Genomic DNA, 110,150 nt, shown 5'->3' with positions numbered 1-110,150 from the left:
GGCGGCCCTCCCGCTCGCCGCGGCCGCCCCGGCCGCCGCCGCGACCGCCCCGCAGTTCCTGCACGGCATAGCCTCCGGTGACCCGCTGCCCGACGGCATCCTGCTCTGGACCCGGGTGACGCCCACCCCCGAGGCCGTCCCCGGCTCGGCCACCGGCCCCGACACCGAGGTGCGCTGGGAGCTCGCCGCCGACAAGAACTTCGCCACCGTCGTGGCGAGCGGCACGGTGACCGCCTCCGCGGCCTCCGACCACACCGTCAAGGCCGACGTCCGCGGTCTCACCCCGGACACCGCCTACTGGTACCGCTTCACCGCGGGCGCCACCGTCTCCCCGGTCGGCCGCACCCACACCACCCCGGCCGCCGACGCCACGCTCTCCCGGCTGCGCTTCGGCGTGGCCTCCTGCGCCAACTGGGAGGCCGGCTACTTCTCGGCGTACCGTCACCTCGCCGCCCGCGGCGACCTGGACGCCTTCCTCTTCCTCGGCGACTACATCTACGAGTACAAGAGCGGCGAGTTCTGCGCCCGCGGCTCCGTGGTGCGCCCGCACGCCCCCGCCCACGAGATCACCACCCTCGCCGACTACCGCACCCGGCACGGCCGGTACAAGACGGACGAGGACCTGCAGTCGCTGCACGCGAAGGTCCCGACCATCGCGATCTGGGACGACCACGAGTTCGCCAACGACGCCTGGTCCGGCGGCGCCGAGAACCACACCCCGGGCGCCGAGGGCGACTGGTCGGCCCGGATGGCCGTCGCCAAGCAGGCCTACTTCGAGTGGATGCCGGTCCGCCCGTCGATCGCCGGCACCACCTACCGCCGCCTGCGCTACGGCAAGCTGGCCGACCTGCACCTGATGGACCAGCGCTCGTTCCGCTCCCAGCAGGTCAAGTTCGGCGACGGCGACGTCGACTCGGCCGACCGCACCCTCACCGGCCGCGCCCAGATGGACTGGCTGAAGGCGGGCCTGACGGCCTCCGACACCACCTGGAAGCTGATCGGCAACGAGGTCATGATCTCGCCGGTCGCCCTGCTGTCGCTGCCGGCCTACCTGCTGCGTCCGCTGGCCAAGCTGCTCGGCCTGCCCGAGGAGGGCCTGGCCGTCAACACCGACCAGTGGGACGGCTACACCCACGACCGCCGTGAGCTGCTCGGCCACCTGAGGTCGCAGGGCATCCGCAACACCGTCTTCCTGACCGGTGACATCCACTCGGCGTGGGCCGCGGACGTCCCGAACGAGGCCGCCACCTACCCGCTGTCGGGCAGCGTCGCGACCGAGTTCGTGGTCACCTCGGTGACCTCGGACAACATCGACGACATCCTCAAGGTCGCCCCGCAGACCCTCTCGCTGGCGGCGGCCACCGCGCTCAAGGCGGCCAACCCGCACATCAAGTGGATCGACCTGGACTCGCACGGCTACGGCGTCCTGGACATCACCCCGGACCACACGCAGATGGACTACTACGTCCTCTCCGACCGGACCCGCAAGGACGCCACCAGCAAGTGGGCCCGCTCCTACCGGACGGCGTCCGGCAGCCAGCGGATCGAGCGGGTGTACACGCCGGCGAAGTGACGCGGCGCCGGGGCCGCGCCCGCCTCAGGACACCACGTCCTTGCGGGCGAAGCCCCGGAACGCCAGCGCCAGCAGCACCAGCGCGTACGAGCAGGAGAGCGAGACGCCCTGCAGCATGCCGCCCCACTCGGGGCGCGGCTGCAGGGCGTCCGCCCAGGAGTACTGCCAGTGCGCGGGCAGCCAGGCGCGCAGGTCGCCGAGCGCGGTGACGGCGTCCAGCACCCCGGTGACGATCGAGACGAACACCGCGCCGCCCACCGCGCCCAGCGGCGCGTCGGTCGCCGTGGAGAGCCAGAACGCCAGCGCGGCGATGACCAGTTCGCTCAGGAAGACGAAGGCCACCGCGATCGCCAGCCGGGGCAGCGCCACCGAGGCCGGCAGGCTCACCCCGGCCGGCAGCTTCAGGTCGCCCCAGCCGTACGCGGCGGTGCCGACCAGCAGCCCGATGGCCGGCAGCAGCACGATCGCCGCCGCCGAGAACGCCAGCCCCACCGCGAACTTGCGGGCCAGCAGACGGGCCCGGGGCACCGGCGCGGCCAGCAGGTAGCGCAGCGAGGACCAGCTCGCCTCCGAGGCGACCGTGTCGCCGCAGAACAGCGCGACCGGGATCACCAGCAGGAAGCCGGTGCCCATGAAGAGCATGGTGGTCGCGAAGTTGAGGCCGGAGGCGGTGGCCAGCTCGATGAAGGTGGTCCGGTTCGGCCGGTCCGGCGTGCCGCCGATCTGGAACGCGGCCAGGATCAGGAGCGGCATCGCCGCCAGCGCCCCGCCGATCACCAGGGTGCGCCGGCGCCGCAGTTGGCGCAGCGCCTCGATCCGCAGCGGCAGGGTCCGCCCGGCCCGGTAGCCCGGGGCGTGGTCGGGCGATCCGCCCCCGGGGGTCTCCCCGGCGGGCGCGACGTCGACAGCGGCACTCACGCCGAACCTCCGATCAGCGACAGGAACGCGTCCTCCAGCCGGCGGTGCGGGCCGGCCTGTTCCACCGGCACGCCCCACCGGACCAGCTCGGCCAGCAGGGCGCTGGCCGTCATGCCGTCCAGGCGGACCAGCAGCCCGCCCTCCACCGCCTCCGCCGAGCCGACGCCCGCCAGCGCGGCCGTCTTCTCCGCGGCCGCCGCCAGCTCCGCCTCCCCGTACGGGGCGCCGACGCCGATCAGCAGCAGCTCGCCGGCGCCGGTGATCTCCGCGACGGCGCCGGTGGTCACCAGCCGGCCGCGGTCCATCACCACCAGGTCGGTGCAGCTCTGCTCGACCTCCGCCAGCAGGTGGCTGGAGACGATGACGGTCCTCCCGGCGGCGGCGTAGCGGATCATCACCTCGCGCATCTCGCGGATCTGCGGCGGGTCGAGGCCGTTGGTCGGCTCGTCGAGGATCAGCAGGTCCGGCAGGCCGAGCATGGCCTGGGCGATGGCCAGGCGCTGCCGCATGCCCTGCGAGTAGGTGCGCACCGCGCGGTCCAGCGCCTCGCCGAGGTTCGCGATGGCGAGCGCCTCGTCCAGGTGGGCGTCCTCCTCCGGACGGCCGGTGGCCTGCCAGTACAGCCGCAGGTTGGCCCGGCCGGTGAGGTGCGGCAGGAAGCCCGCGCCCTCGACGAAGGAGCCGACCCGGGAGAGCACCGGCGCGCCGGGGCGCACCGCGTGCCCGAACACCCGGATCTCGCCCTCGTCGGGCCGGATCAGGCCCATCAGCATCCGCAGCGTGGTGGTCTTGCCGGCGCCGTTGGGGCCGAGCAGCCCGAGCACCTGGCCCTTCTCCACCCGGAACCCCAGGTCGCGCACCGCGTACCGGTCGACCGAGCCGCGGTAGCGCTTGCTGAGCCCGTCGATCACCAGCGGGACCTCGGCCAGCGCCGGGTCGAAGGCCGGTCCGGTACCCCGCCGGCGGCGGCGCCGCAGCGGCGCGGCCACCAGCACCGCCGCGACCGCGAGCGCCACCAGCGGCAGCACCCAGGTCCGGGCGGGCAGCGGCGCGTCCTCGGTCTCCAGCGCGTCCACGGTCGGCGCGGTGAGCGCCCCGGCCGGGGCGGCCCGGTAGGTGGCGGGCTCGGCCGGCGAGGCGTACGCGAGGTCGGTGCTCGCCAGGACCAGGCGCAGCCGGTGCCCGGCGGGGAAGGTGTGGTCGACGGCGGGCAGCACCACGGTGACCGTCCGCCCGTCGGGCGCGTCGGCGCCGGTGACCCGCAGCGGGGCGACCAGCTGCTGCGGCAGGATCTGCTTGCCGTCCGGCCCGAGGTCGTACAGCTTGGCGAAGAGCACCGCGTCCGGCCGGTCGGCCTTGACCTTGACGGCCACGGTGGGCTGCCCGGTCAGGTGCAGGGCGCTCTCCAGCGGGGCGGAGTCGAAGCCGGCGTGCTGCCCGGGGAAGTCCAGGGACAGGCCGACGCCGAGCGAGGAGGCCTGGCTGAGCCCGCCGATGCCGGGCAGCGTGGAGATGTTGGGCGGGGCGCCGCCGGGCGGGTTGGCGAAGGCCTGCTCGCGGCCGGTCAGCTCGACCGCGCGGGTGCCGGTCCCGGCCAGGCCCGGGTAGCTCGTGGCGGTGGCGCCGCGCAGCACGGCCTGGAAGCCGGTGGAGTCGACGCCGCCGGTCCGGGTGACCCGGAAGGCCGGGCCGGTGTCGGCGTCCTCGCCCTTGAGATACGTGTCGAACCAGGCGGTCACCCGGCCCTCGACCCGCTCGCTGGTGTCCGTCCCGCCGTCGTGCCCGCCGGCGAACCAGTCGACCGCCACCGGCGCGCCGTTGGCGGCCACCGCGCGGGCAATGGCGTCGCCCTGGTCGAGCGGGAAGAGCGAGTCCTGCTGCCCCTGGACGACCAGGGTGGGCACCTTCAGCCGGCCGGCCACCGAGGACGGGCTGGAGCGTTCGAGCAGCGCCACGGCCTCCGGGTCGGCGTGCCCGGCGGTGGCGACCCGGTCGTACATCGCGCACAGCTCGGGCAGGAAGCGTCCGCAGCCGACCGGCTCGTCGGCCTCGCGCTCACCGCGCCGTCCCTCGCCGGGCCGCGCCGGCTCCTCCCCGGAGGCGACCAGGTCGCCCGCCGAGCCGGTGGTGAAGAAGATCCCGGCCCAGAGCTTCTTGAACACCCCGTCGGCCGCGCCCGAGCCCTTCACCCCCTGCGGGAACAGCGCGTCGGCCAGGTTCCACCAGGTGATCTGGCTGGCCACCGCGTCGATCCGCGGGTCGTACGCGGATCCGAGCAGCGCCGCGCCGCCGCCGTACGAGGCGCCGGTGATCCCCACCCGGGGGTCACCGGGGGCGTCGAGGCGGACCTCGGGCCGCTGGGCCAGCCAGTCGACCAGCCGCTTGACGTCGGCGATCTCCCGGTCCGGGGCGTTGAGGCCGATCCGGCCGCCGGAGTCCCCGAAGCCGCGCGCCGACCAGGTCAGCACCGCGTAGCCGGAGCGCGCCAGCTGCTCGGCCCGCTCGCGCTCGCCCTGCTTGCTGCCGCCGAAGCCGTGCCCGAGCAGGATCGCCGGGCGCGGGCTGCTGCCGGTGGTGAAGAAGGAGGTGTCGAGGTCGACCGTGCGGTCACTGCCGGGCGTCTCCGGCATCGCGAGGAAGCGGTCCTCCTGACGGACCGCCGGCCCCTCGTCGTCCGCGACCGCCACCACCGCGCCCGCGCCGAGCAGCGCGGCCAGCGCCACCGCTCCCGCGAGCAGCCGACGGCCACGGGGTTTTCCGCGCAGGCGGCGCCACACCCCACCGAAGTCCATGGATAGTGATCCTATCCGCGAGCCCGGTAGGGCTTCGATAAAGACCGCCTGTCCACCTGCGCGACCACCACCCGGGCGCCCTCCCCCGCGTCCGTGCCGGGGAGGGCGTCGACGAACAGGCGCCCCTGGGCGGCCCTACAGCACCCGGGTCATCGTCCGGTGCGGGATCCCGGCGTCGTCGTAGACCGGCCCCTCGGCGGTGTAGCCGAGCCGCTCGTAGAAGCCCAGTGCCTGGACCTGGGCGTGCAGCTCCAGCTCGGTGGCGCCGTGCTCGCGCCCGGCCCGCTCGATCGCCCGGACCAGCGCCGCTCCCAGCCCGGTGCCCCGGGCCCCGGCCCGTACGGCGAGCCGGCCGAGCAGCACCCGGCCCTCGACGCCGGTGAGCTCCAGCGCCCGATCCCCGTGGATCAGCCGGCCGGTGCCCAGCGCGGCGCCGTCCGCGTCGATCGCCAGCAGGTGCAGCGAGGTGGCGTCGAGCTCGTCGAACTCCAGCTCCTCGGGCACCCGCTGCTCGACCACGAAGACCTCGTGCCGGACGGCGCGCACCAGCGCGAGGTCCTCCTCGGTCTCGACGACCCGGATGACCTGCGGCATCAGCTCTCCGCCGCGATGATGTCCAACGCCTTGCGCAGGTCCGCCGGGTACTCGCTGCCGAACTGCACCCAGCCGCCGTCCGCCGGGTGCTCGAAGCCCAGCGACACCGCGTGCAGCCACTGCCGGGTCAGCCCGAGCCGCTTGGCGAGCGTCGGGTCGGCGCCGTAGGTGAGGTCACCGACGCAGGGGTGGCGCAGCGCCGACATGTGCACCCGGATCTGGTGGGTGCGGCCGGTCTCCAGCTTGATGTCCAGCAGCGAGGCCGCGCGGTAGGCCTCGATCAGGTCGTAGTGGGTGACCGAGGGCTTGCCCTCGCGGGTGACCGCCCACTTCCAGTCCGAGCTGGGGTGGCGGCCGATCGGCGCGTCCACGGTGCCGCTCATCGGGTCGGGGTGGCCCTGGACCAGCGTGTGGTACTTCTTCTCGGTCACCCGGTCGTGGAACTGGCGCTTCAGGTCGGTGTAGGCGCGCTCGGACTTGGCGACCACCATCAGGCCGGAGGTGCCGACGTCCAGGCGGTGCACGATGCCCTGGCGCTCGGCGGCGCCCGAGGTGGAGATGCGGTAGCCGGCGGCGGCCAGGCCCCCGATGACGGTCGGGCCGGTCCAGCCGGGGCTCGGGTGGGCAGCGACACCGACCGGCTTGTCGACGAGCACGATGTCCTCGTCGTCGTGGATGATGCGCATGCCGTCCACCGGCTCGGCGACGATCCGTACGGGCGCGGCGGGGGCCGGGATCTCGACCTCCAGCCAGGAGCCTGCGGTCACCCGGTCCGACTTGCCGGCCACGGCGCCGTCGAGCGTCACCTTGCCGTCGGCGGCCAGCTCGGCGGCCTTGGTCCGGGAGAAGCCGAACATCCGGGCCAGGGCGGCGTCGAGGCGCTCGCCCTCCAGGCCGTCGGGTACGGGGAGGCTGCGGATCTGCGCTGCGGTACTCACCCGTACGAGTATGCCGGACGGCGGGGCCCGTCCCGGACCGCCCGCCGCCCGCCCGTCCCCGCGGGGCTACTCGCCCTTGTCCTGCTGGTGCACGGTGCCGTCCGGGTTGCTGCCCTTGAAGGAGAGCAGGACGACCAGGACGCCGCCGCAGACGATGGCGGAGTCGGCGAGGTTGAAGACCGCGAAGTGCTGGACGGAGATGAAGTCCACCACGTGGCCGCGGAAGACGCCCGGCGAGCGGAAGACCCGGTCGGTGAGGTTGCCGAGCGCCCCGCCGAGCAGCAGGCCGAGCGCGATCGCCCAGGGCAGGCTGTACAGCTTGCGGGCGATCCGCCAGATCACCACGATGACGGCGGCCGCGATCATGGTGAAGACCACGGTGAGCGCCTGGCCCATGCCGAAGGCGGCGCCGGAGTTGCGGATCACCTGGAAGGTCATCACCTCGCCGATGACCTTGATCGCCGGCCGGTTCTCCAGCTCCGCGACGACCAGCAGCTTGGAGCCGAGGTCGACCAGGAAGGCGACCAGCGCCACGACCAGCAGCACCCCGATGCGGCGGTGGCCCCTGGCCGGCTCCGCGGCCGGGGACTCCGCGGCCTCGACGGGCTCCGCGGACTCGGTCACGGCCTCCTCCACGGCGCCGGCGGTCATCGGGACGGACTCGTCCCTGGTCTGGGGGGAACCTGGCGTACTGATGATCCGCTCCGCTGCCGATGGAGGTCCCCCGGGCGAACGGTGGGGGAAGGTCTGCCGATGCTACGGGGTCGAGCGTACGGCAAGCCCGACCCCCCGCGTCGTCGCGGTCAGCGGCGTTCCTGCTTGGCCTTGCACTGGACGCAGAGCGTCGCCCGGGGGAAGGCCTGCATCCGGGCCTTGCCGATGGCCTGCCCGCAGGACTCGCAGATGCCGAAGCCGACGCCCTCCAGCCGGGCCAGCGCGCGCTCGGCCTGGGCGAGGCTGTCGCGGGCGTTGTTGGCGAGCGCCAGCTCGCTCTCCCGCGAGATGTTCTTCGTACCGGCGTCCACCTGGTCGTCGCCGGCCCCGTCGTTGGAGTCGCGCATCAGCCCGGTGATCGCCGCCTCGGCCGCCCCGATCTCGGCCTGGAGCCGGTCCAGCTCGCCGATCAGCTCGGCGTGCAGCTCGTGCACCTCCTCGGAGGTCCACGGGTCCTCGCCCGGGCGGACCGGCAGCTCGGCCGGATCGACGGATTCGGCGCCGCCGCCGGTCCGCGGTTCGCCGACGACGGCCACGCGGGTGCTGTCGGTGCTGGTCGTGTGCCGTGCGGTAGTGGTCACGGTCCCCTCCCCTGGATCGCCTGCCACGGCCTTGCGTGCCCGCTTGGTGGCGGTACCCGCGCCGGTTGCCTTCTGCGCCATGGCTTCGACCCCATCTACGAACGAATCGAGCCGCCGGTTCCCGGCGGCTTCCAGTGCCGGAACGATAATCCGCATCAAATCCGGTCACAACATGACATACCGACGCCCGATAATGATCCCACTCGGGCAGCCGTCCCACCCACCCGGGCCGCACGCCGAACAGGGTTGTGCCCCGTGGAACCCCCGCTAACCACCCCCTGACCACGCCGTCCGCGCAGGGGAAATCCGACTTGCGGCGGCCGATACACTGGGCCTGCAAGGCGTAGATGGGACGAGTACCGCAGTACGCAGCCAGCAGCGACCCGGGGACGGTGGGAGCCCGGGGGTGTGCACGGCGGGAAGATCACCCCGGAGCCGCCGGAAGAACGGCCGCAGGCCCACTAGACCCGGCAGCAAACCCAAACAAGAGGTCCGCCGGCGCGCCGGCGGTCAAGGAGGGTGGTACCGCGGGGCGGCTTGCCGTCTCGTCCCTCCGGAGGATCCAGTCCACATCCGCCGGAGGTCTGACACCCGCGATGCGTACCTACAATTCCGTCCCCGCCCAGGTCGACCTGCCGGCCCTGGAGCACTCGATCCTGTCCTTCTGGCAGGACAACAAGGTGTTCCGGCGCAGCCTGGAGCAGTCCGAGGGCCGTCCCGAGTGGGTCTTCTACGAGGGCCCGCCCACCGCCAACGGCATGCCCGGCGCCCACCACATCGAGGCCCGCGTCTTCAAGGACGTCTTCCCCCGCTACCGGACCATGAAGGGCTACCACGTCGCCCGCAAGGCCGGCTGGGACTGCCACGGCCTGCCGGTCGAGCTGGCCGTCGAGAAGGAGCTCGGCTTCTCCGGCAAGCAGGACATCGAGGCGTACGGCATCGCCGAGTTCAACGCCCGGTGCCGCGAGTCGGTGACCCGCCACACCGACGAGTTCGCCAAGCTCACCGAGCGGATGGGCTACTGGGTCGACCTCGACGAGGCGTACCGGACCATGGACCCCTCCTACATCGAGTCGGTCTGGTGGTCGCTGAAGCAGATCTTCGACAAGGGCCTGCTGGTCCAGGACCACCGGGTCGCCCCCTGGTGCCCGCGCTGCGGCACCGGCCTGTCCGACCACGAGCTGGCCCAGGGCTACGAGACCGTGGTCGACCCCTCGGTCTTCGTCCGCTTCCCGCTGACCTCCGGCCCGCTGGCCGGCGAGGCCGCGCTGCTGGTCTGGACGACCACCCCGTGGACCCTGGTCTCCAACACCGCCGCCGCCGTGCACCCGGAGGTCACCTACGTGGTGGCCACCGACGGCACCGAGAAGCTGGTGGTCGCCGAGCCGCTGCTCGCCAAGGCCCTCGGCGAGGGGTGGGAGCCCACCGGGCAGTCCTTCACCGGCGCCGAGATGGAGCGCTGGGCCTACCGCCGCCCCTTCGACCTGGTCGAGATCGAGGACGCCCACTACGTCCTCAACGCCGACTACGTCACCACCGAGGACGGCACCGGCATCGTCCACCAGTCACCGGCCTTCGGCGCCGACGACCTCGCGACCTGCCGCCGCTACGGCCTGCCGGTGGTCAACCCGGTGCTGGCCGACGGCACCTTCTCCCCCGAGGTCCCGCTGGTCGGCGGGCAGTTCTTCAAGAAGGCCGACGAGGCCCTGGTCGCCGACCTCAAGGCCCGCGACCTGCTCTTCCGCCACCTGCCGTACGAGCACAGCTACCCGCACTGCTGGCGCTGCCACACCGCGCTGCTCTACTACGCGCAGCCGTCCTGGTACATCCGGACCACCGCCGTCAAGGACGCGCTGATCCGCGAGAACGAGGCCACCAACTGGTACCCGGAGACGGTCAAGCACGGCCGCTTCGGCGACTGGCTGAACAACAACATCGACTGGGCGCTCAGCCGCAACCGCTACTGGGGCACCCCGCTGCCGATCTGGCGCTGCGAGGAGGGCCACCTCACCTGCGTCGGCTCGCTGGCCGAGCTGGGCGAGCTCACCGGCGCCGACCAGAGCGAGCTGGACCCGCACCGCCCGTTCATCGACGACGTCACCTTCGACTGCCGCGAGTGCTCCGGCACCGCCGTGCGCGTGCCCGAGGTCATCGACGCCTGGTACGACTCCGGCTCGATGCCCTTCGCCCAGTACGGCTACCCGTACCGGAACAAGGAGCTGTTCGAGAAGCGCTACCCGGCGCAGTTCATCTCCGAGGCGATCGACCAGACCCGCGGCTGGTTCTACACGCTGATGGCGGTCGGCACCCTGGTGTTCGACAAGAACTCGTACGAGAACGTGGTCTGCCTGGGGCACATCCTGGCCGAGGACGGCCGCAAGATGTCCAAGCACCTGGGCAACATCCTGCAGCCGATCCCGCTGATGGACCAGCACGGCGCCGACGCGGTCCGCTGGTTCATGGCCGCCGGCGGCTCGCCCTGGTCGGCCCGCCGGGTCGGCCACGGCACCATCCAGGAGGTGGTCCGCAAGACCCTCCTCACCTACTGGAACACCGTCGCCTTCCAGGCCCTGTACGCCCGCACCACCGGCTGGGCGCCCTCCGCGTCCGACCCGGCCCCGGCGATGCGTCCGCAGCTGGACCGCTGGGTGCTCTCCGAGCTGAACACCCTGGTCCGCGAGGTGGACACGGCCCTGGAGGCGTACGACACCCAGCGGGCCGGCAAGCTGCTGTCCGCCTTCGTCGACGACCTCTCCAACTGGTACGTCCGCCGCGGCCGCCGCCGTTTCTGGCAGGGCGACGCCGCCGCGCTGGCCACCCTGCACGAGGCGCTGGAGACGGTCACCCGGCTGATGGCCCCGCTGACCCCGTTCATCACCGAGCGGGTCTGGCAGGACCTGGTCGTCCCGGTCACCCCGGACGCCCCGCTCTCGGTCCACCTGGCCACCTGGCCCCAGGCGGACGAGACGCTGGTCGACGCCGACCTGTCCCGGCACATGGCGCTGGTGCGCCGCCTGGTCGAGCTCGGCCGGGCCACCCGCGCCGAGTCGGGCGTGAAGACCCGTCAGCCGCTCTCCCGGGCGCTGGTCGCGGCCCAGGGCTGGGAGGAGCTGCCGGCCGACCTGCGGGCGCAGATCGCCGAGGAGCTCAACGTCTCCACCCTGGAGTCGCTCGCCGAGGTGGGCGGTTCGCTGGTCGACACCAGCGCCAAGGCGAACTTCCGCGCCCTGGGCAAGCGCTTCGGCAAGGGCGTGCAGGAGGTCGCCAAGGCGGTCGCCGCCGCCGACGCGGCCCGGCTCGCCGCCGAGCTGCGCGCCGACGGCGCCACCTCGGTGGAGCTGGACGGCGAGCGCGTGGAGCTGGGCCCGGACGAGGTGATCATCACCGAGACCCCGCGCGAGGGCTGGGCGGTCGCCAACGAGTCCGGCGCCACCGTGGCGCTGGACCTGGCCATCACCCCGGAGCTCAAGCGGCTGGGCGTCGCCCGTGACGCGATCCGCCAGATCCAGGAGGCCCGGAAGAACTCCGGCCTGGACGTGGCCGACCGGATCGTGCTGCGCTGGCGCGCCACCAGCGAGGAGACCGCCGAGGCGATCGCCGAGCACGGCCCGCTGGTCGCCGAGGAGGTGCTGGCCACCGACTTCGCGGCCGGCGCCGCCGACTGGACCTCCGAGACCTTCTCGGACGAGTCCCTGGGCCTGGCCTTCCAGCTGCGCAAGGCCTGACCGCACGCGCACCGCAGCCGCCGCCACCCCCGGGTGGCGGCGGCTGCGCCGTTCCCGCGTCCGCCGCGGACCGGGACACGGAACGAGGGCGCCCCCGCCATGACCGTCAGGTCACGGAGGGGGCGCCCTCGATGTACCGCGTACCGCCTAGTTGTCGCCGTCCTCGTCGATGAGGAAGCCACGCATCGGCGCCGGGGCCTGCTGCATCGGCTGCGGGGGCTGCGGACGGACCGCCGCCATCGGCTGGGTCATCCCGGCCGGCTGCATCTGCGGGGCGGAGGGACCGCCGGCCGACGGGCCGCCGAAGCTCGGGGCACCGCTGCCGCCGAACGCGCTCTGCCCGCCGAACGAGGGCTGGTTGCCACCGAAGGACGGCTGGTTGCCGCCGAAGCTCGGAGCACCCCCGCTCATCGCGGACGCGCCCGCCGGGGCCATCGACGACGCGGCCGGCGGCAGCGAGGCGGTGGCCGGGATGCGCGGCGGGGCGAGCGAGTCGTCCGCCTGCGACTCCAGCTGGCGCAGCTGGGTCTCCAGGTACGACTTCAGACGCGTCCGGTACTCACGCTCGAACGCCCGCAGGTCCTCGACCTTGCGCTCCAGCGTGGCCCGGGCGGACTCCAGCGAGCCCATCGCGACGCGGTGCTTCTCCTGCGCGTCCCGCTCCAGGGCGTCGGCCTTGGCGCGGGCGTCCCGCTCCAGGCCCTCGGCGCGGCTGCGGGCCTCGCCGACGATCTTGTTGGCCTCGGAACGCGCCTCGGAGATCGCCTGGTCGGCGGTCTGCTGGGCGAGCGCCAGAACGCGGGCGGCGCTGTCGCCACCGGGACCCTGCTGCTGCTGCGGCGGCGGCTGCATGGGGCCGCCCAGCGGGCCGCCCATCTGCTGCGGGCCGCCCATGGGGCCGCCCATCTGCTGCATCTGCTGCTGGCCCATGCCCTGGCCCATGGGGTTGCCCATGCCCTGCGGGCCGCCGGGGCCGCCCATCGGCTGGAGCATCTGACCGCCCATCGGCTGGACCAGCTGCTGCTGGCCGCCCATGGTCTGGTTCATCTGCTGCGGGCCGCCCATGGGGCCGCCCTGACCGGCCGGCAGCTGCGGGGCGCCGGAGGGCAGGCCGAGGGGCTGGTTGCCCATCTGCTGCTGGGGCGGGCCCATCTGCTGCGGGCCGCCGGGGCCACCCATCTGCTGCGGGCCACCGGGGCCCTGCTGGCCGGGGACCGGCGGGCCGGATATGGCGGCCGGCACGGGCGCGCCGGGACGCGAGTCCTGCGGCGGCTCCTTGCGCATGTTGGCCTGGTTCTGCGCGGCGGCACGGGTCGCGGCGGCCAGCTTGGCGCGCAGGTCCTCGTTCTCGCGGAGCAGTCGGGTCAGCTCGGCTTCGACCTCGTCGAGGAAGGCATCGACCTCGTCCTCGTCATAGCCTTCGCGCAGGCGGACGGTCGTGAACTGCTTGTTCCGAACGTCCTCGGGGGTCAATGGCATCTCTTCACCTCAACGTGATCGTCGGCACACCGGCATCCTGTCGCATCGCTGACTACGACTAGGGCCGCACAAGCGAGATCAGGACATACACAATGATCATCAGTACGAAGAAGGACAGGTCGAGCGCCACGCCCCCGAGACGCAACGGCGGGATGAACCGCCGAAGAAGCTTGAGCGGCGGATCCGTGACAGTGTACGTGGCTTCGAGGACCACAACCATGGCCTTGCCGGGCTGCCAGGAACGCGCGAACTGGAAGACCCAGTCCATGACCAGTCGCACGAGCAGGAACACCAGGAAGACGGTCAGCGCCCAGTAGAGCACCGTCCACACGATCCCCATCGCGCTTCCCTCTCCCCGGCCCTCGGGCCATCAAGCCTTCGCCTGTCGTTACACACTGTCGATCAGATCCACACGTAAAGTCGTGGCCGGGTCAGCTCTGGTTGAAGAACCCACCCTCGGCGATCCGAGCCTTGTCCTCCGCCGTGACATCGACGTTAGCAGGCGACAGCAGGAACACCTTCTGCGTCACGCGCTCAATGCTGCCGTGCAGACCGAAGACGAGTCCAGCGGCGAAGTCTACGAGCCGCTTGGCGTCCGTGTCGTCCATCTCGGTCAGATTCATGATCACAGGGGTCCCGCCGCGGAACTGTTCCCCGATGGTACGGGCCTCGTTGTAGGTCCGGGGGTGCAGTGTGGTGATGCGGTAGGGCTCGCGCTCGTTCACTACCTTGGGCATGATCACCGGGGCGCTCTTCTCCAGATTGTGGCGGCGGTCGGGTGTGATGGACGACACTGGGGCCATCCGCGGGGTCTCCTGGCGGATCGGCACCGCGGCCGGCACCGGCTGCGGCGTGATCGGGGCGACCGGGGCGGGCGCCGGGGCGGCCGGCCGGGGGATGTCCTCCGTCCGCCCGGTACGGATCGGCTCGGGGTCCGCGTCGTAGTCGTCGTCGGGGTCGTACCCCTGGCCGTCGTACGTCTCGTCCTCCACGAGGCCGAGGTAGACCGCCATCTTGCGCATTGCGCCGGCCATGCTCCTGTCTCCTCCGCTCATGCCCACCGCGCCGTGGCCCGGTGGTCGCTTCGCGAACGCGCGCCTTCGATGGTCGCTCGCTCCGCCCGCTCCGTGGTGGACCGGCTCCGCCGTCGGCGGCCTGGCCGTACGGGCCCTGCCTGCGGACTCCGCGGCACCGCACCCCGGCGACCTTCCGGCCATGGCGACCCGTCAGGCCGACGGCCGGTCAGAGGTCGGGGTGGGGACCCGCGGAGTTGCGATCCACGGTCTCGCTAGCGCTCTGAAAAGCTGCTAGGTTATGTCCTATTTTGTCCTGCAGTCTGATCTACTACCCGGTGACGTTACCTGAGGGGTGACCGCACTCCGAGTACCGCCGTTCCGACGCGCACGTGTGTCGCCCCGGCGGCCACGGCCTGCTCCAGGTCCCCGCTCATCCCTGCGGAGACCATGGTGGCACCGGGATGGGCCGCCCGTACGGCGGTTGCGATTTCCGCCAGCCGCCCGAAGGCGCGGGCCGGATCGCCGGCCAGCGGACCCGCCAGCGGGGCCACCGTCATCAGGCCGTCCAGCCGCAGTCCCGGCGCCGCCGCGATCGCGTCCGCCAGCGCCCCGACGTCCTCCGGCGCCACCCCCGCGCGGTGCTCGCCCTCGCCGTGCTCCTTGTCCAGGGCGACCTGCACCAGGCAGCCCAGCTCCGGGCGCTGCGCCTTGAGCACGGCCGCCGACAGTGACTCCACCAGCCGGGCCCGGTCCACCGAGTGCACGTGGTTCGCGTACCGGACGACCGAACGGACCTTGTTGGTCTGCAACTGGCCGACGAAGTGCCAGTCCAGCGGAAGGTTTCTGCACAGCTCGGCCTTGGGCGCGGCGTCCTGGTCCCGGTTCTCCGCGACGTCGGTCACCCCCAGCGCGGCGAGCAGCGCGGTGTCCTCGGCCGGGTAGGTCTTGGTGACCACCACCAGCCGGACCTCCTCGCGGGGGCGGCCGGCCGCCGCGCAGGCGTCGGCGATCCGGCGCTCGACCACCTCCAGGTTGGTGCCCAGTTCCTCGAACCGGGCCCGCTGGCCCTCCGACAGCCCCGCGGAGAATTCGGCGCTGCCCGGGAACGGTCCGTAGATGTCGTTCGTCATCAGAGTTCAGAGCCCAACCAGACGTAGCTCGCGAGCCGGCCCGTGCGCTGCTCACGGCGGTAGGAGAAGTGATCGGCGGATTCGAGGGTGCAGACGGATGACCGCACCAGCTCGGTGACACCCGCGGCGGCCAGCTGCGCCGCCACGCCCGCCGGCACGTCCAGGGCCGGGGTCCCCCAGGAGGTCTCGGCGTACGCGGCCGGCACCGTCTCGGCGACCTCGGCGCGCAGCCGCGCCGGCACCTCGTAGCAGCGGCCGCAGACGGCGGGACCGGTGGCGGCGGTGATCCGTCCCGGCTCGGCGCCGAGCTCCGTCATCGCCCGGACCACCGCGGGCACCACTCCGGCGGCCAGCCCCGGCCGGCCCGCGTGGGCCGCGCCGACGACGCCCGCGACCGGGTCGGCCAGCAGCACCGGGGTGCAGTCCGCGGTCAGCACCGCCAGCGCCAGCGGGCGGTCGGTGACGACCGCGTCCACCGTCGGGGCCTGCCCGTCCGGCTGGCGGGCCGTCACGACGGACACGTCCGCGCCGTGCACCTGGTTCATCCAGACCACGTCCGCCGGGGCCAGCCCCAGCGACCGCGCGGCGATCGCCCGGTTCTCCCGGACGGCCCGCGGGTCGTCCCCCACCGCGCCGCCGAGGTTCAGCTCCCCGTACGGCGAAGTGCTCACCCCGCCCCACCGGTCGGTGAAGGCGAAGTGAGCACCGTTGCGGACCGTGCGATCGGTCACTTAAGGAAATCCGGGACGTCGAGCTCCTCGGCGGGGCTCTCCACGAACGGCTGGCGGACCGGCTGCACCTGCGGCGGCACCGGGGCGGTGGTCGCGGTGGCCGGGGTCTCGGCCGGGCGCGACGCGGCCGGGCCGCCCTCGCCGTCCGAGCGGGAGGTCACCGAGCCGATGCTCCCGTACGAGGGCCGGGTGGCCGGACGCTCGGGGGCGGCCGCCGGGGTGGCCGGGGCCGGGCTCGCCTTGACCACCGGCTCGCGGACGATGGCCGGCGGCTGGCCGCCGTCGAAGCCGGCGGCGATCACGGTGACCCGGACCTCGTCGCCGAGCGCGTCGTCGATGACCGCACCGAAGATGATGTTCGCCTCGGGATGCGCGGCCTCGCTGACCAGCTGGGCGGACTCGTTGATCTCGAACAGGCCGAGGTCCGAACCGCCGGAGATGGACAGCAGCACGCCGCGGGCGCCGTCGATGGAGGCCTCCAGCAGCGGCGAGGAGATCGCCATCACCGCGGCCGCCTTGGCCCGGTCCTCGCCGCGGGCCGAGCCGATGCCCATGAGCGCCGAGCCGGCGTCCGACATGACCGACTTCACGTCGGCGAAGTCGAGGTTGATCAGACCGGGGGTGGTGATCAGGTCGGTGATGCCCTGGACACCGGAGAGCAGCACCTGGTCGGCGGAGCGGAACGCGTCCAGCACGCTGACCTGGCGGTCCGAGATGGACAGCAGCCGGTCGTTGGGGATCACGATGAGGGTGTCGACCTCTTCGCGCAGGCTGGCGATGCCGTCCTCGGCCTGGTTGGCCCGCCGGCGCCCCTCGAAGGTGAAGGGCCGGGTGACCACGCCGATGGTGAGCGCGCCCAGCGAGCGGGCGATGTTGGCGACCACCGGCGCGCCGCCCGTGCCGGTGCCACCACCCTCGCCGGCGGTGACGAAGACCATGTCGGCCCCCTTGAGGACCTCCTCGATCTCCTCGCGGTGGTCCTCGGCGGCCTTGCGGCCGACCTCCGGATTGGCGCCGGCGCCGAGGCCCCGGGTGAGTTCACGGCCCACATCGAGCTTGACGTCGGCGTCGCTCATCAGGAGGGCCTGCGCATCGGTGTTGATCGCGATGAACTCGACGCCCTTGAGACCGACCTCGATCATCCGGTTGATGGCGTTGACACCACCGCCGCCGATTCCGACGACCTTGATGACTGCGAGGTAGTTCTGCGGTGCTGCCACGTCGAAGGCCTCTCGCCTCGAATTTCCGGGTCGGCCCTGCGCCCGGTGGGGCTACGGACCGACGGATGTCGATGGGTGGGGAGCCTGGTTCCTGACTGAATGTCCGAAATGCCTACCGCCGACCCCAACCCTAAACTTGACGTTTAGGGTTAATGCTGTGCCTCTGTCACATCACCGTGAAACACAGTCTGGTGACACAGGACACTAGGTGGCGCCGGGCTCGTGTTTCAACGAACACGCCGAGCTTCCCTTTTTCTTTTGAGCCTATGTGATCATCGGCCGGCCGATGAAACCGGGGTGACCACCAAGGGTCGGGCCGACGTGGAATCGCGTCAAGCCCACCCGTCACCCGCCGTCGCCAATTCGACGACGCGCTCCGCGCGCACCCCTGTGGGACAGAACCTACCGGATCATCAGGACACCGCAGGCGCGTCCGGTGCACTCACGTCGAAGTTCGTACCCTTCTGACGCAGCAGCGCCACCAGGACCCGCGCTTTTCGATCGGTGTTCTCCGCGCTCCCCCAGCGGACGGTGACACCCCCGTCGAGCTGCAGCCGGATGTCGTCGTACGAATGCACGAGCACCGCGCCCGCGCGCCGGCCCACCTCGGCCGGCAGGCCGGCGGCCACCCGGACCGCCGCCTGCACCAGCTGGGGGCGGGTGATCACCTCGGCGACTTCGTTCGCCTGCTGACTGAGTCGCAGCTCGACCACCGGCACCCCCGCCGGCGGCGACGGTTCGGTGGCGAAGCTCACCCCGCCCGCGTCGACCTGCGCGAACAGCCCGTCCTCGCCCTTGACCGCGGCCACCGCGGTCCGCTGGGTGATCTTGACCCGGAGGGTGTGCGGCCAGCCCCGCCAGACCTCGGCCCGGGCCACCCGCGGGATCGCCTCCACCCGCCGCTCGGCCTCCTCGAGGTCCACCCGGGCCAGCGGGCCCTCGCCGAGCCCGCCGATCGCCGTCCGGACCTGGTCGGCCGTCAGCCGGTCGTCCGGGGCGCCCTGCACCGCGACGCTGCGCACGTCCAGCGCCGAGGAGAGGAAGACCAGCCAGGCCAGCACGCCGAGCACGGTGGCGCCGAACCCGCCGAGCACCACGACGCCCCGCCGGGAGAGACGCAGCCGGGGGGCGTGTTCCTCGTCCCCGAACCCGTCCTCCTCCCGGCGACGCCCCCGGCCGACGGCCGGGGGCGGGTCGGCGGCGAGCCGGCGGTCAGCCACGACGGCGGCCGCCCCTGGATGCCTCGATCGCCTCGTACACCATGCCGACCAGCAGGTCGTCGGCGTCCCGGCGGCCGAACTCGGCCGCCGCCCGGCTCATGTCCCAGAGCCGCTGCGGGTCGGTGAGCACCGGCAGCACGTTCTGCAGCACCCAGTCCGGGGTCAGGTCGGCGTCGTCCACCAGCAGACCGCCGCCGGCCTTCACCATCGGCTGGGCGTTCAGCCGCTGCTCGCCGTTGCCGATCGGCAGCGGCACGAACGCGGCGGGCAGCCCGACCGCCGCGAGCTCGGCCACCGTCATGGCACCGGCCCGGCACAGCATCAGGTCCGCGGCGGCGTACGCGAGGTCCATCCGGTCCACGTACGGGACCGGGCGGTACGGCGGCATCCCGGGGATGTCGTCGACCTGCGGCAGCTCGTTCTTGGGGCCGACCGCGTGCAGGATCTGCACGCCGTACTGCTGGAGCCGGGGCGCGATGGTCTGGACGGTCTCGTTGAGGCGCCGGGCGCCCTGCGAGCCGCCGGAGACCAGCAGGGTGGGCAGCCGCTGGTCGAGGCCGAAGTACTGGCGGGCCTCCGGGCGGGCCGCGTTGCGGTCCAGGGTGGCGATGGTGCGGCGCAGCGGGATGCCGATGTACCGGGAGTCCCGCAGCTTGCTGTCCGGGGTGGAGACCGCGACGAAGTCGCTGTACCGGGCGCCGATCTTGTTGGCCAGGCCGGGGCGGGCGTTGGCCTCGTGCACCACGATCGGCACACCGGCCCGCTTGGCGGCCAGGTAGGCCGGCATGGCCACGTAGCCGCCGAAGCCGACCACGACGTCCGCGTTGACCCGCTCGATGATCTCCTGGGCGGCGCGGACGGTGCCGCGCAGCCGGCCCGGGACGGTGATCAGCTCGGGGGTGGGCTTGCGGGGCAGCGGGACGGCCGGGATCAGCTCCAGCTGGTAGCCGCGCTCGGGCACCAGCCGGGTCTCCAGGCCGCGCTCGGTGCCCAGGGCGGTGATCCCGACGGACGGGTCGTGCCTGCGGAGGGCGTCCGCGAGCGCCATGGCCGGCTCGATGTGACCGGCGGTCCCCCCGCCGGCGAGTACGACATGCACCGAAATTCACCGCTCCCTGCGGGCCGGCCCGGGGGCCTGGCGCGCTGTGGTTCGTCGTCGTGGCAGCACCCGGGCCAGTCGTGTCCTGAACCGGGAGTTCTTGCTCCGGGCGGCCAGGGCCGCCTTCGCGCCCGGGTTGCTGCGTGCGAAGCAGAGCAGTACCCCGACCGCGCTCATGGCCGACAGCATGGCGGAACCGCCGTAGGAGAACAGCGGGAGCGGGACGCCCGCGATGGGCAGCAGTCCCAGTGCCGACCCCAGGTTGACCATGGCCTGCGCCATGATCCAGGTGGTGGCGGCTCCCGCGGCGTACCTGACGAAGGGGTCCCTCGTACCGATGGCCACACGGATACCCGCGTAGCCTAGTGCCGCGAAGAGACCGATCACCGACAGCGTCCCCACCAGTCCGAGTTCCTCACCGGTCGCGGCGAAGATGAAGTCGGTGTGCGCCTCGGGGAGCTGGCCCCATTTCTCCACCCCGGCGCCGAGTCCGGATCCGAGCGGTCCGCCGAGGGCGAACGAGTAGACGCCGTGCAGGGCCTGGAAACAGGTGCCGGCGGAGTCGAGCTTGGTGACCCCGATGCAGGAGAGCCGCTCGGCGCGGTGCGGGACGGTGACCACCAGCGCGGTGCAGACCACGACGGCCACGCCCAGGGTGGCGACGAACAGCCGCAGCGGGGCGCCGACCATCCAGAGCAGCCCGAACAGCACCGCGACCAGGATCATCGCGGTGCCCATGTCCCCGCCGAGCATGATCAGGGCCAGCAGCAGCAGCGCGCCCGGCACCAGCGGCACCAGCAGGTGCTTCCACTGGTCGAGCATCCCGGTGCGCTGCTTGCGGGCGAGCAGGTCCGCGCCCCAGAGCAGCAGCGCGAGCTTGGCGAACTCGGCCGGCTGGAACTGGAAGAAGCCGAAATCCAGCCAGTTCCGGTTGCCGTTGACCTCCACGCCGATCCCGGGCACGGCGACCAGCACCAGGGCCCCGATCACCCCGAGCAGCAGCGGGTAGACGATCACCCGCAGCACGGCCACCGGGACGGCGGCGAAGGAGATCAGCAGGACGCCGCCGAGCATCGCGGCGACCAGCTGCTTGAAGAAGTAGTACTGGGTGGAGTGGTGCTGGCTGAGCGCCAGGATCTGGGAGGACGAGGAGACCATCACCAGGCCGAGCACCACCAGCAGCAGCGCCGAGCCCATGATCAGGTAGTACGGCGTCAGCGGCCGGTCCAGGGTGTACCGCACCCGGGCGCGGAACGCCCGGGCCCGGACCACCGGACCGGCCGACTGGTACGCCGTCGTGGTGGCCGAGATCAGTCTCAGCGGCTGGGACCCCTCCTTTTCCGGCGCGCCGGAAACACCCCTGCCAGACCCCGCCACCGCAGTTCCCTTCATCCGGGGCCGCTCGCCCCCGGGCCGATCCGGAAGAAACGCCCTAGCCCGCCAGCTCCCGGACGCAGGCGGCGAAGACGTCGCCCCGCTCGCCGTAGTTGGTGAACATGTCCATCGAGGCGCAGGCCGGGGCCAGCAGGACGGTGTCGCCCGGCTGGGCGGCCCGGGCCGCAGCGGCGACCGCGTCGGCCATCGTTTCGGCGCCAGTCTCGCGCCCGTCCGGCTCGAACACCGGGACATCCGGGGCGTGTCGCGTCAGCGCCTCGCGGATCAGTGCGCGATCCTGGCCGATCAGCACCACGGCCCGCAGCCGCTCCGCCGCGCCCTGGACGAGGTCGTCGAAGGTCGCGCCCTTGGCCAGTCCGCCGGCGATCCAGACGACCGGCCGGTAGGCGGCCAGCGAGGCGGCGGCGGCGTGGGTGTTGGTGGCCTTGGAGTCGTCCACGTAGGCGACCCCGTCGACCTCGGCGACGTGGGCGATCCGGTGGGCGTCCGGGCGGAAGGCCCGCAGGCCGTCCCGGACGGCCTTGGCGTCCACGCCGTAGGCGCGGGCCAGGGCGGCCGCCGCGAGGGCGTTGGCGATGTTGTGCGGGGCCGGCGGGTTGACGTCCTCGACGGAGCCCAGCTCGGCGGCGTTCTTGTGGCGGTCCGGCACGAAGGCGCGGTCCACCAGCAGGCCGTCGACCAGGCCGAGCTGGGAGAGCCCGGGCGCGCCGAGGCCGAAGCCGACCGCGCGGCAGCCCTCCTCGACGTCGGCCTCGCGGACCAGCGCCTCGGTGGCCGGGTCGGCCAGGTTGTAGACGCAGGCCACCACGTTGCCCTCGTAGATCCGGCCCTTGTCGGCGGCGTACGCCTCCATCGAGCCGTGCCAGTCGAGGTGGTCGGGGGCCAGGTTGAGCACGGCCGCCGAGTACGGGCGCAGCGAGGGCGCCCAGTGCAGCTGGTAGCTGGAGAGCTCGACGGCGAGCACGTCGTACGGCTCCTCGGCGAGCACCGCGTCCAGTACGGAGACCCCGACGTTGCCGACGGCGGCGGTGCGCCTGCCGGCGGCGGTGAGGATCGAGGCGAGCATCTGGACGGTGGTGGTCTTGCCGTTGGTGCCGGTGACGGCCAGCCAGGGGGCGGGCTCGCCGGTGGCGGGCAGCGGGCGGCGCAGCCGCCAGGCGAGCTCGACGTCGCCCCAGACCTCGACGCCGGCCGCCGCCGCGGCGGCGAACAGCGGGCTGCTGGGCGGCCAGCCGGGCGAGGTGACGACCAGCCGGGTGCCCTCGGGCAGGGTGTCGCCGTCGCCGAGGCGTACGGCGGCGCCCAGCGCCTCCAGCTCGGCGGCGCGGGCCCGCAGGCCCTCGCCGCTGCCGCCGTCCACCACGGTGACCTCGGCGCCGAGGCCGCGCAGGACGCGCGCGGCGCTGATGCCGGAGACCCCGAGGCCGGCCACGGTGACCGGCAGGCCGGTCCACTGGAGTTCGGTCATCCGGTCACCCATCCCGCGTAGAAGAGTCCGAGGCCGACGGCCACGCAGAGGCCCTGGATGATCCAGAACCGGACCACGATGAGGACTTCGCTCCAGCCGGTGAGTTCGAAGTGGTGCTGGAGCGGTGCCATCTTGAAGACGCGCTTGCCGGTCATCCGGAAGGAGCCGACCTGGATGATCACCGACAGGGTGATGATCACGAAGAGGCCGCCGAGCAGGGCGAGCAGCAGCTCGGTGCGCGAGCAGATCGCCAGGCCGGCCAGGGCGCCGCCGAGGGCGAGCGAGCCGGTGTCGCCCATGAAGATCTTGGCGGGCGAGGTGTTCCACCACAGGAAGCCGAAGCAGGAGCCCATCAGGGCCGCGGCGACCACCGCGAGGTCCAGCGGGTCGCGGACGTCGTAGCAGTTGGCGGTGGCCGAGTGGAAGTAGGCGCAGCTCTGGCCGTACTCCCAGACGCCGATGAAGGTGTACGCGCCGAAGACCATCACCGAGGCGCCGGTGGCCAGGCCGTCGAGGCCGTCGGTGAGGTTCACGCCGTTGGACATCGCGGCGATCATGAAGTACGCGAAGATGACGAACAGCACCGGGCCGATCGACCAGCCGAAGTCCCGTACGAAGGACAGGTGCTGGGAGGCCGGGGTGAGCCCTCGTTCGTCACCGAACTGCAGGGCGAGCACGGCGAAGGCCAGGCCCACGAAGGACTGGCCGAGCAGCTTCGCCTTGGCGCGCAGGCCGAGCGAGCGGCGCTTGACGACCTTGATGTAGTCGTCCAGGAAGCCGACGAGGCCCAGACCGGCCGTCAGGAACAGCACCAGCAGCCCCGAGGCGGTCGGGCTCTCGCCCGTTATCGCCTTGGTGGCGAAGTAGGCGATCAGCGTCGCCAGGATGAAGGCGATGCCGCCCATGGTGGGCGTGCCCTTCTTGCTGTGGTGCGCCTTCGGGCCGTCGTCGCGGATGTACTGGCCGTAACCGTGCTTGGCGAGCAGCTTGATCAGGGCCGGCGTGCCGAGCAGCGACAGGATCAGGCCGATCATGCCGGAGAACAGGATCTGCTTCATCAGTTGGCCGCACCGTCCGCGAGCAGCGTCTCGGCCACCTTCTCCAGACCCACCGAACGGGAGGCCTTCACCAGGACCACATCCCCCGGCCGCAGCTGACTGCGCAGCAGCTCGACCGCCGCGTCCGCGTCGGACACCAGCACCGACTCCTCACCCCACGAACCTTCGTTCCTAGCGCCCAGTTCCATGCAGGCCGCCTCGCGTCCGCCGACCGCCACCAGCTTGGTGACGTCCAGCCGTACCGCGAGCCGCCCGATGGCGTCGTGCTCGGCCAGGCTCTCCTCGCCGAGCTCCCGCATCTCGCCGAGCACCGCCCAGGTGCGGCGGCGCTCCGGGCCGCGTCCCCCCATCGAGACCAGCGCCCGCAGCGCGGCCCGCATCGAGTCGGGGTTCGCGTTGTAGGCGTCGTTGACGACGGTGACACCATCGGCCCGGTCGACGACCTCCATGCGCCAGCGGGACAGCGCACCCGCCTCGCTGAGTGCTTCGGCGGTGTCGTCGACGGTCATCCCGAGCTCCATCGCCACCGCTGCGGCGGCGAGGGCGTTCGAGACGTGGTGCTCACCGTACAGGCGCAGCTTCACGGGTGCGGAACCGGCCGGGGTGGTCAGCGTGAACGATGGACGTCCGGTGGAGTCCAGGCGAACATCCTGTGCCCGCACGTGGGCCTCGCGGGACTCGCCGAACAGGACCACCTGGGCCCTGGTCCGGGAGGCCATCGCGCGCACCAGCGGGTCGTCGGCGTTGAGGATCGCCGCGCCCTCGGCGGGCAGCGACTCGACCAGCTCGCCCTTGGCCTCGGCGATCGCCTCCTTGGAGCCGAACTCGCCGACGTGGGCGGTGCCGACGTTGAGCACCAGGCCCACCCGGGGCGGGGTGATCGTGGTCAGGTACTCGATGTCGCCCTTGTGCCGGGCGCCCATCTCCAGCACCAGGTGCCGGGTGGAGTCCTCGACCCGCAGCGCGGTCATCGGGTGCCCGATCTCGTTGTTGAGCGAGCCGGGCGGGAAGACCGTCGGGCCGAGCCGGCCGAGCAGCTGGGCGATCAGGTCCTTGGTGCTGGTCTTGCCGGCCGAGCCGGTCAGCGCGACCACGGCGGTGCCCTCGGCGCGGGCCACCACGGTACGGGCCAGCTTGCCGAGCGCGTCCACCACGTTGCCGACCAGCACGGCGGGCACGCCGACCGGGCGGGAGGCGAGCACGGCGACGGCGCCGGCCGCGACGGCGCGGTCGGCGAAGTCGTGGCCGTCCACGTGCTCGCCGACGAAGGCCGCGAACAGTCCGCCGGGGAGGACCTTGCGCGAGTCGACCTCGACCGGGGCGGTCACCAGGGTCCCGGGGTCGGCGCCGTCCAGGGTGCCCCCGACGGCTTCGGCGACCTCGGCGAGGGTCAGTGCGATCACGGCTGCTCTACTCCTCGGGTGCCCCCGGCCGCGGCGGCGTGCGCGATGGACTCGCGCAGCACCTCCCGGTCGTCGAAGGGGCGGATCTCGTCTCGGACGTACTGGCCAAGTTCGTGGCCCTTGCCGGCGACCAGCACGGTGTCCCCCGCGTGGGCGCGCTCCACCGCCTGCCGGATCGCCTCGGCCCGGTCGGGCACCACCAGGACGGCGCCGCGCTCGGCCTCCGGCACCGAGGCGGCGCCGGTGAGCATGGTGGCGAGGATCGCGAGCGGGTCCTCGCTGCGCGGGTTGTCGCTGGTCAGCAGGGCGGTGTCGGCGAGCCGGGCGGCGATGGCGCCCATCGGCGCGCGCTTGTGCGGGTCGCGGTCGCCGCCGCAGCCGACCACCACGTGCAGCCGGCCCTTGGTGACCTCGCGCAGCGAGGACAGCACGGCCTTCAGCGCGTCCGGCTTGTGCGCGTAGTCGACCACCGCGACGTACGGCTGTCCGGCGTCGACCCGCTCCAGGCGGCCGGGCACGCCCGGCACCGCGGCGACCCCGGCGACCGCCCGCTCCAGCGGGAGGCCGGCGGTGACCAGCGCGGTGATCGCGGCCAGCGCGTTGGCGACGTTGAACGGGCCGGGCAGCGGGACGGCCGCGTCGGCCTCGGCGCCGTCCGGGCCGAGCACCCGGAAGGTCGAGCCGACCGGGCCCAGCTGCACGTCCACGGCCCGCCAGTCGGCGGCCGGGTCGCCGGTGGCGGAGAAGGTGGTCATCGGGATCTGCGCCTCGCCGGCCAGCCGGCGCCCGTACGCGTCGTCCAGGTTGGTCACCCCGCGGTGGGAGCGGCCGGGCTGGAAGAGCCGGGCCTTGGCCTGGAAGTAGTCCTCCATGTCCGGGTGGAAGTCGAGGTGCTCGGGGGTGAGGTTGTTGAACAGCGCGACGTCGTAGGTCACCCCGTCGACCCGGCCGAAGACCAGGGCGTGGCTGGAGACCTCCATGGTCACCGCGTCGGCGCCGCGCTCGCCCATCACCGCGAGGATCGCGTGCAGCTCGGTGGCCTCGGGGGTGGTGCGCTCGCTCTTGATCCGCTCCTCGCCGACCCGCATCTCGACGGTGCCGATCACCCCGGGACGGCGCCCGGCCCCGCGCAGGCCGCCCTCGACCAGGTAGGAGGTGGTGGTCTTGCCGTTGGTGCCGGTCAGCCCGATCATCAGCAGCCGCTCGGAGGGCCGGCCGTACACCACGGCGGCCAGCTCGCCCATCCAGGCCCGCGGCCGGTCGACGACCAGCAGCGGCACGCCGGCGTCGGCGGCCAGTTCGGCACCGGCCGGGTCGGTGAGCACCGCGACCGCGCCGGCGGCGACCGCCTGGCCGGCGAAGGCGGCGCCGTGGTGGTTGGCACCGGAGAAGGCGACGTACAGGTCGCCGGGGCGCACCGCGCGGGAGACGTGGGTGACGCCGCTGACCTCGCCGCCCTCGACGGGCGCCAGGCCCAGGATCCGGGCGATCTCGGCGAGCGGCACGGCCGCCACGTCCTGGGGACGCGGCGGACTCACGGTGGTTTGATCGGGTTTCGGCACGGCGGAGAGGCTATCCGCCGAAGGGCGTCCAGGGCCAAACCGGCCCTCCTGGCCACCGGCGGCCGCACCCGCCCGGTCGTTGCTCATGGTCGATCACGGCTTCCACTCGACGGGCAGGTTGGGCGCCTCGCTTCCGCTCGGCGGCACCTGCAGGGTCTTCAGGGTGAACTCCATCACCTGCTTGAACACCGGTCCGCACAGCTGGCCGCCGAAGTGGCCGTTGACCGGGCCCTGGATGGTGCAGGAGACGGTGACCCGGGGCGCGTCGGCGGGCGCGAACCCGATGAAGGACGCGGTGTAGCCGTCGTACCCCTTGCCGTTGGAGGCACCCCGGTTGGCGGTGCCGGTCTTGCCGGCGACCCGGTACCCGGGGATGGCCGCCCGGCCGCCGGTGCCCTGCTCGTCACTGACGACGGACTCCAGCATGTCGGTGAGGGTACGGGCGGTCTGCTCGCCGACCACCCGGGTCCGCTCCGGCTCCGCGGCCGGGGTGTAGTGCCCGTCCGGTGCGGTGGTGCCCTGGACGATGCTGGGCGCCACCCGGACGCCGCCGTTGGCGATGGTGGAGTACACCGAGGTGGCCTGCAGCGCGTTCAGCGACAGCGGGCCCTGGCCGAACGGGATGGTGTACGCCTCCGAACCCTGGAGGTCCTGCGGCTTCTTGAGGGTGCCGGGGGTCTCGCCGGGGAAGCCGAGGCCGGTGGGCCGGGCGATGCCGAACCGGCGCAGGTAGCCGTCCAGCACCTGGCGGGCCTCGGCCTGGTTCGCCCCCAGGGTCTCGGCGGCCATGATGGTGCCGATGTTGGAGGACTTGGCGAGCACGCCGGCCAGCGTCAGGTACCAGTCGCTGTGGTCGACGTCGTCCTTGAAGTCCACGTCGGCGCGGCGCAGCCGGTTGGGGACGGTGACCTTGGTGTCCCAGGTCGCCTTGCCCTGGTCCAGTACGGCGGCCAAGGTCATCAGCTTGGCGGTGGAGCCGGGCTCGTAGGCGTCCTGGAGGGCGGCGTTGCCGAGCTGGTTGGGCCGGGCCGAGCGCAGGTCGTTGGGGTTGAAGCCGGGCGAGGTGGCCATCGCGAGCACCTGGCCGGTCCGGACGTCCTGGACGATGACGTAGCCCTTCTCCGCCCCGGCGTTGGCCACCTGGTCGGTGATGGCGCGCTGGGCCGCCCACTGGATGTCCCGGTTGATCGTGAGGCGCAGGTCGGTGCCGGGCACGGCCGGGTCCAGCGAGCCGCCGGCGGTGGGCACCAGCCGGCCGCCCGCCTGGGCGTAGCTGCTGTGGCCCTCCTTGCCGGCCAGCTGGCCCTGGTACTGCTGCTCCAGTCCGCCCGCGCCCTCGCCCTCGGCGTTGACGAAGCCGACCAGGTTGGCGGCCAGGCCGTCCGAGGGGTAGACCCGCTTCTGGGTGTCCCGGTTGAAGACGCCGGCCAGCGGGTTGGCGCACTCGTTGTCGACCCGGGTGCGGCCGCCCTCGTCGGCGGGCTTGGCCAGCAGCCGCTTCTGCGCCTGGCAGGCCTTGGAGCCGGCCTGCTTCTCCAGGGTCTGCTTGAGGTCGCTGATCTGCTTCCTGGTGTCCGGGGTCTGCTGGGCGGCGAGCCGCTTGTAGCGGGTCTTCGGGGTGTGCAGGTCGGTGGCGATCTTCTCCTTGGGCAGGCCGAGGATCGGCGCCAGCAGCGCGGCGGCCTGTTCGGGCGCGTCCGGGATGCCGGAGGCCTCCGGGGTGAACATCGCCGGGTCGGCGGTGATGTCGTACGCGTCGACGGTGGTGGCCAGGGCCACGCCGTCGGAGGACGTTATCGAGCCGCGCTCGGCGGTGATCGGGATCTTCTGGTAGCGGTTGGTGTTGGCGTCGGCGGCCAGCGCGTCGGCGTCCAGCAGCTGGAGCTGGACCAGGCGGGCGGCGAACAGCGAGAACACCAGGCAGAGCACCACGGTGATGAACCGCAGCCGGCGGCGCGGGTCGGCCAGCTTGATGCTCCGCGGCTGGGGGCGGCCGGCCGGACGGGCCTTCGGGCGGGGCTTGGCCGGGGAGCGGCCGGGCGCGGGCGGACGGCCCTCGGGGCGGCGCTGCTGCGGCGGACGGGGCTGGGCCTTGGCGGCCGCGGGCTTGGCGGCGGCCGCCTTGGCCGGCGCGGGCTTGGCGTTGGGACTCTTGGCGGGCGGGTTCTTCGCGGCGGGGTTCTTCACCACGGGGTTCCTGGCGGCCGGGTTCCTGGCCGCCGGGTTCCTGGCGCCGGGCGCGGGCGGCTGGCGCTTGACCGGCCGGACCGGCTGCTGCCCGGGCTGCGCCTTGCGGGGCGTGGCGCCGCGGACGGGCCGGCGCCCGTCGGCGCCGCCGGAGGGCTCACGGGGGGTGCTCACCGGGCCGCACCCCCGCTCCGGGAGGCGCTCGGCACCGGGGCGGCGGGCGAGGTGGAGGGCGCGGGTGTCTGCGGGGCCGTACCGGCCGACGGGAGCGGGTTGATCTGCACGGTGCCGTCGCCGGTGGGCGCGGGGGCCGGCGCCGGGGTGGCCGGAGCGGTCGACTGGCCGGGCCGGGGCTGCGCGGGCTGCCAGGGCTCGGCGGTGGAACGCTTCACCGGCGGGCTGTCCTGGGCCGGGCCCGGCTTGCCCACCACCGTGCCGTCCGGCTGGAGGAAGGCCATGCCGCCGCCGGGCACCATGCCGAGCTCACGCGCCCGGCGCTCCAGCGCGTCCGGCGCGGCACCCTGGTCGATCTGGTGCTGGAGGCCCTGCTGCTCGTCGGTGAGCGTGGTGGTCTGCCGCTGGAGCCGGGACAGTTCGAACGAGCCCTCGTTGAGCGCGGTGTTCAGCGCGAGCAGGCCGAGCAGTCCGGCCGCGAGCAGCAGGACGACCAGCACGGCGAACGGGGTGCGCCCCCGTACCGGCCGCCGTCCCGGACGGACCGTGATCCGCGCCCTGCCGCCCTGCGCGGGGAGCGGCCTGCTCCCCTCCCTGGCCCCACCGCCGGCCACCGGCACCACCGCTCTCCCTCCGCCCTTCGGCCCCGCCCCGGCCGACCTGTCAGCCCCGGGTGCTCCGGGTCCTGATCCTCTCCGCCACCCGCAGTCGAACGGGCGCGGCGCGCCGGTTCTCCTCGATCTCCTCCTCGGTGGCCAGCTCGGCCCCCCGGGTGATCAGTTTCAGCCAGGGCTGGTGCTCCTCCGGGATGAACGGCAGCCCCGGCGGGGCGGTGCTGGTCGCCCCGGCCGCGAAGTACTGCTTGACCAGGCGGTCCTCCAGCGACTGGTAGGACATCACGACCATCCGCCCGCCCAGGGCCAGTGCGTCCAGCGCCCCCGGGATGGCCCGGTCCAGCACCTCCAGCTCGCCGTTGACCTCGATCCGCAGCGCCTGGAAGGTCCGCTTGGCCGGGTTGCCCCCCGTACGGCGGGTGGCGGCCGGGATGGCGTTGCGTACCAGTTCCACCAGACGCGCGCTGGTGGTGAACGGTTCCTTCTCGCGCTCCCGCAGGATGACCGAGGCGATCTTCCCCGCGAACCGCTCCTCGCCGTAGACCTTGAGGATCCGGGCCAGCTGGCCATGGCTGTAGGTGTTCAGCACCTCGGCCGCGCTGATGCCCCGGGTCTGGTCCATCCGCATGTCCAGCGGCGCGTCCTGGGCGTACGCGAAGCCGCGCTCCGCCTCGTCCAGCTGCATGGAGGAGACGCCGAGGTCGAACAGCACGCCCTGCACCTCGTCGATGCCGAGCCGGTCCAGCACCTCGGGGATCTCGTCGTAGACGGCGTGCACCAGGGTGGCCCGGTCGCCGAAGGGGGCCAGCCGCTCGCCGGAGAGCTTCAGCGCGGCCGGATCGCGGTCCACCGCGACCAGCCGGACCTCCGGGAACTGGGTGAGCAGGGCCTCGCTGTGCCCGCCGAGACCGAGGGTGGCGTCCACCACGACCGCACCGGGGGCCGAGATCGCCGGCGCGAGCGCGTCCATGCACCGCTGGAGCATCACCGGGACGTGCTTGGGTGCCGGTTCGTTCGTGCTCATGCGCTGTGGCGCCCTTCGTCGGTGCGGAGCCGCCCGTCGTCCGGGAGCTTCGGACCATTTTGGCCCACTGCGCACCGGCGGCCGCGCGTGGGGCTCCGGGTCAGGGGCGCGCACGTGCCCTGTGGTCCCCGCCCGCTCAAGGGGAAGGACGTGACCGCCCGGCACCGGGGAAGGTGCGCCAGGTGGCACGGAGCGGGTGGAGGCCGCAGGCCGCGTACGCCGCCGCACCGGCCGCAGCGGCCCGGTTGACGGGCCCCGGCGGGTCTGCTCCACTGCGCCGCAACTCTATCGCGCGGGCCCTGCCAGTCAATGGCCCGCTCCAGCGCACCACCCGGGCGGCGGTACGGATCGCCGCAGGTCGCGGGCGGGGTGGCGGCCGTCCCGGGAACGGGCGGGACCTGCGCGGCGCGAGCCCGCACCCCCGACCGCCCGCCCGGACAAAACCGGGCGAACCCTTCCAGCACCCCCTCGGGGTTGTGGATATGCACTCGGTCACAGCTGCCCGCTCTGTAGCCCTCCGCCCCACCACGGAGGCCCGATCCGCACTAACGTCGCCGGTATGACAGTGACTCCCGACCGGACGCCCGTGCCGACCGCCGCTGCCGAATCCGCCACCATCACCGACCGCTTCGTCGCGGCCAACCGCTCCTACGCGGTCGACTTCCGCGACGGCGGCATGGACGCCCGCCCCGTGCAGAAGGTCGCCGTGGTGGCCTGCATGGACGCCCGCCTCGACCTCTTCGCCGCGCTCGGCCTGGAGCTCGGCGACGCGCACGTGCTGCGCAACGCCGGCGGCGTCGTCACCGACGACACCATCCGCTCCCTCACCATCAGCCAGCGCGCGCTGGGCACCCGCTCGGTGGTGCTGATCCACCACACCGGCTGCGGTCTGCTCGGCCTGACCGAGGACTTCCGCCGCGAGCTGGAGCAGGAGGTCGGCCAGCGCCCGCAGTGGGCGGTGGAGGCCTTCGTCGACCTGGACGGCGACGTGCGCCAGTCCATGCAGCGGGTGCGCACCTCGCCCTTCCTGCTGCACACCGACGACGTCCGCGGTTTCGTCTTCGACGTCCACACCGGGCTGCTGCGCGAGATCGTCTGACCCCGCCCCCGTCCCCGGCCCGGCCAGCGTCGTCCGGGCCACCTCGGTTCGCGGACCCCCGATCACCGGGCGCCGGCGGCGTCCCGGCCGGGGCCCTTCCCGGGGAAAGGGTGACTTCTGGCCGCACCTCGGGGGAGAATGCGCCTGCCGGTCGGACCCCGAACCACCTGGGGCGGCCAGGCCGCAGGCCGCGCCCGGCACCGGAACCGCCACGGAACCGCGCCCGGGCACGCCGCGTCAAGCATCGGGTGGGGGCCGGCCCCGGCAGAGGGGCCAGGCGGAGCGCCAGGGAGCGTTTGGGTGACGAGCTACAACGATCAGGCCGGTCTCGAGGGTCGCGCGGGGGCCGACCGGGCCGAGAGCTACCACCCGGTGGGCCTGCCCGAGCTCGCCGGCGTCGTGGACCGGGTCCGCGCCAACGTGGAGAGCGTGATCGAGGGCAAGCCGGAGGCCGTCCGGATCGCCCTGACCGTGCTGCTCGCCGAGGGCCACCTGCTGCTGGAGGACGTCCCGGGCGTCGGCAAGACCATGCTGGCCAAGGCGCTGGCCCGGTCCGTCGACTGCACCGTGCGACGCATCCAGTTCACCCCCGACCTGCTGCCCTCGGACGTCACCGGCACCAACATCTACGACCAGCAGCGGCGGGACTTCGAGTTCCGTCCCGGCGCGATCTTCGCCCAGATCGTGGTCGGCGACGAGATCAACCGGGCCTCGCCCAAGACCCAGTCCGCGCTGCTGGAGTCCATGGAGGAGCGGCAGGTCACCATCGACGGCACCAGCTACGAGCTGCCCTCGCCGTTCATGGTCGTCGCCACCCAGAACCCGGTCGAGATGGAGGGCACCTACGCCCTCCCGGAGGCCCAGCGCGACCGCTTCATGGCCCGGATCTCGATCGGCTACCCGAGCCCCGAGGCCGAGTTCGCCATGCTCGACGTGCACGCCGGCGCCAACCCGCTGGACGACCTCCAGCCGGTCGCCCACGCGTCCGACATCCTCAAGCTGATCGACCTGGTGCGCACCGTGCACATCGCCGACCCGGTCCGCCGCTACGCCGTCGACCTGGTCTGCGCCACCCGCACCAGCCACGAGCTGCGCCTCGGCGCCTCGCCGCGCGCCACCCTGCACCTGGTGCGGGCCGCCCGCGCCGCCGCCGCGCTCGACGGGCGCGACTACGTCACCCCGGACGACATCCAGTACCTGGCCGTCCCGGTGCTCGCCCACCGCCTGATGCCCACCGCCGAGACCCAGCTCAGCCGCCGCTCCGCCGAGCAGATCCTCACCGACCTGGTCGCCCGTCTGCCGCTGCCCCGCCCGCAGGGTTCCCCGGCCGTCCGGAGGGGCTGACGTGGCCACGTCCGACAACCCGTCGGGCGTGCGCGCCGGTCTGCGCGGCCTCACCACCCGGGGCCGTTCCTTCCTCGCCGCCGGTGCCACGGCGGTGGTCTGCGCGTACGTCTTCGACCAGGACGCACTGCTGCGGGTCGGCGTGCTGCTGGCGGCGCTGCCGCTGGCCGCCGCCCTGCTGCTCGCCGGCACCCGCTACCGGGTCGCCAGCGGACGCCGGCTCAGCCCGCACCGGGCGGTGGCCGGCCAGGAGGCGCGGGTCCACCTGCGCCTGGACAACGTCTCCCGGGTGCCCACCGGCCTGCTGCTGCTGGAGGACCGGGTCCCGTACGTGCTCGGGCCGCGCCCGCGCTTCGTCCTGGACCGGGTCGAGCCGCACGGCCACCGGGAGGTCTCCTACCGGGTCCGCTCGGACCTGCGCGGGCGCTATCCGCTCGGCCCGCTCCAGCTGCGGCTGTCCGACCCGTTCGGGATGTGCGAGCTCGACCGCTCCTTCGCGGCCAGCGACGTGCTGACCGTGGTGCCCCAGGTGCAGCCGCTGCCGACGGTCCGGCTCACCGGCGAGTGGGCCGGACAGGGCGAGAGCCACACCCGCACCCTCGCGCTGGCCGGCGACGACGACGTGATCCTGCGCGAGTACCGGCCCGGCGACGACCTGCGCCGGGTGCACTGGCGCTCCACCGCCCGGTACGGCGAGCTGATGGTGCGCCGCGAGGAACAGCCGCAGCGGGCCCGCGCCACCGTCCTCCTGGACACCCGGGAGATCGGCCACCGCGGCAACGGCCCGGCCTCCTCCTTCGAGTGGGCCGTCGGCTGCGCCGCCTCCGTCGCCGTCCACCTGCTGGAGCGCGGCTACCAGACCCGGCTGCTCACCGACACCGGCCTGGCCGTGCCCGCCGCCGACGCCGGCGTCGTCAGCGGCGCCGCCGAGACCTCCGGTCTGGTCCTGGACGCCCTCGCGGTGGTCGATCTCTCCGACGGCGGCGGCCTCTCCCGCGCCGAGGACCCCCTGCGGGCCGGCGGGGAGGGCCTGCTGGTGGCCGTCCTCGGCGAGCTCGACGAGGCCCAGACCTCCCGGCTCGCCCGGCTGCGCGGCCGTACCGGCGGGGCGGTCGCGGTCATGCTCGACACCGAGACCTGGGCCGGACTGCGCAGCATCGCCCCGGGCACCGGCGGCGACGAGCACCGGGCCCGGGTGCGGCAGCTGCGGGCGGCCGGCTGGACCGTGCTGTCCGCCCGCGCCGGCGACTCCCTGCCCGAGCTGTGGCGCGCCGCCGACCGGGCGCCGTCGTCCGCCCCCTACCGAGAGGAGGCCGGCGCGTGACCCCCCGGGGCAAGCTCACCGTGTTCTCCGCGCTGGCCACCGCCCTGGCCGCGCTCTGCATGTCCCCGCTGCTCACCACCAAGGGCTGGATCACCCACGCCCTCCTGGTGATCGTCGTGCTCGCGGCGGCCGGCGCGGGCCTGCGCCGGGCCCCGGTCTACCGCTGGTCGGTGCCGGTGCTGCAGCTGCTGGTGCTGATCGTCCTGCTGCTGTTCGGCTTCACCGCCTCCACCGCCTGGGGCGGCGTGCTGCCCGGGCCGCGGTCGCTGGACTCGCTCGGGGTGATCCTGCGTTCGGGCGTCCGGGACATCCAGGAGTACGCCATCCCGGCGCCGCCCACCGAGGGCCTGCGACTGATCCTGGTCGGCTCGATCGGGATCATCGCGCTGGTCGTGGACGCCGTGGCGGTCACCTACCGGCGCGCCGCGCTGGCCGGCCTGCCGCTGCTCGCGCTCTACTCCGTCGGCACCGGGCTGGCCGGCGACAGCGGCTCCTGGGTCTGGTTCGCGGTCGCCGCGGCCGGCTACCTGGTGCTGCTCTTCGCCGAGGGCCAGGACCGGCTCTCCCGCTGGGGCCGGGTCTTCCGGGGCACCGCGCGCGGCACCGAGAGCACCGGCACCGTCAGCCAGAGCGGCCAGCGGGTCGGCGTCGCCGCCCTCGCGATCGCCCTGCTGCTGCCGGTCGTCCTGCCCCGGCTCGACGGCGGCCTGATCGACGCCCGCTCCGGCTCGGGCACCGGCAGCGGCACCGGCGTCGGCGGCACCAGCGCGCTCGACCCGCTGGTGTCCCTGGCCGCCTCGGTGGCCAAGCCCAGCAGCACCGAGCTGCTGACCTACCGGATGGACCGCACCGCGGCGGAGAACACCTACCTGCGCACCAGTTCGCTGGACGAGTTCAACGGCACCGAGTGGAAGCTCAGCAGCCCGGCCGTCACCGAGGCGAGCGGCAACATCCTCTTCGGCGCCCCCGAGGGGATGACCGACCCCACCGGGTACCGCCGGATCAACGCCGAGTTCAACCTCGGCAGCCAGCTGGAGGCCCCCGGACTGCCGATGCCCTACCCGGCCGCCACCGCCGCCATCCCGGGCGACTGGCGGGTCGACGGGCTCACCGCCACCGTGATGCCGGACAAGGGCCAGTCCACCAAGGGCCTGCGCTACCAGGTCACCGGCTACGACGTCCGGCCCACCCCGGCCAACCTGCGCACCGCCAGGACCGCCGACCCCCGGATCGTCGAGCGCTACACCCGGCTGCCCGCCGGGATGCCCCCGATCGTCCTGGAGACAGCCCGGGAGGTCACCCGGGGCGCCGGCAACGCGTACGACAAGGCGTGGGCGCTGCAGACCTGGTTCACCGGGCCGGAGTTCCGCTACGACCTCGAGGTCGACAAGACCTCCGGCACCAAGGCCATCGAGCGCTTCCTCCAGGAGCGCTCCGGCTTCTGCGTGCACTACGCCTCCACCATGGCGGCGATGGCCCGCTCCCTGGGCATCCCCGCCCGGGTCGCGACCGGCTTCACCCCGGGCACGGCCAGGGGCGACGGCCAGTACGTGGTGACCGGGATGATGTACCACGCCTGGCCGGAGCTCTACTTCCAGGGCTACGGCTGGCTGCGCTTCGAGCCGACCCCCACCCGCGGGATCGCCCCCGGGTACGCCGTCCCGGCGCCCGCGCCCACCACCGCGCCGACCCAGCAGCCGACCGCGGTGCCCAGCGCGAGCGCCGCCGTCCCGCAGCCCACCACCAGCAGCACCTGCGACCCCAAGCTGCGCCGCCTCGGCGAGTGCGGGGACGAGGGCAAGGCCGCCGCCGGCGCTTCCGACGAGGAGGTCTGGCTGCTGACCTGGCCCGCGCTGGCCACCCTGGGCGGTGTCCTGGTGCTGGTCGCCCTGCTGCTCACCCCGATGACCTGGCGGCTGCTGCGGCGCCGGCGACGGCTCGGCGCGGGCGGCCGGCGACGGCCGGGCGGTGACGGTCACACCCCGCTGACCGACGAGCAGGTGCTGGCCGCCTGGGACGAGCTGATCGAGTCCGCCTGGGACCTCGGCGTCCCGCCGGACGACTCGCGCACCCCGCGGGCGGCCGCCCGCAGGATCGCCGACAGCGCCTCGCTGGACGAGAGCGCGGCGGCCGCCGCCGGACGGGTGGCGCTGGCCACCGAGCGGGTGCTCTACTCCCGCGCCGCCGAGGTCTCCGCCCCGCTGGCCTCCGACGTCCGCGCCGCCCGGGACGGCCTGCGGGCCGGGGCCGGACGGGCCGGGCGTACCCGCGCCGTACTGCTGCCGGCCTCGTCGGTGCAGCTGTGGTGGCGGCTGTCGGACGCCGTCCTGACCGCGCGGCTCGCGGTGCGCGGCACGGTCTCCCGGGTCGTCGAGGCGGTCACCGGACCGTTCCGACGGGCCTGGGGCCGGCTGCGGGGAAGGCGCAAGGACTCCTAGGCCGACCGGGTGACCGGGTGAACCGGACGGGACGCGGGAACGCCGAAGGGCGGGCAGTCGGTCGACTGCCCGCCCTTCGGCGTTCGCGAAGCCCTGCGCGTTCCCGGCGGTCCCGGCCGGGGGGATCCCCGATGGGCTCCCCGGTGGGATCAGAAGCCGTTCTGCTCGTCCCGGCGGCGCTGCCAGCGCTGCTCCATCCGGTCCATCACCCCGGCCTTGCGGCGCGGCGGGGCGGCCGGCCGGGCGGCGGGGCCGTTGCCGGCGGGGCCCTTGCGCCAGCCCGTCACGGCGAAGACGGCGCACCCGAGCATCACCAGGAACCCGACGACGCTGACCCAGATCTGGTCGGGGACCATCACGCCGCCCATCAGCAGCCCGAGGCCCACCACGAAGCCGGCCACCGCCAGGTAGACCCGCCGGCGGGTGAAGGTGCGCAGACCGGTTCCCTCAAGCGCCGAGGCGAATTTGGGATCTTCGGCATACAGCGCTCGCTCCATCTGGTCGAGCAGTCGCTGCTCGTGCTCCGAGAGCGGCACGGAGTCCTCCTACTCGTCGGTCGCGGGTGCGACCGGTCCGCCGCCCCGGTCGGGGTGGCAAGTCCAATCAGCCTTCAGAACACGCGGTCGGACGCCTGTGCGGGGGACCCGGCCCGTGTCGTCCATATGCCCCATGCATCCGGCTGTCATGCTTACCGGCTTTACCCAGATCATACGGTCCACCGGCCCGTAACGGGGCGGTCGGCCACGCGTGGGCCCGCCCACTTCCACGGGGTCGGATCCGCATCGTGGTCAACGCGGGAGGGTGCGGACAAGTGCCCGATCCGACGGAATGGTCCGGGACCTGGGGAGCTGCCCGGCCGGACCCCCTCGGGCGCGGGCCGGCGGAGGGGTCCGGCCGGGCCTCCCGCGGTGGGTCGGCCGGGTCCGGGGGATGGCCCGGAGGGCCGGGGGCCCGGGGGCTCAGGCCAGGGTGGCCAGCAGGTGCAGCTGGGTGGCCACGGCGTGGAAGGCGGGCTGCTCGGCGGCGGCCAGCTCCAGTCGCAGCAGCGCCTCCATCGCGCCCGGCTCGGTGTCCACCAGGACCCCGGGCACCAGGTCGGCGAAGACCCGCACGCCGTGCACCGACTCCACCCGCAGGCCGGCGCCGGCGGAGAGCCGCTCCAGCTCCTCGCCGGTGAAGCGGCGGGGCATCGGGTCGCCGGCGCCCCAGCGGCCGTCGGCGGCGTCGAGGACCGTACGGGCCTCGTTGAAGTGGCCGGCCAGGGCGCGGGCGAGCACCGCGCCGTTGCGGTTGGCGGCCAGCAGGCTGACCAGGCCGCCCCGGCGCAGCGTGCCGGCCAGGCTGCCGAGCGCCTCGGCCGGGTCGTCCACGACCTCCAGCACGCCATGGCACAGCACCGCGTCGACGGACTCCGGCGCGATCACCTCGGGCAGCGTCTGGGTGTCCCCCTGGACGGCGCGGACCAGGTCGGTCACGCCGGCCTCGGCGGCCCGGCGCTCCAGCGCGAACAGCGCGTCCGGGCTGGGATCGACGACGGTCACCCGGTGGCCGAGCTTTGCCACCGGGACGGCGAAGTTGCCGGTGCCGCCGCCGGTGTCGACCACGTCGAGCACGGGCCGGTCCAGCTCGGCCGCCCGCTTCTCCAGGGCGGCGCGCAGCACCTCCCACACCACGGCGGTACGCAGGGCGCTGCGGGGACGCGTCGGGTACAAGGTGAGGACTCCTCGGCACGTACGGAATCGATCAGGTCGCCTCCACCTTAGACCGGCCCGCCCGGCGGCTCCCGCGCCCGCCTCGCCGCCCGGACCGCGCCGGGCTCACCGCCCGCCCGCCGGGTCGTCGCCGTCCAGCGGCAGGCGGGGCGCCGAGGGTGCGGCCCGCAGGCCGAGCAGGCGCTCCACCAGACGCAGGAAGAGCGCGCAGTTGCGGATCAGGTCGTCGGCGTCCCGGGCCGAGGCGGCGCCCCGGATGCCGGCCTCGGCGCCGGCCCGGCGGCGGGCGCCGGCCGCGAAGTAGACCGCCCATTCGGAGAGCTCCGGCGCGACCTCGGGCAGGACCTCCCAGGCACTGCGGATCGCCTTGCGCCGGCGCGGGTTCTTCTCCGGGCGCCCGCGGACGGCGAGCACCGCCGCGACCGTCCGCAGCGCGGCCAGGTGCGCGGTGGCGTACCGCTCCAGCGGATCCTCCAGGCCGCGGGCGCGTTCCAGGGTGCGGTGCGCGTCGGCCAGCAGGTCCAGCCCGGCTGGCGGGGCGGCGACCCGGCGCAGCACGGGGTGGACGTCGCCGGCGCTCGTCGCGGACGCGGGCCCCGGGACGGCGGCGGCACGCCCCGGGCGGTCGGGACGGTCCGGGCGCTCCGGGCGCGGGTGGCCGGTCGGGTGGTGGTGGGCGGCGGAGTGGAGGCGGGCGGTGGCGGGCTCCGGATGGCTGATCGTCATGGTCTCCCCCGGTTCCGAGGCGAGGCGCGCACGGGCCGGTCGACCCGTGCCCCTCCATCGTGAACGGCACCACTGACAATCCGTCCGGTCCGGGCGGAGAACGGCCGGAAGGGCCGTACGGAAGGGCCGGACGGCGCGGCCGCGCGGGAAGGCCGACGGGGCGGCACCGCGCGGCCGGCCTGATCCCCCGATCCAGGCCCGACCGTGCGCTACCGCCCCGCACGCCCCCTCCCCCCGCGACGCCGTCCCCCACGGCCGGCGTCACGGCTCCGGTCGTCGGTCCCCCCTGGGCCCGCTCCGCCGCCCCGTGTCGGCGGTGCCCGGCCCCGGACCGGCTCCGCTGCGGACCCCCCGGCCCTCCGCCGGCGCCGAGGCCGACGGACGGGACCCGTCCGCGTTCCCGGGCTCCGGGGCCCCTGCGGCCCGTCCTCCCGGTGTCACTACTTTCCCGTCCTCGCAGGTCAAAGACCATCCGCTCAGCTACTCAACCGCGCGTCTGAGTATCCGTACTCAGGTCCGTGCGGCCCCGCGCCGGGGGAACCGGACGGCCGTCGGCGGGCGTCCCGGTACGGTACGGCCGGGCCGCCCGGCCCGAACGGATCCGGAGGAGGGACCGATGTCGATCGTTCCGCTGATCTTCACCAGCGGAGTGGCCAGCGGGATCAACGCGTACGCCGTGGTGCTGCTGCTCGGCCTGCTGGGCCGGTTCGGCGGCGCCGAGTCGGTGCCGGCCGCGCTGGAGCGCACCGACGTGCTGATCGCGGCCGGGGCGCTCTTCCTGGTGGAGGCCGTCGCCGACAAGATCCCGTACGTGGACAGCCTCTGGGACGCCGTCCACACCGTGATCCGCCCGATCGCCGGCGCCACCGTCGCCGCGCTGCTGGCGGGCGACGACCCCGGCTCGCTGGGCGAGGTCGCGGCCGGCGCGGTGGGCGGCACCACGGCCCTGGTGAGCCACCTGGTGAAGGCCTCGCTGCGGATGGCCGTCAACACCTCGCCCGAGCCGGCCAGCAACATCGTGGTCAGCCTCGCCGAGGACCTCGCGGTGGCCGGGCTGGTCACCCTGGCGATCTTCCACCCCTGGGCGGCCGCGTCGGTCGCCGCCGTCCTGCTGCTGGCCGGGCTGCTGCTGGTGTGGCTCGCGGTCAACCGCATCCGCGCCTTCCGCGCCCGCCGCCGCGCCCGGAAGGCCGCCCGCGCCGCGGGGGCCGCCGTGGGGACGTCCTAAGATCCGTGGCATGGCACGGATCGTCATCATCGGCGCAGGTATGAGCGGGCTCGCGGCGGCCTCCCGGCTGGCCACCGTCGGGCACCGGGTGACGGTCTGCGAGGCCGGCGGCACGTACGGGGGGATGGTCGGCCGGTTCGAGCGCGAGGGCTTCGCGTTCGACACCGGCCCGGCGCTGCTGACGCTGCCCGCCGTCTACCGCGACCTGGCGCTGAAGACCGGCAGGGAGCCGCTGGAGGAGCTGGTCGACCTGGCGCCGGTCGACCCGGAGAGCCGCCACCTGCTGCCGGACGGCACCGACCTGTCGCTGCCCAACGCCTCCCGGGGCGGCGTCGCCCAGGCCCTGGACGCGGCCTTCGGCGCGGGCCACGGCGAGCGCTGGGGCGAGGTGATGAACGCCGGCCGCGCGGTCTGGGAGACCACCCGCCGCCCGCTGCTGGAGGAGGCGCTCCCGGACGACCCGGCGCCGCTGTTCACCGACCCCTACCCGGTGCCGCCCCGGCGCGGCCTGGCCCGGCTGCTGCCCGCCCCCCGGTGGACCCTCGCCGACGTCGCCGAGCAGGGGTTCGGCGGCCACCCCGGCCTGACCGCGCTGCTGTTCGAGCACGCCCTGCGCTTCGGCTTCGACCCGCGCACCGTCCCGGCGGGGGCCACCGTGCTCCCGTACATGGAGCAGTCCTTCGGCGTCTGGTACGTGCGCGGCGGCCTGCGGGCGCTGGCGGACGCGGTGTACGGACGCTGCGAGCGGCGCGGGGTGGACTTCCGCTTCGACGCCCCGGTGGCGCGGGTGCTCACCGCCGGCGGCCTGGCCACCGGGGTGCGGTTCGCGGACGGCGGCGAGCTGGCCGCCGACGTCGTGGTCTCGGCGGTCGACGCCCGGACCTTCCACACCACCGGGATCACCCCGCACGACCGCGAGGAGGACTGGCCGCGCGGCTGGCACCCGTACGAGGACGTGCCCGGCCGGCTGTCGGTGCTGCTGGCGCTGCGCGGCGCCCGTCCGGCCGGCACCGCCCACCGCACGGTGGTGCACGCCACCGACCCGGCCGCCGAGCTGATGAGCGTGTTCGGCGGCGGGCTGGAGATCGCGGAGCGACCGACCGTCCAGGTGCTGCGGCCGGACGACCCGGCGCTGCGTCCGGACGACGGCCACGAGGGCGTCACGCTGACCGCCACGGTCACCACCACCGGGGTCGACTGGACGGACCCGGCGGTCGCCGAGCGCTGCGCCGAGCGGATGATCACGGCGGTCGAGGCGGCCGGGGTGCCGCTGCGCGAGCGGCTGCTGTGGCGGGTGGTCCGCACGCCCGCGGACACCGCGCGGGAGACCGGCGCCTACCGCGGTTCGGTGCCGCGTCCGGCGCTGGCCGGCCCGCACGGCCTCTACCTGCAGGCACCCAACCGTGACCGCCTGCTGCCGAACCTGTTCCTGGTCGGCGGCGCCGCGCACCCCGGCGGCGGACTCGCCCGGGTCGGCATGTCGGCCTGCGTCACGGCCGGGCTGATCGGCCCGGCCTGAGGTCCGGCCCGAGGTAGGCCTGGCCCCGGAGCCGCGGGGCCCGGCTCAGCCCTGCTGCTGCCAGGTGGTCTGCTGCTGCTGGTAGCCGTAGTCGTACTGCTGCTGCGGGACGCCCTGTTGCTGCTCGGGCTGCCACTGCTGCTGGGCGTTCTGGTCCCAGCCGGGCTGCTGCTGCGGCACCTGGTAGGTGCCGTACGCGTCCTGCTGCTGGGCGTAGCCGGCGTACGGGTCGGCCTGCGGCTGCTGGTAGGTGCCGTAACCCTGGTCGTACGCGAAGGCCGGCTGTTCCTGCGGCTGCTGCCACTGCTGCTGGTGCTGCTGGTCGTAGCCGGACGGGTAGGCGGCGGCGTACGGGTCCTGGTACTGCGGCTGGGCCTGCTGGTCGTAGTAGCCGGGGGCGTAGACGCCGTCGGCGGCGAGCTCCTGCATCTCGTACCCGGCGGTCTGCTCGTAGCCCTGCTGACCGTACCCGGCGACCGCCTCGAAGGCGGCGGTCCGCTCGACGGCCGGCGACTCCTCGGCCACCGGCTCATAGGAGGGCCGGGGCTCGTAGGAGGGCTGCGGCTCGTAGGAGGGCTCGGGCTCCTCCTCGACCGCGCCGACCTCGCCGACCCGGGTGACCGCCACGGCCGCCGCGCCGGCCGCGACCGCGCCGCCGCCGGTCAGGTCGCCGAGCAGCGGCACCTTGGCGAGCGGGCCGGGCAGTTCGCCGTCGCCGCGACGCAGCGACCAGCCGGCGGTGTAGCCGCGCTTGACGGAGAGGGTGACGAAGACCTGGCCGGCCGCGAAGAGGGCGGCGCCCACACCGATGACCACGACCGAGCCGAGCGCCATGCCGGCGACGACGGCGAGGAATCCGGCCAGCGCCGTGCCGCGCCAGTGCAGCGGGGCGCGGTTCTGCAGCAGCAGTTCGGCGATCAGCCAGAGCGCCACCACCGCCAACGCGACGTACAGCAGCAGGTACCCGATGCCCATCCGCCCGCTACCTCCAGCTCGCGTGCCCGCGCTCGTCGCGCGTGTGCGGCGACTGTACCCGCTCAACGGCCCGGCCACCGCATCGCGTTCCCGGGCCGTCGACGGGCTTCGCGGTCAGCGCCGGTGCAGTCCGAGGTTCTGGTAGATCTCCAGCGTGGAGGTCGATCCGTTCAGCGTGATGAAGTGCAGACCGGGCGCGCCCTCGGCCAGCAGCCGCTCGGACATCGCGGTGGCGTGCTCCATCCCGACCTCGCGCAGCGCCTGCGGGTCGTCGACCACGGCCCTCAGCCGGGCCTCCAGGTCGGCGGGGAACGCCGACCCGCTGAGCTGCGGGAACCGCACCAGCTGCTTGGCGTTGGTGACCGGCATGATCTCCGGGATGATCGGCGCGTCGCAGCCCGCGGCGGCGACCCGGTCGCGCAGCCGCAGGTAGTCGTCGACCTCGAAGAACATCTGGGTGATGGCGTAGTCGGCGCCGCTGCGGATCTTGGCCACGAAGTGCCGGATGTCCTCGTCCCAGTCGGTCGAGCGCGGGTGCATGTTCGGGGAGGCGGCCACGCCCACGCAGAAGTCGCCGATGCCCTTGATGAGCTCGACCAGTTCGTACGCGTAGGTGACGCCCTCCGGGTGCCGCACCCACTCGCCCATCGGGTCGCCGGGCGGGTCACCCCGGACGGCGAGGACGTTGCGCACGCCCTGGTCGGCGTACTGGCCGATGATGTTGCGCAGCTCGGCGATCGAGTGGTCCACCGCGGTGAGGTGGGCGACCGGGGTCAGGGTGGTCTCGGTGGCGATCCGGCCGACCATGTTGACCGTGCGCTCGCGCGAGGAGCCGCCGGCGCCGTACGTCATGCAGACGAACTCGGGGTTGAGCGGTTCGAGCCGGCGGATCGCGTCCCACAGCTTCTGCTCCCCGGCCTCGCTGCGCGGGGGCATGAACTCGAAGGAGAAGGACCGCTTGCCTGCCGACAGCAGATCGCGCACCGTCAGTGCGCGGTCGGTTCTGGTCGAGGCGATGCCGAGTGCCATGCTGGCAGGTTAGCCGCGATCCGAAGGGGCCGGACAACTCGGGTCCACGGATTGAGACATCCGGTGGACGGCCTTCCGGTTGTGTCCGGGGCCCCGCGGGACCCCCTCCCGGGCCGCCCTGCGGCGGCGTCCGTACAGCCGTTCGCGGCCGCCCGGCTAGGCTTTGCAGCATCCCAGCGAACTCCGGAGCCCCATCGTGACCTCGTCCAGCAGCCGGCCGGCCAACCCGATCGACGTGGAGGCCGTGCGCGAGCGCGTCAACGGCGCCCTCGTGGAGTTCATGGACGGCCAGGGCGCCCTGCTGGAGAAGATCTCCCCGCAGCTGGGCCCGGTCGCCGAGGCGCTGCGCGACTTCCTGCTGGACGGCGGCAAGCGGCTGCGCCCGGCCTTCTGCTACTGGGGATGGCGCGGCGCCGGCGGCGCCGCCGAGGAGCCCGGCATCGCCAACGCGGTGGCCGCCCTGGAGCTGCTCCAGGCGAGCGCGCTGGTGCACGACGACCTGATGGACCGCAGCGACACCCGACGCGGCCTGCCCTCGGTGCACCGCCGCTTCGAGGCGCTGCACCGCGAGCGCGGCTGGCGCGGCGACCGCGAGCAGTACGGGGCCTCGGCGGCGGTGCTGCTCGGCGACCTGCTGCTGATCTGGTGCGACGAGCTGTTCCTGCGCTCGGGCCTGGGGTCCGCCGCGGTGCTGGCCGCCAAGCCGGCCTTCGACCTGATGCGCACCGAGGTGATGCTCGGCCAGTACCTGGACGTGCTGGAGCCGGTCGCCGGCGACTCCACCGACGAGGGCGCCCTGGAGCGGGCGCAGACCGTCCTGCACTACAAGTCGGCGAAGTACACGATCGAGCGGCCGCTGCAGGTCGGCGCGCTGCTCGCGGGGGCCGGCCCGGAGCTGGTCGAGGCGTACGCGGCGTTCGGCCTGCCGCTGGGCGAGGCGTTCCAGCTGCGCGACGACCTGCTGGGCGTCTTCGGCGACCCGGCGGTCACCGGCAAGCCCGCCGGGGACGACCTGCGCGAGGGCAAGCGCACCCTGCTGGTCGCGCACGCGATGCGGGCGCTGGCGCCGGCGGACGCCCGGCACCTGGACGAGCGGCTGGGCGCGCCGGACCTGGCGGCCGAGGAGGTCGCCGGGCTGCGCGAGCTGGTGGCCCGCAGCGGGGCGGCGGAGCGGGTGGAGCGGCGGATCGAGGAGCTGATGCGCCAGTCGATGGCCGCGCTGGAGGCGGCGCCGCTGGCCGACGAGCGGGCCCGTGCGGTGCTGCTGGCGCTGGCCGAGGCGGCCACCGTCCGCAAGTACTGAGGCCCGCATCAGGGGTGCCGGGCCGGCCGCCGCCGTCCGCCGGGGTACCGGGAACGGCGGCGGGCCGGTGGTTCAGCTCCCGCGCAGCCGGCGGGAGAGCTCGGCCGCGGCGGCCCGCGGGTCGTCGGCGGCGGTGATCGCGCGGACCACCACCACACGGCTCGCGCCGGCCGCCAGGACCTCGTCCAGGTTGCCCAGGTCGATGCCGCCGATGGCGAACCACGGCCGGTCGGTGACCTGGCGCGCCGCGTACGAGACCAGGCCGAGGCCCGGGGCGTGGCGGCCCGGCTTGGTCGGGGTGGGCCAGACCGGGCCGGTGCAGAAGTAGTCCACGCCGGGCTCGGCGATCGCCGCGTCCACCTCGGACTCGGCGTGGCAGGAACGGCCGATGATCACGCCGTCGCCGAGGATCGCCCGGGCGGCCGGCACCGGCAGGTCGTCCTGCCCGAGGTGCAGCACGTCGGGGCGGGCGGCGTGGGCGACGTCGGCGCGGTCGTTGACGGACAGCAGCTTGCCGTGCCGGCGGCACGCGTCCGCGAAGACCTCCAGCGCCGCCAGCTCCTGCTTCGCCTCCAGACCCTTGTCGCGCAACTGCACGACGTCCACGCCGCCGGACAGCGCGGCGTCCAGGAACTCGGCCAGGTCGCCCTGCTCGCGCCGGGCGTCGGTGCACAGGTAGAGCCGGGCCGCGTCGAGCCTGTCGCGCGGGTCGCTCACAGGGCCATCGCCTGGGCACGGCGCTTGACCTCGGTGGCACGGTTCTCGTGCAGCGCCTGGATCGGGGTGCCGGGCAGTGACGGGTCCTCGGTGAACAGCCACTCCAGGATCTCCTCGTCGGAGAACCCGCTGTCGCGCAGCACCGTCAGGGTGCCGAGCAGGTGCTTGACCGGGCCGTCGTCGGTGATGAAGGCGGCCGGGACCTGGAGCGACTTGTTGGGGCCGCGCCGCACCGCGACCAGGTCGCCCTTCTTGACCATGTTGCGGATCTCGGTGACCAGCACGCCCCACCGCTCCGAGATGTCGGGCAGGTACGTCCACTCGGGGACCAGGGCTTCAATCTTGGGATCGATCTCACTCACGGCACCAAGCTACCCCGCCACCGCGGCCTTCAGGGGCACGGAGGGGTCGGCGGCGGCCGCGCGGTCGAGCACGGCGGCCCGATCGACCAGCCGGCGGCCCTGGGTGAGGTCGCGCGGGCGGTCCACCGCGAGCAGCGCGCGCAGGGCGCCGTCGCGCAGCCACAGCACCGTCCAGGACGGGTCCCCGGGCGCGCCGCGCCACAGCAGCTCGTCGCCCTCGCCGTGCCGCCCGGCGTACTGCACCATCCGGCCGAACTGCTCCGACCAGAAGTACGGCACCGGGTCGTACGGCGCGTCCGCCCCGAGCATCGAGGCGGCCGCCGCCGCGCCGGACTGCAGCGCGTGGTCCCAGTGCTGGACGGCCAGCCGGGCGGCGGAGCGGGCGGAGGGATAGCTGACGCAGTCGCCGGCCGCGTACACCTCGGGCAGGGCGGTGCGCAGCCGGTCGTCCACCACCACCGCGCCGGTCGCGTCCAGCTCCACCCCGGAGCCGGCCAGCCAGCCGGTCGCCGGGCGGGCGCCGATGCCCACCACGACCTCGTCGGCGGGCAGGTGCGAGCCGTCCGCCAGCAGGACGGCGCCGGCCTCCACCGCGGCCACGCCGACGCCGCAGCGCAGCTCCACCCCGGCCTCGGCGTACCAGGGGGCCATCGCCCGGCCGATCTCCGCCGGGAGGGCGCCGGTGACCGGTGCCGGGCCGGCCTCGACCACGGTCACCTCACAGCCGGCCGTCCGGGCGGCGGTCGCCACCTCGGCGCCGATCCAGCCGGCGCCGACCAGCACCAGCCGCAGCCCGGGGCGCAGCAGGGCGCGCAGCGCGAGCGCGTCGTCCAGGGTGTGCAGCAGGTGGGCCCGCTCGGCGCCGGGCAGGGCGCGCGGGGCGGCGCCGGTGGCGATCACCAGCGCGCCGTACGGCAGGTCGCCGGCGTCGGTGTGCAGCACGCCGGGGGTCAGTCCGGTGGCCCGGCGGCCGGTGAGCACCTCGACGCCCAGGTGCGCGAAGTCGATGTCGAGGGTGGCGCCGTCGGCCTTGCCCAGCAGCACGTCCTTGGAGAGCGGCGGCCGGTCGTACGGCGCGTGCGGCTCCTCGCCGACCAGGACGACCGGCCCCGCCCAGCCCCCGTTCCGCAGGGCCGAGGCGCACCGTGCCCCCGCCAGCCCCGCCCCGACGACCACCGCCCGCTCACCTGCGCTCAGCTCTGCCACGGGCGCCACTGTACTGGCGCCGTCGCACCGGGTGTCCGGCCGGTGGGCGGGCCTTCAGCCCCGGCGTAGGCCGGAGTTAAGGTGGGGGCACCATCGCGGGAGCCCGGCGTACCGGGCTGAGAGGCGGGCTGGCACGGCCCGCGACCGTCCGAACCTGATCCGGGTCATGCCGGCGAAGGGAGAGCAGGGACTTTGACACGCTTGGCGAAGGGCGCCCACGCCGACGTCCTGGTGATCGGCGGCGGGGTGATCGGCCTCGCGGTCGCCTGGCGGGCGGCCCAGCGGGGACTGTCGGTCACGGTGGTCGACCCGCACCACGGCGGCGGCGCCGTCGGGGTCGCGGCGGGCATGCTCGCCCCGGTCACCGAGCTCCACTACGGCGAGGAGCCGCTGCTGCGCCTGGGCATGGCCTCCAACGAGCGGTACGCGGCCTTCGCCGCCGAGCTGACCGAGGCCACCGGCCTGGACACCGGCTACCGGCGGTGCGGCACCCTCGCGGTGGCGCTGGACTCCGACGACCGGGAGGAGCTGCGCGAGCTGCACGCCTTCCACCTGCGGCTCGGCCTGGACTCGCACTGGCTGACCGGCCGGGAGGCGCGCCGGATGGAGCCGATGCTCGCCCCGGGCGTGCGCGGCGGTCTGCACGTCACCGGCGACCACCAGGTGGACGGCCGCCGGCTGTCCGCCGCGCTGGTGCGCGCCTGCGAGCGGGCGGACGTGCTGCTGCACCGCACCGAGGTGACCGGGCTGCTGGTCGAGGGCGACCGGGCGGCCGGCGCCCGGCTGGCCGACGGGGGGACGGTCACCGCCGACCGGGTCGTGCTGGCGGCCGGCCCGCGGAGCCATCTGCTGCCCGGGCTGCCGGAGGGCGTGCTGCCCGCGATCCGTCCGGTGAAGGGCCAGATCCTGCGGCTGAGCGTCCCGGAGCCGTACCGCCCGTTCCTCTCCCGCAACGTGCGCGCGGTGGTCCGCGGCCAGCACCTGTACCTGGTCCCCCGCGAGGACGGCGAGCTGGTCATCGGCGCGACCAGCGAGGAGCAGGGGTACGACACCACGGTCACCGCCGGCGGGGTGTACGAGCTGCTGCGCGACGCGCACGAGCTGGTCCCGGGGATCACCGAGCTGCCGCTGGTGGAGACCTCCGCCGGGCTGCGGCCGGGCTCGCCGGACAACGCGCCGCTGCTGGGGCCGACCGCGCTGCCGGGCCTGGTCGCCGCCACCGGCCACTACCGCAACGGCGTGCTGCTCACCCCGGTCACCGCCGACCTGCTCGCCGAGTACCTGGCCACCGGGGTGGTCCCGGCGCTCGCCGAGCCCTTCTCCCCCTCCCGCTTCAGCCCCAGCCCGAAGGTCCCCGCATGAGCGACATCCCCCTGACCGTCAACGGCGAGCCCCGCGAGGTGCCCGCCGCGACCACCCTGGCCGAGGTCGTCGCCACCCTCAGCCGGGCCGGCGCCGGCGTCGCCGCCGCGGTCAACGAGGCCGTGGTGCCGCGCAGTTCGTGGGAGCGCACGCCGCTGAACGCGGGCGACCGGATCGAGATCCTCACCGCCGTGCAGGGGGGCTGAGCACCATGGCCGACGACACCCTCACCATCGCCGACACCACCTTCGCCTCCCGGCTGATCATGGGCACCGGCGGCGCCCCCAGCCTGGAGGTGCTGGAGCAGGCCCTGCGGGTCTCCGGCACCGAGCTGACCACCGTGGCCATGCGCCGGGTCGACGCGACCACCCAGGGCTCGGTGCTGGACGTGCTGAAGCGCAACGGCATCCGGGTGCTGCCCAACACGGCCGGCTGCTTCACCGCTGGCGAGGCCGTGCTGACGGCCCGGCTGGCCCGCGAGGCGCTCGGCACCGACTGGGTCAAGCTGGAGGTCATCGCGGACGAGCGGACCCTGCTGCCCGACCCGATCGAGCTGCTGGACGCCGCCGAGACCCTGGTCGACGACGGCTTCACGGTCCTGCCGTACACCAACGACGACCCGGTGCTGGCCCGCAAGCTGGAGGACGTCGGCTGCGCGGCGATCATGCCGCTGGGCTCGCCGATCGGCTCGGGCCTGGGCATCCGCAACCCGCACAACTTCCAGCTGATCGTGGAGAGCGCGGGCGTGCCGGTGATCCTGGACGCGGGCGCCGGCACCGCCTCCGACGTGGCGCTGGCGATGGAGCTGGGCTGCTCCGCCGTCATGCTGGCCTCGGCGGTGACCCGGGCGCAGGACCCGGTGCTGATGGCCGACGCGATGCGCCGCGCCACCGAGGCCGGCCGCCTCGCCCACCGGGCCGGCCGGATCCCGCGCCGCTTCCACGCCGAGGCCTCCTCGGCGATGGCCGGCCGCGCCGATCTGGACACCCGGGAGCGCCCGGCCTTCTAGGGGCCTGTCTCCTGGATCCTTGCCGGGCCCGCGGCCTGATCCGACAAAATCCAAGAGACAGGCCCTGCGCCCCGGCCGCGTGCCCCGCGCGGGCGCGCACGTGTCACAACCAGGGCACAGAGCGCCCCGGGGGCGGTGTCCCCCGGGGTGCTCCGCCCCGTGCCACCCCTAGACTCGCCTGGTGGACAAGGCATCGCGCGACCCCCTGATCGACACCCTGCTGGACGGCCGGTACCGGGTCGAGCAGCGCATCGCGACCGGCGGGATGTCCACCGTCTACCGCGGCACCGACACCCGGCTCGACCGGGTCGTCGCGCTCAAGGTCATGCACCCCTCGCTGGCCGGGGACGAGGAGTTCACCGCCCGCTTCATCCGCGAGGCCAAGGCCGTCGCCAAGCTCGCCCACCCCAACGTGGTGAACGTCTTCGACCAGGGCGCCGACGGCGGAAACGTTTTCCTGGCCATGGAGTACGTACCCGGCCGCACCCTGCGCGACCTGCTGCGCGACCGCGGCGCGCTCTCCATCCGGGCCTCCCTGGACGTCCTGGAGCCGGTGCTGGCCGCACTCGGCGCCGCCCACCGGGCCGGACTGGTGCACCGGGACGTCAAGCCGGAGAACGTCCTGATCACCGACGGCGGCCTGGTCAAGGTCGCCGACTTCGGGCTGGTCCGGCTGCTGAACGCCGCCGACGGGGCCGTCACCACGACCACCTCCACCACCGGCACCGTCCTCGGCACCGTCTCCTACCTGGCGCCCGAGCAGATCCGCCCGGACGCCCCCACCGACCAGCGGGTCGACGTCTACGCGGCCGGCATCCTGCTGTACGAGATGCTCACCGGCCACCGCCCGCACAGCGGCGAGAACCCGGTCCAGGTGATGTACCGCCACCTGCACGAGGACGTCCCCGCGCCCTCGCTGACCGTGCCGGGCGTGGCCCCGGAGCTGGACGCCATAGTGGCCGGCGCCTGCGCGCGCGACCCGCAGGCCCGGCCGTACGACGCGGTCGAGCTGCTGGCCGCCCTCCAGCGGGTGCGCCGCGCCCTCACCCCGGAGCAGTTGGACGCCGAACCGCCCGCCTCCACCCGGACCACCCCGGCCCACTCCACCACCGAGCCGACCTCGGTGATCGTGCCGGCCGTCCAGAGCACCAGCGTGCTGGACGTGCCGCCGGACGTGATGGAGCAGCTGCTCGTCGAGCCGCGCCCGTACGACGAACCGGCGCCGGCCCGCCCGGCCCGGCCCCCGCGCCCGCCGCGCGGCCCGCGCGCCGAGCACCTGCGCCGGATCGCCCGCAGGCCGCTGATCTGGGCCTCGGTGCTGGCCGCCCTGGTGCTGCTGGTCGGCGGCACCACGTACGCGCTGTCCGGCGCGCTCTACACCACGGTGCCGAGCGTGCTGGGCAAGACCCGGGCCGAGGCGGAGGGCGTGCTGGACGGCTCCGACCTGCGCGGCCGCTTCACCGAGGTGTTCAGCGAGAGCGTGCCGGCCGGTCAGGTGATCTCCACCGAGCCCGGGGTCGGCGCCCGGACCCGCAAGAGCGACCCGGTCGCGGTCACCGTCTCCAAGGGGCCCAAGCGGATCGCCGTCCCGGACCTCGCCCGCAAGCCGCTCGACCAGGCCACCGCCGCGCTGACCGCCGCCCAGCTGACCAAGGGCACCGTCACCGAGAAGTACGACGACTCGGTGCCCGAGGGCTCGGTGATCAGCACCTCGCCGGCGGCCGGGGCGAAGCTGCCGGAGAACACCGCGATCGCGCTGACGGTCAGCAAGGGCATGGTGCCGGTCCCGGACGTGCAGGGCATGACCGAGGACGAGGCCGAGGCCGCGCTCAAGGCGGCCGGTTTCACGATGCGCAGCGAGGGCCGGCACTTCTTCGGCATCGGGAAGGTCCAGGGCCAGTCCCCCGCCCCCGGCGAGCGCCGGCCGCAGCGCACCGAGGTGACCGTCCAACTGCCGCTCTTCTAGGCGCTCTTGCCGCGGGCGCTCTGGTGGAGGCCCCGGCCCGGCCGGCGTAGCGTGGAGTCAGGCCTGCCCGGCCCCGCCGCGCCGCCGCGGGTGGCGCAGCGCCGGGACCTCCGGACGGGGCTGCGCGGCGGCCGGGACCCGAAGGAGTGGTCCGCCATGGGCGCACCGACCGTCGAGGACTTGAGGGCACGCGTACGGGGCGAGGTGATCACCCCCGCAGACGACGGGTACGAGGAGGCCCGGCGGGTCTACAACGCCATGGTGGACCGCCGGCCCGCGGCGGTCGTCCGGGTGGCCAACGCCGGGGACGTGATCGCCTGCGTGGCGCACGCCCGGGAGAACTCGCTGGACCTGGCCGTCCGCGGCGGCTCCCACAGCGCGCCGGGCTTCGGCACCTGCGACGGCGGCCTGGTGATCGACTTCTCGCGGCTGCGCGGGGTCCGGATCGACCCGGAGGGCCGTACCGCGCGCTGCGACGGCGGCGCCACCTGGGGTGACCTCAACGACGCGGCGTACGCCTTCGGGCTCGGGGTGACCGGCGGGATCATCTCCACCACCGGCGTGGCCGGGCTGACCCTGGGCGGCGGCTTCGGCCACCTGGCCCGCGGCCTCGGGCTGAGCTGCGACAACCTGGTCTCGGCGGACGTGGTCACGGCGGACGGGACGTTCCGCACGGTGAGCGCCGAGCAGGAGCCCGACCTGTTCTGGGCGATCCGCGGCGGCGGCGGCAACTTCGGCGTGGTGACCTCCTTCGAGTTCCGGCTGAGCCCGGTGCGGGACGTGGTGGCCGGCCCCCTGGTGTTCGAGCTGGAGCACACGGCGGAGGTGCTGCGCTTCTACCGCGAGTTCATCCGGGACGCGCCGGAGGAGCTCGGCCTGTTCCCCGGCTTCCACCGGGCGCCGCCGCTGCCCTTCATCCCGGAGGACCGGGTCGGTGACCCGTTCCTCCTGCTGATCCCCTGCTGGGCCGGGCGCCCGGAGGACGCCGACAAGGTGCTCGCCCCGCTGCGGGACGCCGCGCCGCTGGTCGCCGAGGGGGTCGGGCCGGCGCCGTACCCGGCCTTCGCCGCCGCCTTCGACGCGCTGCTGCCGCCGGGGCTGCAGCAGTACTGGAAGGGGGTCTTCGCGGGCGAGCTGACCGACGGGGCGATCGAGGCGCACCGGGAGTTCGGGCCGCGGGTGCCGACGGTCAACTGCGCGGTGCACATCTACCCGATCAACGGCGCGGTGCACCGGGCCCGCCCGGACGAGACGGCCTTCGCCTACCGGGACGCCACCTTCGCCACCGTGATCGCGGGCGCCTGGCCGGACCCGGCCGACAACGAGGCCAACACCGCCTGGGTGCGCGAGTACCACGCGGCCCTGGCACCGCACTCCGAGGCGGGCGGCTACATCAACTTCATGGACCACGACGACCAGCACCGGATCGGCGCCAACTACAAGGGAAACTACGACCGGCTGGTGCAGCTCAAGCGGCGCTACGACCCGGGGAACCTGTTCCACCTCAACCAGAACATCCCCGCGTAGGGCCCGGACGCGTTCAGCCCTGCCCCGTCCGGCCCTGCCCCGTCCAGCTCCGACCCGTTCAGCGCAGCGGGCCGTCGCCGGGTTCCTCCTGGTACGAGAAGCGCTGCTCCCGCCAGGGGTCGCCGATGTTGTGGTAGCCGCGCTCCTCCCAGAAGCCGCGGCGGTCGGCCCGCATGTACTCCACCGCGCGGACCCATTTGGGGCCCTTCCAGGCGTACAGGTGGGGGACGACCAGGCGCACCGGGAAGCCGTGCTCGGCGGTGAGCGGCTGGCCGTCGCGGTGGGTGGCGAACAGGGTGTGCGGGTCGGCGAAGTCGGCCAGCCGCAGGTTGGCGCTGTAGCCGTACTCGGCCCAGACCATCACATGGGTGACGCCGGGCGCCGGGGGCACCTGGGCGAGGAGGGTGGCGGACGACACGCCCGTCCACTCGCCGTCCAGCATCGAGAACTTGGTGACGCAGTGCAGGTCCGCGCGGACGGTGGTGCGCGGCAGGGCGTTGAAGCCGGCGAAGTCCCAGCTGTGCTTCTCCGCCGAGGCGGTCGCGCCGAACACCTGGAGCTCCCAGGTCAGCGGCTTGAAGCGGGGCACCGGGCCGTAGTGCAGGACGGGCCAGCCGCGTTGCGCGCGCTGGCCGGGGGGGAGCCTCGGGTCAGACGACGGAAGCGGTTCTTGTTCGGACTGACCCATGGCTCCATGGTGACAGACGGCGGGCGCAGCTCCGCGCGCGCCCCATTTCGCGGTCCGCGCGCCCGCCCGTACGGGTGAGCATCAAGCCGATGAACGGGCAAATCGGATATTCCGACACATGTCCGGGTGAGTGTGAACTTACTGGAATTTCCTCCCGGAGCGGTGCCAGGATGCCTGGCACCGGGGTTCACCGTGGCCCCCGGACGGCAGCAGGGCAAGCAGGAAGGCAGCGCCATGAAGGGCGACGCAGAGGTCCTCGAATTCCTCAACGAGCAGCTCACCGCCGAGCTGACCGCGATCAACCAGTACTTCCTGCACGCCAAGATGCAGGAGAACAACGGCTGGACGAAGCTCGCGAAGTACACCCGGCACGAGTCCTTCGACGAGATGAAGCACGCCGAGACGCTCACCGACCGGATCCTCTTCCTGGACGGGCTGCCGAACTACCAGCGGCTGTTCCACGTCCGGATCGGCCAGAGCGTCAAGGAGATGTTCGAGGCCGACCGCCAGGTCGAGGTCGAGGCGATCGACCGGCTCAAGCGCGGCATCGTGGTGATGCGGGCCAAGAACGACGTCACCTCGGCGAACATCTTCGAGGACATCCTCGCCGACGAGGAGCACCACATCGACTACCTCGACACCCAGCTCGAACTGCTGGAGAAGCTCGGGGAGGCGCTGTACCTGGCCCAGCTGATCGAGCAGCCGGAGTCCTGAGCCCGCGGGCCCTCAGGGGCCGCGACGGGCGCCGCGGGCTACGCGGCCCGCAGTGGAGCGCGCCCGGCGGGCGACGCCGTGGGCGTTTCCGACGCCGCGGCGGCCTCCGCGACCTGGGCCTGCTCGGCCTCCGGGTCCGCCAGCCCCAGCTTGGCGGCCAGCCGGGCGGTCGGGCACGGCCGCGCGCCGTGCTCGCCCAGCAGCGCCTGGATGCGGCGCACGCAGGAGCCGCAGTCGGTGCCGGCCTTGCAGCCCCTGGCTATCTGGCGCGGGGTGCTGGCACCCGCGTCGATCTCCTTCTTCACCTGGTCCTCGGTGACCGCATGGCACATGCACACGTACATCGCGGTCTCTCCCGGGGTGGTGCGAGGAAGTGGATCATGACTAAGGCTTGCCTTAGCTCACTAAGCCTCACCTTACCCGGTGGAACCGGCGCGAAAAAGCCTCTCCGGCCTCGGAAAACCCGAGGCCGGAGAGGCTTGCGTCACATCCGGGGCGCCCCCGCGGTTCAGTTGACGCCGCGGTACATCTCGGCGACCAGGAACGCCAGGTCCAGCGACTGGCTGCGGTTGAGCCGGGGGTCGCAGGCCGTCTCGTAGCGCTGGTGCAGGTCGTCGACCAGCACCTCGTCGCCGCCGCCGACGCACTCGGTGACGTCGTCGCCGGTCAGCTCCACGTGGATGCCGCCCGGGTGGGTGCCGAGCGCGCGGTGCACCTCGAAGAAGCCCTTGACCTCGTCGAGCACGTCGTCGAAGCGGCGGGTCTTGTGGCCGCTGGAGGCCTCGAAGGTGTTGCCGTGCATCGGGTCGCAGATCCACACCGGCTGGGCGCCGGAGGCGGTGACCTTCTCCACCAGGGTGGGCAGGTGGTCGCGGATCTTGCCCGCGCCCATCCGGGTGATGAAGGTGAGCCGGCCGGGCTCGCGCTCCGGGTCCAGCTTCTCGATCAGGGTCAGCGCCTCGTCGACCGAGGTGGTCGGGCCCAGCTTGACGCCGATCGGGTTGCGGATCCTGGAGGCGAACTCGATGTGCGCGTGGTCCAGCTGCCGGGTGCGCTCACCGATCCACACCATGTGGCCGGAGACGTCGTACAGCTCGCCGGTGCGCGAGTCCACGCGGGTCAGCGCGGTCTCGTAGTCGAGGATCAGCGCCTCGTGCGAGGAGAAGAACTCGACCGTCTTGAACTCCTCCGGCGCCACGCCACAGGCGTTCATGAACGCCAGCGCGTTGTCGATCTCGCGGGCGAGCTGCTCGTAGCGCTGACCCGCCGGCGAGTTGCGCACGAAGTCCTGGTTCCAGGCGTGCACCTGGCGCAGGTCCGCGTAACCACCGGTGGTGAAGGCGCGCACCAGGTTGAGCGTCGCGGCGGAGGCGTTGTACATCCGCTTGAGGCGCTCCGGGTCCGGGTTCCGGGACTCGGGGGTGAACTCGAAGCCGTTCACCGAGTCGCCGCGGTAGACCGGGAGGGTCACCCCGTCCCGGGTCTCGGTCGACTTGGAGCGCGGCTTGGAGTACTGGCCGGCGATCCGGCCGACCTTCACCACCGGCACCGAGGCGGCGTACGTCAGCACGGCCGCCATCTGGAGGAGGGTCTTCAGCTTGTTGCGGATGTGCTCGGCCGAGACGCCGTCGAAGGCCTCGGCGCAGTCGCCGCCCTGGAGGAGGAACGCTTCACCACGGGCCACGGCACCGAGCCGGGCGCGCAGCTGGTCGCACTCGCCCGCGAAGACGAGCGGCGGATAGGAGGCGAGCTCGGCAAGGGTCTTGCGCAGAGCCTCTTGGTCCGGCCATTCAGGCTGCTGCGCCGCGGGCAGGGACTGCCAGGAGTGGGAATTCGTCACGGTCACGCGCTCAAGGCTACGGGGTGCGACAACCGATTTGTGCCGCCTGCCCGATGGGTGAGACACCGTGCGGACATTCGGGTGAAGCGGCCCGCCCGCCGCGCGGATCCGCTACGCTCGGTCCCGTGAACACGCCGCACACCTACTCCTGGTGGTGGACCAACCCCTCGGGTGGCCCACAGATCGCGCGTTCCTGAGACGAACACGACGGCCGCCCCTCGGGGCGGCCGTTTGTGCTTCGGCACACACGGCCTCCCGGGAAGCGGACCCCGCACCACGAAGCGAAGTCCACCCGGAAGGAAAGCCGTACCGTGACCACCGCTGCTGCCCTGTTCGCCCGGCTGACCGGCCCGGACGCCCCCGCGTTCGCGCTGCTGCACCGCCGCACCCCCCGGCTCGCCCCCGACACCGTCGAGGTGCTGCTGGGCACCGTCGGCACCCACGAGCACCTCGCGGACCTGCCGGTGCGCACCGGCGTCCCGGCCGACGGCCCGGTGCACGACCTGCTCGCGCTCGTCCCGTACCGGCAGATCCGCGAGCGCGGGTTCGAGGCGCACGACGACGGCACCCCGCTCCAGGCGCTCGCGGTCGAGGAGCAGTACGCGCTGCCGCTGGCCGAGGTCACCGCCGCCCTGCCGTCCCGGCCCGTCCGCCTGACCGACGGCGGCTTCGACATCGACGACGAGGAGTACGCCGGGATCGTCCGCCGGGTGATCGAGGACGAGATCGGGCGCGGCGAGGGCGCCAACTTCGTGATCCGCCGGGACTTCTCCGCCACCCTGGAGGACTTCGGCCCGGAGCTCGCCCTGGCGCTCTTCCGCCGGTTGCTGGAGCAGGAGCGCGGCGCGTACTGGACCTTCCTGGTCCACACCGGCGAGCGCGTCCTGGTCGGGGCCTCGCCGGAGGTACACGTACGCCAGAGCGGCGGCACCGTGGTGATGAACCCGATCTCCGGCACCTACCGCTATCCGGCCGGCGGCGCCGACCTCGACTCGCTGCTCGCCTTCCTGCGCGACCCCAAGGAGCTGGAGGAGCTCACCATGGTGGTCGACGAGGAGCTCAAGATGATGTGCACCGTCGGCGACCTCGGCGGCCAGGTGCTCGGCCCGCGCCTCAAGGAGATGGCCCACCTCGCCCACACCGAGTACGAGCTGCGCGGGCGCACCTCGCTGGATGTGCGCGAGGTGCTCAAGGAGACGATGTTCGCCGCCACCGTCACCGGCAGCCCGGTCCAGAACGCCACCCGGGTGATCCGGCGCTACGAACGGGCCGGACGCGGCTACTACTCCGGCGCGCTCGCCCTGATCGGCCGCTCCGCCAGCGGCGGCCAGCTGCTCGACTCCCCCATCTGCATCCGCACCGCCGACATCGAGCCCGCCACCGGCCGGCTCGTCGTCCGGGTCGGCGCCACGCTGGTGCGCCACTCCGACCCGTACTCCGAGGTCGCCGAGACCCACGCCAAGGCCGCCGGCGTGCTCACCGCGATCGGCGCCCGCCCGGCGCCGGCCAGACTCCCGCACCCGACCGGCCCACGGCTGGCGGAGAACCACCGGGTCCAGGCCGCGCTCGACTCACGCCGCGCCGACCTCGCCCCGTTCTGGCTGCGGATGCAGCAACCCGTCGCCGGCCCCCAGGAGTTCGACACCCTGGTGATCGACGGCGAGGACACCTTCACGGCCATGCTGGCCCATCTGCTCGGCTCGCTCGGCCACCGGGTCACCGTGCTCCGCCACGACGAGCCGGGGCTTCGCGAGCGGGCCGCCGCCCACCGCGGGCCGCTGGTCCTCGGCCCCGGCCCCGGCGATCCCGCGGCCGCCGACGACCCCAAGATGTCCCTGCTGCGCCCGATCGTCGCGGACGCGCTCGCCGCCACCCGGGCCGGTACCCGCACCGCCCCGCTGCTCGCGGTCTGCCTCAGCCACCAGCTGCTCTGCGCCGAGCTCGGCCTGCCGCTGGCCCGCAAGGCCGTCCCGTACCAGGGCGCCCAGGAGAGCGTGAACCTGTTCGGCGACAAGCGCACGGTCGGCTTCTACAACACCTTCACCGCCCGCTGCGGTGACGCGGACGCCGAGCGGCTGGCCGCCGACGGCGTCGAGGTCTCCCGTGACCCGGCCACCGGCGACGTCCACGCGCTGCGCGGCCCGGGCTTCGCCGGCCTGCAGTTCCACCCCGAGTCGGTGCTGACCCGCGAGGGCGTGGACATCGTCGCCGGGCTGCTGCGCACGGCGGCGGCGGTCCGGGACTGACGGACCCGGGCGGGCGTGTCCACCGGGGCACGCCCGCCCGGACCCCGCCCGCTCAGATCTCGTCGTCCAGGCCCTGCTCGATGGCGTACCGGACCAGCTCGACCCGGTTGTGCAGTTGCAGCTTGCCGAGGGTGTTCTGGACGTGGTTCTGCACCGTGCGGTGGGAGAGCACCAGCCGGTCGGCGATCTGCTTGTACGACAGGCCCTTGGCGACCAGCCGCAGGACCTCGGTCTCCCGGGCCGTCAGCTGCGGGGCGGCCGGCGCGGCCGGGGTCGGCGGCTCGGCCGCCAGCCGGCGGAACTCGCCGAGCACCAGACCGGCCAGCCCCGGGGTGAAGACCGCGTCGCCGACCGCCGTGCGGCGCACCGCCTCCAGCAGCTCGTCCCGGCCGGCCGACTTGACCAGGTAGCCGGTCGCGCCGGACTTCACGGCCTCCAGCACGTCCGCGTGCTCGCCGCTCGCCGAGAGCACCAGCACGCGGACCGACGGGTCCTCGCCGACCACCTGACGGCAGACCTCGGCGCCGGACAGGCCCGGCAGGTTGAGGTCGAGCACCATCACCTGCGGCCCGCAGGCGCGGGCCCGGCGCACCGCCTCCTCGCCGTCCCCGGCGGTGGCCACCACGTCCAGGCCCGCCTCGGCGAGGTCCCGGGAGACGGCGTCGCGCCACATCGGGTGGTCGTCCACCACCATCACCCGCACCGGCCGCTCGCTCATCGCTTCCCCTCCTCGGAACGCGCCCTGGGGACGCGCAGTTCGACCTCGACGCCCTCCCCGGGCGACGAGTACAGCTCGGCCGTGCCGCCGAGGTCCAGCAGCCGGCCGCGGATCGACTGCGAGACGCCCAGCCGGCCGGCCTGCTCCGCCTCGCCGAGCCGGCCGGGGGCGAAGCCCGGGCCGTCGTCGCGGATGCTGACCGTGACGGCCTCCGGCTCGTCCTCCAGCAGGATCCAGGCGCGGGCCCCGGCCCCGGCGTGCCGGCGGACGTTGTCCACCGCCGCCCCGACCGCGGCGGCCAGCTCGGTGGCGGCCCCGGCCGGCAGCAGCACCGGGGTGCCGGGGGCGGAGAGCGTGATCCGCTCCCCCGCGTACGGGCCGAGCAGGGTGCGCAGGTCCTGCGGCTCCAGCGGCTCGCACCGGGCGGGCAGCGGACCACCGCTCATCAGGGCGCGCAGCGCGCGCTCCTGTTCCCCCGCCAGCCGGCCGAGCTCCGCGAAGTCCGCGCCCGGCTCGCCACCGCGCCGCTGGACCAGCGCCAGCACCTGGAGCACCCCGTCGTGGATGTCCCGGGAGAGCCGCTCGCGCTCCCGGGTGGCCGCCTCGACCTGGAGCGCCCGGGTCAGCGTCGCCTCACTGGCCCGGGCCAGCTCGATCACGTAGCCGATCGCGCAGCCCGCCACCATCAGCAGCACGATGTTGTGGATGTTGTCGCCCGTGGCGCCGCCGTGGCCGAGGATGTTGGCCACCCCGATCACCGAGCCGGACGCCGCCGCCCAGCGCCAGCCGCCCTTGCCGGCGAAGCCGAGCACGGTGCCGGCCGCCCAGATGGTCGGCAGGGTGGGCGCGCCGTGGCTGATCCGGGACGCCGAGTCGACCATGCCGCTCATCACGATGCCGGTGACGGCCAGCGTGAGATCGGTGCCCAGCACGTACCAGGTGCAGCGCTGCGGACCGGAGAAGGCGCGGGTGCTGGCCAGCGTCCACAGGGTCAGCGCCCCGAGGAAGATCCAGCCCGCGACCGGGTGCTCGAACTCCAGGTAGGAGTTGACGTAGCGCAGCAGCGCGTAGCCGAGCGCCAGGATCCGGAAGTACGTGATCGCGCGCCACAGCGGCAGCTCCACGGACATGCCGGCCGCCGCCAGGCTCCCGCCGACCCCGCCCGGGCCGGGCGCGCCCCCGCCGGACGCCCCGGTCGTGCTGCCGTCCGTCATGTGGCCCCTCCCCGGGCGAGCGGTCAGTCCTTGGTCCCGTCCTGCTTGCCCTGCTCGGCCTGCTCCTGTGCGGCCTGCTCGGCCTTCAGGGCCTTCTCCGCCTCGGCCTTCTCGGCCTTCAGCGCGGCCTGCTCGGCCTTCTGGGCCGCCTTGCGCTCGGCGTCGGCGCGCTTCTTGTCCTCGGAGATCTGGCGCTTGGCGGCGGTCGCGTAGATGTCCACGTACTCCTGGCCGGAGAGCCGCATGATCTCGTACATCACCTCGTCCGTCACCGAACGGAGGATGAAGCGGTCGTTCTCCATGCCGTGGTAGCGCGAGAAGTCCAGCGGGCGGCCGATCCGGATGCCCGGGCGGATGCCGAAGTTGGGGACCACCTGGCCGGGCGGCTGCACCTTCTCGGTGTCGATCATCGCGACCGGGATCACCGGGGCGCCGGTGGCCAGCGCGACGCGCGCCAGGCCGCCGACCTTGCCGCGGTACAGCTTGCCGTCGGGCGAACGGGTGCCCTCCGGGTACACGCCGAACAGCTCACCGCGCTCCAGCACCGCGATGGCGCTGCGGATCGCGGCCTCGCCGGCGCCGCGCACGCCCGAACGGTCCACCGGCAGCTGGCCGACGCCCTTGAAGAAGGCGGCGGTGAGCTTGCCCTTCAGGCCCGGGGAGTTGAAGTACTCCGCCTTCGCGATGAAGGTCACCCGGCGCTTGATCAGCGCGGGGAAGAAGAAGGAGTCCGAGAAGGAGAGGTGATTGCTCGCGATGATCGCGGCGCCCTCCTCGGGGATGTTCTCAGCACCCTCGATCCACGGCCGGAAGAAGATCCGAAGCAGTGGCGCGACGATCATCTTCATCAGTCGGTAGAACAACCCGGGCCTCCTGTTATGCGGACCGGACGATCCTAATGCCCCGCGGGCACCCCGCGTGCGCCGCCCCGCCCCGGCGGGGTGTACGGGCGGGCGCGCCCGTGGGACGATGCGGCTCCGGTACGGCTCCACGGCGGACGACGCCGGGCGTCCCGTCCCGGTTCCGGCGCCGCCGCCCGGAGTTCCGGCACCGCCCGGATTCCGGCAGCGCCCGGGCCCCGCACCGCCGTTCCAGCGCCGCCGCCGTTCCCGCACCGCCGCCCCTGGAGGAGCCCGCCATGCCGCCGCTGCCCGGTGCCGAACCGTTCCGCCACCGCGGCGGACCGGTGGGCGTCCTGCTCTGCCACGGCTTCACCGGCTCGCCGCAGTCGCTGCGCCCGTGGGCCGACCGGCTGGCCGAGGCCGGGTACACCGTCTCGCTGCCGCTGCTGCCCGGGCACGGCACCAACTGGCAGGACATGCAGCTCACCCGCTGGGAGGACTGGTACGCCGAGGTCGAGCGGGAACTGCTGGCGCTCACCGCCGAGTGCGAGCGGGTCTTCGTCTGCGGCCTGTCGATGGGCGGCGCACTGGCCCTGCGGCTGGCCGCGCTGCACGGGGAGGCCGTCGCCGGGCTGGTGCTGGTCAATCCGTCGGTGCGCTCCGACAACCCCGCGAGTGTGCTCCTGCCGGTGCTGCGCCACCTGGTGCCGAGCCTGCCCGGGATCGCCGACGACATCGCCAAGCCGGGCGCCGCGGAGCTCGGCTACGACCGGACCCCGCTGCACGCCGCCTGGTCGCTGACCCGGCTGTGGGCGGACGTCCGGCGACGGCTCCCCCAGGTCACCCAGCCGGTGCTGCTGCTGCGCAGCCCGCAGGACCACGTGGTCTCCCCGGCCAACTCCGAGCTGGTGCTCGCCCGGATATCCTCGACCGATGTGACGGAGCGGCTGTGCCAACGCAGCTACCACGTCGCGACGCTGGACCACGACGCGCCGGAAATATTCGCGGCCGGCCTGGACTTCTTCCGACGGCTGGCTCCCGCGCACGCGGCGGGCGTCACCCGGGTCGAATCCGACGATCACCAAGGCTGAAGGGCCGGAAGTGCACGAGAGCAGCACGGCGGGCGGCGAGGACGAGGCCCCCCGCGAGGACGGCACCACCAAGGACACCTCCCCGCCGGACGCCCCCGCGAAGGACGGCTCGGTGAAGGACGTCCCCGCGAAGGACGGCTCCGTGCAGGAGGCCGCCCCGAAGGGTGACCCGGTGAAGGACGGCGCGGTGAAGGACGGCGCGGCCTCCCCGGCCGCGGCACCGGCGAAGGACGCGGCCCGGGTGCGCCGTACGCCCGAGCGCAGCCAGGCCGAACAGGACGAGATCTTCGCCGCGCTGGTCGCCCAGTTCGACGACCCGGTCGACCTCAACAACCCCGACTGGCCCGAGATCGAGGACCTCCGGGCCAGGGGCGAGCTCAAGGGCGGTTTCAAGGACGGCACCGACCGCCGGCGCGACCCGGCCGAGCCGGGCGACGGCACCGACCTCGCCGACCTCTCGGACCTGGCGCCCAAGCCCCGGCCGCGCTCCACCCGGCCGGTGATGCCCGCCGCCGGCTCCGGTCCGCGTGACTTCGAGCTGGCCGAGGAGACCGACGAGGGCCACTTCGTCCCACCGGAGCCGCCGCCGCTGCCGCCCGCCGACACCACCGCCAAGTTCGCCTGGCTCGCCGTGCTCGGCGGCCCGGCGCTGCTGCTGTTCGACGCCGTGGTCTGGCGCGAGGTCTCCGGCTGGCCGGCCTGGGTGGGCGTCACGGCCTTCCTCGGCGGCTTCGTCACCCTGGTGTCCCGGCTGAAGGACCGCGACGAGGACGAGCCGGAGGACCCGCACGGCGGCGCGGTCGTCTAGGCCGCCGGGGGGACCTCCAGCACGGCCAGCACCGGCAGGTGGTCGGTGGCGGCCAGCAGGTCGGCGTCGGCCACCCCCGGCAGGCCCTGCGGCACCCCGCAGGCCAGCACCCGGACGCCGGGGGTGGTGAACACCCCGTCGATCCGCTGGTACGGGTTCTCCGGCACCGAGGTGAAGGTGCCGCCCCAGGGCGCGGCGAGGTGGGCGTCGGTCAGCCGGCCGGTCAGCAGTCGCCAACCCGGCCCGTCCGGATGCTCGTTGAGGTCGCCGGCCACCACGCCGGGCTCCCGCTCCCCCACCTGGTCGAGCAGCAGCCCGAACTGGCCGTACCGCTCCCCGGCGTCCAGGCCGAGGTGGCAGCTGGTCACCGAGAACGGCACCGAGCCGCCGACCCGTACCAGCGCGGAGGCGAAGCCCCGGGCGTGCAGGCCCCGGGTCTTGGGCAGCAGGCGGTCCCGGACGGCGAGCACCCGCACCCCCGGGCGGCCGAGCAGCAGCGGCCCGGCGGCGGTCCGCCCGCCGCCGGCCAGCACCACGGTGCCGGTGCTCCGCGCCAGCCAGGCCGCCTGGCCCTCGGGCCGCCAGTAGCGCGGCGACTCCTGGACGCAGAGCAGGTCCGGCGCGCAGGCGCGGATCACCCGGGCCAGCGCGTGCCGGTCGTCGCGCAGCGAGCGGATGTTGTAGCTGAGCAGCCGCACCCGTTCGGAGCCGTCCGGCCCCCTCCCGGAGCGCGGCAGCTCGGGCAGCTCAAGCGGCTCGGGCAGCTCAGGCCGCTCGGGCGGTTCGGTGCTCATCGTCCTCCCCTGTCGGTCCCCGTCCCGGGCCGGCCGCCGTACGGGAACGCCGACGGCCACCGCTGCGGGTCGGGACGAGCCTACGGCCGTGCGGCCGCCGCTCCGGTGACGACGACCCTACGGCCGCGGGCGGGCCGGACGGCGACGGCGCGGCGGGAGCCCGGGGGCTCCCGCCGCGCCGTCGCGCGGATCCACCGCCCGGTCAGACCGTACGGGCCAGGTCGGCGGCGCCGACGATGCCCGCGGCGGAGCCCATCGAGGCGAGCACGACCTCGGCGCGGGGGCGGTGGACGCCACCGGTCAGGTAGTGGCCGAAGGACTTGGCGACCGGGTCGAGCAGCAGCGAACCGGAGTCGGAGACGCCGCCGCCGAGCACGAAGACGCCCGGGTCGAACAGCGCGGCGAGGTCGGCCATGCCCCGGCCCAGCCAGTCGGCCAGCTCGTCGTAGCAGTCCAGGGCGAGCTGGTCGCCCTCCTCCGCCGCCTGGGTGATGTGGATGCCCCGGATGGTCTCGGCGACGCCGTCGTTGAGGTCGAGCATCCGCTTGCCGGCGATCGGGTCGGCGGCGGCCTTCTCCCGCCCGTAGCGGCGCAGCGACCGGCCGGAGCCGTACTGCTCCCAGCAGCCCTTGCCGCCGCATCCGCAGGCCAGGCCGTCGGGGACCATGTTGAGGTGGCCGATCTCGCCGGCCACGCCGAAGCGGCCGCGGTGCAGCCGGCCGTCCAGCACGATGCCGCCGCCGATGCCGGTGCCGACGGTGATCAGGACCATGTCCTGGTACTCGGCGGCCGCACCGAAGCGGAACTCCGCCCAGGCGGCGCAGTTGGCGTCGTTCTCGACGACCGTGTCGAGGCCGGTGAGCTCCTCGATCCGGGTCCGCAGCGGTTCGTCCTCCCAGTCGATGTTGGGGGCGAAGATCACCGTGGAGCGGTCGCGGTCGACGAAGCCGGGGGCGCCGACGCCGGCCGCCACGACGCCGGGGAACTCCTCCTTGAGCTCGCGGACGGCCTGCGCGATGGCGTCGACGGCCCACTGGGGGTCGGCCGGGGTGGGGACCCGCGTACGGGCCAGGATCTCGCCCGTCTCGTCGACCACGCCAGCCGCGATCTTGGTGCCGCCGACGTCGACGCCGATGGTCAGAGCCATGTGAGCCTCAGCTATTCACTCGTTCCCGCTGGACAGCCGGACGGAAGGACACCGTCCGGCCCTGCTCCCCGTGCACAACGCCGCATACATTATCCGAAGACAATCGCACGGCAACCGGGCCGCATCCATTCAATAGTCGTACAGACATTTCAGTCCTGAGCGCTACCCCTGTCCAGATCCGCGTTCACATCCTTTCCGAGGTCCGCCGTCACTCCCTCGTTCGTATCCGTCCCCGCGCCCGCGGGGCCGGCGGCGGCGCCGGACGGATCCCCGTCCAGATCGATGTGCTCGGAGGGCCGGGTCTCACCGGCGGTCCAGCGGCGCTCGTGGCCGGCGACGGCGGCGCGGTAGGCGGCGACCAGTTCCCCGCCGGCGGCCAGCAGGTGGCCGTACACCTCGGGCCGGCGCTCGCGCAGCCGGTCGGTGAGGCCGGCCAGCGAGATCAGGGTCTCGGCGCTCGCCTCCTGGGCCTTCTGCCCGACGGTGGTGGCGAAGCGGCGCACCTCGTCCACCAGCGGGCCCAGCTCCGGGCCGAAGGGGTTCGGGCCGGAGGGGCCGGGACCGGGACCCTGCCCGGCAGAACCGGCGCGGTCGGACCCGCCGTCCTCGGCGAAACCGTCCGCGCGGCCTTCGGTACGGTCGTCGGTGGTGGTCATCGGGGGGTGTCTCCTCGGGCTCCGGCGGGCTCGGCCGCGACTGCGGCCACCCTTCCGACGCTACCGGAACGCCCCGGTTTCACCCGGTGGGCCGACGAGGGCGCCCACCCCGTTCGGAGGCCTCAGCCCCGGGGCCAGAGCGCCGGGTCGGGCGTGAAGCGCACGGTGAGGACGTCGTCCTCCAGGCCGGCCCCGGTGACCACGCAGCGGCGCAGCGCCGAGGGCAGCGGGAGTATCCGCCGGTGGGCGCCGAGCCCGATGACCAGCTCGTCGCCGCGCCGGACCAGGTCGAGGTCGGCCCGGTCGCCGCCGGGCAGGTGGAAGCGCCACAGCAGCAGCCCCTCCTCCGCGAGCCGGTCGGCGACCGGCCAGGAGGTGGCGGCGCGCGGGCGGGCGCCCGGCGCGGGGTGCTCGCCGTAGAGGGCGCGGGCGATCTCCCGCGGCGTACGGGCGGTGAGGTCGTAGCCGTACACCGGGACGTCACTGTCGGCCGTGATCGCCTCCAGCGCCCTGCGGCGGTCGTCGGCCAGCGCGGCGAGCCACGGGTCCGCGGAGCCGGCGGCCCCGTCCGGCAGCGTGCCGTGCACGATCAGCGAGTCCTCGCGGTGGCCGAACAGGCCGAGCGCGGCGCGGGCCCGGCGCAGCTCGGGCAGCGGGTCGCCGTCGACGCCGACGACCAGGCGCACCGAGGTGCCGGGGGCGGTGAGCGCGGCGCAGGCCCTGTCGAGCAGGACGGAGGCCTTGGCCCGGGCCTCGTACAGCCAGTCGGCGGGCATCGGCACCCCGGCGAGCCCGGCCAGCAGCGGGCGCAGCGCGCGGGCGGCCTGGCGCTGCTCGGGGACGAGCCGGTCGAGGTAGCGCCGCAGCTGCTCGGGCAGGGCGAGGGTGGCGATCAGCCCGGCGGGCGGCGGCGCGGCGACCACCAGGACGTCGGCGTCGATCCTCGGCAGCAGGCGCAGCAGGGCGAGCCGGGAGGCGCCGGGGAGGGCGGTCAGCTCCTCGGGCTCCAGCGGGTCGGCGCCGAGCAGGTCGAAGGCGGGCCGCAGCCGGCCGCCGATCTCGCCGAAGGCGTCGCGGAACGCGTCCTGCTCGTCGATGCGGGCCGCGGTGAGCCCGGGGGCGTACTCGGCGGGCTCGGTGCCCAGCCGGGCGCCGAGGAGGGCGTCGACCGCGCGGTGCGGGTCGTCGGCGGCCAGCAGGAAGGTGCGGTGGCCGTGCGCGGCGGCGTGCAGCGCGGTCGCGACGGCGACCGCGGGTGCCGCGCCGTCGCCGCTGACCAGGATGGTGCGCTCGGCCGTCATCGCCCGTCCTCCCCCGTCAGCCCTCGACGCGCTTCTTCAGCCCGGCCAGGGCGCGGTCGATGATGACCTTCTCGGCCTTGCGCTTGATCATGCCGAGCATCGGGATCTTGACGTCCACGGCGAGCTGGTAGGTGACCTCGGTGCCGCCCTTGGGGCGCGCGGCGAGGGTGTACGAGCCGTCCAGGGAGCGGAGCATCTGGCTGCGGACCAGGGTCCAGCTGACCTCGCGGTCGCCGTCCCAGGTGTAGGCGAGGACGTGCTCGTCGCGGATGGCGCCGGCGTCGAGGAGCAGGCGCACCTGGGCGGCGCGGCCGTCGTCCGCGCTCTCCAGCACCTCGACCTCCTTGACCTCGCCGGTCCAGGCCGGGTAGGCGGCGAAGTCGGCGATCACGGCCATGACCTCGGCCGGGGTCGCGTCGATGGTGATGCTCGACCTGGTGTGCTCCGCCATGGAATGGCCCTCCGCGTCGTCCCTCTGGTCCCGCCCGCCCCGCCGAACGGGCTCGGCCGGTTGCGCCGGCCCAGGCTATCGCCTCCGCCGCTGCGCTCCGCCCACGGACCGTCACCGGTGCAGCGGGCTACCGGCCGGTCACCGCGGGTCTGCCGTAGGGTGCCACTCGAACGGCCCGGTCACCGCCCGGTCGGGACCGGTGGCGGTGTGACAAGTCGAACACCGGAGCCGACCCCACTGGTCGAATCCGCCTACCGGGCAGTAACGTCCTGCCGTCCCGCAGCGTCGCGAACGAGGAGCAGTCTTGCTCGACTTCAGCCTTCCGGCCCTCTACCAGGTACCGAGCGGCGGTAACCTCTCCGACCTGGTGCACCAGAACGCGGAGCGCCACCCGGATGTCGTGGTGCTGAGCCGCAAGGTGGACGGCCGCTGGGAGGACCTGACCGCCGCGCAGTTCCTGGTCGAGGTGCACGCCGCCGCCAAGGGCCTGATCGCCGCGGGCGTGCGGCCCGGCGACCGGGTGGGCGTCATGTCCCGCACCCGGTACGAGTGGACGCTGCTGGACTTCGCGATCTGGTCGGCCGGCGCCATCACCGTGCCGGTGTACGAGACCTCCTCGCCCGAGCAGGTCGAGTGGATCCTCGGCGACTCCGGGGCGGTCGCCGTGGTGACCGAGACCGACCGGCACGCGGCCGTGGTCGCCGAGGTGCGCGAGCGGCTGCCGGAGCTGCGGCACACCTGGCAGATCGAGCGCGGCGGGATCGCGGCCCTGGCCGAGGCCGGCCTGAAGGTCGCCGACACCACCGTCACCGAGCGCCGCTCGATCCCGGTCGCCGACACCATCGCCACCATCGTCTACACCTCGGGCACCACCGGCCGCCCGAAGGGCTGTCAGCTGACGCACGGCAACTTCCTGGCCGAGCTGGGCAATGTGACGGCCCGCCTGGAGCCGTTGTTCCGCACCGGCGAGGCCTCGGTCCTGCTGTTCCTGCCGCTGGCACACGTGCTCGGCCGGATCGCCGAGATCGCCGCCGCGATCGCGCCGATCAAGCTGGGCCACGTCTCGGACATCAAGGACGTCACCGCCGAGCTGGCGTCCTTCCGGCCGACCCTGATCCTGGGCGTGCCGAGAGTCTTCGAGAAGGTGTACAACACCGCCCGCGCCAAGGCCCAGGCCGACGGCAAGGGCAAGATCTTCGACAAGGCCGCCGAGACCGCCATCGCCTACAGCCGGGCGCTGGACCAGGGCGGCGCCGGGCTCGGCCTGCGGATCAAGCACGCGGTCTTCGACAAGCTGGTGTACGCCAAGCTGCGCGCCGCGCTCGGCGGGCGGACCACCCACGCGATCTCCGGCGGCGCCCCGCTGGGCGAGCGCCTCGGCCACTTCTACCGGGGCATCGGCTTCACCGTGCTGGAGGGCTACGGCCTGACCGAGACCTGCGCGGCCACCGCCTTCAACCCGCACGACAGGCCGAAGATCGGTACGGTCGGCCAGCCGCTGCCCGGCTCCGCGGTGCGGATCGCCGAGGACGGCGAGGTGCTGCTGAAGGGCCCGCAGGTCTTCACGGGCTACTGGAACAACCCGAAGGCCACCGCCGAGGCGCTCAGCGACGGCTGGTTCGCCACCGGGGACATCGGCACCCTGGACTCCGAGGGCTACCTGACCATCACCGGCCGCAAGAAGGAGATCATCGTCACCGCCGGCGGCAAGAACGTCGCCCCGGCCGTGATCGAGGACCGCATCCGGGCGCACGCGCTGATCGGCGAGGTCATGGTGGTCGGCGACCGCCGGCCGTTCATCGCCTGCCTGGTCACCGTGGACGAGGACTTCTTCCCCAAGTGGAAGGAGCTGAGCGGCAAGCCGGCCACCGCCACGCTGGCCGAGCTGCGCGAGGACCCGGACCTGCTGGCCGCCGTCCAGGCCGCCGTGGACGACGGCAACGCCGCGGTCTCCAGCGCCGAGGCGGTCAAGAAGTTCCGTGTCCTGGACACCGTCTTCTCCGAGGAGAGCGGCCATCTGACGCCCTCGCTGAAGCTCAAGCGCACCGTGGTGCTCAAGGACTTCGCGGCCGACGTCGAGGCGCTCTACCAGCGCTGACCCGCCGCCGCACGAGAAAGGGCCCTCGCCACCCGGCGGGGCCCTTCCTCGTGCCGTACGGCGTCAGCCCGCCAGCAGCGAGGTGAGCCGCCCGGCCAGCAGGTCCCAGCGCCAGGAGCGGTCCACCCAGCGCCGTCCGGCCTCGCCCATCCGCCGGCGCAGCTCCTCGTCGTTCAGCAGCCGCACGATCCGTTCGGCCGCGGCCTGCGCCGAGCCGCCGGGCACCACGTAGCCGGTCTCCCCCTCCAGCACCGCGTCCGGCGCCCCGCCGGAGTCGCCCGCCACCACCGGCAGACCGGTCGCCGAGGCCTCCAGGTAGACGATGCCCAGGCCCTCCACGTCCAGGCCGCCCCGGCGGGTGCGGCAGGGCATCGCGAACACGTCGCCGGCGCCGTAGTGCGCGGGCAGCTCCTCCCACGGCACCGAGCCGGTGAAGCGCACCGAGCCCCGGACGCCGCGGGCCTCGGCCAGCTTCTCCAGGTCCGCCCGGTACGGGCCGCCGCCGACGATCAGCAGGACGGCGTCCGGCACGTCGGCGAGGATCTGCGGCATCGCCTCGATCAGGGTGTCCTGGCCCTTGCGGGGCACCAGGCGCGAGACGCAGACCACCACCGGGCGGTCCGCCAGGCCCAGGCGGCGGCGCAGCTCGGCGCCGCCCGAATCGGGGTGGAAGGTGCTCTCGTCCACCCCCGGCGGCAGCTGGACCATCCGCGCGGCGGCCTCCGGGCCGACCGCGTCGGCGATCCGGGAGCGGGTGTACTCGCCCAGGTACGTCAGGGTGTCGGTGCCGGCCCCGATCCGGCGCAGCAGTTGCCGGGCGACCGGCAGCTGGGCCCAGGCGGCCTCGTGGCCGTGGGTCATGCCCAGCAGCCTGCCGGCCCCGGCCCGGCGCAGCGCGGGGGCCATCAGCCCGAGCGGCGCGGCGGCGCCGAACCAGACCGAGTCGCACTTCTCGGCCCGCAGGATCTCGGCGGCCCGGCGGGTGACCCGCGGTGTGGGAACCATCACCTTCGTCCGGTCACGGATCACCGGGAACGGCTGCTCGGCGTCGAAGCGGGCCACCTCGCTCCCGTCACGCCAGGTGGAGGCGTACACCACGATGCTCCCGGGGGGCTGACGCACCGCCATGTTGTGGACGAAGGCCTGGATACCACCGGGCCTCGGCGGGAAGTCATTGGTGACGATCAAGGTCTTGTGCATCAGGCCACGGCTCGCTCGGTCGGGGGGTGCTCGGTGTACCGCTGGGTGATCCGTACGATAGGTCAACACCATGGCCCGTCGGGAACGGAACCACGCACGGCAACCGTTCCACTCCCGGGTCTGTCCTAGAACCTGGGCACCGGTACCGGTGGGGGCCGGCACGTGGTTGCCCGGGGGGTCCTCCCCCCGGCCCGTGGCAGGGGGATGCGTCGCGTGACGCCTCCGATGGGACGTCCGAGACGAACGAGGGAGCGCAGTGGAGTTGGCCCCGGCCACCGAGACCGGTACTTCCGACGGCGCCGACGGTTCCGGCGCGACACCGGCCGGGCGCCCCGCGAGCCGGGTCGGCGCGCTGTGCGCGCTCGGCGTCGGCTGGCTGGCCACCCGGACCCTGCTGTTGCTGCTGACGACCAACGTGCTGCGGATGCCCGGCGGCGACATCACCGCCGACGTCGGCGTGATCTACCACGGCTGGTACAAGGTCCTGCAGACCGGCACCTTCCCGCTGGACGACGTCACCTGGCAGTACCCGCCGGGCGCCGCCACGGTGATCATGCTGCCGGGGCTGCTGCCCTGGTCGTACCTGGTCTCCTTCTGGGTGATCTGCGGGGTCTGCGACGCCCTCGCGATGGGCCTGCTGGTCCGCGCCGGGGTCCGCCGGGGCCGGGCGCTGACCGGGGCGTGGATGTGGGTGGCGGGCGTCCCGCTGCTCGGACCGATGATCTACAACCGGTACGACATCATCGTGACCGCGATCGCGGTGGCCGGCCTGCTCGCGCTGATCCGCCGCCCGGCGATCGGCGGCCTGCTGCTGGGCATCGGCGGCATCATCAAGATCTGGCCGCTGCTCGCCCTGATCGGCACCCCCGCCGGCCGGCGCACCCGCCGCTCCTGGACGTCCGCGGCGGCCACCGCCGCCTCGGTGGGCTTCCTGCTGGCCGCGGGCATGAACGGCGCGTTCGAGTTCCTGACCTTCCAGAAGGACCGCGGCATCGAGGTCGAGTCGGTCGGCGCGCTGCCGCTGCACTTCGCCCGGATGGCCGGGGCCTGGGACGGCAAGGTCATGATGAACTACGGCTCGGTCGAGATGCTGGGCCCGTGGGTGAGCCTCACCACCCGGGTGATGATGGCCCTGACCCTGATCGGCTTCGCCTGGCTGCTGCTGTGGCGCTTCACCGCCCGCCGGCTGGGCGCCGCCACCATGTACGACGCCGCGCTGACCGCGCTGCTGATCTTCACCGTCACCAGCCGGGTGATCAGCCCGCAGTACATGGTGTGGCTGGTCGGCGTGGCGGCGGTCTGCCTGACCGTGCGCGGCACCAGCCAGCGGCCGGTGGCGCTGCTGATCCTGCTGGCCACCCCGCTGACCCTGGTGGAGTTCCCGCTGCTGTTCAGCAAGGTGGTCGAGAGCGAGCCGTGGGCGGTGTCCGCGCTGACCGGCCGCAACCTGCTGCTGCTGGCCGCCGCCGTGCTCTCCTGCGTCCGGCTGTGGCGCTCCACCCGGGGCCCGGCGGCGGCGCTGGCGCCCACCGTGGTGCTGGCCGCCCGCCCCGAGCCGGCCGCGGTGTACCCGGTGCGCCCGGGGATCGCGTACGAGCAGGACCTGCTGGACGGCATCGAGCGGCCCACCCCGGCCGACCGCTGAGCCGCCGCCCGCTGCCGCCCCCCCCTGCCGCCCGGCTGAGCCCCCGCCGCCGGCCGCCCGGCCGTCAGCCGCCGCCCAGCCGGGCGGCGGTCTCCGCGCTCCAGAGCCGGGTGAACTCGACGAGCCCGGTGCCCAGCTCGGCCCGCAGCACCTGGTCCAGCTGCCGCTCCGGCCCGCCGCTGCCCGGCTCGGCCGCGCCCACCGCCCGGTAGCAGGCGACCAGCCGCTCGGGCCCGTACCGCCGGGCGATCAGGTCACAGGCCAGCCAGGCCTGCTCGTACGCCTGGGCGATGCCCTCGGCACCCGCGGCGAACGCCCGGTCGGCGGGCAGCGCGGCGGGCGTCCGCCCGGCCGCGACGTCCTTGGCCAGCTCGGGGGCGAGCTGGGCCGCGGTGCGCCCGGAGTCCCGGTAGGCCGTCCAGTCGGCGACGCCCTCGGAGAGCCAGAGCGGCGTCCAGGACCGGGTGTCGGCCCGGGTCGCCACGTGCACCGCCTCATGGGTGGTCACCACCTGCCGGCCGAAGGCGCTGAGCCGCCCGTACGCGACGGGGTTGACCACCACCCGGTCCGCCGGCGCGTGCCGGGGTGCCCCGGGAGCGGCGACGGTGACCGCGGCCATCTCCGTCCAGTCGGCCGGGGGGACGTCCAACAGCCGGGCGAACTGCTCCACCGTGGAGGGCAGTTCGAGGACCAGCCGGCCGGCCCAGCCGGTGCCCCAGAGCGCGTTGACGGCCGGCACCGCGCGGTCCGCCACGGCGGCCAGCTCCGCCGGGTCCGGCCCCCCGGCCAGGCCCAGCACCAGGCAGTGCCCGCCGCGCGTGGCCCGGACCGTCCCGAGGTCCCACAGCGGTACGGCGCCGCCCGCGCCCTCCTCGCGCCCCGGCCGCCAGCCGTCCGCCTCCGCCGCCAGGTCGAGCCGGCGCCGGTACACCACCGGGTACTCGTCGTAGCCGGCCAGCGCGGCGGTCAGCTCGGCGGTGACCGACCAGCGGCCGGGTGCGCCGGCCGGGACGGCCACCGGGTCGCGGTAGCCGAGGCCGGCCAGCGGGACGTCGGCCAGCTCGGCCCGCAGGGTCCGCGCCCGGTCGGCCAGCAGCCCGTCCAGCCGCGCGCGGTCCGGCCCGGCGTCCGCGTCCCGGGCCCCGGCGGCGGCCGCGGCGGGCGTGGGCGGCAGCACCCGGGGCAGCGAGAGCTGGGCCAGCCCGCCGGTCGCGAGCAGCAGCGCGCCGCGCCGGGACAGCCCTCGACGGGCCGCCCCGGCTCCGGCGGGCGGTTCTGCTCCGGTACGGCTCAGAGCCGCACCACCCCGGTCACGGGCATCGCGTTGACGCTCTCGTAGCGGACCTTGGCGCCCGGGTACGGGGCGTGCACGATCACCCCGCCGCCGGCGTACATGCCGACGTGGTGCATGTCCCGGTAGAAGATCACCAGGTCTCCCGGTCGCGCGTCGGAGAGGCTGACCCGCTGGCCGGCGTACGCCTGGGCCTGCGAGGTGCGCGGCAGGGTCACTCCGGCCTGCCGCCAGCTCCAGTACATCAGACCGGAGCAGTCGAACGCGCGGGGCCCGGTGGAGCCGTACACGTACGGTGAGCCGATCATGCGGGTCGCGGCGGCCAGCGCGGCCGCGCCGCGCTCCGAGGCGGGCGGCACGCTGCCCAGGTCCAGCCGGTCGGTGCCGCGGGTGGCGCGCTGCTCGGCCTCCCGGGCGTCCTGGGCGGTCAGCCGGGCCCGTTCGGCGGCGGGGAGGGTGTTGAGCAGCTTCTGCGCCGCGGTCAGCCGCTGCTGGATCTGCTGCTTGGTCTCGGCGAGGGCCCGGCGGGAGTCCTCCAGGTCGGCGAGCTTGCCGGTGGTCTCCGCCCGGCGCTGGTCCAGCCGGCGCTGGCGCACCACCAGCTCGTGCAGCGTCTCGCTCTGCCGCTCGGCGGCCTGGCCCTGGCTGCGGGCCCGGGCGAGGTAGCCCTCGGGGTCGGCGGAGAGCATCAGCCGGGCGGTACGGGCCAGCCCGCCCGAGCGGTACTCGGCGCCGGCCACCTCGGCGAGGTCGCCGCGCAGCCGGTCCAGCTCCTCCTGCCCGAGGGCGATCTGGCTCTGCAGCGCGCCGGTCTCGGCCTGGAGCCGCTGCTGGTGCTCCTGGGCCGCGTTGAAGCGCTCGGAGGCCTGCTCGGCCTCGTCGTACAGCTGCTCCACCTGGGCCTTGACGTCCTTGCGGTTCGGCGGCGCGTCCGGCGCGCCCGGCGTGGCCTGGGCGCTGCCGCCGGTCACCACTCCGAGCGCGGTCGTGGCGGCCGCGGTGAGCACCGCCGCCCGGGCGAGCAACGGCGCGGCTGGCAGATGGGGTCGGCGGTGCACGGCCATGCGGTTGCGGCTCCGATCCTGCGCCCGGGCCCCGCCGCCGCCCGAACGGGCGGCCGTGGAAGCGGGAGTCCGGTGGCAGACGTTAGCGAGTCGGGACGAGCGAGTCCAAACCCCTCCAAGCTCGAATATTTGACTCCTAATCGGACATCGGTCCGGCGTTCCGGAAAAGCCGCAGGCCCGGCCTCCCCCAGGGAGACCGGGCCCGACGGAAGGCCGACGCGGGATCAGACGCGCACGATGACCGAGATCGGCATGTTCGAGGCCGCCTCGTACCGGACCGGAGCACCGGGCTTCGGCGCGTGGATGACCTGGCCGCCGCCCACGTAGATACCCACGTGGTGGTTGTCGCTGTAGAAGATGATCAGGTCGCCGGGCTGCGCGTTGGCGAGGTTGGAACCGAGCCGGGTGCCGGCGTTGGCCTGCTGCTGCGAGGTCCGCGGCAGCGACACGCCGGCCTGGCGGTACGCCCAGCCGGTGAGGCCCGAGCAGTCGAAGGAGTCCGGGCCGGTGGCGCCGTAGACGTACGGCTTGCCCAGCTTGCTCTCCGCGGCCGCGATCGCCGCGGCGGCGCGTGAGCCGTTGGGGGCGGGCGTGGTGGTGGGCGTGGCGGGCTTGGTCACCGGCGAACTGACGTCGGTGCGGTCGCCGCCGCGGGAGGCGCGGTCCGCGGCGTTGGCGGCGGCCTTGGCGGCGTCGGCCTTCTGCTTGGCCTCGGCGGCGGCCTTCTCCTCGGCCAGCTGGAGCTCCAGGCGCTCCTTCTCGGTGAGGGAGTTGAGCAGCTCCTGGGCCTTGGCCAGCTTGGACTGGACCTCGTCCTTGTCGGCCTTGAGCTGCTTGGTGGTCGCGTCCAGCTCGTTGAGCTTGCTCTGCGCCTCGTTGCGGTCCTGGTCCAGCTTGCGCTGCTGGCCCTGGAGCTCCTTGAGGGCGCCGGACTGCGAGCTGCCCGCCTGGTTGAGGGTGTCGGCCTGGCTGAGGAAGTTGTCCGGGCTGGTCGAGAGCATCAGCTGGACGGTCGGCGAGATGCCGCCGTTGCGGTACTGCTCGCCGGCGATCTCGGCGAGGCCGCTCTGGAGCTCGGTGACCTGCTCCTGCTGGCGGGCCACCTTGTCCTGGATCTCGCCGACCTGCTTCTGCAGCTCCTGCTGCTTGGCCTGGGACGCGTTGTACTTCTCGCTGGCGACCTCGGCCTGCTGGTGGAGCTGGTCGACCTGCTCCTTGACCTGGTCCTTGGTCGGCGTCGGGTCGGCGTGCGCGCCCGACTGCGAGGACAGGGCCACGGCGGCAGCGGCGGCGGCGGTGAGGATCGAGACGCGGGCCTTGCCGGCGGGCTTGGGACGACGATGGGACGCCACGAAGGCGGACTCCTTCTTCCTACGTCCGCCTACCGGGTGAGCTGACGGGTTCGGGCCGGAAGCATGCCCTACGACGCCTCACCGACCGTTCCACCGGCCGACCTGGCGCCGATTCACCCCGGAGGAACGTGTGGTTCCCCGGCTCCGCTGCGCAGCCCCCCTGAGGGGTCCCCTGTCGGGTGGCGTGCCACCCCAGCTGCCTCGCGAACTCGGCGGTAACCACCGCCGCCACCCGGGATGGGTGATCGACAGTGCGGTGGTTCGAGGCACGACCCTAGTAATGAATCCGTGATCCGTTCAAATCCTTGTCAGAAAAAAGACGGAATGTCAGCCGAGTGCTCGCACGAATATGACCATGCGTGATCACCCCCCTACCCCGGGCTGATCATTTGTCATCCGAATGCCACGCATGAGCACGCCACCCCCGCTCGGAGGGTGGCGTGGATCACACAGGGGTTCCCATGCGTCCCGGGCGTGTCAGGGACGCTGAGGAGGCGTCAGATGCGGCGGATCGTGTTGATCGACATGCCGTCGGCCTTGCCGTCGGCCTTCATGATCTTCACGACGTCACCGGTGCGCGGGGCGTGCACCGCCATGCCGTTGCCGATGTACATCGCGACGTGGCTGCGGTCGCTGCGGTAGATGATGAGGTCGCCCGGCTGGGCCTCGGCCAGCGACGGGACGGCGGTGCCGTAGCTGCCCTGCGCCTGCGAGGTGCGCGGAAGCCCGACGCCCGCCTGCCCGTACGCCCAGACCATCAGGCCCGAGCAGTCGAAGGTGCTCGGCCCGGTGGCGCCCCACTTGTACGGCGAGCCCTGCTTGCTCAGCGCCTTGGAGACCGCCACGCCGGCGTAGCCGCCGGCCTGCGGCAGGTTGGCCGCGCCCATGTCGGCACGGACGGCGTCGCGCGAGGCGCGGTCCTCGGCGGCCTTGGCCTGCTGCAGCGCGGCGCGGTCGGCGGCGCTCAGCGAGTTCAGGAGGTCCTGGGCCTCCCGGAGCTTCTTGTTGACCTCCGCCTTGGACTGGTTCAGGTCCTTGGTGGTGGCGTCCAGCGAGGCGAGGACGGCCGCGGCCTCGGTCTTCTGCTGGTCCAGGCGGCGCTGCTGGTCGAGCAGGCCCTTGAGCGCCTCGGCCTGGCTGGTGCTGGCCTGCTGCACGCTGGAGGCCTTGTCCAGGTAGCCGGACGGGTCGGAGGCGAGCATCAGCTGCACCGACGGGTCGATGCCACCGGAGCGGTACTGCTCCCCGGCGACCTCGGCCAGCCCGGCCTGCAGCTGCGTCATCTGCTCCTGGCCGCGGGCCACCTGGTCCTGCAGCTGGTCCGCCTGCTTGCGCAGCTGGTCGGCCCGCTCCTTGGCGCCGTTGTACTTCTCGGTCGCCTGCTCGGCCTCTTCGTTCAGCTGGTCGATCTGCGCCTTGACGTCCTCCTTGGACGGCTTCGGCGGCGCGGCGTGCGCGCTGACCTGGGCGGAGAGGGCGACCGCGGTCGCTGCGGCAGCGGTGAGCACGGTGACCCGCGCGCGACTCGGCTGCTTGGGACGGCGGTGGGAGGCCAAGGACGGGCTCCTTCTTCCTGTGGGACTCACCCGTACGGGTGAGAATCCAGAAAATAGGTTTGACGCCAGACCCTAGTGAAGATCACGGGTTTCCGCCACTCCCTCGGCACCCGCGCACCCCACCCCGGCACGGGCTTCACGCGATCCTCACACATCGGCAACGCGACGGCTGACCCGACGTCACCCCACGCACTTCGACCGGGATCGACAGACCCGGGCGCGGCAAGGACCGTTCCGGTCCGAACCGATCCTCAGGGACGCGCCAGCCGGTTCAGCAGCAGCACCGACGCCACCGGGCGCGCACCCGCCTTGCGCACGCCCTCCGCGACCTCCCGGTCGGTGGAGACCACCACCACCGGCCGGCCCTGCGGCTCCGCCCGCACCAGCCGGCGGATCAGCTCGTCCGCCGTCTCCCCGGTCCGGCTGAACCGCACCCGCACCCCGCGCGGCGGCGCCATGATCACCGGCACGTCCAGGTCCTGGCCGTCGAACACGCAGGTGACCTCCGCCTGCGTACGCTGCGCCAGCATCGCCAGACCGCCCAGCAGCCGCAGCCGCTGCTGCTCCAGCGGCAGGGTCGGGTAGCCGGTCTTGGTCACGTTGTAGCCGTCCACCACCAGGTGGACCTGCGGGATCGCCAGCAACTGGTCCAGCAGCGCCGGATCGTCCTCCGCGAGCGCCCGCCGGGCCACGTCGTGCGGCGAGGCCGAACCCGGCACGACCGCCTCCACCAGGTCCGCCGGACGGATCTGGGAGACCGGCAGCGCCAGCTCGCGTTGCAGCCCCTGCGCCGACTGGAGCACGGTGTCCAGCAGCAGCCGCAGCCGCATGTCCTCCACGCTGCGCCCCTCGCGGGCCGAACGCCGCCCCTGCTCGGCGGCGCCCTCCAGCTCGGAGATCCGGTGCTTCAGCCGCCGGGCCTCGCTCTCGGCGGCGCCGCGCTCGGCCGCCGACTGCGTCCGCAGCGCCTCCAGCTCGGCGGCCAGCTTGCGGGTCTCGGCCTGCGCCCTGCGGGTGTCGCTCTCCAGCGAACGCAGCTTGCGGCGCAGCGAGTCGGCCTCCTTGCGAACACCCTCGGACTCCACCCGCTGGCGGTCCAGGTCCGCCCGTGCGGCCGAGCGCACCTCGGCCAGCTCCGCCTGCAGCTTCTCCACCTGACGGGCCGCCTCCGCGGCGGCGCCCTCGGCGCCCGCCCGCTCGGCCTCCTCGCCCGCCTCGGCGACCAGCCGGCTCCAGCCGGCCGAGCGCACCAGGTAGGCGGCCGCGGCCACGTCCATCGGATCGGCGGCGCCCGGCACGCTGCCGCTCTCCAGCGCCCGTACGAGGTCCGGCTGGCCCAGCCTCAGCCGCTCCGCTATCCGGACGCGGAAGGCCGGCTCGGACTCCAGTGCGGCGGCCAGCGCGGTGGCCGCGTACTTGGCCCGCCGGGCCGGGGTGAACTTGGCGTACTGGCGCAGCGACTGGGGCAGCTCGGCCGGCGGCAGCCCGCCCAGCGCGTCGGCGGCCAGGCCCACCACCCGGCGGCGCACCCCCTCGGGCAGCGGGCGCTCCAGCTGCTCCGCCGGCTCCGGGTCAAACGGCGCTGCCGCGGGCTCCTCGCCGGCCGCGTCCGCGTCCCCGCCGGACGCCCCGACCGCGTCGGCCCCACCGGCCCCACCGGACCCGTCACCGGGCGGGACGGCCTCGACCGCGTCCGGCGCCTGCGCGTCCACAGCGGGCGGCTGCCCCTGCGGCCCGGCGGGCTCCTTCGCTGCGTCCACCACGTCCTCGGCTCCGATCCTGTCCTGCGGGGCGCGCGCCCTCGGCCGCCGCCCTCGTCCTCACGCTCCGTACGTCCCGTACGCATTGTCCCGTGCGGTGCGCGGACGCGCCGCGTTCCGTGCACCGCACGGGCGGGCGGGCGTCAGCCCTGCTCGCCGCCCTCGCCGGCCTCGGCGCCCGGACGGGCGACCAGCTCGACCTGGTCCACCGCGTTGCACCAGCGGCAGCGCACCGACTCGACCGTCTCGCTGAGCACCTCGGTCTCCTCGACCTTGGACTCACCCGCCAGGTCGAAGTGGAGGAACTCGACGACCCGCGCCGAACGGGTCACGTCGAAGCGGGTGAGGTTGCCGCACAGGGTGCAGCGCCAGCGGGTCTCTGCGGTCAGGGCGGGGACGGTCATGGGAGGTCCTCTCGGGTGGTCCCTGGGTGGGCACAGGCGCTCCCCCCGGAGCCCCGGCGGCGTCGGCGGGAGGCGGGAATGCCCGCCCCAAGCCTATTGCCTGGGGCAACAACGCCGACCACCGGTACGCGGCCTCCGCCGGGTGGGCCACATGCCGTACAACGCGGTGCCGGAGCCGCCGGACGGAGGAATGCTTGGCCGCATGGCGACCCCGGTCCTCGACCTCACCGGCGCGCGGGGCGGCCGCCCGAGGGGGCCGGCCCCGACCGTCACCCTCCTCCTGATCGTGCTCAACACGGCGGTCTTCCTGCTCGGCCCGGCGGCCGGGCTCAATCCGCTGTACGGCACCGGGCAGGACCGGATCTGCGCCGAGCAGCGGTACGAGCGGCGCTGGGGCGCCGTCCCCGCCGAACTGCTGGCCGGGCACCCGCTCACGGCCGAACAGCTGGCCGGTGTCCCCGACCCGGCCCCCGGCTGCCCGGCCGCGCCCACCCCGGGCAAGGTGCCGGCCCTCTCGGTGCTCAGCTCGCTCTTCCTGCACGGCGGCTGGCTGCACCTGCTGGGCAACCTGCTCTTCCTGCACGTCTTCGGCGCCGGCGTGGAGGCGCGGCTGGGCCGCGGCCGCTTCCTCCTCTTCTACCTGGCCGCCGGCTGCCTGGCCGCGTACGGCTACGCGCTCGCCGAGGCGCACTCACCGGACGCGACCCGGGTGCTGATCGGCGCCTCGGGGGCGATCTCGGCGGTGCTCGGCGCCTATCTGCGGCTCTACCCCCGCTCCCGGGTCACCACCCTGGTGCCGCTGCTGCTCTTCCTGCCGCTGCGGTTCCCGGCCTGGCTGGTGCTCGGGCTCTGGTTCTCGCTGCAGTGGTGGTCGGTGCGCTCGGCGGAGCCCGGCGTCGCCTACCTGGTGCACGTCATCGGCTTCACCGTCGGCTTCCTCCTCGCCAGTGCCCAGGGCCTAAGCTGGCGGCACCTCACAAAGGAGCCCGAACAGTGATCACCGCCATCGTCCTCATCAAGACCAGCGTGGACCGCATCCCGGAGATCGCCGAGGCGATCGCCTCGATCGAGGGGGTCAGCGAGGTCTACTCGGTGACCGGCGGCTACGACCTGGTGGCGATGGTCAGGGTGCGGCGGCACGACGACCTGGCCGAGGTGATCCCGGGCCGGCTGAACAAGGTCCCGGGCGTGGCGCACACCGAGACCCAGATCGCCTTCCGGACGTACTCCCAGCACGACCTGGAGGCCGCCTTCGCCCTCGGCCTGGACGAGTAGCGGCCTCCTTCTCCGGCATCCCCCGCCGGCCCCGCGGTCAGCCCGCCCGGCGGGTGTCCGCGACGCAACGGCCGCCCTCGTTGCGGTAGTTCCAGGCGGCACCGTCCGTGACCAGCGCGCGGACGGCGGTCAGGAAGCGGTCGACGTGCTCGTCCGGGGTGCCGGCGCCGAAGCTGACCCGGATCGCGTTCAGGCTGCGCTCGCCCGGCAGCGAGGGCTCCGGCGCGCCGCACTCGGAGGGCGCGGCCTCCTCGTCGCCGAGCAGGGTGCGCAGCAGCGGGTGCGCGCAGAACAGCCCGTCCCGCACGCCGATCCCGTACTCGGCGGAGAGCGCCGCCGAGAAGTGCGAGCTGTTCCAGCCCTGGACGACGAAGGAGAGCACGCCCACCCGGGCGGAGCCCTCGCCGAACAGGTTGAGCACCTTGACCTCGGGCACCTCGGCGAGGCCCGCCGTCAGCCGGTCGACCAGCTGACGCTCGCGCGCCTCCAGCGCGTCGAAGCCGGCCTCGCCCAGCGCCCGGCAGGCGGAGGCGATGGCGTAGGCGCCGATCACATTGGGCGAGCCGGCCTCGTGGCGGGCGGGGCCGGCGTGCCACTGCACCGCCACCGAGCCGTCGTGCTCCCGGGCGACCGTGCGGGTGGCGCCGCCGCCGGCCAGGTAGGGCTCGGCCGCGTCCAGCCAGTCGGAGCGGCCGGCCAGCACCCCGGCGCCGAAGGGGGCGTACAGCTTGTGGCCGGAGAAGGCGATCCAGTCGACGTCCAGCTCGCGCACCGAGACCCGGTGGTGCGGGGCCAGCTGGGCCGCGTCCAGCACCACCCGGGCGCCGTGGCGGTGCGCGGTGGCGGTGAGCTCGGCGACCGGCCACAGCTCGCCGGTGACGTTGGAGGCGCCGGTGACGCAGAGCAGCGTGGGACCCTCAGGCGCCGCGGCCAGCGCGGTCTCCAGCGCGGCGACCGCCTCGGCGTGCGAGCGCGGCGCGCGCAGGTAGGTGACGTCCAGTCCGGCGTGGGCCCAGGGCAGCAGTGAGGCGTGGTGCTCGGTCTCGAAGGCGAGCACCCGGGTGCCCGCCGGGACGGCGCCGGCCAGCAGGTTGAGCGAGTCGGTGGTGGCGCGGGTGAAGACCACCTGGTCGCCCTCGCGCAGGTCGAGGAAGTCGGCGACGGTCCGGCGGCTCTGCTCGAACAGGTCGGTGGACAGCTGGGAGAGGTAGCCGGCGCCGCGGTGCACGCTGCCGTAGTAGGGCGCGTAGGCGGCGACGTCGTCCCACACCCGCTGCAGGGCCGGGGAGCTGGCCGCGTAGTCGAGCGGCGCGTAGGTGACCTTCTCGCCGCTGGCCAGCGGGACCTGGACGTCGTGGCCGAGGACGGCGAGCGGGGCGCGGGAGGCGGTGGCGAGGGACATGGGGATGCACTCCTTCTACGGGCCTAGGACCCCGGGAGTGTGTGTCAACCGGCGTCCGCGCTTGTCACACGGACGGATTGCCGGTGACCCGGTCCTCACCCAGGGCACCCCGCCACGGACGGAGGGTTGCCGGACAGCAAGCTGGGGCTTGACGCTGCCACTCATGACCTGGCGAAGACTCTAGGACGCGTCCACCGGGTGGTCAAACAGATGTCCGCCATGTGGACGCACCGGGGCCCGCGGGGAGCGTTCCCCGCGGGCCCCGGCCCGGGACGGCCCGAGGACGGCCCGAGTCGCGTCAGCCCCGGGAGGTGGCGTCCGACCAGCGGCGCAGCAGTTCCTGGGCGGCGCCCGAGTCGATCGCCCGCGCGGCCCGCTCCATCCCCGCCGCCAGCTGCTCGGTGAGCGGCGCGTCGGTGAGGTCGAGGGCGACCAGCGCGGCGGCGGCGTTCAGCAGGACGGCGTCCCGCACCGGTCCGCGCTCCCCGGCCAGCAGCCGGCGGGCGACCTCCGCGTTGTACGCGGCGTCGGCCCCGCGCAGCGCCTCGATCCCGACGGTCTCGATGCCGACCTCGCGCGGGTCGAAGCCGGTCTCGGTGACCGAGCCGTCGCGCACCACCCACACCCGGGAGGTGGTGGTGATGGTCAGCTCGTCCAGGCCGTCGTCGCCGCGGAAGACCAGGGCGGTGGAGCCCCGCCGGGCGAGCACGCCGGCGATCAGCCCGGCGAGCCGGGTGTCGAAGCAGCCGATGGCGTGCGCGGTGACCTTGGCCGGGTTGGTCAGCGGGCCGAGGATGTTGAAGGCGGTGGGCACGCCGAGGTCGCGCCGGGCCGGGGCGGCGTGGCGCATCGACGGGTGGAACTTGGCGGCGAAGCAGAAGGTCAGCCCGACCTCCTCGGCGACCTCGGCCACCCGGCGGGCGCTCAGGTCGAGGGCGATGCCGAGCTTCTCCAGCACGTCGGAGGAGCCGCTGGCCGAGGAGGAGGCCCGGTTGCCGTGCTTGACCACCTTGGCGCCGGCCGCGGCCGCGACGATCGCCGACATGGTGGAGATGTTGACGGTCTTGGCGCGGTCGCCGCCGGTGCCGACGATGTCCACGGCGGGGCCGGGGATCTGCAGCGGCTCGGCGTGCGCGTACATCGCGTCGACCAGGCCGGAGATCTCGTCGACCGTCTCGCCCTTGGCCCGCAGCGCGACCATGAAGCCGGCCACCTGCACCGGGGAGGCCTCGCCGCTCATGATCTGGTCCATCGCCCAGGCGGTGTCCGCCCGGTCCAGGTCCTCGCCGCCCAGCAGGGCCGCCAGGATGTCCGGCCAGGTGCGGACCACCTGCACGGGGTCGCTACCGCCGTTCGCAGGGTTCACGTTCACCATGGCTGACTCCAGCTCTTGAAGGGAGCTCCGGGAGGTCCCCGCGAGCGGAGCCAGCCTATCGAGCGGGGGGTGGCGTCCTGTCCCCCTTTCTCTAAGAGTGAGATACCCAGGTGAAGGGCGGGGCCGGACGCCCGCCCCGCGGGCCGTACGGCTCAGTGGGTCGCCGGTGTCCGCTTCTCCACGCGGGCGCGGAGCAGGGTGGCGGCCGCCTCGGCCAGCGCCACCGGGTCCACCGGGCGGCTGATCGCCGCGTCGGCCCGGCTCCAGGCCGCCAGCCAGGAGTCCTGCGGCCGGCCGATCAGCACCAGCACCGGGGGGCAGCCGTAGATCTCGTCCTTGAGCTGGCGCCCGAGGCCGAGCCCGCCGGCCGGCACCGCCTCGCCGTCCAGCACGCAGAGGTCCACTCCCCCCTTCTCCAGCGCCCGCAGCACCGCGGGGGTGGTGGCGCACTCCAGGTAGTCGAGCTCGGGAAGGTCCGCGGCCGGCCGGCGGCCGAGGGCCGTCAGCACCTGCTCGCGCGTGTTGCGGTCGTCGCTGTAGACGAGGACGGTGAGCGTCTCGTCGGTCGTGTGCGCCATGGGCCCCTGCTTCCTCTGAAGTGTGATCCGGACCACGTCCACCTCATCCGGATGCTACTCCCGATCACCGCCCGCGGAGCCCCTTCCGGCGTGATCCTTCCCGAGCCGCCGCGGCCGGGCCCCGACGGGGCTCACCCTCCCGGAGGACGGCGCGTCACCCCGGCGCCCGCAGACCACCCGTACGGCCGACGGCGGCCCTCCCCCCTACCCCGGGGCCGCCCCGCGGGGCCGCAGCGACACGCGGGGCAACAGGGTCGAAGAGGCCCCGAAGGAACCGTCAGAAAAGGGACACCGCGCTGCTCAGGCCACCTGCGGACGCCCCGTCGGGGCCCAGGGGGGCATACCGCACGCACCGGACACTCCGAGGGAGACCCCCCGGCGTGAAGACGGAATAAGGGACCGACATAATGTCCGTCGTGGCGACAGCAACAGCAGTAGAAACCGGGCACGCGCACGGATCGGTCAACCGGCCGAACATGGTCAGCGTCGGAACGATCGTCTGGCTCAGTTCCGAGTTGATGTTCTTCGCGGCCCTCTTCGCGATGTACTTCACGCTCCGCTCCGTCAAGGGAGCCGAGTTCTGGACCGAGAAGGCGCACGCCCTCAACGTGCCCTTCTCCTCGGTCAACACCACGATCCTGGTGCTCTCCTCGCTCACCTGCCAGCTCGGTGTGTTCGCTGCCGAGCGCGGTGACGTGAAGAAGCTCCGCTCGTGGTTCGTCATCACCTTCGTGATGGGCGCGATCTTCATCGGCGGGCAGGTCTTCGAGTACACCGAGCTGGTCAAGAAGGACGGCCTGACGCTGTCCTCCGACCCGTACGGCACGGTGTTCTACCTCACCACCGGCTTCCACGGTCTGCACGTGACGGGTGGTCTGATCGCCTTCCTGCTGGTCCTGGGACGGACGTACGCAGCCAAGCGCTTCACTCACGAGCAGGCCACCGCCGCGATCGTGGTGTCGTACTACTGGCACTTCGTCGACGTCGTGTGGATCGGCCTGTTCGCGACCATCTACCTGATCAAGTAACCAGCTGATCAGGTCGCTGGCCACCGGCCCGGGGTCCGCCGTCGACGACGACGGCCCTTTTGCCGGTGCCGACGCTCCCACCGACCGACCGCGCGCGCAGCCCTAGACGGGCAGCCTCGTGCCGGCCAGACCGGCCGCCGGGTGCACCCACCAGTCGACCAGATCCTGACACCGGGGTTATTCCGTGAAAAAGCTCTCCGCACGACGGCGCCACCCATTGGCGGCGCTGGTCGTCCTAATTCTCGCCCTGGCGGCCACCGGGGGGCTGTACGCCGCGTTCGCGCCCGCCGACAAGGCGCAGGCCGACGTGGCCGCGCAGTCGCTCGCGATCGAGGAGGGCAAGAAGCTCTTCGCCGTGGGCTGCTCCTCCTGCCACGGCCTCAACGGCCAGGGTTCCAGTGACGGTCCGAGCCTGGTCGGCGTCGGCTCCGCCGCGGTCGACTTCCAGGTCTCCACCGGTCGTATGCCGGCCCAGCAGCCCGGCGCCCAGGTGCCGAGCAAGCCGAACATCTACTCGCAGGCCGAGATCGACCAGATGGCCGCCTTCGTGGCCTCGCTCGGCCCCGGCCCGGTCACCCCGACCGAGGAGCAGTACACCTCGACCAACCCGGAGGACATCTCCAAGGGCGGCGAGCTGTTCCGCACCAACTGCGCCCAGTGCCACAACTTCGCCGGCAAGGGCGGTGCCCTGACCCAGGGCAAGTACGCGCCGTCGCTGGAGGGCGTGGAGGCCAAGCACATCTACGAGGCCATGCAGACCGGCCCGCAGAACATGCCGTCGTTCCCGGACACCATCATGCCCGAGGAGCAGAAGAAGCAGATCGTGGCCTTCGTCCGCCACACCAACGATGAGCCCAACCCCGGCGGTCTCACGCTCGGCAGCCTCGGTCCGGTGACCGAGGGCCTGTTCGGCTGGATCTTCGGGCTCGGCGCGCTCATCGTGGTCGCGATCTGGGTCGCCGCCCACACCACCAAGGCCAAGAAGTCATGAGCCAGGACATGTCAGAAGAAAACCTGCCGGAGTCGCACGGCTCCGCCGGGCACCACGAGGTGGCTGCCCACGGCGACCCGTTCGCCGACCCCGGCCTGCCGGCCCACGAGCCCCGCCGAACCGACATCGACGAGCGGGCCGCCAAGCGGGCCGAGCGCCAGGTCTCGATCATGTTCGTGGTCTCGATGCTCGCCACCGTGGGCTTCATCGCCTCGTACGTGGCCATCGACCCCGACAAGCTCGTCGAGATCTTCCCGCTGGGCAAGGTCAGCGCGCTGAACTTCGCGCTGGGCATGACCCTCGGTGTCGCGCTGTTCTGCATCGGCGCGGGCGCGGTCCACTGGGCCCGCACCCTGATGTCCGACCACGAGCTGCCGGCCGAGCGTCACCCGATCGAGGCCGACGACGAGGTCCGCGCGGACGTCATCGAGCAGTTCAGGACCGGCGCCGCCGAGTCCGGCTTCGGCCGCCGCAAGATGATCCGCAACACGCTGATCGGCTCGATGGCGCTGGTGCCGCTGTCCGGTGTGGTGCTGCTGCGCGACCTGGGCCCGCTGCCCGAGGACAAGCTGCAGCACACCGGCTGGGACAAGGCGACCGAGCAGAAGCCGCTCCAGCTGATCAACATGAACACCAACCTGCCGATGAAGGCAGAGGACATCATCGTGGGGTCGCTGGTCTTCGCCAAGCCCGAGGGGCTGGAGGAGCACGACCACGACTTCCAGGTGCAGATCGCCAAGGACGCCCTGATGCTCGTGCGCATCGCGCCCGAGGACATCAAGGACAAGGAGTCCCGCGAGAAGGGCTTCGAGGGCATCCTCGCCTACTCCAAGATCTGCACCCACGTCGGTTGCCCGATCAGCCTCTACGAGCAGCAGACCCACCACGCGCTCTGCCCCTGCCACCAGTCGACCTTCGACCTGGCGGACGGCGCGCGCGTGATCTTCGGCCCGGCCGGCCACCCGCTGCCGCAGCTGAAGATCACCACTGACGAGAAGGGCTTCCTGATCGCCACCGGCGACTTCGACGAAGCCGTCGGCCCGAGTTTCTGGGAGCGTGCTCGATGAGTAGCGCGAGCAGCACCACCTCCGGTGCCGCGAAGCCGGCCAGCACGCGTGCCAATCCCGCCAACAAGTGGGAGGCCGCCGCCGACTGGACGGACGGCCGGCTGGGGATCTACTCCCTCGCCCGGGCCAACCTGCGGAAGATCTTCCCGGACCACTGGTCCTTCATGCTGGGCGAGATCTGCCTCTACACCTTCCTCATCATCATCCTGACGGGTGTCTACCTGACGCTCTTCTTCACGCCCTCCATGGGCGAGGTGGTGTACGAGGGCTCGTACGTGCCGCTCAAGGGCATCATGATGTCCGAGGCCTACGCCTCGACCCTGGACATCAGCTTCGAGGTCCGCGGCGGTCTGCTGATCCGTCAGATCCACCACTGGGCCGCCCTGGTCTTCGTGGCCGCGATGCTCGTGCACATGATGCGCGTGTTCTTCACCGGCGCGTTCCGCAAGCCCCGTGAGATCAACTGGGTCTTCGGCTTCCTGCTGCTGGTCCTGGGCATGTTCGACGGCTTCTTCGGCTACTCGCTGCCCGACGACCTGCTGTCCGGTACCGGTATCCGGTTCATGGAGGGCGCGATCCTGGCGGTGCCGCTGGTCGGCACCTACATCCAGATGTTCCTGTTCGGCGGCGAGTTCCCCGGCACCGACATCGTGCCGCGGTTCTTCACGATCCACGTGCTGCTGATCCCGGGCATCATGCTGGGCCTGCTGGTCGCGCACCTGATCCTGGTCTTCTACCACAAGCACACCCAGTGGGCGGGCCCGGGCAAGACCGAGCAGAACGTCGTCGGCATGCCGCTGATGCCGGTCTACATGGCCAAGGCCGGTGGCTTCTTCTTCCTGGTCTTCGGTGTCATCTCCGCCATCTCGGCGATCGCCACGATCAACCCGATCTGGGCGTACGGCCCCTACCGCCCCGACCAGGTGTCCACGGACGCCCAGCCGGACTGGTACATGGGCTTCTCCGAGGGTCTGATCCGCGTCATGCCGGGCTGGGAGATCGGCCTGTGGGGCCACACCCTGAACCTGGGTGTCTTCGTCCCGCTGATGATCTTCCCGCTGGTCCTGGTCGCGATCGCGGTCTACCCGTTCATCGAGGGCTGGATCACCGGCGACAAGCGCGAGCACCACATCCTGGACCGTCCGCGCAACGCCCCCGTCCGCACCGCCCTCGGCGCGGCCTGGATCAGCCTGTACCTGGTGCTGCTGATCGGCGGTGGCAACGACCTGTTCGCCACGCACCTGCACCTGTCGATCAACGACATCACGTACTTCGTGCGCGTCGGCTTCTTCGTGGTCCCCGTCCTCACCTTCATCATCACCAAGCGCTGGTGCCTCGGCCTCCAGCGCCGTGACAAGGAGAAGGTGCTGCACGGCCGCGAGACCGGCATCATCAAGCGCCTGCCGCACGGTGAGTTCATCGAGGTCCACGCCCAGCTCCCGCAGGCCGACCTGTACAAGCTCACCGCGCACGAGCAGCAGCCGGTGTTCGAGCTGCCGGCCGCGACGGACGAGAACGGCGTGGCCCGCAAGGCCGGCCTGATCACCCGGACCCGGGCCAAGCTCTCCCGCGGCTTCTACGGCGAGGGCGCCCAGATCGCCAAGCCCACCGCCGAGGAGCACCACGAGATCACCAGCGGCCACGGCCACCACTGATCCCGTACGCACCCCCCGAAGGCCCCCGACCGTTTCCCCGGTCGGGGGCCTTCGGGCTTTCACCGTCCCGCCCGACAGCCCCGCCCGCTCTCCCCAGCAGAGCCGACCTCCCAGGAGCCACCCGTGCAGCTGACCGTCGACCCCGCCGCCGCCACTCCCCCGTACGAGCAGATCCGCGCCCAGATCGCCGAGCGGGCCCGCAGCGGGGAGCTGCCGACGGGCCTGCGGCTGCCGACCGTACGGGCGCTGGCGCAGGAGCTGGGGCTCGCCGCCGGAACGGTGGCGCGGGCCTACCGGGAGCTGGAGGCGGACGGGGTGGTGGAGACCCACGGACGGCGCGGCACCCTGATCGCCGCGGTGGGCGACACCGCGCACCGGCTGGCCGCCGCCGCGGCCGGCGAGTACGCCGACCGGGCCCTGCGGCTGGGGGTGTCGCGGGAGGACGCGCTGGCCGCCGCGGTGACCGCGCTGGAGCTGGCGTACGGGGCGCGGTAGCCCGGGGGCGGGGCCCGAGGGGGCCGTCAGAGCTCCGGGCGGGCGACGCCGTTGGCGCGGGACTGGGTGGCCGGGACGGTGGTGCTGACGGGCTGTCCGAGGGCGCTGTGCTTCAGCCAGTCGGTCCAGGGGACGTTCCAGTCCCCGAAGCCGTTGCCGAACGGCTCCATGCCCGAGCCGTGGCTGTTGACCACCTGGACCAGGTCGCCGATCCGGGTGTTCTGGTAGAACCAGCGGGCGTTCTCGGTGCTCATGCCGGTACAGCCGTGGCTGACGTTGTCCACGCCCTGCGAGCCGACCGACCAGGGCGCCGCGTGGACGTACTCACCGCTCCAGGTCACCCGGGTGGCCCACTCGACCTGCAGGTCGTAGGACTCCGAGCTGCCGGCCGCTATCCCTATGCTCTCGCCGCTCATCCGGACCATCCGCTCCTGGCCGAGCACCACCTTGACGCCGTTGCGGGTGTCGAAGCCGGGCTTGCCGGTGGTCACCGGGATGGTCCGCACCACCTGGCCGTTGCGCTTCAGGGTGAGCTGGTGGGTGGCGGCGTCGACCACGGACTCCACCCGGTCGCCGATCCGCAGGGCGAGGACGGAGCGCTCGCCGCCGTACAGGCCGTCCGCGATCCGGCTGCCGACGCCGTCGAAGGCCAGCGTGACGGTGGTGCCGGCGGGCCAGTAGTCCTGCGGGCGGAAGTGCAGGTTGCGGTCGTCCACCCAGTACCAGGCGCCGGTGACGGCGGGCTGGCTGGTGACGGTGAGGGAGCGCTCGACCTCCCGGCGGCCCTCCTGGTCCTTCACGGCCTCGGAGAGCTTCACGGTCAGCGGCTGGCCGACCCCGTACAGGCCGGTGCCGGAGGAGTCCGGGCCGAGGACGGCGGTGAGCAGCCGTTCGGGCGCCAGGGTGGAGAAGGCGGCGGTGGTCTCGCCGCGGCCGCCCTTGCCGTCGTCGGCGGCGATCCGGACGGTGTAGTCGGTGGCGGCCCGCAGCCGCCCGGTGGTCGACCAGCTGCGCCGGTCCTCCGCCAGTCGGCCCGCCACCACCCGGCCGTCCGGGCCGAGCACGGTGACGTCGGTGAGCCGGGCACCGTTCTCCGCGGTGACGCTGACGGGCTGCGAGGGATCCGCCTTGCCGTTGACGGAGAGGCGGACGAGGGGCGCCGCGTCCACCGTGTGGATGCTGACGGCCGCCTCGTCCGCTCCCCCGCCGGACGTGCAGGCGGCCACCGGGGCCAGTACTGCGAGGGCCAGCGATATGCCGCCGAGACCTGCGATTCCGCGCCTGTCGGCCATGACCGCCTCCGAGGGTTCGCACGATTGATCAGATCGTAGGAACGTCATGGGGCGGAGCGACATCCGGAGGACCCGCCGTTGCGCCGCCGGGGTGAGGCCGTCACTCCGGGGACGCAACAGGGCCGGGCACCCCTCGCGGGATGCCCGGCCCTGTGGGACGGGAGCCTTACTGGTTCTGGTTCTCGCCCCGGTAGAACTCGAAGACCCAGCCGTAGATGCCGATCAGGATGATCGGGATCGACCAGTACAGCAGCCACCAGCCGAAGATCACACCCATGAAGGCGAGCGCGCCACCGACGGCCAGGGACAGCGGCTGCCAGCTGTGCGGGGCGAAGAAGCCCTGCTCGCCGGAGTCGTCCGCGACCTCGGCCTCGGGGTTGTCACCCGCGCCGCTGTCCACCCGGCGGGCGGTGAAGGCGAGGTAGTACCCGATGAAGGCGCACAGGCCGAAGGCCAGGAACAGCGCGGTGGTGCCCGCCGCCTCGATGCCGAGGTCGGAGTGGTTCGTCCACAGGCCGTACACGACGGCCATGATGAGGATGAAGACCGCGAAGCCGAGGAAGATCTTGCCCTGTTCCTTCATCAGGCGTCGCCTCCCTTCTTGCCCTTGCCGAGCTGCGGGTTGTCGTACTTCACCGGGGTCACACCGGCGAGGTGCTTGGCCGGCTCACCGTGGTTCTCCAGGTAGTCCAGCGCGGCGATCTCCGGGTGGTGGAGGTCGAAGGCCGGGGATTCGGAGCGGATGCGCGGCAGGGTGGTGAAGTTGTGCCGCGGCGGCGGGCAGGAGGTCGCCCACTCCAGCGAGCGGCCGTAGCCCCACGGGTCGTCCACGGTGATCTTCTCGCCGTACTTGGCGGTCTTCCAGACGTTGTACAGGAACGGCAGGATCGACAGGCCGAGCAGGAACGAGCCGATGGTCGAGAAGGTGTTCAGGGTGGTGAAACCGTCGTCGGCCAGGTAGTCGGCGTAGCGGCGGGGCATGCCCTCGGCGCCGAGCCAGTGCTGCACCAGGAAGGTCGCGTGGAAGCCGATGAACAGCGTCCAGAAGGTGATCTTGCCGAGGCGCTCGTCCAGCATCTTGCCGGTCATCTTCGGCCACCAGAAGTGGAAGCCGGCGAACATCGCGAAGACGACGGTGCCGAAGACCACGTAGTGGAAGTGGGCGACGACGAAGTACGAGTCCGAGACGTGGAAGTCGATCGGCGGGGAGGCGAGCAGGACACCCGTCAGACCACCGAAGAGGAAGGTGACCAGGAAGCCGACCGTCCAGAGCATCGGGGTCTCGAAGCTCAGCGAGCCCTTCCACATGGTGCCGACCCAGTTGAAGAACTTCACACCGGTCGGGACCGCGATCAGGAAGGTCATGAACGAGAAGAACGGCAGCAGGACCTGTCCTGTGACGTACATGTGGTGCGCCCACACCGTCACCGACAGACCGGCGATCGCGATGGTGGCCGCGATCAGACCCGAGTAACCGAACATCGGCTTGCGGCTGAAGACCGGGACGATCTCCGAGACGATGCCGAAGAACGGCAGCGCGATGATGTACACCTCGGGGTGACCGAAGAACCAGAACAGGTGCTGCCAGAGCAGCGCCCCGCCGTTGGCCGGGTCGAAGACGTGCGATCCGAACTTGCGGTCCGCCTCCAGGGCGAACAGCGCGGCGGCCAGGACCGGGAAGGCCAGCAGGACCAGCACCGCGGTCAGCAGGACGTTCCAGACGAAGATCGACATCCGGAACATCGTCATGCCCGGAGCGCGCATGCAGATGATCGTGGTGATGAAGTTGACCGCACCGAGGATCGTGCCGAAGCCGGAGAAGGCCAGACCCATGATCCACATGTCGGCGCCGATGCCCGGCGAGCGGACCGCGTCCGACAGCGGCGAGTAGGCGAACCAGCCGAAGTCGGCGGCACCCTGCGGGGTGACGAAGCCGGCCACCGCGATGGTCGAGCCGAAGAGGTACAGCCAGTACGCGAACATGTTCAGACGCGGGAAGGCCACGTCCGGCGCGCCGATCTGCAGCGGCATGATCCAGTTCGCGAAGCCCGCGAACAGCGGCGTCGCGAACATCAGCAGCATGATCGTGCCGTGCATCGTGAACGCCTGGTTGAACTGCTCGTTCGACAGGATCTGGGTCCCGGGACGAGCCAGCTCGGCGCGCATGACCAGGGCGAGCACGCCGCCGATCAGGAAGAACGCGAACGACGTCGCCAGGTACAGCGTGCCGATCGTCTTGTGGTCAGTGGTGGTGAGCCACTTGATGATGGTGGCACCCGGCTTGCGGGTACGCTGCGCCCCGACCGTGACGGCCCCGGCGCCCCCGCCGGCCGCGGCGGGCTCGTTGAGGATGGTCACTATTCTTCACTTCCCGTGGTGATCATGCCGGACGGCACAGCGCCGGTCTGACCCTTGGCCCGCAGGTCCGCCAGGTGCTTCTCGTACTCGGCCTTGTCCACGACCTTGACGTTGAACAGCATGCGCGAGTGGTCGACGCCGCAGAGCTCGGCGCACTTGCCCATGTAGGTGCCCTTGACGGTCGGGGTGACCTCGAAGCGGTTCACCACGCCCGGCACGACGTCCATCTTCATCAGGAAGTTGACGGGCCAGAAGTCGTGGATGACGTCCCGCGAGGTGAGGACGAACTGCACCGACTCGTTGACCGGCAGGACCAGGGTCGGCGCCTCCTTCGGAGTGCCCACCTCGTACGCGGCCTGCTTGTTGGCCGGGTCGGGGATCTCGGTGTTCTCGTAGTTGAACGCCCAGCTCCACTGGAAGCCGACCACGTTCACCACGTGCTGCGGCTTCGCCGAGACCTGGGTCAGCCTCGACTCGTCGCGGGCGACGAAGTAGAAGAGGACCGAGACGATGACGATGGGGACCGCGGTGTAGAGCGCCTCGATGGGCACGTTGTACCGGGTCTGCGGAGGGACCTGCACACCGGTGCGGCTGCGCCGGTGGAAGATCACGCTCCAGATGATCAGACCCCACATCAGTACGCCGACCACCAGAGCCGCGATCCAGGAGCCCTGCCACATGTGGAGGACCAGGGGCCCCTCCACGGTGACGGGGCTCGGGAGGCCAAGCCTGGGGAGGTCGTTGGCCGAGCAGCCTGTGGCGGTCGCGATGACGAGGCCCAGTGCCAGCGCCTGAGGCAGCTTCCGCCGCATCGTGCGCCGCGGCGAGCGGTCGGAGCCGTTGGGACTCACGTAGCGCCTTCCCGAAGTCTCGCCCGCCTTCGCGTCGCCCCGGGGAGGGCTTCCCTCCCCCGCGACCCGTCCACGGGCACGGTTTGAATGCTTATGCGGGCCAAACCCTACTCCAGCCTTATGCGCTGCTGACGGGCAGGTCCCGGTAACGCGCCGCCCGGTCGCCCGATCAGGCCCGGCAAGGGCTGCGCCGCAGGTCATCGTAGGCATTAGAGGTCCGTACGCCCGATCGGGGGATGACCTCGGACAACGTGGGTGACGGGCCGTCGGGTGCGGACGAAGCGGACATTCGGGGTGATCGACTGACGGGCGGTGAGGCGCGCGACGGGGAGGGGAGGCGTCCGGGTGTGTCGTTAAATGTGACCGTGTACTTCGATGTGGCCTCCACCGCACCGCTCCACCCCGTCGCGCGGCAGGCGCTGACCGCCGCCCTGGACGAGGGCTGGGCCGATCCCGCCCGGCTCTACCGCTCCGGCCGGCAGGCCCGGATGCTGCTCGACGCCGCCCGGGAGACCGTCGCCGAGGTGCTCGGCGCCCGGGCCGACGAGATCTCCTTCACCGCGAGCGGCACGCAGGCCGTCCAGCTGGGCGTGCTCGGCGCACTGGCCGGCCACCGGCGGCGCGGCCCGCGCCTGGTGCACTCGGCCGTCGAGCACTCCAGCGTGCTGCACGCCGCCGAGCGGCACCTCGCGGCCGGCGGCGAGGTGGACGTCGTCCCGGTGGACCGCCACGGACGGGTCCGCGCCGAGGAGTTCGCCGCCGCGCTGCGGCCGGACACCGCGCTCGCCGTGCTGCAGTCCGCCAACCACGAGGTGGGCACCGTCCAGCCGGTCGCCGAGGTGGCCGCCGCCCGCGGTGACGTACCGCTGCTGGTCGACGCGGCGCAGAGCGCCGGGCGGGCGGACGTGCCGGCCGGCTGGTCGCTGCTCACCGCCAGCGCGCACAAGTGGGGCGGCCCGGCCGGGGTCGGGGTGCTCGCCGTGCGCAAGGGTGTGCGGTACGTCTCACCGCTGCCGGCCGACGAGCGCGAGGGCGGCCGGGTGCCCGGCTACGTCAACGTGCCGGCGATCGTGGCCGCCGCCGCCTCGCTGCGCGCCGTACGGGCCGAGGCCGAGCGGGAGAACGCGCGGCTGCACGCGCTGGTGGAGCGGATCCGGGCCCGGGTGCCGCGGCTGGTGCCGGAGGTCGAGGTGGTCGGCGACCCGGTGCGGCGGCTGCCGCACATCGTCACCTTCTCCTGCCTGTACGTGGACGGCGAGGTGCTGCTGACCGAGTTGGACCGGGCGGGCTTCGCGGTCTCCTCGGGCTCCTCCTGCACCTCCTCCACGCTGACGCCGAGCCATGTGCTGGCCGCGATGGGGGTGCTCACCGAGGGCAACGTCCGGGTGTCGCTGCCGTTCGGCACCGCGGAGGCGGACGTCGAGCGCTTCCTGGAGGTGCTGCCCGGGATCGTCTCCGAGGTGCGGGCGCCGCTGGGGCTGGACCTCGCGCCGGTGGAGGCCCACACCGGGACCCTGGTGATCGACGCCCTCGGCAAGCGCTGCCCGCTGCCGGTGATCGAGCTGGCGAAGCGGATCGGCGAGGTGCCCGAGGGCGGCACGGTCGCCGTGCTGGCGGACGACGAGGCGGCGCGCCTGGACATCCCGGCCTGGTGCGGGATGCGCGGGCAGGAGTACCTGGGCGAGGCCCCGGCCGCCGGGTACGGCGGCGACCGGGGCACGGCCTACCTGGTCAGACGGACCGCCTGACCGGCGGTACTCGCCTGACCGGCGTGGTCACTTGACCAGGTGGGCGCGGATCTCCGCGGCCGCCTCGGCGCCGTAGGCGGACTCGAAGCGCTGCAGGAAGGCGGACGGGCGCAGCTCGTACTCCTGGGTGCCGACGGTCTCGATGACCAGGGTGGCCAGCATGCAGCCGAGCTGGGCGGCGCGCTCCAGCTCCAGCCCCCAGGACAGGCCCGCCAGGAAACCGGCCCGGAAGGCGTCGCCGACGCCGGTCGGGTCGGTCTTGCTCTCCTCGGGCGCGCAGCCGACCACGACGGCCGGCTCGCCCTTGCGGTCGATGCGCACGCCCTTGCTGCCCAGGGTGGTCACCCGGGTGCCGACCCGGGAGAGGATCTCGTCGGCGTCCCAGCCGGTCTTGCTCTCGATCAGCGCGGCCTCGTACTCGTTGGTGAACAGGTACGCGGCGCCGTCGACGATCTCGCGGATGTCGTCGCCGTCGAGGCGGGCCAGCTGCTGGGAGGGGTCGGCCGCGAAGGCGTAGCCGCGGGTGCGGCACTCCTGGGTGTGGCGGACCATCGCCTGCGGGTCGTCCGCGCCGATCAGGACGAGGTCCAGGCCGCCGACCCGGTCGGCGATCGGCTTGAGCTCGATGTTGCGGGCCTCGGCCATGGCACCGGTGTAGAACGAGGCGATCTGGTTGTGGTCCTCGTCCGTGGTGCACATGAAACGGGCGGTGTGCCGGGTCTCGGAGATGTGGACCGACTGGCAGTCCACGTTGTTGCGCTCCAGCCAGCTGCGGTACTCGGCGAAGTCCGCGCCGGCCGCGCCGACCAGGACCGGACGCAGGCCGAGCACGCCCATGCCGAACGCGATGTTCGGCGCGACGCCGCCGCGCCGGATGTCCAGGGTGTCCACCAGGAACGACAGGGACACGGTGTGCAGCTGCTCGGCGACGAGCTGGTCGGCGAAGCGGCCGGGGAACGTCATCAGGTGATCGGTCGCGATCGAGCCGGCGACGGCGATACGCACGAGAGGTCTCCTCTGGGTGGCGGCGTGGCCACGGACAGGGTCGGTGGGAGGAACCCACCCACGGTACCGGGCCGGGACCGGGCGGCAGCAAGACCGCACGTGGGGGCCGGGCGTCCGGCGTGGCACCGGGTGCCGCTCCCGGGCGGCCCGGAGGCGGCACCGGAGGCCCCGTACGGCCGCTGGGCGGCACTCCCGGGGGTCGAACGTGTACTACCCCCGGGTAGCACTGGTCGCGCCCCGGTGGGCGGTCCTAGGGTCGCAGCAGGGGCCTCACCGGCTCCCTCCAGCGCCGCGGCAGCGACGCCGCGGCACGGAACCGATCGGAGCGATCGCCATGATGCCCAGTCCCCACCCGCTGCGTGTTCCCCCCGCCCTCCGGGGTGACGCGGACGCCGAGACGCTCGACGCGCTGGTGGACTCCTCCCGGCGGCTGCGGCGGTTCTGGCCCCTGCTGGCCACCGGCCCCGAGCCGAGCGCGCCGGCCGGGCACTCGGGCTTCCGGGTCTCCTCGGGGGCGCAGCGGGTGGTCGCGGGGATGGCCGAGTACGGCATGTGATCCCGGTGGGGTTCGGCGGAACCGGATTCGTCCGGGCCACGTCACAGTTGCGCGGCGCGGCCCCGGAGGCGGCGCCGCCGAACCCTCGGGAGGAAGTTCAGATGGATCTGGAGACGATGCCCCGGCACGCCGCCCGCCCCGCGCACGGCCGCACCGGCGTCCGGCGGGCGGCGGCGCTGGCCGGGCTGCTGCTGGCGGCGGCCGCGCTGACCGCGTGCGGTGACGGGGACAAGGCCGCCTCGGACAAGGCCACGAGCCCGGCCGCCTCGTCCACCGCGCCGGCCGCGCCCACCGCCTCGCCCTCGCCCGGCGCCTCCGGCGGATCGGCCTCGCCGTCCGCCACGGTGCCGGGGGATCCGTCCGCGACCACCCCCGGCCCGCGTCCGGCGACCCCGACCGCCCCGCCCACGGCGCCCACGCCGGCGGCCACTCCCCCGAACAACGGCATCGCGGTCGGCGAGCCGGCACCGGTGGCGCACCAGGCGATCACCTACCGGATCGACGGCAGCCGGCTGACGGTCTGGTTCTACGGCGGGATCTGCGAGAAGTACGGGCTGAAGGCGGACGAGTCCAAGCCCGGGCGGGTGGACGTCCGGGTGGTGGTGACCCAGCCGATGCCGGCCGGACAGGCCTGCGCCGAGCTCGCCAAGCGGCAGACCGTGACGGTGGACCTGAAGCAGCCGCTGACCGGCCGGGCGGTGACCGACATCTCCACCGGGCAGCTGGTGCCGCTGGAGGCCGACGCCTTCGTCGGACCGAACCCGGACAACCCGGACGTCAGCGGCCGCTGAGCGCCTATGTACAGCGAAGGGCGGCACCGGGGAATCCCGGTGCCGCCCTTCGGCACGTACCGCCCGGCGGACGCCGCCCGGCCGGTGCCGCTTAGCTGAACGAGTCGCCGCAGGCGCAGGAGCCGGTGGCGTTCGGGTTGTCGATCGTGAAGCCCTGCTTCTCGATGGTGTCCACGAAGTCGACGGTGGCGCCGCCCAGGTACGGGGCGCTCATGCGGTCGGTGACGACCTTCACGCCGTCGAAGTCCTTGACCACGTCGCCGTCGAGCGAGCGCTCGTCGAAGAACAGCTGGTAACGCAGGCCGGAGCAGCCACCGGGCTGGACGGCGACGCGCAGCGCGAGGTCCTCGCGGCCCTCCTGCTCCAGCAGGCCCTTGACCTTGGCCGCGGCGGCATCGGTGAGGAGGATGCCACTCTCGACGGTGGTCTCGTCCTGGACGGTCATCTGCTTTCTCCCGGTCTTGACGACGGTGTGCCGCCAGTGCCAACCAGTGGCCGTCCGGATTCCATTCCCGGACGGCGGGCTCTTTTGACAGTGGTTCTTCGTGGCGGTCGGTTTCCGTGGGCCGGGTGTGCCACCCGCTCCCCTACGCTCCCCATGCTCGCACACCGGCGGACCTCGGTCATCGCCCGTCCGGCGATCGCCCCGGCCGGAGCACCCCCGGAGCACCCCCGGGAACCCGCGCCGGGCCCGTGCCCGATCATGGCGGGATCGTGCGGGGGATCCCGCCGAAGCGGCCCCCGCGGGCCCGTGCGGCCGCCAGGATGGTGGGCATGATCCTGCGCCAGGTCCAGGACACCGCCGCCGACGCGGAGGCCGTCCAGCACATCGCCAGCGCCGCCTTCGCCCCGTACGCCGAGGAGGCCGCGCAGGGCCGCTCCCCGGGGCCGCGGGGCCGGGCGGTGCACCGGCTGGCCCGCACCCGCCATCTGGCCCGCACCGACCCGCAGGGCTGCTGGCTGGCCGAGGTCGACGGCGAGCCGGTGGGGGCGGTGCTGTCGCTGCGCCGCGAGGGGGTGTGGGTCCTCACGCTGTTCGTGGTGGTGCCCGAGGCGCAGGGGCGGGGTCTGGGCCGGCTGCTGCTGGAGCGGGCCGCCGCGTACGGGCGGGGCTGTCTGCGCGGGATGCTGTGCGCCTCGCCGGACCCGGCGGCGGCCCGCCGCTACCGGCTGGCCGGGTTCACCCTGCACCCGGCGATGCGGCTGACGGGCCCGGTGGACCGGTCCGGACTGATCGACCCGGGTGACATCCCGGTGCACCCGGGCAACGGGACGCACCGGCACCTGCTGGACTCGGTGGACCGGCGGCTGCGCGGGGCGGCGCACGGGCCGGACCACGCGATGATGCTCGGCCACTTCGAGGAGCTGCTGGTCGCGGACGCGCTGGCCGGCAGCGGCTACTGCTACCGGGACGGCGGCGAGATCAAGCTGCTGGCCGCGACCTCGAAGCGGATCGCGGTGCGGCTGCTGCGCGAGGCGCTGGCCCGGGTGCCCGAGGGCACCGACGCCGTTGTGGGGTTCGTCACGGCGGAGCAGGAGTGGGCGCTGGACGTCGGCCTGGAGGTGGGCCTGTCCCCGCACACCCGGGGCTACCTGGGCCTGCGCGGGATGCGCCCGCCGACGCCGTACCTGCCCGACGGCGGCTACCTCTGACCGGGGCCCGGAGGCGGCCGCCGGACACGCGGCGCGGACATGAGACCGCCGGGGGCCGTGCGGCGGACACGGCCCCCGGCGGAGTCCGGGGGTGACCTGCGGGGTGGCGCGGGATCAGGCCATGGTGTCGAGGATCTCGCGGACCATGTCCATGGTGGTCCCCGGGTGCAGGAAGGCGAAGCGGGCGACTGTCTCGCCGTCCCAGCCGGTCGGGGTGACGAAGCCGATCTGGTCCGCGAGCAGCTGCTGCGACCAGCGGTAGTAGTCGTCGTTGGTCCAGCCGGTGCGCTTGAAGCAGACCGCGGAGAGCTGCGGGTCGAACAGCAGCTCCAGGTGCTCGGTGTCGCGGATCAGCTGGGCGGTGTCCCGGGCGAGCCGGAGGCCGGTCTCGATGGCGTCGGTGTACGCCTCGGTGCCGTGCACCGCGAGCGAGAACCAGAGCGGCAGGCCGCGGGCGCGCCGGGTCAGGTGGTAGGCGTAGTCGGTGGGGTTCCACTCGTCGCCCTCGGTGTGCAGCACGTCCAGGTACGAGGCGTCCTGGGTGTGCACGGCGCGGGCCAGCTGCGGGTTGCGGTAGAGCAGCGCGGCGCAGTCGAACGGGGCGAACAGCCACTTGTGCGGGTCGACCACGAAGGAGTCGGCGTGCTCGATGCCGTTGTAGCGCTCGCGCACCGAGGGGGCGAACAGGCCCGCGCCGCCGTAGGCGCCGTCCACGTGGAACCAGAGGCCGCGCTCGCGGGCGACCTCGGACAGGCCCTGGAGGTCGTCGACGATGCCCTCGTTGGTGGTGCCGGCGGTGCCGACGACCGCGATCACGGTCTCCGGGTTCGGGTCGGCCGCGAGGGCGGCGCGCAGCGCCTCGCCGGTGAAGCGGCGGTCGACGGTCGGGACCTTGAAGGCCTCGACGCCGATGATGTTGAAGGTGTTCTTGACCGAGGAGTGCACCTGGTCGGCGACGGCGATCCGCAGCCGGGCCTCCGGGCCGACGCCGAGGCGGCGGCGGGCGGTGTCGCGGGCGACGACCAGCGCGGAGAGGTTGCCGGCCGAGCCGCCGGAGACGAAGGTGCCGCCGGCCGACTCGGGCATGCCCGCGCGGTCCGCTATCAGGCGCAGCACCTGGTTCTCGGCGGCGATGGCGCCGGCCGCCTCCAGCCAGGAGATGCCCTGGAGGGAGGCGCAGGAGACGACCATGTCGAAGAGCAGCGCGGCCTTGGTCGGGGCGCACGGGATGAACGACAGGTAGCGGGGGCTGTCGGCGGAGATCACCGCGCGGGACAGCTCGTGGTCGTACAGCTTGAGCACGTCGGCCGGGTTGTTGCCGTCGGGGTTCAGCAGGCCGGCCAGCTGGGCGCGCAGGTGCTCGCCGTCGCCGGGGTGGTCGAGCGGGACGGGGTCGTACTGCAGCCGCTCCCGCATGTAGTCGAATACCAGGTCGACCAGCTCGTTGTCGGGCCGGTGCATGCGGTCGGGGGCTGCGGACACGGATGTCCCTCTCTCGGCGTCTGGGGGCGGGGAGGTCCGGTGGCAGCCGTGGGGGCGCTCTGCCGGACATGATCAGCCTAGGCAGCGGCGGCCCCCCGTCGCGCGTCGGAACGCGGCTGGTCGGGCAGGTTTCGGGCGTGTTCGGCGGGCCCCGCGCAGGATTCCTGCGCGGGGGCGGGAGTCGGCCGGACGGGTCAGCCGATGAGCTGGGAGAGCACCACCGAGGAGCGGCTGCGCTGCACCCCGGGCTCCTTGCGGATCCGCTCGATGACGGCCTCCAGGTGCCGGGTGTCGGAGGCCCGCAGGTGGACCAGCGCGTCCGGGTCCCCGGTGACCGTCCAGGCGGCGACCACCTCGGGGAACTGGCGCAGGCTGGCGAGGATCTCCTCGGGGGCGGTGCGCTCGCGGCAGTAGACCTCGACGAAGGCCTCGGTCTGCCAGCCGAGCACCGCCGGGTCGAGGACGACGGTGAAGCCGCGCACCACGCCCCGGGCCCGCAGCCGGTCGATCCGGCGGCGTACGGCGGTGGCGGAGAGGTTCACCTGGAGCCCGATCTCGGCGTACGAGGCGCGGCCGTCGCGGCCCAGCCGGGCGAGGAGGAGACGGTCCGTCTCGTCCAGGGCGGCCCCGGCCACCTCGTGCGCTCGGCTGGTGCTCATCGGTGCGGGGCTCCACGGGTCGTGCGGGGTCGGCGGGGCGGCGGCCGCCGAATCGGTTCGTCACCATTCTGGCGGATGACGTGACCGAGTTCACCGCCGGTGGACGACGGTCAGCCGCCGTCCCGGTGGTCCACGACGAGGACGATCTTGCCCCGGGTGCGGCCCTCGGCGCCGAGTTCCTGGGCGGAGGCGGCCTGGGCGAGCGGGAAGGTCGAGGCGACGGTCACGGTGAGCCGGCCGGCGTCGGCGAGCTCGGCGAGCTCCGCCAGCCCGGCGGCGTCCGGGCGCACCCACAGGTAGCGGCCGCCGAGCGCGGCCACCCGGTAGTCGGCGACCGAGACGATCCGGGCCGGATCGGCGACCAGGTCCGCCGAGACCTCGACGGCCTCGCCGCCGACCAGGTCCAGGGCGGCGGCGACGCCCTCCGGGGCCAGCTCCCGCACCCGCCCGGCCAGCCCCTCGCCGTACGCGACCGGCTCGGCACCGAGGCCGCGCAGGTAGGCGTGGTTGCGCTCGCCGGCGGTGCCGATCACCCGGGCGCCGAAGGCCCGGGCGAGCTGGACGGCCAGGTGTCCGACCCCGCCCGCCGCCGCGTGCACCAGGACGGTCTCGCCCTCGCGCAGGCGCAGCGCGCGCAGCGACTGCAGGGCGGTGAGGCCGGCCAGCGGGAGGCCGCCGCACCGCGTCCAGTCCAGGGCGGCCGGGCGCCGGGCGAGGGTGCGCACGGGGGCGGCGACCAGTTCGGCGTACGTGCCGTGCTCGACGGCGTCCTTGCGCACGTAGCCGTACACCTCGTCGCCGGGGGCGAACTCGGTGACCCCGCCGCCGACCGCGCGGACCACGCCGGCCACGTCCCAGCCCATGACCAGCGGGAAGTGGGCGTCCAGCAGCCCGTCCAGCCGGCCCTCGCGGATGTGGCGGTCGACCGGGTTCACCCCGGCCGCCCTGACCTCGACCAGGACCGAGTCCGGCCCGACCTTGGGATCGGGCAGGTCGGTGTACTCGACGACCTCGGGGCCGCCGTACCGGCGGATCGCGATGGCTTTCATGGGGCCAAGCCAACGCGATCGGGGGCCGATATCGATTCGGCCACGCCGGGCCCCGGTCCTTATCGTTCTTCCGGCTCCGCCGGAGGGCTCCGAATCGGCGAGCGGTTCTCGTCACATCGACAGGTCGGCCATCGTCACTGTGACGCTAACCGGTTATCATAGATAGCGTCAGATAGACGAGAAGGCTGCACCGACTGATCGGCCGCACAGAAGGGCACCCGCCCGTGACCACCACCATCACCGAGACCTACGGCGTCGACCCCACTCCGACGCCGCTCGCTCTGCTGCTGCTCGGCCGCGAGGCCGACCCGAACAGCGAGCGCGGCGTCGAGTGTCCCGGCGACCTCCCCGCCGCCTCCGACCCGGACCTCGTCGAGCGCGCCCGCGCGGCCAAGGCCGCGCTCGGCGACCGCGTCTTCATCCTGGGGCACCACTACCAGCGCGACGAGGTCATCGAGTTCGCCGACGTCACCGGCGACTCCTTCAAGCTGGCCCGCGACGCGGCGGCCCGCCCGGAGGCCGAGTACATCGTGTTCTGCGGTGTGCACTTCATGGCCGAGTCCGCCGACATCCTCACCACCGACGCCCAGCAGGTCGTCCTGCCGGACCTCGCCGCGGGCTGCTCGATGGCCGACATGGCCACCGCCGAGCAGGTCGCCGAGTGCTGGGACGTGCTGACCGACGCCGGCATAGCCGACGTGACCGTCCCGGTCTCGTACATGAACTCCTCCGCCGACATCAAGGCCTTCACCGGCCGGCACGGCGGCACCATCTGCACCTCCTCCAACGCCAAGCGGGCCCTGGAGTGGGCCTTCGAGCAGGGAGAGAAGGTGCTCTTCCTGCCCGACCAGCACCTGGGCCGCAACACCGCCGTCCGGGACATGGGGTACTCGCTGGACGACTGCGTCGTCTACAACCCGCACAGGCCGAACGGCGGCCTGACCGTCGAGCAGCTGCGCGCGGCGAAGATGATCCTCTGGCGCGGGCACTGCTCGGTGCACGGCCGCTTCTCGCTGGACTCGGTGAACGACGTCCGCGCGCGGATCCCCGGTGTCACCGTGCTGGTGCACCCCGAGTGCCGGCACGAGGTCGTCGCGGCCGCCGACATGGTGGGCTCGACCGAGTACATCATCAAGGCGCTGGACGCCGCCGAGCCCGGCTCCAAGTGGGCCATCGGCACCGAGCTGAACCTGGTCCGCCGACTGGCCAAGGCCCACCCGGACAAGGAGATCGTCTTCCTGGACCGCGCGGTCTGCTTCTGCTCCACCATGAACCGGATCGACCTGCCGCACCTGGTCTGGGCGCTGGAGTCGCTGGTCGAGGGCCGGGTGCCGAACGTGATCACCGTCGACCCGGAGACCGAGAAGTACGCCAAGGCCGCGCTGGACCGGATGCTGGCCCTGCCGTAGCCGACCGCCCGGCCCGCCGGGCACGCGCCGCACGGAAGGGCGGGCCCCACCTCGTCGGTGGGGCCCGCCCTTCGCTGTCTGGTGACCGCGCGGCCGGGTGGTCCTACTCGGGCAGGCCCGGGATCAGGCCGTCGCCCTCCGCCCGCAGCAGCGACCTGACCTCGTCGATCGTCGCGTCGACGTTCGGGAGGATCAGTTCGGACGGCTCCAGCGAATCGTCCGGCAGCGGGGTGCCGTACTCCTTCACGGCGCCCAGCAGCTCGCCGAGCGCCCGCTGGAAGTGCGCCTCGTCCCCCGATTCCAGCGCGGTGAGCAGTTCGTCGTCCAGCGCGTTGAGCCGGTTCAGGTGGCCGGCGCCGACCTCGAACTGCCCCTCGCCCATGACCCTCATGATCATGCCGTGCGTCTCCCTGCGTGGTGGGGGTGGAGCCGTCGTGCGGGGGCGGCCCGGGTTACTTGTTGTAGTTGATGGTGGGCGGGGTGTTCTGCGGCTGCTGCGACTGCGGCTGGCCCTGCTCGATGGCCTGCGGGCCGGAGGCCGGCGAACCCCCGGTCAGCTCGGCCTTCATCCGGGCCAGCTCCAGCTCGACGTCCGAGCCGCCGGCCACCCGCTCCAGCTCCGCCTCGATGTCGTCCTTGCGGCCGAGCCCGCTCGCGTCGTCGAGCGCGCCGGACGCCAGCAGCTCGTCGATCGCGCCCGCGCGGGCCTGCATCTGGGCGGTCTTGTCCTCGGCCCGCTGGATCGCCAGGCCCACGTCGCCCATCTCCTCCGAGATCCCGGAGAAGGACTCCGCGATCCGGGTCTGCGCCTGGGCGGCGGTGTAGGTCGCCTTGATGGTCTCCTTCTTGGTGCGGAAGGCGTCCACCTTGGCCTGCAGGCGCTGGGAGGCGAGCGTGAGCTTCTCCTCCTCGGCCTGGAGCTGCTGGTACTGCGTCTCCAGGTCGGTGATCTGGCCCTGCATGCTGGCCTTGCGGGTGAGCGCCTCGCGGGCGAGGTCCTCACGGCCCAGGGACAGCGCCTTGCGGCCCTGGTCCTCGTACTTCGCGGACTGCTGCTGGAGCTGGGTCAGCTGGAGTTCCAGGCGCTTGCGCGAGGTGGCCACGTCCGCGACACCGCGGCGTACCTTCTGCAGCAGTTCGAGCTGCTTCTGGTACGAGTAGTCGAGCGTCTCGCGCGGATCCTCCGCCCGGTCCAGGGCCTTGTTCGCCTTGGAGCGGAAGATCAGCCCCATACGCTTCATGATTCCGTCGCTCATGGGCCTCGGGTGCCCCCTTCTCCGGCCTGCGGTTTCGCGGTTTCGGTCTCGTTACCAGACACGACGAGTGTATGTGCAGCGAGCCCGTCGCCGCAGTGCACCTGCCTGCAACAAGACTGCTACAGCAACCCCCGTCACGGCCTCATCCCCGGGGTGGATCCGTCCCTCATTCCCTGATCCACCGAGGGGAGGGAACCCCTACGGGAATCCCCCGGGAACCCGATCGATATGCGTTTGGGTCCAACGGCACCCGAACAAGCCCCCGCGCACCCCGTACGCTGGGGGTGTGTTCCGACGCCGTACAGATGAAGCCTCCGCCTCCACCACCGTGCTGGAGCAGCAGGAGGAGACCGGCCTGCCCCGCGACCCGCAGGCGAAGAAGGGCCGCCCGACCCCCAAGCGCAGCGAGGCCGAGGCCAGCCGGCGCACCCGGGTGACGGTGCCCAAGGACCGCAAGGAGGCCGCACGCCAGCAGCGCGAGCGCCTGCGCTCGGAGCGGGAGAAGCAGCGCATGGCGCTGCTCGACGGCGACGAGCGCCACCTGCCGGCCCGTGACAAGGGCCCGGTGCGCAAGTTCACGCGTGACTACGTGGACGCCCGCTGGTCGCTCGCCGAGTTCTTCCTGCCCGCCGCCGTGGTCATCCTGATCCTCAGCGTGGTCAAGGTGCCGGCCCTCCAGCTGCTGTCCACGATGCTGTTCCTGACCTTCTTCGTGCTGGTCATCGTGGACTTCGTCCGGCTCGGCCTCGGCCTGCGCAAGCAGCTCGCCGTGCGCTTCGCCGGGCAGAACACCCGCGGCGCGGTCGCGTACGGCCTGATGCGCATCCTGCAGATGCGCCGGCTGCGACTGCCCAAGCCGCAGGTGCGGCGCGGGGAGAAGCCCTGACCGCCGAACCGGTGGACTCCGGCTGGGCCCCTCCCACCTGGGAGGGGCCCGGCCTCTACGCGCTTCCCGGCCAGGGCGGCGGGGGGCACGACCGGCTCGGCCACGAGCGGCTGCCCTCGCGCAGCGGCTCCTTCGCCGGCGGCGCCGGCCCCTGGCTGGAACGCCTCGGCGGCGTGCGCAACCACGTCCGGCAGGAACTGGTCGCCCGGCAGCTCGCCGAGCAGCTGGCCGGGCGCACCGCCCAGCGGGTGCTCGACATCGGCTGCGGCCAGGGCACCCAGGCCCTGCGGCTGGCCCGGGCCGGCCACTACGTCACCGGCATCGACTCCGACCCGGTGGCGCTCGGCGTCGCCCAGGGCGCGCTCGCGGAGGAACCGGACGAGGTCCGCGGCCGGGTGCAGCTGCTCAGCGGGGACGGCCACCAGTGCGGCCGCTGGTTCGGCCCGCGCAGCTTCGACGTGGTGCTCTGCCACGGCGTCCTGATGTACCTGCCGGACCCGGACCCGATGATCGCCTCGCTGGCCCGGCTGCTCGCCCCCGGCGGGCTGCTCTCCCTGCTGGTCCGCAACCGCGACGCACTCGCCCTGCGGCCCGCCGCCACCGGGGACTGGCGGGCCGCCCTGCACGCCTTCGAGAGCGACCGCTACTACAACCGGCTGGGCCTGGCCGCCCGCGCCGACCGGCTGTCCGACCTCGCCGTGACGCTCTCCGAGGTCTCGGTGCCGCTGCGGCACTGGTACGGCGTACGGGTCTTCACCGACAACGCGCCCGACGACGCGGCACCGCCGGTGGACGGCCGGCAGCTGGCCCAGCTGCTGGAGGCCGAGGAACGGGCCGGGCGGACCGACCCGTACCGGCGGATAGCCGCGCTGCTCCACGTCATCGGCGCCAAGTGAGCCGTCACGCGGAGTAGGGCCCGATCAGCCCTCGTGCAGGCTCATCGAGTAGACGGTCCGGTCGTCCTCCAGCAGGACCACGGTGTCGATGCCGTCCTCGGCCAGCTGCTTCCAGCTCTCGCCGATCCAGCTCTCCGCGTCGCCCTGGCCGGCGAACTCCTCCGCGCCGCCCTCCGGGGCCACCACGGTGCCGTCCGTCTTCTCGTACCGCCACGTCCAGGCCATGCCGGGCCTCCCTCGCGATGCCGCTGTGCTCCGATGCTGCGCACCTTAGCCTGCCCGGCCCGATCTTCCGTATGCCTCGTCGGGCAGGATGGCCCGTATGGCACCCCTCCCCGCGCTCCCCCGCACCCTCCTCCTCGGCGGCGCCCGTTCCGGCAAGTCCACCCGCGCCGAGCAGTTGCTCGCCCCGTACCCGGACGTGCTGTACGTGGCCACGAGCGGCACCCGGGACGGGGACGCCGAGTGGGCGCAGCGGGTCGAGCTCCACCGGGAGCGGCGGCCGGCGAGCTGGCGCACCGCCGAGACCTGCGACCTGGAGGCGGTGCTGGCGGACCGCTCCGACCCCGCGCCGGTGCTGATCGACTGCCTGGCGCTGTGGCTGACCGCGGTGATGGACGAGTGCGGCGCCTGGGACGACGCGGTGTGGGCGGCCGGCGGCGAGCGGGCGGTGGGGCGGCGCTGCGAGGCGCTGGCGGCGGCCTGGGCGGCGACCGGCCGGACGGTGGTCGCGGTCAGCAACGAGGTCGGCATGGGCGTCGTCCCGGCGACCGCGGCCGGGCGGCGGTTCCGGGACACCCTGGGCCGGCTCAACATGGCGGTGGCGGACGCCTCCGAGCGCGTGCTGCTGGTGGTGGCCGGACAGGTACTGACCGTCAAGCCCGCCGCGGGCTGAACGACCGCGGCGTGTAGCCTTCCGAACGATGGACACGACCGTGGATCTCGATACGTTCTCCTCGCTCGTCGAGCGCCCCGACGAGAGCGCCCGGCGCGCCGCCGACGAGCGCTGGCGGGCGCTCGACCGCCCGCGCGGCGGGCTCGGGAAGCTGGAGGAGCTGGGCAGCTGGCTGTCCTCCGTCCAGGGCCACTCCCCGGTACGGCCGCTGGGCGCGCCCAAGGTGGTGCTGTTCGCGGCCGACCACGGGGTGGCCTCGCTCGGCGTGTCCCGGCTGTCCGCCGAGGGCGGCACGGCCGCCCGGGTGCGGGCCGTGCTGGACGGCACCGCGCCGGTCGCCCTGCTGGCCCGGCGCTACGGCGCCGGGGTGCGGGTGGTCGACGTCGCGGTGGACGCCGACCCGGGGGCCTTCCCGGACGGGGTGAGCGCGCACCGGGTGCGCCGCGGCTCCGGTCGGATCGACGTCGAGGACGCGCTGACGCCCGAGGAGACGGTCGCGGCGTTCCGCGCCGGCATGGCGGTCGCCGACGAGGAGGCCGACGCCGGGACGGACCTGGTGCTGCTGGGCGACCTCGGGGTCGGCGCGACCACCGTCGCCGCGGTGCTGGTCGGCGCCCTCTGCGGGACGGACGCGGCCGCGGTGACCGGGCGCGGCTCGGGCATCGACGACCGGGTCTGGATGGTCAAGTGCGCCACCGTCCGGGACTCGCTGCGACGGGCCCGGCCGGTGCTCGGCGACCAGCTGGCGCTGCTCGGCGCCACCGGCGGCGCGGACTTCGCCGCGATCACCGGCTTCCTGCTCCAGGCCGCCGTGCGCAAGCTGCCGGTGGTGCTGGACGGCGTGGTGTCGGCCGCCTGCGCGCTGGTCGCCCAGCGGATCGCCTTCCGGGCGCCGGAGTGGTGGCGGGCCGGGCAGTCCAGCGGCGAGCCGGCCCAGGCGAAGGCGTACGACCGGCTCACCCTGACGCCGTTGCAGGAGCAGCAGGTCACCATGGGCGAGGGCGTCGGCGCGCTGCTGGCGCTGCCCCTGCTCCAGGCCGCCTCGGACACCCTGGCCGTCCGCTCCCCCGCCCCGGCCGCCCCGGCCGCGCCCGTGGAGCCGCCGAGGCTGCCCAGCGCGGCGGAGCTGCTGGGCCGGCTCTGAGCGCCGCCGGGGC

98 protein-coding genes, 1 pseudogene and 3 riboswitches are annotated in these 110,150 nt (G+C 73.6%); of the genes and pseudogenes, 36 read left to right on the top strand and 63 right to left on the bottom strand.

All coding sequences use genetic code 11. The features are described from left to right. On the top strand, nucleotides 1–1,573 hold a 1,573-nt coding region (locus tag ACWEQL_RS02780; RefSeq protein WP_452148334.1), incomplete at its 5' end, for an alkaline phosphatase D family protein. Between the two features lie 24 nt (nucleotides 1,574–1,597). Here ACWEQL_RS02780 and ACWEQL_RS02775 read toward each other — a convergent pair. The 6 genes from ACWEQL_RS02775 to ACWEQL_RS02750 all read right to left on the bottom strand — a co-directional run bounded on the left by ACWEQL_RS02775 (nucleotide 1,598) and on the right by ACWEQL_RS02750 (nucleotide 8,110). Continuing rightward, nucleotides 1,598–2,491, bottom strand: a complete 894-nt coding sequence (locus ACWEQL_RS02775; RefSeq protein WP_452148333.1) for an ABC transporter permease — start codon at nucleotides 2,489–2,491, stop codon at nucleotides 1,598–1,600. Continuing rightward, entirely contained in the window at nucleotides 2,488–5,283 is a 2,796-nt protein-coding gene (locus ACWEQL_RS02770) for an alpha/beta fold hydrolase (RefSeq protein ID WP_452148332.1), read from the bottom strand. The genes ACWEQL_RS02775 and ACWEQL_RS02770 overlap by 4 nt, the downstream gene beginning before the upstream one ends. A gap of 135 nt (nucleotides 5,284–5,418) precedes the next feature. Further along, a complete protein-coding gene (locus ACWEQL_RS02765) occupies nucleotides 5,419–5,877 on the bottom strand; it encodes a GNAT family N-acetyltransferase (RefSeq protein WP_452148331.1) in 459 nt (152 codons plus the stop codon). Further along, complete coding sequence (locus ACWEQL_RS02760; protein WP_452148330.1) at nucleotides 5,877–6,815, bottom strand: RluA family pseudouridine synthase; 939 nt, start codon at nucleotides 6,813–6,815, stop codon at nucleotides 5,877–5,879. Before ACWEQL_RS02760 ends, ACWEQL_RS02765 begins: the two co-directional genes overlap by 1 nt. 66 nt (nucleotides 6,816–6,881) lie before the next feature. Continuing rightward, nucleotides 6,882–7,466 (bottom strand): signal peptidase II, encoded by a 585-nt coding sequence (gene lspA / locus ACWEQL_RS02755; RefSeq protein WP_452148329.1) that lies wholly within the window; start codon nucleotides 7,464–7,466, stop codon nucleotides 6,882–6,884. 152 nt (nucleotides 7,467–7,618) lie between these two features. After that, complete coding sequence (locus ACWEQL_RS02750; RefSeq protein WP_452148328.1) at nucleotides 7,619–8,110, bottom strand: TraR/DksA family transcriptional regulator; 492 nt, start codon at nucleotides 8,108–8,110, stop codon at nucleotides 7,619–7,621. Between the two features lie 596 nt (nucleotides 8,111–8,706). Between ACWEQL_RS02750 and ileS the strand changes: the two genes are divergently transcribed. Further along, entirely contained in the window at nucleotides 8,707–11,835 is a 3,129-nt protein-coding gene (gene ileS / locus ACWEQL_RS02745; protein WP_452148327.1) for an isoleucine--tRNA ligase, read from the top strand. Nucleotides 11,836–11,982: 147 nt separating this feature from the next. Here the strand turns inward: ileS and ACWEQL_RS02740 are convergent, their stop codons facing one another. The 16 genes from ACWEQL_RS02740 to rsmH form a co-directional block, all read right to left on the bottom strand. After that, nucleotides 11,983–13,314: a DivIVA domain-containing protein gene (locus ACWEQL_RS02740; protein ID WP_452148326.1), complete on the bottom strand. Its 1,332-nt coding sequence runs from the start codon at nucleotides 13,312–13,314 to the stop codon at nucleotides 11,983–11,985. 58 nt (nucleotides 13,315–13,372) lie between these two features. Next, the gene (locus tag ACWEQL_RS02735) at nucleotides 13,373–13,654 is read right to left on the bottom strand and encodes a YggT family protein (protein WP_452148325.1); all 282 of its coding nucleotides are present in this window, start codon (nucleotides 13,652–13,654) and stop codon (nucleotides 13,373–13,375) included. 91 nt (nucleotides 13,655–13,745) lie between these two features. After that, complete coding sequence (locus tag ACWEQL_RS02730; protein WP_452148324.1) at nucleotides 13,746–14,348, bottom strand: cell division protein SepF; 603 nt, start codon at nucleotides 14,346–14,348, stop codon at nucleotides 13,746–13,748. Between the two features lie 323 nt (nucleotides 14,349–14,671). Further along, nucleotides 14,672–15,460, bottom strand: coding sequence for a YggS family pyridoxal phosphate-dependent enzyme (locus ACWEQL_RS02725; protein WP_452148323.1), 789 nt, complete (start codon nucleotides 15,458–15,460; stop codon nucleotides 14,672–14,674). Further along, a complete protein-coding gene (gene pgeF / locus ACWEQL_RS02720) occupies nucleotides 15,460–16,191 on the bottom strand; it encodes a peptidoglycan editing factor PgeF (RefSeq protein WP_452148322.1) in 732 nt (243 codons plus the stop codon). The genes ACWEQL_RS02725 and pgeF overlap by 1 nt, the downstream gene beginning before the upstream one ends. Further along, nucleotides 16,188–17,411, bottom strand: a complete 1,224-nt coding sequence (gene ftsZ / locus ACWEQL_RS02715) for a cell division protein FtsZ (RefSeq protein ID WP_452148321.1) — start codon at nucleotides 17,409–17,411, stop codon at nucleotides 16,188–16,190. Before ftsZ ends, pgeF begins: the two co-directional genes overlap by 4 nt. 413 nt (nucleotides 17,412–17,824) lie before the next feature. After that, nucleotides 17,825–18,631, bottom strand: coding sequence for a cell division protein FtsQ/DivIB (locus ACWEQL_RS02710; RefSeq protein ID WP_452148320.1), 807 nt, complete (start codon nucleotides 18,629–18,631; stop codon nucleotides 17,825–17,827). Beyond that, nucleotides 18,624–19,730: an undecaprenyldiphospho-muramoylpentapeptide beta-N-acetylglucosaminyltransferase gene (gene murG, locus ACWEQL_RS02705; protein WP_452148319.1), complete on the bottom strand. Its 1,107-nt coding sequence runs from the start codon at nucleotides 19,728–19,730 to the stop codon at nucleotides 18,624–18,626. Before murG ends, ACWEQL_RS02710 begins: the two co-directional genes overlap by 8 nt. Before the next feature lie 6 nt (nucleotides 19,731–19,736). Further along, nucleotides 19,737–21,122, bottom strand: coding sequence for a putative lipid II flippase FtsW (ftsW, locus tag ACWEQL_RS02700; RefSeq protein ID WP_452148318.1), 1,386 nt, complete (start codon nucleotides 21,120–21,122; stop codon nucleotides 19,737–19,739). Between the two features lie 40 nt (nucleotides 21,123–21,162). Beyond that, nucleotides 21,163–22,593, bottom strand: coding sequence for a UDP-N-acetylmuramoyl-L-alanine--D-glutamate ligase (gene murD / locus ACWEQL_RS02695; RefSeq protein ID WP_452148317.1), 1,431 nt, complete (start codon nucleotides 22,591–22,593; stop codon nucleotides 21,163–21,165). Next, nucleotides 22,590–23,651, bottom strand: a complete 1,062-nt coding sequence (gene mraY, locus ACWEQL_RS02690) for a phospho-N-acetylmuramoyl-pentapeptide-transferase (RefSeq protein WP_452148316.1) — start codon at nucleotides 23,649–23,651, stop codon at nucleotides 22,590–22,592. The genes murD and mraY overlap by 4 nt, the downstream gene beginning before the upstream one ends. Next, entirely contained in the window at nucleotides 23,651–25,054 is a 1,404-nt protein-coding gene (locus ACWEQL_RS02685) for a UDP-N-acetylmuramoyl-tripeptide--D-alanyl-D-alanine ligase (protein WP_452148315.1), read from the bottom strand. The genes mraY and ACWEQL_RS02685 overlap by 1 nt, the downstream gene beginning before the upstream one ends. Then, nucleotides 25,051–26,703: a UDP-N-acetylmuramoyl-L-alanyl-D-glutamate--2,6-diaminopimelate ligase gene (locus ACWEQL_RS02680; RefSeq protein ID WP_452148314.1), complete on the bottom strand. Its 1,653-nt coding sequence runs from the start codon at nucleotides 26,701–26,703 to the stop codon at nucleotides 25,051–25,053. Before ACWEQL_RS02680 ends, ACWEQL_RS02685 begins: the two co-directional genes overlap by 4 nt. Nucleotides 26,704–26,709: 6 nt before the next feature. After that, nucleotides 26,710–28,977, bottom strand: a complete 2,268-nt coding sequence (locus tag ACWEQL_RS02675; protein WP_452148313.1) for a penicillin-binding transpeptidase domain-containing protein — start codon at nucleotides 28,975–28,977, stop codon at nucleotides 26,710–26,712. Then, nucleotides 28,974–29,477, bottom strand: a complete 504-nt coding sequence (locus ACWEQL_RS02670; RefSeq protein WP_452148312.1) for an FtsB family cell division protein — start codon at nucleotides 29,475–29,477, stop codon at nucleotides 28,974–28,976. Before ACWEQL_RS02670 ends, ACWEQL_RS02675 begins: the two co-directional genes overlap by 4 nt. Before the next feature lie 163 nt (nucleotides 29,478–29,640). After that, complete coding sequence (rsmH, locus tag ACWEQL_RS02665; RefSeq protein WP_452148311.1) at nucleotides 29,641–30,615, bottom strand: 16S rRNA (cytosine(1402)-N(4))-methyltransferase RsmH; 975 nt, start codon at nucleotides 30,613–30,615, stop codon at nucleotides 29,641–29,643. Between the two features lie 559 nt (nucleotides 30,616–31,174). Between rsmH and ACWEQL_RS02660 the strand changes: the two genes are divergently transcribed. From ACWEQL_RS02660 to ACWEQL_RS02645, 4 genes are all read left to right on the top strand, one after another. Continuing rightward, on the top strand, nucleotides 31,175–31,714 hold the full coding sequence (locus ACWEQL_RS02660; RefSeq protein WP_452148310.1) for a beta-class carbonic anhydrase: 540 nt from the start codon (nucleotides 31,175–31,177) through the stop codon (nucleotides 31,712–31,714). Nucleotides 31,715–32,086: 372 nt separating this feature from the next. Beyond that, the gene (locus ACWEQL_RS02655) at nucleotides 32,087–33,058 is read left to right on the top strand and encodes an AAA family ATPase (protein WP_452148337.1); all 972 of its coding nucleotides are present in this window, start codon (nucleotides 32,087–32,089) and stop codon (nucleotides 33,056–33,058) included. Between the two features lies 1 nt (nucleotide 33,059). Next, nucleotides 33,060–34,382: a DUF58 domain-containing protein gene (locus ACWEQL_RS02650; RefSeq protein ID WP_452148309.1), complete on the top strand. Its 1,323-nt coding sequence runs from the start codon at nucleotides 33,060–33,062 to the stop codon at nucleotides 34,380–34,382. Continuing rightward, entirely contained in the window at nucleotides 34,379–36,820 is a 2,442-nt protein-coding gene (locus tag ACWEQL_RS02645) for a transglutaminase family protein (protein WP_452148308.1), read from the top strand. The genes ACWEQL_RS02650 and ACWEQL_RS02645 overlap by 4 nt, the downstream gene beginning before the upstream one ends. A gap of 149 nt (nucleotides 36,821–36,969) precedes the next feature. On the opposite strand, the gene ACWEQL_RS02640 is transcribed toward ACWEQL_RS02645, so the two are convergent. The 3 genes from ACWEQL_RS02640 to ACWEQL_RS02630 all read right to left on the bottom strand — a co-directional run bounded on the left by ACWEQL_RS02640 (nucleotide 36,970) and on the right by ACWEQL_RS02630 (nucleotide 39,258). Beyond that, nucleotides 36,970–37,356 carry a DUF3040 domain-containing protein gene (locus ACWEQL_RS02640; protein WP_452148307.1) on the bottom strand — a complete coding sequence of 129 codons (387 nt, stop codon included), beginning with the start codon at nucleotides 37,354–37,356 and terminating at the stop codon, nucleotides 36,970–36,972. A gap of 423 nt (nucleotides 37,357–37,779) precedes the next feature. After that, entirely contained in the window at nucleotides 37,780–38,532 is a 753-nt protein-coding gene (locus ACWEQL_RS02635; RefSeq protein WP_452148306.1) for a methyltransferase domain-containing protein, read from the bottom strand. 105 nt (nucleotides 38,533–38,637) lie between these two features. After that, nucleotides 38,638–39,258 carry an SAV_6107 family HEPN domain-containing protein gene (locus ACWEQL_RS02630; protein ID WP_452148305.1) on the bottom strand — a complete coding sequence of 207 codons (621 nt, stop codon included), beginning with the start codon at nucleotides 39,256–39,258 and terminating at the stop codon, nucleotides 38,638–38,640. Nucleotides 39,259–39,874: 616 nt separating this feature from the next. Here ACWEQL_RS02630 and ACWEQL_RS02625 point away from each other — a divergent pair. Together ACWEQL_RS02625 and ACWEQL_RS02620 are read left to right on the top strand one after the other, a co-directional pair. Beyond that, on the top strand, nucleotides 39,875–40,486 hold the full coding sequence (locus ACWEQL_RS02625; RefSeq protein ID WP_452148304.1) for a DUF4126 domain-containing protein: 612 nt from the start codon (nucleotides 39,875–39,877) through the stop codon (nucleotides 40,484–40,486). A 10-nt stretch (nucleotides 40,487–40,496) separates the two neighbouring features. After that, nucleotides 40,497–42,005 (top strand): phytoene desaturase family protein, encoded by a 1,509-nt coding sequence (locus ACWEQL_RS02620; RefSeq protein WP_452148303.1) that lies wholly within the window; start codon nucleotides 40,497–40,499, stop codon nucleotides 42,003–42,005. 45 nt (nucleotides 42,006–42,050) lie between these two features. On the opposite strand, the gene ACWEQL_RS02615 is transcribed toward ACWEQL_RS02620, so the two are convergent. After that, on the bottom strand, nucleotides 42,051–42,980 hold the full coding sequence (locus tag ACWEQL_RS02615) for a hypothetical protein (protein WP_452148302.1): 930 nt from the start codon (nucleotides 42,978–42,980) through the stop codon (nucleotides 42,051–42,053). 114 nt (nucleotides 42,981–43,094) lie between these two features. Further along, nucleotides 43,095–44,009, bottom strand: coding sequence for a methylenetetrahydrofolate reductase [NAD(P)H] (metF, locus tag ACWEQL_RS02610; RefSeq protein ID WP_452148301.1), 915 nt, complete (start codon nucleotides 44,007–44,009; stop codon nucleotides 43,095–43,097). 196 nt (nucleotides 44,010–44,205) lie between these two features. Here metF and ACWEQL_RS02605 point away from each other — a divergent pair, with 196 nt between their 5' ends. Next, nucleotides 44,206–45,312, top strand: a complete 1,107-nt coding sequence (locus ACWEQL_RS02605; RefSeq protein WP_452148300.1) for a polyprenyl synthetase family protein — start codon at nucleotides 44,206–44,208, stop codon at nucleotides 45,310–45,312. A 72-nt stretch (nucleotides 45,313–45,384) separates the two neighbouring features. On the opposite strand, the gene thiE is transcribed toward ACWEQL_RS02605, so the two are convergent. From thiE to ACWEQL_RS02590, 3 genes are read right to left on the bottom strand one after another with little or no spacing between them, the layout of a single operon-like run. Beyond that, nucleotides 45,385–46,029 (bottom strand): thiamine phosphate synthase, encoded by a 645-nt coding sequence (gene thiE / locus ACWEQL_RS02600; RefSeq protein WP_452148299.1) that lies wholly within the window; start codon nucleotides 46,027–46,029, stop codon nucleotides 45,385–45,387. Beyond that, nucleotides 46,026–46,391: an Rv2175c family DNA-binding protein gene (locus ACWEQL_RS02595; RefSeq protein WP_452148298.1), complete on the bottom strand. Its 366-nt coding sequence runs from the start codon at nucleotides 46,389–46,391 to the stop codon at nucleotides 46,026–46,028. The genes thiE and ACWEQL_RS02595 overlap by 4 nt, the downstream gene beginning before the upstream one ends. A gap of 9 nt (nucleotides 46,392–46,400) precedes the next feature. Next, nucleotides 46,401–47,606: an NAD(P)/FAD-dependent oxidoreductase gene (locus ACWEQL_RS02590; RefSeq protein WP_452148297.1), complete on the bottom strand. Its 1,206-nt coding sequence runs from the start codon at nucleotides 47,604–47,606 to the stop codon at nucleotides 46,401–46,403. Nucleotides 47,607–47,682: 76 nt separating this feature from the next. Beyond that, nucleotides 47,683–47,795, top strand: a riboswitch (TPP riboswitch). On the opposite strand from ACWEQL_RS02590, the gene thiO reads away from it, so the two are divergent. From thiO to ACWEQL_RS02565, 5 genes are all read left to right on the top strand, one after another. Next, a complete protein-coding gene (gene thiO / locus ACWEQL_RS02585) occupies nucleotides 47,790–48,959 on the top strand; it encodes a glycine oxidase ThiO (RefSeq protein ID WP_452148296.1) in 1,170 nt (389 codons plus the stop codon). (Overlaps the previous riboswitch by 6 nt.) Further along, the gene (gene thiS / locus ACWEQL_RS02580; protein ID WP_452148295.1) at nucleotides 48,956–49,165 is read left to right on the top strand and encodes a sulfur carrier protein ThiS; all 210 of its coding nucleotides are present in this window, start codon (nucleotides 48,956–48,958) and stop codon (nucleotides 49,163–49,165) included. Before thiO ends, thiS begins: the two co-directional genes overlap by 4 nt. Nucleotides 49,166–49,170: 5 nt before the next feature. After that, nucleotides 49,171–49,968, top strand: a complete 798-nt coding sequence (locus ACWEQL_RS02575) for a thiazole synthase (RefSeq protein WP_452148294.1) — start codon at nucleotides 49,171–49,173, stop codon at nucleotides 49,966–49,968. A 181-nt stretch (nucleotides 49,969–50,149) separates the two neighbouring features. Then, nucleotides 50,150–51,934 (top strand): Stk1 family PASTA domain-containing Ser/Thr kinase, encoded by a 1,785-nt coding sequence (pknB, locus tag ACWEQL_RS02570; RefSeq protein WP_452148293.1) that lies wholly within the window; start codon nucleotides 50,150–50,152, stop codon nucleotides 51,932–51,934. A 156-nt stretch (nucleotides 51,935–52,090) separates the two neighbouring features. Then, nucleotides 52,091–53,461, top strand: coding sequence for an FAD-binding oxidoreductase (locus ACWEQL_RS02565; protein ID WP_452148292.1), 1,371 nt, complete (start codon nucleotides 52,091–52,093; stop codon nucleotides 53,459–53,461). Between the two features lie 58 nt (nucleotides 53,462–53,519). Here the strand turns inward: ACWEQL_RS02565 and ACWEQL_RS02560 are convergent, their stop codons facing one another. Continuing rightward, nucleotides 53,520–54,149: a sulfite oxidase-like oxidoreductase gene (locus tag ACWEQL_RS02560; RefSeq protein WP_452148291.1), complete on the bottom strand. Its 630-nt coding sequence runs from the start codon at nucleotides 54,147–54,149 to the stop codon at nucleotides 53,520–53,522. A gap of 234 nt (nucleotides 54,150–54,383) precedes the next feature. On the opposite strand from ACWEQL_RS02560, the gene bfr reads away from it, so the two are divergent. Beyond that, nucleotides 54,384–54,863 carry a bacterioferritin gene (gene bfr / locus ACWEQL_RS02555; RefSeq protein ID WP_452148290.1) on the top strand — a complete coding sequence of 160 codons (480 nt, stop codon included), beginning with the start codon at nucleotides 54,384–54,386 and terminating at the stop codon, nucleotides 54,861–54,863. Nucleotides 54,864–54,901: 38 nt separating this feature from the next. Here the strand turns inward: bfr and ACWEQL_RS02550 are convergent, their stop codons facing one another. After that, entirely contained in the window at nucleotides 54,902–55,207 is a 306-nt protein-coding gene (locus ACWEQL_RS02550; protein ID WP_452148289.1) for a (2Fe-2S)-binding protein, read from the bottom strand. 164 nt (nucleotides 55,208–55,371) lie between these two features. Continuing rightward, on the bottom strand, nucleotides 55,372–56,709 hold the full coding sequence (locus ACWEQL_RS02545; protein WP_452148288.1) for a class II 3-deoxy-7-phosphoheptulonate synthase: 1,338 nt from the start codon (nucleotides 56,707–56,709) through the stop codon (nucleotides 55,372–55,374). A 305-nt stretch (nucleotides 56,710–57,014) separates the two neighbouring features. Here ACWEQL_RS02545 and ACWEQL_RS02540 point away from each other — a divergent pair, with 305 nt between their 5' ends. Then, nucleotides 57,015–58,949 (top strand): anthranilate synthase family protein, encoded by a 1,935-nt coding sequence (locus tag ACWEQL_RS02540; RefSeq protein ID WP_452148287.1) that lies wholly within the window; start codon nucleotides 57,015–57,017, stop codon nucleotides 58,947–58,949. A 52-nt stretch (nucleotides 58,950–59,001) separates the two neighbouring features. Here ACWEQL_RS02540 and ACWEQL_RS02535 read toward each other — a convergent pair whose 3' ends face one another. From ACWEQL_RS02535 to ACWEQL_RS02525, 3 genes are all read right to left on the bottom strand, one after another. Then, nucleotides 59,002–59,667 carry a response regulator gene (locus ACWEQL_RS02535; RefSeq protein ID WP_452148286.1) on the bottom strand — a complete coding sequence of 222 codons (666 nt, stop codon included), beginning with the start codon at nucleotides 59,665–59,667 and terminating at the stop codon, nucleotides 59,002–59,004. Further along, nucleotides 59,664–60,797 (bottom strand): MacS family sensor histidine kinase, encoded by a 1,134-nt coding sequence (macS, locus tag ACWEQL_RS02530; RefSeq protein WP_452148336.1) that lies wholly within the window; start codon nucleotides 60,795–60,797, stop codon nucleotides 59,664–59,666. The genes ACWEQL_RS02535 and macS overlap by 4 nt, the downstream gene beginning before the upstream one ends. Nucleotides 60,798–60,904: 107 nt before the next feature. Then, nucleotides 60,905–61,744, bottom strand: coding sequence for a lysophospholipid acyltransferase family protein (locus ACWEQL_RS02525; RefSeq protein WP_452148285.1), 840 nt, complete (start codon nucleotides 61,742–61,744; stop codon nucleotides 60,905–60,907). A gap of 275 nt (nucleotides 61,745–62,019) precedes the next feature. Here ACWEQL_RS02525 and ACWEQL_RS02520 point away from each other — a divergent pair, with 275 nt between their 5' ends. Both ACWEQL_RS02520 and ACWEQL_RS02515 read left to right on the top strand, forming a co-directional pair. Further along, entirely contained in the window at nucleotides 62,020–62,814 is a 795-nt protein-coding gene (locus ACWEQL_RS02520) for an alpha/beta hydrolase (protein WP_452148284.1), read from the top strand. 10 nt (nucleotides 62,815–62,824) lie between these two features. Further along, entirely contained in the window at nucleotides 62,825–63,622 is a 798-nt protein-coding gene (locus tag ACWEQL_RS02515) for a hypothetical protein (protein WP_452148283.1), read from the top strand. Here the strand turns inward: ACWEQL_RS02515 and ACWEQL_RS02510 are convergent. The 5 genes from ACWEQL_RS02510 to ACWEQL_RS02490 form a co-directional block, all read right to left on the bottom strand. Then, the gene (locus ACWEQL_RS02510; RefSeq protein ID WP_452148282.1) at nucleotides 63,619–64,416 is read right to left on the bottom strand and encodes an endonuclease/exonuclease/phosphatase family protein; all 798 of its coding nucleotides are present in this window, start codon (nucleotides 64,414–64,416) and stop codon (nucleotides 63,619–63,621) included. The genes ACWEQL_RS02515 and ACWEQL_RS02510 overlap by 4 nt on opposite strands. 202 nt (nucleotides 64,417–64,618) lie before the next feature. After that, nucleotides 64,619–65,563 (bottom strand): ROK family glucokinase, encoded by a 945-nt coding sequence (locus ACWEQL_RS02505; protein WP_452148281.1) that lies wholly within the window; start codon nucleotides 65,561–65,563, stop codon nucleotides 64,619–64,621. A gap of 149 nt (nucleotides 65,564–65,712) precedes the next feature. Next, nucleotides 65,713–66,219 (bottom strand): DUF5304 family protein, encoded by a 507-nt coding sequence (locus tag ACWEQL_RS02500; RefSeq protein ID WP_452148280.1) that lies wholly within the window; start codon nucleotides 66,217–66,219, stop codon nucleotides 65,713–65,715. A gap of 122 nt (nucleotides 66,220–66,341) precedes the next feature. After that, a complete protein-coding gene (locus tag ACWEQL_RS02495; RefSeq protein ID WP_452148279.1) occupies nucleotides 66,342–67,520 on the bottom strand; it encodes an ArsA family ATPase in 1,179 nt (392 codons plus the stop codon). A gap of 16 nt (nucleotides 67,521–67,536) precedes the next feature. Continuing rightward, nucleotides 67,537–67,971 carry an SRPBCC family protein gene (locus ACWEQL_RS02490; RefSeq protein ID WP_452148278.1) on the bottom strand — a complete coding sequence of 145 codons (435 nt, stop codon included), beginning with the start codon at nucleotides 67,969–67,971 and terminating at the stop codon, nucleotides 67,537–67,539. Between the two features lie 304 nt (nucleotides 67,972–68,275). Between ACWEQL_RS02490 and ACWEQL_RS02485 the strand changes: the two genes are divergently transcribed. Then, a complete protein-coding gene (locus ACWEQL_RS02485) occupies nucleotides 68,276–70,069 on the top strand; it encodes an AMP-dependent synthetase/ligase (protein ID WP_452148277.1) in 1,794 nt (597 codons plus the stop codon). A gap of 63 nt (nucleotides 70,070–70,132) precedes the next feature. Here the strand turns inward: ACWEQL_RS02485 and ACWEQL_RS02480 are convergent, their stop codons facing one another. Further along, nucleotides 70,133–71,269, bottom strand: a complete 1,137-nt coding sequence (locus ACWEQL_RS02480; RefSeq protein WP_452148276.1) for a glycosyltransferase family 4 protein — start codon at nucleotides 71,267–71,269, stop codon at nucleotides 70,133–70,135. Nucleotides 71,270–71,525: 256 nt separating this feature from the next. Here ACWEQL_RS02480 and ACWEQL_RS02475 point away from each other — a divergent pair, with 256 nt between their 5' ends. After that, nucleotides 71,526–72,914 carry a glycosyltransferase 87 family protein gene (locus ACWEQL_RS02475; protein WP_452148275.1) on the top strand — a complete coding sequence of 463 codons (1,389 nt, stop codon included), beginning with the start codon at nucleotides 71,526–71,528 and terminating at the stop codon, nucleotides 72,912–72,914. 64 nt (nucleotides 72,915–72,978) lie between these two features. Here ACWEQL_RS02475 and ACWEQL_RS02470 read toward each other — a convergent pair whose 3' ends face one another. The 6 genes from ACWEQL_RS02470 to ACWEQL_RS02445 all read right to left on the bottom strand — a co-directional run bounded on the left by ACWEQL_RS02470 (nucleotide 72,979) and on the right by ACWEQL_RS02445 (nucleotide 80,341). Then, nucleotides 72,979–74,091 (bottom strand): hypothetical protein, encoded by a 1,113-nt coding sequence (locus tag ACWEQL_RS02470; protein WP_452148274.1) that lies wholly within the window; start codon nucleotides 74,089–74,091, stop codon nucleotides 72,979–72,981. 113 nt (nucleotides 74,092–74,204) lie between these two features. Then, entirely contained in the window at nucleotides 74,205–75,269 is a 1,065-nt protein-coding gene (locus ACWEQL_RS02465; protein WP_452148273.1) for an NlpC/P60 family protein, read from the bottom strand. A 224-nt stretch (nucleotides 75,270–75,493) separates the two neighbouring features. After that, complete coding sequence (locus tag ACWEQL_RS02460) at nucleotides 75,494–76,621, bottom strand: NlpC/P60 family protein (protein ID WP_452148272.1); 1,128 nt, start codon at nucleotides 76,619–76,621, stop codon at nucleotides 75,494–75,496. Nucleotides 76,622–76,631: 10 nt separating this feature from the next. Continuing rightward, nucleotides 76,632–76,788, bottom strand: a riboswitch (cyclic di-AMP (ydaO/yuaA leader). A 330-nt stretch (nucleotides 76,789–77,118) separates the two neighbouring features. Further along, on the bottom strand, nucleotides 77,119–78,177 hold the full coding sequence (locus ACWEQL_RS02455; RefSeq protein WP_452148271.1) for an NlpC/P60 family protein: 1,059 nt from the start codon (nucleotides 78,175–78,177) through the stop codon (nucleotides 77,119–77,121). A gap of 251 nt (nucleotides 78,178–78,428) precedes the next feature. Next, entirely contained in the window at nucleotides 78,429–79,940 is a 1,512-nt protein-coding gene (locus ACWEQL_RS02450) for an NYN domain-containing protein (RefSeq protein WP_452148270.1), read from the bottom strand. A gap of 140 nt (nucleotides 79,941–80,080) precedes the next feature. Further along, complete coding sequence (locus ACWEQL_RS02445; RefSeq protein WP_452148269.1) at nucleotides 80,081–80,341, bottom strand: hypothetical protein; 261 nt, start codon at nucleotides 80,339–80,341, stop codon at nucleotides 80,081–80,083. Between the two features lie 202 nt (nucleotides 80,342–80,543). Between ACWEQL_RS02445 and ACWEQL_RS02440 the strand changes: the two genes are divergently transcribed. Further along, nucleotides 80,544–81,338 carry a rhomboid family intramembrane serine protease gene (locus ACWEQL_RS02440; protein ID WP_452148268.1) on the top strand — a complete coding sequence of 265 codons (795 nt, stop codon included), beginning with the start codon at nucleotides 80,544–80,546 and terminating at the stop codon, nucleotides 81,336–81,338. Next, nucleotides 81,335–81,616 (top strand): Lrp/AsnC family transcriptional regulator, encoded by a 282-nt coding sequence (locus ACWEQL_RS02435; RefSeq protein ID WP_189915153.1) that lies wholly within the window; start codon nucleotides 81,335–81,337, stop codon nucleotides 81,614–81,616. Before ACWEQL_RS02440 ends, ACWEQL_RS02435 begins: the two co-directional genes overlap by 4 nt. Nucleotides 81,617–81,653: 37 nt before the next feature. Here ACWEQL_RS02435 and ACWEQL_RS02430 read toward each other — a convergent pair whose 3' ends face one another. The 3 genes from ACWEQL_RS02430 to ACWEQL_RS02420 form a co-directional block, all read right to left on the bottom strand. After that, complete coding sequence (locus ACWEQL_RS02430; RefSeq protein WP_452148267.1) at nucleotides 81,654–83,018, bottom strand: aminotransferase class V-fold PLP-dependent enzyme; 1,365 nt, start codon at nucleotides 83,016–83,018, stop codon at nucleotides 81,654–81,656. Between the two features lie 52 nt (nucleotides 83,019–83,070). Then, nucleotides 83,071–83,187: riboswitch (SAM riboswitch) on the bottom strand. A 129-nt stretch (nucleotides 83,188–83,316) separates the two neighbouring features. Continuing rightward, nucleotides 83,317–84,393: an anthranilate phosphoribosyltransferase gene (gene trpD, locus ACWEQL_RS02425; RefSeq protein WP_452148266.1), complete on the bottom strand. Its 1,077-nt coding sequence runs from the start codon at nucleotides 84,391–84,393 to the stop codon at nucleotides 83,317–83,319. A 152-nt stretch (nucleotides 84,394–84,545) separates the two neighbouring features. Beyond that, nucleotides 84,546–84,971, bottom strand: coding sequence for a hypothetical protein (locus tag ACWEQL_RS02420; protein ID WP_452148265.1), 426 nt, complete (start codon nucleotides 84,969–84,971; stop codon nucleotides 84,546–84,548). A gap of 407 nt (nucleotides 84,972–85,378) precedes the next feature. Here ACWEQL_RS02420 and ctaE point away from each other — a divergent pair, with 407 nt between their 5' ends. From ctaE to ACWEQL_RS02395, 5 genes are all read left to right on the top strand, one after another. After that, nucleotides 85,379–85,999, top strand: coding sequence for an aa3-type cytochrome oxidase subunit III (gene ctaE, locus ACWEQL_RS02415; protein WP_452148264.1), 621 nt, complete (start codon nucleotides 85,379–85,381; stop codon nucleotides 85,997–85,999). A gap of 184 nt (nucleotides 86,000–86,183) precedes the next feature. Further along, complete coding sequence (gene qcrC / locus ACWEQL_RS02410) at nucleotides 86,184–86,990, top strand: cytochrome bc1 complex diheme cytochrome c subunit (protein WP_452148263.1); 807 nt, start codon at nucleotides 86,184–86,186, stop codon at nucleotides 86,988–86,990. Then, complete coding sequence (gene qcrA, locus ACWEQL_RS02405) at nucleotides 86,987–88,057, top strand: cytochrome bc1 complex Rieske iron-sulfur subunit (RefSeq protein WP_452148262.1); 1,071 nt, start codon at nucleotides 86,987–86,989, stop codon at nucleotides 88,055–88,057. Before qcrC ends, qcrA begins: the two co-directional genes overlap by 4 nt. Beyond that, on the top strand, nucleotides 88,054–89,712 hold the full coding sequence (gene qcrB, locus ACWEQL_RS02400; protein ID WP_452148261.1) for a cytochrome bc1 complex cytochrome b subunit: 1,659 nt from the start codon (nucleotides 88,054–88,056) through the stop codon (nucleotides 89,710–89,712). The genes qcrA and qcrB overlap by 4 nt, the downstream gene beginning before the upstream one ends. Nucleotides 89,713–89,835: 123 nt before the next feature. Then, nucleotides 89,836–90,207 carry a GntR family transcriptional regulator gene (locus ACWEQL_RS02395; RefSeq protein WP_452148260.1) on the top strand — a complete coding sequence of 124 codons (372 nt, stop codon included), beginning with the start codon at nucleotides 89,836–89,838 and terminating at the stop codon, nucleotides 90,205–90,207. 26 nt (nucleotides 90,208–90,233) lie between these two features. On the opposite strand, the gene ACWEQL_RS02390 is transcribed toward ACWEQL_RS02395, so the two are convergent. The 4 genes from ACWEQL_RS02390 to ctaC form a co-directional block, all read right to left on the bottom strand. Beyond that, complete coding sequence (locus ACWEQL_RS02390) at nucleotides 90,234–91,499, bottom strand: Ig-like domain-containing protein (protein ID WP_452148259.1); 1,266 nt, start codon at nucleotides 91,497–91,499, stop codon at nucleotides 90,234–90,236. Between the two features lie 166 nt (nucleotides 91,500–91,665). After that, nucleotides 91,666–92,082 carry a cytochrome c oxidase subunit 4 gene (locus ACWEQL_RS02385; protein ID WP_452148258.1) on the bottom strand — a complete coding sequence of 139 codons (417 nt, stop codon included), beginning with the start codon at nucleotides 92,080–92,082 and terminating at the stop codon, nucleotides 91,666–91,668. Beyond that, nucleotides 92,082–93,857, bottom strand: coding sequence for an aa3-type cytochrome oxidase subunit I (gene ctaD, locus ACWEQL_RS02380; protein WP_452148257.1), 1,776 nt, complete (start codon nucleotides 93,855–93,857; stop codon nucleotides 92,082–92,084). Before ctaD ends, ACWEQL_RS02385 begins: the two co-directional genes overlap by 1 nt. Next, on the bottom strand, nucleotides 93,857–94,708 hold the full coding sequence (gene ctaC, locus ACWEQL_RS02375; protein ID WP_452148256.1) for an aa3-type cytochrome oxidase subunit II: 852 nt from the start codon (nucleotides 94,706–94,708) through the stop codon (nucleotides 93,857–93,859). Before ctaC ends, ctaD begins: the two co-directional genes overlap by 1 nt. Nucleotides 94,709–95,067: 359 nt before the next feature. Between ctaC and ACWEQL_RS02370 the strand changes: the two genes are divergently transcribed. After that, a complete protein-coding gene (locus ACWEQL_RS02370) occupies nucleotides 95,068–96,456 on the top strand; it encodes an aminotransferase class V-fold PLP-dependent enzyme (protein ID WP_452148255.1) in 1,389 nt (462 codons plus the stop codon). A 27-nt stretch (nucleotides 96,457–96,483) separates the two neighbouring features. Here ACWEQL_RS02370 and ACWEQL_RS02365 read toward each other — a convergent pair whose 3' ends face one another. After that, entirely contained in the window at nucleotides 96,484–97,461 is a 978-nt protein-coding gene (locus ACWEQL_RS02365; RefSeq protein WP_452148254.1) for a carbohydrate kinase family protein, read from the bottom strand. 334 nt (nucleotides 97,462–97,795) lie between these two features. Between ACWEQL_RS02365 and ACWEQL_RS02360 the strand changes: the two genes are divergently transcribed. After that, entirely contained in the window at nucleotides 97,796–98,017 is a 222-nt protein-coding gene (locus ACWEQL_RS02360; protein ID WP_452148253.1) for a hypothetical protein, read from the top strand. 101 nt (nucleotides 98,018–98,118) lie between these two features. Beyond that, on the top strand, nucleotides 98,119–98,808 hold the full coding sequence (locus ACWEQL_RS02355) for a hypothetical protein (protein WP_452148252.1): 690 nt from the start codon (nucleotides 98,119–98,121) through the stop codon (nucleotides 98,806–98,808). Nucleotides 98,809–98,899: 91 nt separating this feature from the next. Here ACWEQL_RS02355 and erpA read toward each other — a convergent pair whose 3' ends face one another. After that, a complete protein-coding gene (gene erpA, locus ACWEQL_RS02350) occupies nucleotides 98,900–99,253 on the bottom strand; it encodes an iron-sulfur cluster insertion protein ErpA (protein WP_452148251.1) in 354 nt (117 codons plus the stop codon). Nucleotides 99,254–99,582: 329 nt separating this feature from the next. Between erpA and ACWEQL_RS02345 the strand changes: the two genes are divergently transcribed. After that, the gene (locus ACWEQL_RS02345; protein WP_452148250.1) at nucleotides 99,583–100,461 is read left to right on the top strand and encodes a GNAT family N-acetyltransferase; all 879 of its coding nucleotides are present in this window, start codon (nucleotides 99,583–99,585) and stop codon (nucleotides 100,459–100,461) included. A gap of 114 nt (nucleotides 100,462–100,575) precedes the next feature. Here ACWEQL_RS02345 and ACWEQL_RS02340 read toward each other — a convergent pair whose 3' ends face one another. The 3 genes from ACWEQL_RS02340 to ACWEQL_RS02330 all read right to left on the bottom strand — a co-directional run bounded on the left by ACWEQL_RS02340 (nucleotide 100,576) and on the right by ACWEQL_RS02330 (nucleotide 103,651). Further along, complete coding sequence (locus ACWEQL_RS02340; RefSeq protein WP_452148249.1) at nucleotides 100,576–101,943, bottom strand: pyridoxal phosphate-dependent decarboxylase family protein; 1,368 nt, start codon at nucleotides 101,941–101,943, stop codon at nucleotides 100,576–100,578. Between the two features lie 194 nt (nucleotides 101,944–102,137). After that, nucleotides 102,138–102,602, bottom strand: coding sequence for an Lrp/AsnC family transcriptional regulator (locus tag ACWEQL_RS02335; RefSeq protein WP_452148248.1), 465 nt, complete (start codon nucleotides 102,600–102,602; stop codon nucleotides 102,138–102,140). A 110-nt stretch (nucleotides 102,603–102,712) separates the two neighbouring features. After that, nucleotides 102,713–103,651 (bottom strand): NADP-dependent oxidoreductase, encoded by a 939-nt coding sequence (locus ACWEQL_RS02330; RefSeq protein WP_452148247.1) that lies wholly within the window; start codon nucleotides 103,649–103,651, stop codon nucleotides 102,713–102,715. Nucleotides 103,652–103,875: 224 nt separating this feature from the next. Here ACWEQL_RS02330 and nadA point away from each other — a divergent pair, with 224 nt between their 5' ends. After that, nucleotides 103,876–105,060 carry a quinolinate synthase NadA gene (gene nadA, locus ACWEQL_RS02325; RefSeq protein ID WP_452148246.1) on the top strand — a complete coding sequence of 395 codons (1,185 nt, stop codon included), beginning with the start codon at nucleotides 103,876–103,878 and terminating at the stop codon, nucleotides 105,058–105,060. Nucleotides 105,061–105,163: 103 nt separating this feature from the next. Here the strand turns inward: nadA and pspAA are convergent, their stop codons facing one another. Further along, on the bottom strand, nucleotides 105,164–105,457 hold the full coding sequence (gene pspAA / locus ACWEQL_RS02320; RefSeq protein ID WP_452148245.1) for a PspA-associated protein PspAA: 294 nt from the start codon (nucleotides 105,455–105,457) through the stop codon (nucleotides 105,164–105,166). Nucleotides 105,458–105,512: 55 nt separating this feature from the next. Beyond that, nucleotides 105,513–106,316, bottom strand: a complete 804-nt coding sequence (locus tag ACWEQL_RS02315; RefSeq protein ID WP_452148244.1) for a PspA/IM30 family protein — start codon at nucleotides 106,314–106,316, stop codon at nucleotides 105,513–105,515. A gap of 286 nt (nucleotides 106,317–106,602) precedes the next feature. Between ACWEQL_RS02315 and ACWEQL_RS02310 the strand changes: the two genes are divergently transcribed. Together ACWEQL_RS02310 and ACWEQL_RS02305 are read left to right on the top strand one after the other, a co-directional pair. Continuing rightward, nucleotides 106,603–107,202, top strand: coding sequence for a DUF3043 domain-containing protein (locus ACWEQL_RS02310; RefSeq protein WP_452148243.1), 600 nt, complete (start codon nucleotides 106,603–106,605; stop codon nucleotides 107,200–107,202). Nucleotides 107,203–107,357: 155 nt separating this feature from the next. Beyond that, complete coding sequence (locus tag ACWEQL_RS02305) at nucleotides 107,358–108,098, top strand: class I SAM-dependent methyltransferase (protein ID WP_452148335.1); 741 nt, start codon at nucleotides 107,358–107,360, stop codon at nucleotides 108,096–108,098. A gap of 24 nt (nucleotides 108,099–108,122) precedes the next feature. Here the strand turns inward: ACWEQL_RS02305 and ACWEQL_RS02300 are convergent, their stop codons facing one another. Then, nucleotides 108,123–108,323, bottom strand: a complete 201-nt coding sequence (locus ACWEQL_RS02300; protein ID WP_452148242.1) for a hypothetical protein — start codon at nucleotides 108,321–108,323, stop codon at nucleotides 108,123–108,125. A 106-nt stretch (nucleotides 108,324–108,429) separates the two neighbouring features. Between ACWEQL_RS02300 and cobU the strand changes: the two are divergent. Both cobU and ACWEQL_RS02290 read left to right on the top strand, forming a co-directional pair. Beyond that, nucleotides 108,430–108,993: pseudogene (cobU, locus tag ACWEQL_RS02295) on the top strand (bifunctional adenosylcobinamide kinase/adenosylcobinamide-phosphate guanylyltransferase); the annotation flags it as partial. 28 nt (nucleotides 108,994–109,021) lie between these two features. Next, complete coding sequence (locus ACWEQL_RS02290) at nucleotides 109,022–110,137, top strand: nicotinate-nucleotide--dimethylbenzimidazole phosphoribosyltransferase (protein WP_452148241.1); 1,116 nt, start codon at nucleotides 109,022–109,024, stop codon at nucleotides 110,135–110,137. Nucleotides 110,138–110,150: the final 13 nt, after the last annotated feature.

This window comes from Kitasatospora sp. NPDC004240 (assembly GCF_053603215.1).
This window is presented reverse-complemented; position numbering and strand designations above follow the sequence as displayed.

Coding starts and splice junctions, on each gene's coding strand:
- ACWEQL_RS02770 (WP_452148332.1), bottom strand. CDS start 5,283: ATGGACTTCGGTGGGGTGTGGCGCCGCCTGCGCGGAAAACCCCGTGGC.
- ACWEQL_RS02765 (WP_452148331.1), bottom strand. CDS start 5,877: ATGCCGCAGGTCATCCGGGTCGTCGAGACCGAGGAGGACCTCGCGCTG.
- lspA (WP_452148329.1), bottom strand. CDS start 7,466: ATGACCGCCGGCGCCGTGGAGGAGGCCGTGACCGAGTCCGCGGAGCCC.
- ileS (WP_452148327.1), top strand. CDS start 8,707: ATGCGTACCTACAATTCCGTCCCCGCCCAGGTCGACCTGCCGGCCCTG.
- ACWEQL_RS02740 (WP_452148326.1), bottom strand. CDS start 13,314: ATGCCATTGACCCCCGAGGACGTTCGGAACAAGCAGTTCACGACCGTC.
- ACWEQL_RS02735 (WP_452148325.1), bottom strand. CDS start 13,654: ATGGGGATCGTGTGGACGGTGCTCTACTGGGCGCTGACCGTCTTCCTG.
- ACWEQL_RS02730 (WP_452148324.1), bottom strand. CDS start 14,348: ATGGCCGGCGCAATGCGCAAGATGGCGGTCTACCTCGGCCTCGTGGAG.
- ACWEQL_RS02725 (WP_452148323.1), bottom strand. CDS start 15,460: ATGACGAACGACATCTACGGACCGTTCCCGGGCAGCGCCGAATTCTCC.
- ftsW (WP_452148318.1), bottom strand. CDS start 21,122: ATGAAGGGAACTGCGGTGGCGGGGTCTGGCAGGGGTGTTTCCGGCGCG.
- murD (WP_452148317.1), bottom strand. CDS start 22,593: ATGACCGAACTCCAGTGGACCGGCCTGCCGGTCACCGTGGCCGGCCTC.
- mraY (WP_452148316.1), bottom strand. CDS start 23,651: ATGAAGCAGATCCTGTTCTCCGGCATGATCGGCCTGATCCTGTCGCTG.
- ACWEQL_RS02680 (WP_452148314.1), bottom strand. CDS start 26,703: ATGAGCAACGACCGGGCGGGTGCGGCCGCCGGTGGCCAGGAGGGCCGG.
- rsmH (WP_452148311.1), bottom strand. CDS start 30,615: ATGAGCACGAACGAACCGGCACCCAAGCACGTCCCGGTGATGCTCCAG.
- ACWEQL_RS02660 (WP_452148310.1), top strand. CDS start 31,175: ATGACAGTGACTCCCGACCGGACGCCCGTGCCGACCGCCGCTGCCGAA.
- ACWEQL_RS02630 (WP_452148305.1), bottom strand. CDS start 39,258: ATGACGATCAGCCATCCGGAGCCCGCCACCGCCCGCCTCCACTCCGCC.
- ACWEQL_RS02625 (WP_452148304.1), top strand. CDS start 39,875: ATGTCGATCGTTCCGCTGATCTTCACCAGCGGAGTGGCCAGCGGGATC.
- ACWEQL_RS02620 (WP_452148303.1), top strand. CDS start 40,497: ATGGCACGGATCGTCATCATCGGCGCAGGTATGAGCGGGCTCGCGGCG.
- ACWEQL_RS02615 (WP_452148302.1), bottom strand. CDS start 42,980: ATGGGCATCGGGTACCTGCTGCTGTACGTCGCGTTGGCGGTGGTGGCG.
- metF (WP_452148301.1), bottom strand. CDS start 44,009: ATGGCACTCGGCATCGCCTCGACCAGAACCGACCGCGCACTGACGGTG.
- thiS (WP_452148295.1), top strand. CDS start 48,956: ATGAGCGACATCCCCCTGACCGTCAACGGCGAGCCCCGCGAGGTGCCC.
- ACWEQL_RS02575 (WP_452148294.1), top strand. CDS start 49,171: ATGGCCGACGACACCCTCACCATCGCCGACACCACCTTCGCCTCCCGG.
- ACWEQL_RS02565 (WP_452148292.1), top strand. CDS start 52,091: ATGGGCGCACCGACCGTCGAGGACTTGAGGGCACGCGTACGGGGCGAG.
- ACWEQL_RS02560 (WP_452148291.1), bottom strand. CDS start 54,149: ATGGGTCAGTCCGAACAAGAACCGCTTCCGTCGTCTGACCCGAGGCTC.
- bfr (WP_452148290.1), top strand. CDS start 54,384: ATGAAGGGCGACGCAGAGGTCCTCGAATTCCTCAACGAGCAGCTCACC.
- ACWEQL_RS02550 (WP_452148289.1), bottom strand. CDS start 55,207: ATGTACGTGTGCATGTGCCATGCGGTCACCGAGGACCAGGTGAAGAAG.
- ACWEQL_RS02535 (WP_452148286.1), bottom strand. CDS start 59,667: ATGAGCGAGCGGCCGGTGCGGGTGATGGTGGTGGACGACCACCCGATG.
- macS (WP_452148336.1), bottom strand. CDS start 60,797: ATGTCCGTGGAGCTGCCGCTGTGGCGCGCGATCACGTACTTCCGGATC.
- ACWEQL_RS02520 (WP_452148284.1), top strand. CDS start 62,020: ATGCCGCCGCTGCCCGGTGCCGAACCGTTCCGCCACCGCGGCGGACCG.
- ACWEQL_RS02510 (WP_452148282.1), bottom strand. CDS start 64,416: ATGAGCACCGAACCGCCCGAGCGGCCTGAGCTGCCCGAGCCGCTTGAG.
- ACWEQL_RS02505 (WP_452148281.1), bottom strand. CDS start 65,563: ATGGCTCTGACCATCGGCGTCGACGTCGGCGGCACCAAGATCGCGGCT.
- ACWEQL_RS02500 (WP_452148280.1), bottom strand. CDS start 66,219: ATGACCACCACCGACGACCGTACCGAAGGCCGCGCGGACGGTTTCGCC.
- ACWEQL_RS02495 (WP_452148279.1), bottom strand. CDS start 67,520: ATGACGGCCGAGCGCACCATCCTGGTCAGCGGCGACGGCGCGGCACCC.
- ACWEQL_RS02490 (WP_452148278.1), bottom strand. CDS start 67,971: ATGGCGGAGCACACCAGGTCGAGCATCACCATCGACGCGACCCCGGCC.
- ACWEQL_RS02480 (WP_452148276.1), bottom strand. CDS start 71,269: ATGCACAAGACCTTGATCGTCACCAATGACTTCCCGCCGAGGCCCGGT.
- ACWEQL_RS02465 (WP_452148273.1), bottom strand. CDS start 75,269: ATGGCCGTGCACCGCCGACCCCATCTGCCAGCCGCGCCGTTGCTCGCC.
- ACWEQL_RS02445 (WP_452148269.1), bottom strand. CDS start 80,341: ATGACCGTCCCCGCCCTGACCGCAGAGACCCGCTGGCGCTGCACCCTG.
- ACWEQL_RS02440 (WP_452148268.1), top strand. CDS start 80,544: ATGGCGACCCCGGTCCTCGACCTCACCGGCGCGCGGGGCGGCCGCCCG.
- ACWEQL_RS02430 (WP_452148267.1), bottom strand. CDS start 83,018: ATGTCCCTCGCCACCGCCTCCCGCGCCCCGCTCGCCGTCCTCGGCCAC.
- trpD (WP_452148266.1), bottom strand. CDS start 84,393: ATGGTGAACGTGAACCCTGCGAACGGCGGTAGCGACCCCGTGCAGGTG.
- ACWEQL_RS02420 (WP_452148265.1), bottom strand. CDS start 84,971: ATGGCGCACACGACCGACGAGACGCTCACCGTCCTCGTCTACAGCGAC.
- ctaE (WP_452148264.1), top strand. CDS start 85,379: ATGTCCGTCGTGGCGACAGCAACAGCAGTAGAAACCGGGCACGCGCAC.
- qcrA (WP_452148262.1), top strand. CDS start 86,987: ATGAGCCAGGACATGTCAGAAGAAAACCTGCCGGAGTCGCACGGCTCC.
- qcrB (WP_452148261.1), top strand. CDS start 88,054: ATGAGTAGCGCGAGCAGCACCACCTCCGGTGCCGCGAAGCCGGCCAGC.
- ACWEQL_RS02390 (WP_452148259.1), bottom strand. CDS start 91,499: ATGGCCGACAGGCGCGGAATCGCAGGTCTCGGCGGCATATCGCTGGCC.
- ACWEQL_RS02385 (WP_452148258.1), bottom strand. CDS start 92,082: ATGAAGGAACAGGGCAAGATCTTCCTCGGCTTCGCGGTCTTCATCCTC.
- ACWEQL_RS02360 (WP_452148253.1), top strand. CDS start 97,796: ATGATGCCCAGTCCCCACCCGCTGCGTGTTCCCCCCGCCCTCCGGGGT.
- ACWEQL_RS02355 (WP_452148252.1), top strand. CDS start 98,119: ATGGATCTGGAGACGATGCCCCGGCACGCCGCCCGCCCCGCGCACGGC.
- erpA (WP_452148251.1), bottom strand. CDS start 99,253: ATGACCGTCCAGGACGAGACCACCGTCGAGAGTGGCATCCTCCTCACC.
- ACWEQL_RS02345 (WP_452148250.1), top strand. CDS start 99,583: ATGATCCTGCGCCAGGTCCAGGACACCGCCGCCGACGCGGAGGCCGTC.
- ACWEQL_RS02335 (WP_452148248.1), bottom strand. CDS start 102,602: ATGAGCACCAGCCGAGCGCACGAGGTGGCCGGGGCCGCCCTGGACGAG.
- ACWEQL_RS02330 (WP_452148247.1), bottom strand. CDS start 103,651: ATGAAAGCCATCGCGATCCGCCGGTACGGCGGCCCCGAGGTCGTCGAG.
- pspAA (WP_452148245.1), bottom strand. CDS start 105,457: ATGATCATGAGGGTCATGGGCGAGGGGCAGTTCGAGGTCGGCGCCGGC.
- ACWEQL_RS02315 (WP_452148244.1), bottom strand. CDS start 106,316: ATGAGCGACGGAATCATGAAGCGTATGGGGCTGATCTTCCGCTCCAAG.
- ACWEQL_RS02300 (WP_452148242.1), bottom strand. CDS start 108,323: ATGGCCTGGACGTGGCGGTACGAGAAGACGGACGGCACCGTGGTGGCC.
- ACWEQL_RS02290 (WP_452148241.1), top strand. CDS start 109,022: ATGGACACGACCGTGGATCTCGATACGTTCTCCTCGCTCGTCGAGCGC.